The sequence below is a fragment of the Streptomyces fumanus genome (genome assembly GCF_014655295.1).
GTDB classification, from domain to species: domain Bacteria; phylum Actinomycetota; class Actinomycetes; order Streptomycetales; family Streptomycetaceae; genus Streptomyces; species Streptomyces fumanus.
Genome location: NZ_BNBI01000024.1, coordinates 1 through 83,946 on the forward strand (window position 1 = coordinate 1; position 83,946 = coordinate 83,946).

An 83,946-nucleotide genomic window follows, 5' to 3' on the forward strand; every position below is an offset into this window, starting at 1 on the left:
CACACCCTTGGGACGCCCCGTCGACCCCGACGTATAGATCACATACGCCGCATCAGCCGCCCGCAACGGCACCCTCCGCTCACCATCCACCGGAGCCACCACCGACCGCCCCGCCACCGACCCCACAACACCCGGATCGTCCACCACCAGCCGCCCGGCACGCTCCCCCACCACACCCGCCGTCGCCCGCGAACACACCACCACCGCCACACCGGCATCCGCCAGCACCAGCGCGACCCGCTCCGCCGGATACGCCGGATCGACCGGCACGAACGCCGCACCCGCCTTCACCACACCCAGCACCACCGCCACCCACTCAGCCGAACGCTCCAACACCACCCCCACCCGATCCCCCGGCCCCACACCCCGAGCCATCAACTCACGCGCGAACCGATTCGCCCGCTCCTCCAACTCCCCATACGTCCACCCCACACCCCCGAACTCCACCGCCACCACACCCGGCGTCCGCACCACCTGCGCCTCGAACAACTCAGGCAACGTCCCCCCGGACACCACCCGCCCCGAGTCGTTCCACTCCTCCACCACCAAACGCCGTTCCTCGGCCGAGAGGATGTCGAGCCGGGCGAGCGGGCGGGCCGGGTCGGTGGTGATGGCGTCCAGGATGCGCAGCAAGCGGCCGGTGATGGCCTCGGCCGTCGGTGCGTCGAGCACGTCGGGGCGGTACTCCACCCGCAGTTCCAGTCGGGCGCCGCCGGGGCGCACCGCCAGGCTGAGGGGGTAGTGCGCCACGCTGGTCTCGACCGGGTCCGCGGTGGCGGGCAGGCCGCCCGGTTCGAGCACGGCGGCGGGGTAGTCCTCCGACACCACGATGGTGTCGAAGGCGCCGCCCGGGCCTGCCGCCCGCTGAATCTCGGCGAGCCCCAGGTGCTGGTGGTCGATGAGCGCGGCGCGCTGCATGTGGATGTCGGCCAGCAGGCCGGCGACCGGGGGCCCGGGGTCGAGCCGGGCGCGTACCGGGACGGTGTTCATGAACAGGCCGACCATGTCCGCCACGGCAGGCAGTTCCGGCGGGCGGCCCGCGACGGCGGTGCCGAAGACGACGTCCGTACGTCCGGTCAGCGACCCGAGCAGCAGCGCCCAGGCCGCCAGGACGACGGAGTGGGGGGTGAGGCCCTGGCGTCGCGCCACCGCGCGCACCGCCGCCGTCAGCGCCTCGTCCGCCGTCACGGTCACGTGCCGGGGGCGGACCGGGGCCGCGTACCGGGCGGTGGGGGCGACCAGGGTGGGTTCCGTGGTGCCGGCCAGGGCACGCTGCCAGGCGTTGCGGGCGGCCTCGGGGTCCTGCCGGTCGAGCCAGCGGAGGTAGTCGCGGAACGGCCGGGCGGGGGGCAGGGCGGTGGCGTCGCCTCCGGCCGCGTAGATCTGGGACAGTTCGCGGAGCAGCACCGGTACGGACCAGCCGTCCACGAGGATGTGGTGGGCGGTGAGGACCATCCGGTAGCGGTCGTCGCCGAAGTCGATGAGCAGCAGCCGCGCCAGTGGGGGTGTCTGTGGGGAGAAGCGGTGGCCGAGGTCGTCGGCGGTGAGCCGGTCCGCGGCCGCGGCCGCGTCGAGGGGTGTGAGCCCGGCGAGGTTCTGTTCGCGGAACGGTGCCGTGACCTGGCCGACGATCGCCTGGACCGGGCGGTCCTCGCCGGGCAGGTGCCGGAACGCGGCGCGCAGACCGGGGTGCCGGTCGAGGAGTGCCTGCCATGACGCGCGCAGCAGTTTCCGGTCGAGGGGGCCCGCGAGGTCGAGGGTGGTCTGCACCAGGTAGACGTCGCGGGCCCGTTCGTCGTAGAGGGCGTGGAAGAGCAGCCCTTCCTGGAGCGGTGACAGCGGCCATGCCTCGACCACGTCGGGGCCCAGCTCGGCCAGGCGCTCCGCGGGGAGGGGTGACAGTGACCGGGCGGCGGTCTCCGCGGGGACGGAGGCGGCGGCGGTCTCGGCGAGTGCGGCGAGCAGCGCGGGGGTGCCGTGTTCGAGGACCTGGCCGATGGTGAGCCGCAGGCCCGCCTGCCGGGCGCGGGTCACCACCAGCATCGCCGTGATCGAGTCGCCGCCGAGCGCGGTCAGCGAGTCGTCGGCGCCGACCGCGTCGAGGCCGAGCACGTCGGCGAAGAGCCCGCAGAGCTGTTCCTCCGCCGCGGTCGTGGGGCGGCGGTGGGCCGCCGGGGCTGCGTGTCCGGGCGCGGGCAGCGCGGCGCGGTCGAGCTTGCCGTTGACCGTCACCGGCAGGGCGTCCAGCGGTACCACGGCCGGCACCATGTAGTCGGGGAGGCGGGCGGCGGCGTAGGCGCGCAGGGCCGCCTCGTCCACGCCGCCGTCGCCGGGCACCACGTAGGCGACGAGCCGTGGTCCTCCGGTCCGGTCGGTGCGGGTGACGACCGCGATGTCCCGTACCGCGGGGTGGAGCGCCAGGACGGCCTGGATCTCGCCGGGTTCGATGCGGAAGCCGCGGATCTTCACCTGGTCGTCGTTGCGGCCCTCGTGCAGGAGCAGGCCCTCGTGGGTCCAGCGGGCGCGGTCGCCCGTGCGGTACATCCGTTCGCCCGGCGCGCCGAACGGGCAGGCCACGAAGCGCTCGGCGGTCAGCTCGCCGCGTCCGGCGTAGCCGCGTGCGAGCTGTGCGCCGGCCAGGTACAGCTCTCCGGACACTCCCAGGGGGACGGGGCGCAGGAACTCGTCGAGTACGTGGCAGCGGGTGTTCCAGACCGGTCGGCCGATGGGCACCGTGTCGCAGGGCGCCTCGGGCAGGCAGGCCCAGTGGGTGACCTCGACGGCCGCCTCGGTGGGCCCGTACAGGTTGATCAGCGGCAGCGGCAGGCTCCGGTGGAAGTCGGCCACCAGGTCGGGGGGCAGCGCCTCGCCGCTGGCCAGCACCCGGCGCAGGCTGCCGCACCGGCCGCCGTCCCGTACCTCCAGTACGAAGGCCCGCAGCATCGACGGTACGAAGTGCGCCACCGTGACGCCTTCCCGTTCGATCAGGCCGGCGAGGTAGCCGGGGTCCCGGTGGCCGCCCGGACGTGCCACCACCAGGCAGGCTCCGGCGGTCAGAGTGCCGAAGAACTCCGGGACGGATACGTCGAAGCCCACGGAGGTCTTCTGCAGCACCCGGTCCGCGCCGGTCAGCGGGTAGGCGTCGTGCATCCACAGCAGCCGGTTGGCGATCGAGGCGTGCGCGACCGTCACGCCCTTGGGCCGTCCCGTCGATCCGGAGGTGTAGATCACGTAGGCGGGGTTGGCCGGGCGCAGCGGCGCGCGGCGGTCCGCGTCGGTCGGGGGCACCGGCGGGCGCGCGGCCAGCGAGGACCGGACGGCGGGGTCGTCCAGTACCAGGCGCTCCAGGCGCTCCGCGCCGGCGGTGACCGGTTCGGTGCCGGAGGTGCACACGACGAGTTCCGGGGCGGCGTCCGCGAGTATCAGGGCGACGCGTTCGGGGGGCGATCCGGGGTCGATCGGCACATAGGCGGCACCGGACTTGACGATGGCGAGCAGCGCGACGACCAGCTCCACCGACCGTTCCAGCACCACGCCGATCCGGCGCTCCGGGCCCGCCCCTCGCCTGATCAGCTCGTGCGCGAGCCGGTTGGCGCGGGCGTCCAGGTGGGCGTAGGTCAGGGTCTCGGCCTCGGACACCACCGCCCGGGCGTCCGGGGTGCGGGCGGCCTGCGCCTCGAACAGCTCCGGCAGGGTGCGGTGCCGCAGCGGTCGCGCGGTGTCGTTCCACTCGGCGAGGAGCAGCGCGGTCTCCCGGTCCGGCGGCAGGTCGACATCACCGGCCCGGGCGCCCGCGGCCAGGTCGGACAGGACGCGCAGGAACGCCGTCCGGTGCCCGGCGGTGCGCCCGTCGGCGTCGGTCGCGCACCACACGTCGAGGTGGGCGCCCGCCGCATTGCCGCGGACCAGGAAGGTCAGCCCGTCGGCGGGGCCGGCCGCCAGGTCGCGGGTGCGGGCGGGGATCCCCGCGAAGTCCAGTTCCCGGTCGGCGAGGACGATGTCCACGACGGGGCCGAAGTGCGGCCGGTCGCCCGCGGGCCAGCCCAGGTCGCGGTGGAGGTCCTCGCCGCGGTAGCGCTGATGGCCGGCGGCCTCCCGCAACTCCGCCGACAGCAGCGCCGTGAGGTCCGGGAGCGTCGCGCCGGGGTCGACGGAGACGCGGACCGGCAGGGTGTTGGCCGCGGTGCCCGGGGACCGTTCGGCCAGCGGCCCGGGGCGGCCGGGCAGCCGGACGCCGAACACCACGTCGCGGACCCCGGCCCCCCGGGCGAGATACGCCGCGGCGGCGGCCACGATCACGTGGTACGGGTCCGCCCCGACGCTCTCGGCCAGCTTCCGCAGCCGCCGCTCCACCGCCTCCCCCACGGGGGCCGGACCCGGATCGTCGTCCGGGTCCGCGGCATACGGGGCGAGCGACACGGGTTCGGGGTGGTCGGCGAAGCGGGCGGTCCAGTACTCCCGGTTCCGCACGAAGTCGGCCGACACCCGGTAGGTCTCCTCCTCGGCCAGCAGCTCCTCGGGGGAGGCGAAGGGCGACGGGCCGCAGGTCACTCCGGCGCAGAGGGCCGTGTAGTGCTCGGCGGCCCGTCGTTCGAGCAGCGGACGGGCCTGACGGTCCACCAGCAGACGGTGGTGGCGCAGGTACCACAGCCAGCGGTCGTCCGCCGTCCGGAGCACGGCCTGGGCGAGCAGCCCCGCGGGCCGGGCGCGTTCGGCGTCCATCCAGCGCCGGGCGGCCGCCTCCGGGTCCGGTGCGGCGCGCAGGTCGACGACGGGGATCTCCCGGTCGTACGGCAGGCCCACGAGGTACGGGCCGTCCGCGGTGTCCTCGACCTCCACGTCGAGCCCGGCGTCCGCGACCGCCGCGCGCACCGCCCGCACCAGACGCGGCGCGTCGACCGGCCCGGTCAGCTCGGCACAGCCCGCGAGGTGGTACGCGGTGTCCGGCGCACCGCCCCGCTGGGCCAGACGGATGTCGTACTGCGCTGCCGACAGCCGACGGCGGCTGCTGCCTTCACTCATGCGGGTGCCCTCATCTGGATCGACCGGGAACTGTCTCTACTGGACCGGCGGCGGGCCCAGCCGGTGCGGGGCTCCGCCGGCTCCGCGGGGCGGCAGGGGGCCGGGGGGCGGGCCCATTCCCGGGCCGGGCGGCGGACCCATGCCGGGGCCGGGGGGCGGGCCCATGCCGGGGCCGGGGGGCGGGCCGGGGTGCGGGCCCATGGGGAGCGCTCCGGCGGTGGCGGGCTCCGGTACCCGTTGCGGCTCCGGTGCCCGTTCCGGTTCCGGTGCCGGGCGGGCCGCCGCGAACTGGGTGCGGCACAGCTCGGCGTAGAGGCCGTCGGCGTCGAGCAGTTCCTCGTGGGTGCCCTGTTCGACGATCCGGCCGCCGTCCACCACCAGGATCTGGTCGGCCTCCCTGATCGTGGACAGCCGGTGCGCGATCACCAGCGAGGTGCGGCCCGCCAGCGCGGTGCGCAACGCCGCCTGCACCTGTGCTTCCGACTCGGAGTCCAGGTGCGCGGTGGCCTCGTCGAGGACCACGATCGGCGGGGCCTTGAGCAGCAGCCGGGCGATCGCCACCCGCTGCTTCTCGCCGCCCGACAGCCGGTAGCCCCGGTCGCCCACCACGGTGTCCAGGCCCTCCGGCAGCGAGGAGACCAGGTCCCAGATCCGGGCCGCCTCGCACGCCTTGCGCATCTCCTCCTCGGTCGCCTCCGGCCGTGCGTACAGCAGGTTGGCGCGCAGGGTGTCGTGGAACATGTGGGCGTCCTGGGTCACCATGCCGACCGTGTCGCGCAGCGAGTCCAGCGTCACGTCGCGCACATCGACACCGCCGATGCGCACCGCGCCGGAGTTCACGTCGTACAGCCGGGGCACCAGGTGGGTGAGGGTGGTCTTGCCCGCGCCCGACGGCCCGACCAGCGCGGTCAGCTTGCCCCCGGGGGCGGTGAAGGAGACCTCGCGCAGGACCGGCGGGTTCTCGGTGCGGCCCGGTGCGGGCAGCGCGATCGACTCCAGGGAGGCCAGCGACACATCGGCGGGGGTCGGGTAGCGGAACCCCACCTTGTCGAAGGTGATGTCCGGTGCCGTGTCACCGCTCGCGGGCAGCGGCCGGGCTCCCGGGCGCTGCGAGATCAGCGGCTTGAGGTCCAGTACCTCGAAGACGCGGTCGAAGCTCACCAGCGCGGTCATGGCTTCGGCCTGTACGCCGGAGAGCTGGTTGATGGGGGCGAACATCCGGCCCAGCAGGGCCGCCATCGCCACCAGGGTGCCGATCGGGAAGGACCCGTCGATGGTCAGCACACCGCCCAGCCCGTACACCACCGCGGTGGCGAGGGAGGCGATCAGCATCACCGTGATCAGCAGCATCTCGGCGTACACCGAGGTCACCACGCCGATGTCGCGCACCCGGGCCGCGCGCCGCGCGAACAGGCGGTTCTCCTGCTCGGGACGGCCGAAGAGCTTGGTCAGCAGCGCGCCGGCGACATTGAACCGCTCCATCATGAGCGAACTCATCTCGGCGTCCTGCTGCATCGATTCGCGGGTGAGCCGCTGCAGCCGCCGCCCGACCAGCCTGCCGGGCAGCATGAACAGCGGCAGCATCACCAGCGCCGCCAAGGTGAGCGCCCAGGACAGGTAGACCATGGTGCCCAGCACCAGCAGCAGGGTCAGGGTGCTGGAGACGGCGGTGGACAGCAGTGAGGTGACGGCCCGCTGCGCCTGGATGACGTCGGTGTTGAGCCGGCTCACCAGCGCCCCGGTCTGCGCCCGGGTGAAGAACGCCAGCGGCTGGCGCTGGACGTGCTCGAACACCTGGGTGCGCAGGTCGTAGATGAGGTGTTCGCCGATCCGCCCGGACAGCCAGGCCGCGACCAGTCGGCCCAACGCCTCGGCCAGTGCCAGCGCACCGGCCAGCACCGCCATGGTGACCACCACGTCGGTGTCCCGCGGGATCACACCGTCGTCGATGATGACCTTGAGCAGCAGGGGGACCGCCACGGTGATGCCCGAGCCCGCGACGGTCACCGTCAGCAGCAGGGCGGCCCGTACGCGGTACGGCCGGAGATAGGGCAGGATCCTGCGGACGGTGCCGGGCCGGACCCGCTGCTGGGTCACGTCCTCCCCGCCCATCCCGCGGATCATGATGGGCCCTGGGCCGCTCACGAGGTGGTCTTCTCGTACGTGGCCTGCTCCTCGGCGGCCTGCTCCTCGTACCGCCGCATCTCCTCGATGAGGCTCTTGGGCCGCATGTCGGTCCAGTTCTTCTCGATGTACTCCAGGATCGTCCGGCGGGTGTCCTCGGCGTGGGCGATCTCCCAGCCCGCCGGGACGTCGGCGAACGCCGGCCACAGCGAGTACTGCCCCTCGTCATTGATGAGCGCCAGGAATCGTCCGTTCTCATCGTCGAACGGGTTGGCCATGATCTCCCCCTGCGGATTATGAATAGCAGTCGTGGAAATGCGCGGTCACGGTAACAAGGCCGATATGGCACCGCAAGGAATGGGGTGATGGACATCGTCTAACCGATTGCCCTGACCGGTTGGACGCCCCGGACCTCCCGATTGAATACAGGAAGGAATTGCGGCTCGGCGACGGAGGGTTCACCGCGACCAGGCGATTGCTGCCGGCGAGTTCGGTGGCGGGCCGGCCGCGGCGGCGGACCGCCGACCCGCTGCCCCGCCCTGGATTCCCTGGTGAATCCGCCGGAAATCCCTGTTGCTTTCCGGCCTCAGCATCACACGCCCCCGGCGGTTCGACAACACCGTCCAATTGAGCGCGGTCAGCGCTTGGACGTGAATGAGGAGGTTGCGGTCCGGTTTCCCGCCGGTCACCTACGCCGTTCGGCCCGGGCCGTTTTCGGATGATCGGCGGGCGTGCGGGCCGATCGGTCGTCCTAGTCCTGCGGCACTTCGTGATGATCTATCCGCGCGGCGATGTCCCACCAGATTCCCGAGCATTCACGGGCGAGCCCGGCGACGATCTTCCTGGCGTGCGGCGGGACGTTGTCGATGATCTCCTGCCACTCCGCGCCGGTGAGGATGTGGATGTTGAGCATCCGCAGCAGGGTGCGGCCGGTCTCGCTGAACCGCATCGCGGGGTCCGCCTTGAGCCGGTTCACCTCCGAGACCCGCTCCGCGGCGGTGCGGGTCTCGGCGGCCGCCGCTGCGGGCGCCGCACCGCCGCCCAGCGGGAGGCCGGTGTCCTCGGGCTGCCGCGCGCGCCGCGGACGGGGCTTGGTACGCGGCTGCGGCAGCGGCTCCTCGCCTCGGCGGATCCGGTTCCGCACGTCCCTGGCGGTCTCGGGGGAGATCCCCGCGACACGGGCGATCTGCCGCAGCGACAGGCCCGGGTTCTCCCTGATGATCTTCCCGGCGCGTTCCCGTCCGATCGCGTTGTTGACGGGGCGCACTCGCCCGTCCTGACCGATCCGGCTGCCGTGCGCCACCGCGCCCCCGGCCGTCCGCCGGCGGATCTCGCCGACCGTGCCCGGTGAGAGGCCGGCGACCGAGGCGATCATCCGGTCCGACCACTGCGGGTGCGACACGATGATGCGCGCGGCCGCGCTCTTGCGGTCCGCCATCGTCAGCGGCAGGCCGTGGGTGATGTTCGACTCCACCGCCAGCACGAAGGCATCGGACTCGGAGCCGACGAAATAGGCGATGGCGATCTTTTTGTCGCCGCGGAGTTCAGCCGCGCGTAATCTGTGTACGCCGTCGATCACCCGCATCGTCGACCGGTGGACCACTATGGGAGGAAGTGGCGCTCTCACTTCCGCGAGGGCCCGAATGTGATCCATGTCCTCACCCGAGCTGCGCGGCGAAGCCGCCACGGACAGCGAACCGATCTCGACTTCGACGACCATCCCCTGATCGAATTGCGCCTGGCCAGGCTGCATTGCAAGCCCCTCCTTTGATGTACGCACAAGCACGTGACCCGCGATGAATGAACGATTCGCGGGCGCAGCCACAGAACAGAAAGGCTGGACACCGACAATCCGCGACGGCGGAGTCAGGCCACCCGGTAAGAGAAATCGACCACGCGCGACGTGAGGCGCGTACAGGCGCCGCGACCGCGGACATCATCCGATGAAGATCGCGGCTGGCACAGTTCGTTGTTCGTGTGGACCTTACGCACGGCTGAGTGCATCAAAATCCCCCGTAGTGCCACGCGCGGACTGCGATCCGAAAGGCAGTCCGTTCGCCGAAAAGGAACTGTAACACCGTCCATCCCGTCCGATACCTGGACAGCGGCCGCCGTACGCCCGGTTTCCGGGTTCGCCGCGGGGGCGGGGATTCCTTTCACTTGCCGTGCGCGGGATCCGCGTCGGCCCACGCCAGCGGCGTGCGGGGAGGCTGAGCGCGTCCTCCGGTTCATGCCGTCCCGGCAGCTTCGGCCGACAATCCGCCACGGTCTGTAAACCCGGCGTCACCCGCCCGCGTGGCAGCGAGGGTCAGCGTAGACGGAAGTGTCCCGCCGGCGGGACACCAGCGGGACACGCACGGGTCTTCCTACGGGAAAGTCTTGTCCATGGAAGCGGAAACTCACGCTCCGGGAGAGGGTGTCCGGGAAGCGGCCGGAACATCGGAGTCCGCCGGTTCGTCGGCGGCCTCGTCCAGTCTTCGCACCATCCAGTCCAGCAGGTCGAGACCGGCCGCTTCGGCCGCTCTCTGCCACCGGACGCCGCGGTCACGCGGGACGCTGATCCGGATGGCGGTGTCGAGCGCCGCGCGGTCGGAGTAGCGGTGGGCCCGTAATCGGCGCCGCAGCTCGTTCCGGGACCAACCGCCGCGCTCGGCACGGGAGAGCCATTCGTCCCGCTCCGCCACAGGCATACCGGCAACCTCGGCATGATGCTGGAAACTCAGCCGTGCGCGCCGCTCGGAAGGGGCGTACTTCCCGGCCACCCAGGCGTAGTTGCGCAGTGTCTGGTAGTCGAGGCCGGTCTCCGCCAGGGCACGGCGATAGCGGTCCGGGTACTCGCTCCGCCCGTAGATCAGCCAGTCGCCCATCCACCACGCCGACGAGTCCGCGACGACGAACATCTGCCGCCCCAGATGACGCCATTGCGCCAGCGGCAGGCCGGGCGGGAGCGACATCGCGGTGCGCCGCGTGACCAACTGCCCGTCCAGTGAGACCAGCCCGGTGTGCCGCACCGGCAGCTCCGCCGGCCCTCCGGTTCGACGGCCCTGTCCTCCTGACGTCCCGCCCATTGCCATCCCCCCTCGTCAGCGCCCTCATCCTCGACCGCAGCCGGTATCCGCGCGGTAACAAGATCACCAACGGCGGCGGGCCCGGAAGCGTGGGGGGTGTTACGGAGCGGTTACCCGCCTCCGGTTGTACTGGTCCGGTGGAGCGGTCGGCGCCGCCGAGCACACCGAGGAGGATGCATGGTCACCGCGATCCGACGCTGTGCCGAGTGCGGCGCGGAGTTCGTCTGGACGAGCCGGACCCCGAACCGCAGATTCTGCGACGCGGGCTGCCGCGCCCGGTGGTGGCGCACCCATCGCGCCCGCACCCGGGAGCCGGACGGCACCGCGGACGGCTCCACCTGCGCCGCCGCGTCCCGTCTGAGCGCCACCCACGAATGCCCCAACTGCGGCCAGCGCATCACCGTCATCAACCTGCTCGTCTCCGACGCCCCCTAGGGCCTGTCGTTTGGATCAGGCCCTAGCCCCCATGGGCGCCGCACGGCCCGAACCAGCCGGGCGTATTAAGGTGCGATCCGAAAGATGTACGTCTCTGTCCGGATGCCGGAGCAGCGGGCTCGGGACGCGTACAGCGCACTGGAAGGAAACGAAGCCGTGCATGGCGAGTACAAGGTGCCCGGCGGCAAGCTGGTCGTCGTGGATCTGGACGTCGAGGACGGCGTCCTGCGCAACGTGCGAGTCGCCGGGGACTTCTTCCTGGAGCCGGACGAGGCGCTCCTCTCGATCAACGCGGCCCTGGAGGGTTCCCCCGCGTCGACGGACGCCGCCGGGCTGGCCGCCCGGATCACGGCGGCGCTGCCCGAGTCGACCGTGATGCTCGGGCTGACGGCGGAGGGTGTCGGCACCGCCGTCCGGCGCGCCCTGGCCCACGCGACCGAGTGGAGCGACTACGACTGGCAACTGGTGCACCGGGAGCCGCAGGCACCGGCCCTGCACATGGCGCTGGACGAGGTGATCACCGCCGAGGTGGCCGCCGGGCGGCGCGCCCCGACCCTGCGGGTGTGGGAGTGGGCCTCGCCCGCCGTGGTGATCGGCAGCTTCCAGTCCCTGCGCAACGAGGTGGACCCCGAAGGGGCCGCCAAGCACGGCATCACCGTGGTGCGCCGCATCTCCGGTGGCGGGGCCATGTTCGTGGAGCCCATGAGCACGATCACGTACTCCCTGTCCGTGCCGGAGTCCCTGGTCTCCGGCCTCTCCTTCGCGGACAGCTACGCCTACCTCGACGACTGGGTGCTCGGCGCCCTCGGCGACATGGGCATCCGCGCCTGGTACCAGCCCCTGAACGACATCGCCACCGAGGCCGGCAAGATCGCCGGTGCGGCCCAGAAGCGCGTGGTCGGCCCGGACGGCGGCCCCGGAGCCGTCCTCCACCACGTGACGATGTCCTACGACATCGACGCCGACAAGATGCTGGAGGTGCTCCGCATCGGCAAGGAGAAGATGTCCGACAAGGGCACCAGGAGCGCCAAGAAGCGCGTCGACCCGCTCCGCCGGCAGACGGGCCTGGCCCGCGAGCAGGTCATCGAGAACATGGTCGCCTCCTTCCGCAGCCGCTACGGGCTGACCACCGGGGACATCACGGCGGAGGAGATGGCCCGCGCGGAGGAACTGGTACGGACGAAGTTCGCGACCGAGGAGTGGACCGCGCGCGTGCCGTGAGCACCGCCCCCGCCGGGCGCGGGCCCGAGCGCCGGTACGGGGCCGGTGCCCGGGTCGCGGCACCGGCCGCCGGTGCACGGCCCGGCACACCTGCGTCACCGCCCGCGTACGGAGCGAGTTCGGCCTTCCGCCGCACAGGGAGACGTGTGACACTGACGTCCCGTCCGCAGTGCGGACCCCCTCCGCACCGTCCCCCACGAGAAGTGCGCCGTGCGTTCACTGCCCCTGCCGCTCGCCCTGACCGCGCGCCTGGCCCCGGTCGCCGTGCTCGCCACCGCGGGCTGGGCGCTCTCGTCCGGCCCGGACACCACCTCGGCCGCCACGCCCGGGCCGTCGCCGGAGTCCGCCCGGCCGTCCGCCTCCGCCTCCGCGCCGGCGACCGAGACCGCGGCGAAGACGTACGCCGCGGCCCCCGACCCCTGCGCGAGCCTGGCGAAGAAGACGGTCACCGCGCTGGTGCCGGGGGCCAAGACGGCCGGCAAGGAGATCCCGTCGACCGACGCCGAGGTGCGCCGCACCTGCTCCTGGAACGCGCTCAAGGGCTACGACTACCGCTGGCTCGACGTCTCCTACGAGCTGTCGGAGACGGACGACGCCGCGCTGACGACGTACCGGGAGCGGATCGCCGACGACAGCGGCGGCGGCGAGGTGCCCGGGCTCGGGGACGCGGCGTACTCGGTGGTGAACCTGACCACCGAGGACAAGCAGCAGACCCGCGAGGGCACGGTGGTGGTCCGCGCCGCCAACGCGCTGGTGGTCATCACGTACAACGGCAGCGACTTCGAGTCCAAGAAGGCGCCGAGCACGGAGACGATCAACAAGGGCGCCATCAAGGCGGCGAAGGAGGCGGTGGCGGCACTGTCCGGGGCGGCCACCGCCGGCTGAGCGGCGCGGGGGTCGGGGTCAGTCCCGCAGGGCCGGGATGACGTGTCTGCCGTACTGCTCGATCACGCTCTCCCGGGCGTCGTGCATCGCGTACACCGCGAACTGGTCCACGCCCAACTCGCCCAGCGTGCGCAGCTTTTCGACGTGGGCGGCGGGCGGGCCGAGCAGGCAGAAGCGGTCCACGATGTCGTCGGGGACGAACGCGGTGTCCGGGTTGCCGGTGCGGCCGTGGTGGGCGTAGTCGTAGCCCTCGCGGGCCGCGATGTACGCCGTCAGCTCGTGCGGGACCAGCTCCGAGTCCGCGCCGTACCGGGCGACCAGGTCGGCGACGTGGTTGCCGACCATGCCGCCGAACCACCGGCACTGCTCGCGGGCGTGGGCGAGGGCCCCGGGTGAGTCGTCGGGGGTGACGTAGGCGGGGGCGGCGACGCAGATCGTCACCTCGGCCGGGTCGCGGCCGGCCGCCGCGGCGGCGTCCTTGACGGTCTTCACCATGGACGCGGTGAGGTAGGGGTCGGCGAGCTGGAGAATGAACCCGTCGGCCCGCTCCCCGGCCAGCTTCAGGGCCTTCGGCCCGTACGCGGCCATCCAGACGGGCAGTTCGGCGCCGGGCCGGACCCAGGGGAAGCGGACCACCGTGCCGCCGCCGAGGTCGGCCTCCTCGCCCCGGCCCAGCGCCCGGATGACCCGGATCGCCTCGCTCATCCGGGCCAGCGTGTCCGGTCGCCGCCCGGCCACCCGCATCGCGGAGTCGCCGCGGCCGATGCCGCAGACCGTGCGGTTGCCGAACATGTCGTTGAGGGTGGCGAAGGCGGAGGCGGTGACCTCCCAGGTGCGGGTGCCCGGGTTGGTGACCATCGGACCGACCGTGAGCCTGGTCGTATGGGCGAGGATCTGGCTGTAGATGACGAACGGCTCCTGCCAGAGCACGGCCGAATCGAAGGTCCAGCCGTAGCGGAAGCCGTTCCGCTCGGCCCGTTTCATCAGGCTGACCACCCGGGAGGCCGGCGGGTCGGTCTGCAGGACGAGTCCGAAGTCCATGGGCGCCGCTCCTGGTTCGGTGACTGCGGGCGGGTACGGGATCGGGGACTAGCTCAGATACTGGCAGGTGGAGCGCGGCAGGTAGACGCCGTGCCCCTTGCGCCCGGTGAACTCCCGCCGGTTGACGACGAGTTCGCCGCGCGACAGCACGGTCTCCACCCGGCCGGTGAGGCGCCGGCCCTCGTACGCCGAGTAGTCGACGTTCATGTGGTGGGTCTCGGCGGAGACGACCTGTTCGGCGGCCGGGTCGTAGATGACGAGGTCGGCGTCGGAGCCGGGCGCGAGGGTGCCCTTCTTCGGGTAGAGGCCGAACATCCGGGCCGGGGTGGCGCAGGCGATCTCCACCCAGCGGCGGCGGCCGATGTGCCCGTCGAGGACGGCCTGGTGGAGCAGGTCCATGCGGTTCTCGACGCCCGGCAGCCCGTTGGGGATCTTGGAGAAGTCACCCCGGCCCAGTTCCTTCTGCCCGGCGAAGCAGAAGGGGCAGTGGTCGGTGGAGACCACCTGGAGGTCGTTGCCGCGCAGGCCCCGCCAGAGCGCCGCCTGGTGCTCGCGCGGCCGCAGCGGCGTGCTGCACACGTACTTGGCGCCCTCGAAGTCCGGTTCGGCGAGGTTGTCGGTGGACAGGAACAGGTACTGCGGGCAGGTCTCGCCGAACACCGGCAGCCCCTCGTCCCGCGCCCGCGTCAGCTCCGCGACCGCCTCCGCCGCCGACACGTGCACCACGTACAGCGGCGCCCCGGCGACCTGCGCGAGCCGGATGGCGCGGTGCGTGGCCTCCGCCTCCAGCAGGGCCTTGCGGACCTCGCCGTGGTAGCGGGGGGCGGTCTCGCCGCGGGCCAGGGCCTGTTCGACCAGGACGTCGATGGCGATGCCGTTCTCCGCGTGCATCATGACCAGCGCGCCGTTGCCGGCGGCGCGCTGCATGGCGCGCAGGATCTGACCGTCGTCGCTGTAGAACACCCCGGGGTAGGCCATGAACTGCTTGAAGGAGGTGACCCCCTCCTCCACCAGCAGGTCCATCTCCTTCAGCGTCTCCTCGCGCACATCGGAGACGATCATGTGGAAGCCGTAGTCGATGGCGCAGTTGCCCTCGGCCTTGGCGTGCCAGGCGTCCAGGCCCTCGCGCAGCGATTGGCCCTTGGTCTGGACGGCGAAGTCCACGATGGTGGTGGTGCCGCCCCAGGCGGCGGCGCGGGTGCCGGTCTCGAAGGTGTCGGAGGCGGAGGTGCCGCCGAACGGCAGCTCCATGTGGGTGTGGACGTCGACGCCGCCCGGCAGGACGTACTTGCCGCGCGCGTCGAGGACCCGGTCGGCGGTGAACGCCTCGGCGGCCGGGGTGCCGGTGGCGGCCAGGGCGGCGATCCGGCCGTCCTCGATCAGGACATCGGCGTGGATCTCGTCCGAGGCGGTGACGACGAGGCCGCCCCGGACGACGGTACGGGTGCTCATGCTGCTCCCTTCGGTGGGGGCCCGGCGGTCACAGGCTCAGCAGGGCGCGTTCCAGGATCGCGGCGCCCTGCTCGGCCTCCGCGACGGTGAGGGTGAGTGGCGGGGCGATGCGCAGCGCGGTGGTGCCGTGGCCGCCGCCCTTGCCGATCAGCAGCCCGCCCGCGCGGGCCTCCTCCAGTACGGCGGAGGCGGCGGCGGGGTCGGGCTCGTCGGTGCCGGGCCGGGTCAGCTCGATGCCGACCATCAGGCCCCGGCCGCGGACCTCGCGGACGTGCGGCGCGTGGGCGGCGGCGGCCCGCAGCCGTTCGATGAGCAGTCCGCCGACCCGCCGGGCGTTGCCCTGGAGGTCGTGTTCCAGCAGGTAGGTGAGGTTGGCCAGGCCGGCGGCCATGGTGACCTGGGTGCCGCCGAAGGTGGAGATGCTCTGGGCGTCCAGGCAGTTCATGATCTCGGCGCGGGCGACGACCCCGCCGATGGACATGCCGTTGCCGATGCCCTTGGCGAAGGTGACGATGTCCGGCGGGCCGCTGCGGCCGTGCGCCTGCCAGCCCCAGAAGTGGTCGCCGGTGCGGCCCCAGCCGGTCTGCACCTCGTCGGCGATCCACAGCACGCCGCGCTCGTGCAGCACCTCGCGGAAGGCGGCGTACAGGCCGTCGGGCGGGGAGGTGAACCCGCCGACGCCCTGTACGGGTTCGGCGATCAGCGCGGCGGGCGGCCGGGTGTGGCCGAGCAGGTCGGTCAGGTCCTCGACGCAGGCGGCGATGAACTCCCGGTCGTCCAGGTGCGCGTACGGGCCGCGGGTGCGCACGCCGCCGTGCACGTACAGCGTCTGGAGCGGGGACAGGGAGGTCGGGGACCAGGCGCGGTTGCCGGTGAGGCCGACGGTGCCGAAGGAGCGGCCGTGGTAGCTGTTGCGCATCGCCAGCACCGTGTTGCTCCGCCGGTACGTGGTGGCCAGCAGCAGGGCGGTGTCGTTGGCCTCGGTGCCGGAGGTGGTGAAGAAGACCCGGGCGTCGGGGATGCCGCTCACCTGGGCGATGCGCTCGGCGAGGTCGACCATCGGCCGGTTCAGGTAGAGGGTCGAGGAGTGCAGCAGCCGTCCGGCCTGCTCGGCGACGGCCTTGGTGACCTCGGGCAGGGCGTGCGCGGTCATGGTGGTGAGGATGCCGCCGAAGAAGTCGAGGTACTTGTTGCCGGCCGCGTCCCAGACGTGCCGGCCCTCGCCGTGGGTGATCTCCAGCGGCTCCTCGTAGTAGAGGGTGAGCCAGTCGGGCAGCACGGCCCGGTGGCGGCCCAGCAGGTCGTGGGTCACGGCCGCACCAGCCCTTCGTAGGCGTCGGGGCGGCGGTCGCGGTAGAACGCCCACTGCCGCCGCACCTCCTCGATCAGCCCGAAGTCCAGGTCCCGGACGAGGAGTTCCTCCTTGCTGTCACCGGCCGGGTCGCCGACGAACTGCCCGCGCGGATCGACGAAGTACGAGGTGCCGTAGAAGTCGTTGTCGCCGTACTCCTCCTGGCCCACGCGGTTGATCGCGGCGACGAAGTACTCGTTGGCGACGGCCGCCGCGGGCTGCTCCAGCTTCCACAGGTGGGCCGAGAGGCCCCGGTGAGTGGCCGACGGGTTGTAGACCAACTGGGCACCGTTCAGGCCGAGTTGCCGCCAGCCCTCGGGGAAGTGCCGGTCGTAGCAGATGTAGACGCCGACCTTGCCGACGGCCGTGTCGAAGACCGGCCAGCCGAGGTTGCCGGGCCGGAAGTAGTACTTCTCCCAGAAGCCCTCGACCTGCGGGATGTGGTGCTTGCGGTAGGTGCCGAGGACGGTGCCGTCGGCGTCGATGACGGCGGCGGTGTTGTAGTAGAAGCCGGACCCCTCGACCTCGAAGACCGGGGCGACGATCACCATGCCGGTCTCACGGGCCAGCTCCCGCATCCGGCGGACGGTCGGCCCGTCCGGCACCGGCTCCGCCCAGCGGTAGTGCCCGGGGTCCTGGACCTGACAGAAGTAGGGGCTGTTGAAGACCTCTTGGAAGCCGATGATCTTCGCGCCCCGGCGGGCGGCCTCGCGCGCGTGTTCCTCGTGTTTCGCCACCATGGACTCGGTGTCGCCGGTCCAGGTCGCCTGTACCAGAGCGGCACGTACGACGTTCGCCATGAGCTGCTCCTTCGACGCGACGTCAGAGCCTCTACGCCCGTAGAGCAGGGCGTAGAGGGACGAACGTAAGCCTCCCGGGCGGGCTTGCCAAGACCATCGTCACCGCGCCGCGGTCTCGTCCGGGTTTCGCACTCCGCTGGAGGAGCGGCCGTCCGCCGAGGTCAGATGGCGAGTCCGGCCACCCGCAGGGCGTGCACCAGGTCCCAGTGGGTTTCCTCGGAGACGTCCCGGGCGGCGCGCAGCAACAGCGGTACCAGGCGCGGCGGGTCGGGTTCGGCGCTCAGCGCGGCCTCCCGCGGGGCGTGGCCCCGGACATAGGCGTCGAGCAGCACCCGGGCCTCGCGGTCGCGGCCCTCGGCGACCAGGGCGAGCACGCCGTGCCCGATCTCGGCGGCGGGGCGGGCGGTGCCGTGCCGCAGGATCTGCTCGCCGTCGGTGCGGTGGCCGGCCGCGGTGAGCGCGTCGGCGGCGGCGACCAGGCGCCCGGCGGGCAACGAGGCCGCCTCCCACAGCAGGGTCGCCCAGTCGGCGCCGAGCCCGGCCTCGCGCAGCGCGGCGGCGAGCAGCGGGAGACGGGCGGCGGGCCAGTGCGCGGCCTCCGCCAGCAGGGCGTGCGCCTCACCGGTCCGCCCGGCCCGGCGCAGCCCGGCCAGTCGCGCCACGGCCCCGGCGACCGCCGCCCGGCCGTCACCGGTCACCGGCTCCACCGGGGCGGGCCGCTCGGGCGGCTCGTCCGCCGCCCCGGCGAACCGCGCCCCGCGCGGGGCGCGCGCACCGGCGGACGGCACGGCGACGGGGGGTACGACGGCGGGCGGTACGCCGGCGGGCGCGTCCCACTCCCCCGCCGCAGCCCCGGCGAAGCGGGCGCCGCCCTGGGTGCGCCTGCGGGGTTTGCGGTGCGTGTCGGGGCGCGGGGCGGGGTCGGACGGTGTGCGCGGACGGGGGTCGGGGCGGGCGTGGGCCGGTGTGCCGCCCTCGTCGTCCCCCTCCGGCCGGGCCGGCCGGTCCAGCCGGTCCAGCCGGTCCAGCCGTGCCCGCAGTTCCGCGCAGCGGGCCGTCGCGCGGGTGTGGTCGTCGCGGGCCCAGGAGAGGTCGAGGCGGAGGGCGTCGGCCTCCGCACGGCTGGTCGCGGCGGCGAGGCGGCGGCTGAGCGCGGCCTGCCGGTCGGCGGCGTACCGCTGCTCGCGGAGCATCACGTCGAGCCGGTCCGCGAGGGCGTCCCGGGCGCCGGGCAGGGCGTCCCGGGCGGCGAGCGCGGCGTCGTGCAGGGCGCGGGCCCGGCCCGTCTCCGCGGCGGCCGTCGCGGGCGCGTACCGGGCGGCGAGGTCCCGCAGCAGCGCCTCCACCACGTCCCAGGGCGGCACCTCGCGCCCGTCGAGACAGGCCCGCATACCGTCGGGGTCGCGCTGCCAGAACACCCCGCACCAGCCGTCGCCCTGGTCCAGGCGGTCCAGCAGATCCGTCAGGTAGTGCGCGAACTCCCGTACCCGGCCCGGCAGTTGTTCCACGGCCATCGATCGACTCCCACCCCACTGGAGCATCCGGTCCGGTCGGTAGGGAACACCAGCCGTGTTACGGCGCGGCTACGGGGAGTTTTCGGCGGGCGACCTCGGGGCGCCCGCCGGCCTCCACCGATCCGGCCGCCGCCGGCCCGCCGCCGTGCTCGGCGCGCCCGCCGACGTCCTCCGATCCGCCCGCCGCCCGCGCCCGTACTCCTCGGCGGGCGCTGCGGATGCCCGGGTGCGGCGATCGTGCCAAGGTGGTCAGGAGCGCGCCCCGGCGGTGTGTAACCGGCTCCGCCCCGGGTTACCCGGCCCCGGCACGTCGACCAGCGAGGGCGTCCCGGACCGGCGCGGGACGCCGGATGGGAAGGCCATGACCAGCGGCTTCACCGGACCGGGGGACTACGACCCCTTCGCAGAGTTCTTCGCCCGCTTCTTCGGCGGACCGCGCCAGGGTCCCCGCCGGATCGACATCGGCCGGCTGCTCAGCCAGCCGGCCCGGGAGCTGGTGCGGGGCGCCGCCCAGTACGCCGCCGAGCACGGCAGCCGGGACCTGGACACCGAGCACCTGCTGCGGGCGGCGCTGTCCAAGGAACCGACCCGGAGCCTGCTCAGCCGGGCCGGCGCCGACCCCGACTCGCTCGCGTCGCAGATCGACGAGCGGACCGGCCCGGCGCAGCACAGCCCCGCCGACGCCCCGCCGCCGACCTCGCTCTCCCTGACCCCCGCGGTCAAGCGCGCCCTGCTGGACGCGCACGAGCTGGCCCGCGCCTCCGGCACCGGGTACATCGGCCCGGAGCACGTGCTCAGCGCGCTGGCCGCCAATCCGGACTCGGCCGCCGGGCACATCCTGAACGCCGCCCGGTTCGCGCCCTCGGGCCTGCCGCCGGAGGCCCCGGAGGCCGGGCCGGCCCGCCCGGAGGCCCAGCGGACCTCGAACACCCCGACCCTGGACAAGTACGGCCGGGACCTCACCGACCTCGCCCACCAGGGCCGGATCGACCCGGTGATCGGCCGGGACGACGAGATCGAGCAGACCGTCGAGGTCCTCTCCCGCCGGGGCAAGAACAACCCGGTGCTCATCGGTGACGCCGGGGTCGGCAAGACCGCCATCGTGGAGGGGCTGGCCCAGCGGATCACCGACGGGGACGTGCCGGACATACTGATCGGGCGGCGCGTGGTCGCCCTCGACCTGACCGGTGTGGTGGCGGGCACCCGCTACCGGGGGGACTTCGAGGAGCGGCTGAACAGCATCGTCGGGGAGATCCGCGCCAACTCCGACCACCTGATCATCTTCATCGACGAGTTGCACACGGTGGTCGGCGCGGGCGGCGGCGGGGAGTCCGGTTCGATGGACGCGGGCAACATCCTCAAGCCCGCCCTGGCCCGCGGCGAGCTGCACATCGTCGGCGCCACCACCCTGGAGGAGTACCGCCGGATCGAGAAGGACGCGGCGCTGGCCCGCCGCTTCCAGCCGATCCTGGTGCCCGAGCCGACCACCGTCGACGCCATCGAGATCCTGCGCGGCCTGCGCGACCGGTACGAGGCCCACCACCAGGTCCGCTACACCGACGAGGCGCTGGTGGCGGCGGTGGAGCTGTCCGACCGCTATCTCACCGACCGGCGGCTGCCGGACAAGGCGATCGACCTGATCGACCAGGCCGGTGCCCGGGTGCGGCTGCGGGCCCGGACCAAGGGCACGGACGTACGGGCCATGGAGCGCGAGGTCGAGCAGTTGGTCCGGGACAAGGACCAGGCCGTCGCGGACGAGCAGTACGAGCAGGCCATGCAGTTGCGGGACCGGATCACCGAGCTGAAGCAGCGGATCTCCGAGCAGGGCGGCGACGGCCTGGCCGACGAGGGCCAGAACCTGGTCGTCGGCCAGGAGGCCATCGCGGAGGTGGTGTCCCGGCAGACCGGCATCCCGGTGGCCAGCCTCACCCAGGAGGAGAAGGACCGCCTGCTCGGCCTGGCGGAGCACCTGCACGAACGGGTGGTCGGGCAGGACGAGGCGGTCCGGGTGGTGTCGGACGCCGTACTGCGCTCCCGGGCCGGGCTGTCCAGCGCCGACCGGCCGATCGGCAGCTTCCTGTTCCTCGGCCCGACCGGTGTCGGCAAGACCGAGCTGGCCCGCGCGCTGGCCGAGGCCCTGTTCGGCAGCGAGGACCGCATGGTCCGCCTCGACATGAGCGAGTACCAGGAACGGCACACCGTCTCCCGGCTGGTCGGCGCCCCGCCCGGGTACGTCGGCCACGAGGAGGCCGGGCAGCTCACCGAGGTGGTCCGCCGCCACCCGTACTCGCTGCTCCTGCTGGACGAGGTGGAGAAGGCGCACCCGGACGTCTTCAACATCCTGCTCCAGGTCCTGGACGACGGGCGGCTCACCGACGCACAGGGCCGCACGGTCGACTTCACCAACACGGTGGTGGTGATGACCAGCAACCTGGGCTCGGACGTGATCACCCGCCGGGGCGCCACCCTGGGCTTCGGGCCGGGCGGCGCCGAGGCGGACGAGGAGGCCCGGCGCGAGCAGGTGCTGCGTCCGCTGCGCGAGCACTTCCGGCCGGAGTTCCTCAACCGCATCGACGAGATCGTGGTCTTCCGCCAGCTCAGCGGCGAGCAGTTGCGGCAGATCACCAGCCTGCTGCTGGAGCAGACCCGGCGGATGGTCGCCGCCCAGGGCATCACCGTGGACTTCACCGACGCGGCCGTGGACTGGCTCGCCGAACGCGGCTACCAGCCCGAGTACGGCGCCCGCCCGCTGCGCCGCACCATCCAGCGCGAGGTGGACAACGAGCTGTCCCGCCTCCTCCTGGACGGCCGGGTCGCCCAGGGCGGCCGGGTGACGGTGGACGTGGAGGACGGACGCCTCGTCTTCACCACGCCGGGCGCGACAGCTCCCTAGGGGCGCGGGGAACCGCGCGCCAAGCCACCACGTCACCGCACGGCACGACTCACCGAGCGGGCCGCACCACCATCGCCGACCCGCCCCCACGCCGCACCGTCTCCGCCGCGGCCAGCCACCGCCCGTCCGGCAGACGCTGCACCCCGGTCGCCGCGCCGATCTCGGGATTCACCTTGAACGCGTGCCCGAGCGCCGCCAACCGCGCCCGCAGCGGACTGTCGTACAGCCCGGGCTCCAGCTCCGTCTGCGCCGCGTTGCGCTGGCTGGCGCGGGGCGCGGCGATCGCGTCGACCAGCGGCAGCCCCCGGTCGAGGAAACCGGTGAGGGTCTGCAGCACGGTGGTGATGATGGTCGCGCCGCCGGGCGAGCCGACCGCGACGACCGGCTTGGCGTGCCGGTCGAGCACGATGGTGGGCGCGATGGAGGAGCGCGGCCGCTTCCCGGGGCCGGGCAGGTTCGGGTCGTGGACCGCGGGATTGGCGGGGGCGAAGGAGAAGTCGGTCAGCTCGTTGTTGAGCAGGAAGCCCCGGCCGGGGACGGTGATGCCGCTGCCGCCGGTCTGCTCGATGGTGAGCGTGTAGGCGACGACGTTGCCCCACTTGTCGGCCACCGTCAGGTGCGTGGTGTTCTCCCCCTCGTACGTCGTCGGCGCCGCGGTGCCGCCGGGCGCGCAGGACGCCGGGTGCCGCGGGTCGCCGGGCGCGAGGGGGCTGGTGAGCACCGCGTCGTCCCGGATCAGGCAGGCGCGTGAGTCGGCGTACCGCTGGGAGAGCAGTTCCTCCGTCGGTACGTCCTCGAAGGCGGGGTCGCCGACCCAGCGCCCCCGGTCGGCGAAGGCGATACGGCTGGCCTCGATGTAGCGGTGCAGGTACTGGGCCTCGCTCGCCCTGGAGAGGTCGGTGCGCTCCAGGATGTTGAGGGCCTCGCCGACGGTGGTGCCGCCGGAGGAGGACGGGGCGATGGAGTACACGCCCAGGCCCCGGTACGAGGTCCTGGTCGGCGCCTGGAGCTTGGCGCGGTAGGCCGCGAGGTCCTTGGCGGACAGGTCGCCGGGGCGGGCGTTCCAGTTGGAGCCGGGGTCCACGGGCGGCTTGTTGACGGTGTCGACGATGTCCTGGCCGAGGTCGCCCCGGTAGAGCGCGTCGACGCCCTCCCGGCCGAGTTCACGGTAGGTGCGGGCCAGGTCGGGGTTCTTGAACGTGGAGCCGACGGCCGGGAGTTCGCCGCCCGGCAGGAACAGCTCGGCGGTGTCGGGGAAGTAGCGGAACCGGGTCTCGTTGGCGGCGGTCTGCGACCGGAAGGTCTCGTCGACGGTGAAGCCGTCGCGGGCCAGCTTCTCGGCCGGTTTCAGCACCGTGCCCAGTGACCGGCTGCCCCACAGGTCGAGGGCCTTCTCCCAGGTGGCGGGCGTGCCGGGGGTACCGACGGCGAGGCCGCTGCTGACGGCGTCGGCGAACGGGATCGGCTTGCCGTCCTCCAGGAACAGCCCGGCGTCGGCGGTGCGCGGCGCGGTCTCCCGGCCGTCGATGGTGCGCACGGTACGGGACTTGGCGTCGTAGTACACGAAGTAGCCGCCCCCGCCGACGCCGGCGGAGTAGGGCTCGGTGACGCCGAGCGCGGCGGCGGTGGCGACGGCGGCGTCCACGGCGTTGCCGCCCTTGCGCAGGACCTCGATGCCGGCGGCGGAGGCGTCCGCGTCGACGCTGGCGACCGCGCCGCCGTACCCGGTGGCGACCGGGACCTTCGCGGCCGGCCCGGGACGCGCCGCGGCGACGGGTGGCGCGGTCGCGCCCACCGACACGACGGCGGCCGAGACCGCCAGAACCGTCAGCTTCCGTGTGACAGGACGACGCATCCGCACCTCCAGGGAAACAGCCCGTCCGGGCAGCTTAGTTCATCGCCATGACCTCGTCAGGAACCCGCCGGACACGGTCGCGCCCCCCGGGCGTCGACGGACGGGCGGTCCGCCGCCCGGATGGCGGCGGAGCCCGGCCGGCCGCCGGCCGGCCGGGCTCCTCGGGGTCACGCCGCGGTGGCCGGGAACCTCAGAAGGACAGGCTCCAGCCGTCTAGGTATCCGGGGTCGACGGTGAAGATGCCGGGAGTGTTGTCGGTGACGCGCAGCTTCCACGTGCCGTTGGCGGGCAGGGCCGACGCGTCCACGGTGAACGTCTGGTGGAGTTCCGTGCCGTAGTCCCAGACGAAGTCCTTCACCAGGATCACCGTGCCGTCCTCGGCGACGAGGTCGATCACCTGTCCGCCGATGAAGTCGTGGACGAGGTCGACGGTCACCTTGAGGTCGGCGGGCGCCTTGCCGGTCCGCCCCGTGACGGTGATGGGTGACTCGACGGTGACCCAGTTGGGGATGTCGACCCGGGCCGGATTGATGAAGAAGTCCCCTCCGGAGGCCAGCACGGACCAGGTGAAGGCCAGGGCGCGGGTCTCCGCGGCGGAGTTCGTGACGGTGACGACCGTGGAGAAGTCGCCCGCCGTCGTCGGGGTTCCGCTGATGACCCCGGTGGCGGTGTCGATGCTCAGTCCGGCGGGCAGGCCGGTCGCGGCGTAGGTGAGAGCGCCCGGACGGGTCGAGACCGCGTCGATCCGCAGTCCGGTGGGCTGGCCGACCGCGGACTTCTGGGTGGACGGGACGACGGCCGCGATGTTGTTGACGTACGAGGGGCCGACGTTGACGGCGGCCCAGGCATTGCCGACCGCCGTGTACGCACCGTCGTCCACGCCGAAGAGGTCCGCCGCGGCCCGGAGGGTGGCGGCGCGGGCGCCCGCGTAGTCGGTGCGGCTGGTCATGTAGACCGTCAGGGCCCGGTACCAGATGGCGGCGGCGTTCTCGATGCCGATGCCGGCGACCGGGTTGCCGTCGTAGGTGGGGCTGTCGTAGGCGACGCCGTTGATGGTCTTCCGGCCGCTGCCTTCGGCGAGCAGGTAGAAGAAATGGGTGCCCACCCCGGAACTGAAGTGCGGGTCGAGCTTCTTGGTCTCGGAGCTCCAGTAGTCCTGGGACGTCCCCTTGGAGGAGGCGTCCTTGGAGGGCTGGTCCATGTACCGGATCGGCCGGCCGGTGCCGCGCAGGTCGATCAGCTCGGCCATGGTGTAGTCCGGCGTGTCCAGCGGGTTGTCCGCGGCGAACTCCACGGCTGCGGCCATGATGTCGCTGGTCGCCTCGTTGAGGCCGCCCGACTCACCCGAGTAGTACAGGTTCGCGGTGGTGTAGGTGACGCCGTGGGTCATCTCGTGGGCCGCGATGTCCAGGGACGTCACGGGCCGGGCGTCGCCGATGCCGTCACCGTAGGTCATGCAGAAGCAGAGGTCGTCCCAGAAGGCGTTGGCGAATCCGCTGCCGTAGTGGACCCGGGAGCGGGCTCCCACCCCGTCGCCGGCTATGCCGTTGCGGCCGAACCGGTCCCGGTAGAAGTCCCACGTCTTCTGTGCGCCGTACGCGGCGTCCACGGCAGCCGTCTGCTCGTGGGCGGCGGTGCCGTCGCCCCAGCGGTCGTCGTCGTCGGTGAGCAGGCTCAGTGTGTTGTCCGGGGCGTACGAGTAGGTCCGGTGGTTACCGCGCGCCGGGTCGGTCAACTCGTACGCGGTGCCGTTGTGGACCGAGCCGATCCGCACCGGGCCGCTGTACTGGCTCCGGCCCTCACCGGCGTGGATCTGCTCCGCGCTGTGCAGTCGCTCGCCGGTGGTGGCGTCGGTCACCACCTGGAGGCGGCTCGGGGTGCCGTCCTGCTGGACGCCGGTGACGAACGTCTCCCAGGCGAGGACGGGTTCGCCGGAGCCCGCCCAGACGACCTGACGGGGGGCCTGCGCGGCGGTGGCCCCGGCGGTTCCCTGCTCCTTGCCCGCTGCCAGCGCCTCCTTCTTGGCGGTGCCGACGGTGACGGTGGGCTTGACCGTGTCGACGGCGATCCGCGCCGAGGTGGCTCTGGTGACGGTCTGGGAGTCGCCGTGCTGGTGGACGACCAGGTCGCCGCCGAGCACCGGGAGCCCGGCGTAGGTGCGCTCGTAGCGGGTGTGGACGGTGCCGTCCGCGTCCTTGACGACGTCTCTCGGCAGGAGCTTCTCACGGTCGCCGAGCTTGAGCCGGCGGGCGGTGGCGGCACCGTCATCGGCGGCCGACTTGAGCAGCTTCTTCCGTTCTTTCGCGGAGAGTTCGACGCTTCCGGACCCGGGCTCGGGCCGGACCTCGATCCGCCGGGGTGCCCGGTCGTCGTCCGCGGCGAAGGCGGCCGGGCCCGCAGCCGTGGTGACGGGGAGCAGGAGCGCTCCCACGGCGAGCGCCGCGGTCAGGGCCGCGCGCCTGCGCGGAGCGGCAGCGCTCCGGACACGGCGGGACCTGGATATCGGGAAGGGTCTTAACGATGGCTGTCTGTCAGTCATTTCGGCAGCTCTCCCTGTGTCCGGCCGTACGGGTGACGGCCGGTGGCAACGCTTTCAAACAATGAAGCGAACAGGGAGAGCGCAAAGGCCAGTTGTCCTGAACTCATCGACTGACCGATCGAGCGGTCAACACACCAGAACAGGAACCCACCTCAGGCGACAATTTCCCACATGGGGCCTTTGACCAGTGCTTTCGACGACGCAACCGCGCCACACGGATCTCTTCGCACCGCCGGCGGGCGCCCCCGCAGCCCACCGTGAGCCGGGATCTCCTTTGCGCCACCCTCGAATCCCCATGTCACCTGACGGTCATTCAATTGTCACAGGACGAAGGACGAGCGGACTTTTTCCTTCTTCATCCTCAACTACTTGAAGGGGGGGGCGCCGCGAGCCGCCGTGCCCGGCAAGGGCGCCGCGGGGTCCGTACCCCACCCGCCGGCGCAAGCTGACCTTCTCCCCGGCAGGAGGAGTGATCTGCGGCTCGGCGCCGGGCGGGTCCGGGTCCGTGGGGCGCCCCGCGGCTGCCCAGCCGCGTCCTGGCTGCCGCAACGTACCGAGCGCGGGCGGCGCCTCGCACCCGACACGCACCTTCCGGGCATAAGCCGTATTTACGGCCGGTGGGGTCGGACCGTCGTACCACGGCCGCGCCGCACGCCGGTGCCCCGCGCGTCAGTTCTCCGCGACCTCCGCGTACACCTGGGACAGCTCGGGCGCGCCGCTGGCCGCCCACTCGTGTCCGGCGGCGACGACGTCGAACTCCCGGCCGGAGGCGAGCCGGACGACCGGGTGGCCGTCCGCCCACAGGTGCCAGGCGGCCCCGGGCACGGTCCGGACGATGACGGTGCCCAGGTAGAGACCGGCGTCGTTGCCGAGCCGGTGCAGGTCCTCCTCGTCGTCCCGCCAGCGCGGCACCACCTGGTCGAGCTCCTCCAGCGACGCCGGGGAGTCGTCCAGCCGGACGCCGTCCCGGGCGGCCTGGGAGCGGAGCAGTTCGCACTCGGCGAGCAGATCGGCGATGCCCTCCGGGTCCAGTGCCCCGGGGTCCTCGCGCCGCCTGCCCAGAAAGGGGATGTTCATGTTCTCAGCCTGTCATTCGTACGGCCGTACGCACCACAGGCGCGCGGGTCTTCGCTTCCGGTGGAGTTCATCGCCCGTTACGGCATGGCGTGTTGACCCGTTCCGGGACGCTTCCTAGCTTCTCGGTGCGGCTGTCCGTCGAACGGGAGGAGCCGGGGGTGGTCCGGTGGGTTCGTGGTGGGGCGCTCACGCTCGCGCTGCTGGTGCTGCTGGGCCCCGCCGCCCCCGCACCGGCCGCGGAGGGGCGGGGCGCGGGGGGCCGGGGTGCCGAGCGGCCGGCCGCCGAGGGGCGGGGCGCGGCGGGGCGCCCGCTGGAGCGGTACTTCGACAACCGGGCCGTCAGCGACGACGCCCGGCCCGGCCTGGCCGACTTCGACGGCGCGGGCGCCTCCCTGCCGGCCCGGGACCTGGCCGCCGCGGGCTGGACGCCGGGCCGCGTGCTCACCGTGCAGGGGGCCCGGCTGACCTGGCCGGCCCGGCGCCCGGGCGAGCCGGACAACGTACGCGCCGCCGGGCAGCGGGTCCGGCTGGCCGGGCGCGGTGACGCCCTGGCGTTCCTGGTCGCGGGCACCTCGGGCACCGAGGTGGGCGGCCGCGGCGAGGTGGAGTACGCGGACGGCGGCCGCTCGGCGTACACGCTGACCGCCCCGGACTGGCGCACCGGCCCGCTCGCCACCAAGGCCGTCGCCCTGCCGCACATCAACACCCCGTCCGGCCGGCTCGCCGAACGGGCCCGGCTGTACGTGGTGACGGTGCCGGTCGCGCCCGGCCGCGCGGTGGCCTCGGTGCGCCTGCCGCACGCGCCCGGCCTGCACGTGTTCGCGCTGTCGGTACGGGATTCCTCGCGGGGCTGGACGGGGAGCTGGGCGGCGTCGGCGTCCGGGTATCCGGCGGTGGGTCCGTGGGCGGACCGGACACTGCGGCTGGTGGTGCGCGCCTCGGCCGGCGGGTCCCGGGTGCGGGTGCGGTTCGACAACACCTTCGCGGCGGCGCCGGTACGGATCGGCGCCGCGACCGTGGCGGTGCGGGCGTCCGGCGCGGCGGCGCGGGGCAGACCGGCGGCGCTGTCGTTCGGCGGCGCGGACGGGGTGGTGATCCCGGCCGGGGCGCAGGCATACAGCGACCCGCTGCGCTTCACGGTCCCGGCCGGTGCGGACCTGCTGGTCAGCTTCCATCTGCCCCGGCGGGTGGCGGCGCTGCCGGTGCACCGGCTGGCGGTGCAGCGGTCGTACCTGAGCGGGGCGGGCGACCACACGGCGGACGCCTCGGGGAACGCGTACACCCCGGCCCTGCGCAACTGGCCGCTGCTGGCCGGGGTGGACGTCGGGGGCGGGCCCGGGTCGGTGGTGCTGCTCGGGGACTCGATCACCGACGGCGACCGGTCGACCGTGGGCGCGAACCGGCGCTGGCCCGACGTACTGGCCCGGCGGCTGCGGGCGCAGCGCGCGGTGCCGCGCTACGGGGTGCTCAACCAGGGCGTCTCCGGCAACCGCGTGGTCACCGACCGCTACCCCGGCGACGGGGTCTCGGCCGACCAGTCCGGGGTGAGCGCCGTGCACCGCTTCGACCGCGATGTCCTCGCCCAGACCTCGGCGCGGACGGCGGTCGTCTTCGAGGGCGTCAACGACCTGCTGTCGGGCACCGACGCGCGGAGCGTGATCGCGGGCCTGCGCGACCTCGCCGAGCGGGGGCGGGCCAGGGGGCTGCGGATGCTCGGGGCGACGGTCCTGCCCTGCGGGGGCCGGTCGGGGTGCACGGCCGCCGTGGACGCCGAGCGGGCCGAGGTCAACGCCTGGATCCGCGGCTCCGGGGCCTTCGACGCGGTGCTGGACTTCGACGCCGTGCTGCGCGACCCGGCCGACCCGGACCGGATGCGGGCCGGCTACGACAGCGGCGACCACCTGCACCCCGGCGACCCGGGCCTCGCGGCCCTCGCCCGGTCGGTGGACCTGCGGCTGCTGTCCCCGTGACCCCGGCCGGCCGGGAATCCGGTGACGTGAACCGGTGCCGCGCGGCGGTCGGGCGGCGCGGCTCCGGCCCGGGCCGCTACACGTCGAGGTCCACCACGACGGGGGCGTGGTCGGAGGCGCCCTTGCCCTTGCGCTCCTCGCGGTCCACGTAGGCGTCGGTGACGGCCTTGGCGAACGGCTCGTTGCCGTAGACCAGGTCGATGCGCATGCCGCGGTTCTTGGGGAAGCAGAGCTGGCGGTAGTCCCAGTACGTGTACGGGTGGTCGTACTTCAGGGGGCGCGGGACCACGTCGGTGAGGCCGGCCTCGCGCAGGCCGGCCAGGGCGGCGCGCTCGGCCGGGGTGACGTGGGTGGAGCCCTCGAAGGCGGCGCGGTCGTAGACGTCGTCGTCCGTCGGCGCGACGTTGTAATCGCCCAGCACCGCGAACGGGCGGCTGCCCGCGGCGTCGCCGGCGACGGCGGCGCGCAGGGCCTCGAACCACTGGAGCTTGTACGCGTAGTGGGGGTGGTCCACCTCGCGGCCGTTGGGCACGTACACCGACCAGACGCGGACCGGCCCGCAGGTGGCGGAGACCGCGCGGGGCTCCTGGACGCCGTCGTAGCCGGGGTCGCCGGGCAGGCCCTTGACCACGTCGTCGAGGCCGACGCGGCTGAGCACCGCCACCCCGTTCCACCGGCCGGTGGCGTGCACGGCCGCCTCGTAGCCCTGGTCGCGCAGCGCGTCGAACGGGAACTGCTCCTCGGCGACCTTGGCCTCCTGGAGGCAGAGCACATCGGTGCCGCTGCTCTCCAGCCAGGCCAGCAGCCTCGGCAGACGGGCGGTGATCGAGTTCACGTTCCAGGTCGCGATACGCATGTCCCACAACCTACCCGCCGCCACCGACAACACCGTCTCAGACCTGTGCGGTCTCCCCCGGCGCCAGCCGCAGGTGCTCCGCGCCGCCGCCGAGCGCGCCGATCTGCCGGTCGTAGATGGGCCGGGCGAGGTCGGTGAGCAGGGCGTCGTGGATGTCGTACGCCCGCCGCGGCCGGACCTCGCGGACGTACTCGATGACCTCGGAGATCTTGTTCCAGGGGGCCATCACGGGCAGCATCAGCGTCTCGACCGGGGTGCCGGGGACGGTGAGGGCGTCGCCGGGGTGGAAGACCTTGCCGCCGTCGATCAGATAGCCGACGTTGGTGATCCGCGGGATGTCCGGGTGGATCACGGCGTGCAGCTCACCGTGGACCTGGACGTCGAAGCCGGCGGCGGTGAAGGCGTCGCCGTGGCCGACGGTGTGCACCCGGCCCGGGAACGCGGCCGAGAGCTGCTCGGCGACCGCGCGCAGCGTCCAGATCTCGGTGGCCGGGTCGGCCTCCAGCGCGGCGCGCAGCCGGGACTCGTCGAAGTGGTCGGGGTGCTCGTGGGTGACGAGGATCGCGTCCGCGCCGAGCGCGGCGTCCGCCTCGCTGAAGCCCCCGGGGTCGAGGACGAGGGTCCGTCCGTCCTTCTCCAGGCGGACGCAGGCATGGGACATCTTCGTGAGCTTCATGCCTCCATCCTGACCCCGGGGCCCGCACGGGTCACTCGGAGGGGGTGGTCTCCTCCAGCACGACCTGCTGGGCGACGCGGAACGCACGGCTCGCGGCCGGTACCCCGCAGTAGACGGCGGCCTGGAGGAGCACCTCCTTGATCTCGTCCGGGGTGAGCCCGTTGCGCAGCGCCGCCCGCACGTGCGGGGCCAGTTCCTCCAGGTGACCGCCCGCGATCAGCGCGGTCAGGGTGACGCAGCTCCGGGTGCGGCGGTCCAGGCCGGGCCGGTCCCAGACCTCGCCCCAGGCGTACCGGGTGAGCAGTTCCTGGAAGTCGCCGGCGAAGTCGCCGGCCTCGGCCAGCACCCGGTCGACGTGCGCGTCGCCGAGCACCTCGCGGCGGACCCGCATGCCGGTCTCGTACCGGTCGGGCCGGCCCTGGGTGTGCGGCGGGGCCACGGGCGGGGCGATCTCGGCGACCGGCGCGGACTGCGGCGGTACGACGGCCGGGGCCGGCTTGGGCGGCACGGGCGGCATGACGGTCTGGCCGGTGGCGTCGGCGGCGGGCTGCCAGGCGGTGCCGAAGTGCCGGACCAGGAGGTCGGTGACGGCGGCGGGCTGCTCGACCGGCACCAGGTGGGAGGCGCCGGGGACGACGGCGAGCCGGGAGTCGGGGATGCCGGCCACCAGGGTACGGGCCTCGGCGGGGCCGGTGACCCGGTCCTCGGAGCCGACCAGAACGAGGGTGGGCACGCCGACCCGGCCCAGTTCGTGCCGTACGTCGAAGGAGGCGAGCGCCTCGCAGGCGGCGATGTAGCAGCCGGGGTCGGTGGTGCGGACCATCTGCACCGCCCACTCGGTGATCGCGGGCTGCGCGGCGGCGAACCCGCCGGTGAACCACCGATCGGGCGAGCTGCGCGCGATGGGGTCCAGCCCGTTGGTCCGCACGATCACTCCGCGCTGCCGGAACTCGTCGGCGGTCCCGAACCGCGGCGAGGCGGCGATCAGCGCGAGGGAGGCGAGCCGCTCGGGATGCCGCAGCGCCAGCTCCACTCCGACCGCGCCGCCGAGCGCGCAGCCCGCGTACCCGAAGCGGTGCACGCCGAGACCGTCCAGCGTGGCCAGCAGCCGCGTCGTGAGGTCGCCGACGGAACCGGCCGGGCGGGCGGGCGCGCCGCCGTGCCCCGGCAGATCGAACCGGAAGACCCGCCACTGCTGCGCCAGCTCGGGCACCTGGCGGTCCCACATGTGCCATGTGGTACCCAGTGAGGGACCGAGGATCAGGACCGGGGCGTCTTCTGGCCCGTCAAAGCGGTATTGCAGGGTGTTCGACGGTGTCTCACTCACGCCTGGCACCCTCTCACGTCTGACGGACGCCCCTGTAACGCGGGGTACGGGGAGCCTGTCCGACCAGGTTGAAGACCTCGCGGGCGGCATACCTCTCAGCCGGGTGAAGACGTCAGCACGCGCACCGGCACCTTCGCGATGGAGCTGACCTCGCTCTGGCGCGTTGACCGCCGAAGGTGGTCAATTGCGGCGGAGGATGGCTGCGTTGAGGGCGGTGGCGAAGGCGCACCACGCGGTGTACGGGAGGAGGGCTCGGGCCGCCGTGGGGTCGACGCGGGCGGTGCGGCGGAGGAGTGAGGCGTTGCTGAGGTCGAGCGCCAGCGTGCCCGCCAGTCCCGCGCGAGTGTTGTGGCAGCGGTAGAACAGCCAGGTCCAGCCCGCGTTCAAGGCGAGGTTCACCCCGAAGCCGGCGGCGACGCGAACGCGTTCGGGGCCGCGTGTCCGGCCGAGCGCGTGGCCGCCGGCGAAGGCGACGGTGGCGTACAACGGGGTCCACACCGCGCCGAAGGCCCACGGCGGCGGCTGCCAGGAGGGTTTGCGCAGGGACCGGTACCAGGCGCTGTCCGGGTCGACCGCCGCCGCACCGGCCGCCGCGGCGACGGTCACGGCGGCCGCGGCGGCGCCGTACCGCCGCCACCGTCCGCCGCGAGCCTCGTCCTCTTCGCTGAAGGTCATGTCCGTGTGCCTTCCCCGCCGCGGCCCGTCTACGGCCACCGGCCGCTCACCGCACCTCGCCCTTGACGTACTCGTTGAGTGCCTGGCCGGGACGCAGGCGGGGCTGGGCGCCCTCGACGTGGAAGTCACCGAAGCCGAGGACGGTGACGATCTCGCCGCGTCTGAGGCCGTCCGCGATGGCCCCGGGCACGGTGACCGTGCCGAACAGCGCGTCCACCACCCGTTCGACCTCCGCCGGGCTCAGCTCCTCCCCCGTCTCCGCGGTCTTGCGGACGGTCGCCTCGATCAGCGCGTTTTTGTCCATGACGCTCCTTTTGAATGCGGTACGGGTGTTGGTGAGGGACGTCAGTCCGTCAGGCGCCGGTCGGTGACGACCGGCAGCTCCGGCGTCATCGAGCGGGCCCGCTGCCACATGCCGGCCGCCTGCACGGCGGGGCGCTGCTGCTCGCCGTGCAGGGCGTTGAGGACGCCCGGGCAGCCGGTGAGGGCGGGCACCACCCACTGGGCGGCCAGCGAGGTGGCGCTGCGCCGTGCCGCTGTCGATGGGGTCCTCGGCCGCCTTCTCGGCGTCCCGGGGATCGGTGGAGGCGGTGAGCGTGATCTTCTTGCCGAGGGCCCCGGTGTAGGCGGTGGCGGCCAGGGCGGCGCCGGTGACGACGGTCTTGGCGACGGTGGCGGCGGCCACGCCCCGCTGGGCGGCGACGCGGGGCGCGTTCGCGGCGAGCAGCCCGCCGCTGCCGCACAGGTGCGCATCGATCGCGGCGCCGCTCACGGGCGTCCACGTCGCCCGGCCGGTACTGGCGACGCGGACGCCGGCGGCCCACATGCCGCCCTCGGCCCGCGCGGCGCCGTTGAGCCCGACGGCGCCCATGAGGGACCCGCCGAGCCAGGCGGCCAGCGCCCGTGGTCGTGCAGGCTGCGCATCAGGGTCGTACGTTGGGCCATAGGGGTTCCTCGGAAGGCGGCTCGGGAGCACGACGGACCGCCCGTCGCCTTGCCCACCGTCCCTCACCCACTTCGGGGCCGCCATTCCATCTGGTACGAACGGGCCCGGTCCGGGTCAGCCCCCGGAGCGCAGGCCGGGGACGATGGCGTCGACGATCAGTTGGACCGCCCCGCGGCGGAACGCGTCCCCGTTATGTCTCCCGCGGTCCTGCAAGAGGACCGCCGGCCTCCGGGCCCGGCGTTGTCCCCCGGTCGAACCGATGACCTGGGGGTGGTGTCACCGGGCCCGTGAGGCGCCGTTGGAGACGCTGATGAGAGGTCCGACTACCGTCTGGCCTGGCCCGTGTCTCCTCCCCCAACGCGTCACTGTGCTCCAACCTCCGCGCGGGAGGCCGGAAGGCCAGGGTCACCAGCGCCACGGCCGCCGTCACGAGGAACGCGGTCCGCACGCTGTAGTGGTCCGCCACCGCTCCAAGGGTGGCGGGCCCCGTCAAGGTCCCGATGCCGAGTGCCAGGACGGTCGCGCTGAAACCGGTCGACGGCTGTTCTGGGAAGACCCGGTAGCTCCACAGCGCGAGCAGCGAGGACGTGGCCATGAAGGTCGGCCCGTACAGGACGGCCGAAGCGAGGACCGCGGGGAGAGCGCCGGGAGCCAGCCCCAGCAGCGCGATCGCGGCCGCCAGCGCGATGAACAGCACCGCTTGGCCGAGTCGCAGCCCCAGCCGTACGAAGAAGGCGCCGGCGAAGACGCTGCTGATCCCGGCCAGCCCCATGATCGTCCAGAACAGCGGCGCCATCGGGGAGTCGTCTCCCGCCGCGTCCGATACGGCCTCCAGGGCGAAGGCCCAGTAGAAGGCCCCGATGAGACCGTAGACGAACGCGGTGAGATACAGCGTCGCGGACGCCGGGCGCAGGAACCAGCGCACGGTGACGGTCTTCCCGTCGCCGTTCCCCTTGCCTTCATGGCGTCCGGCGGGCAGGACCCGTGCCGCGTACCAGGCCATCGCCAGCGCGACGAGCGCGAACCCGAACCAGGCGTACCGCCAGTCGGCTCCCCGGGTGACCAGGGCGAGCGGCCCGGCCAGGGTGACACCGAAGGCGGTACCGCTGGGGATGAGAGCCATGACCCGTTCGCGGGTGCGGTCCGGCAGCAGGCGGTCGGCGGTGTCGGAGAACGGCGCCCAGGAGAAACCCGAGGCCATTCCCGCCACCACGAGCCCCACGACGAGGACCCACGTGGTCTGGGCCACCGCCACGGTCACCATGCCGACCCCCGCCGACACTCCTGCCGCGACCACCATCGGGCGGGGACCCAGACGCGAGACGAGTGCCCCGACCAGCAGCAGCGCCACCACGTACCCGACGTACGACACGCTGTTGATCAGACCGAGGACCGACGTCGAAAGTCCGAACCGGTCACGCAGGTCAGGGAGGAAAAGCCCGTAGCCGTACCGGGCGAAACCGTACGCCACGGCCTGGGCCGCCACACCCACCCCGCCGACCTGCCAGGCTAAACGCGATGCAGAGGGTTCACGCCCGCTCACGTGGTCACTCCTCGAGTTCGGGGCGATCCGGAACGCCCCGGTTATCCAGTTGCAGCCCTCATACACCGGGGAGAGGCCAGCCGTGTACCACGGTGCGGCGATGGCACATGGCCGCCTTGTCAGCGCGGCCGACGGAGGAAGTCCAAGAGTGTGGCGGTCAGTTCGGCCGGTGCGTCCTCCTGGACCAGGTGACCGGCACCGGCGATCAACTCCAGTCGCGCGCCGGGGATCCGGGTGGCCAGTTCCCGTCCCCGCGCCACGGGGATCCAGGTGTCCTCCTCGCCCCAGCAGACCAGCACGGGGATGTCGAGCTTGCCGTACTGGTACTGGACCTCGTCGGTGTGGCGCTGGTCGGCCTGGTCCATCTGACGGTAGAAGGCTGCCTGACCGGGCTCGTCCAGCCAGGGCTGGACGAGCCGTTCCAGGACGGCGGGACGAAGGCCGACGCTGCTGGCACAAGGTTTCCGCGTTCGGCCCAGCCAACGGACGGGCTGCGCGACGTTCTGGCGTCACCGGCGCCCCTCCACAAGCGGACCGGCTTCGAGGCGACTTATTGCAAGTAAGATGCAACAACGCTTGATGAGCAAGAGGAGGGTGAGGTCCGATGATGGCCCGACGGATACAGGTAGCCGCTGCCGCAGCGGCGCTGCTCACGGGGGTCACCGCCTGTTCGGCTCCCCACGGGGGCACGGACGATGCCGGGGCAGCCGATTCCCTTGTCATCGGGGTGGCCTCCGAGCCGGACACCCTCAGCCCCCTCCTCGGCTACGGCAAGGACGGCAACTCGAAGATCTTCGACGGCCTCCTCGCCCGCGACACCCACCTGAAGCTGAGACCGGCCCTGGCGAAGGCGCTGCCCAAGGTCACCGACAGCGGGCTCACGTACACCTACACCCTCCGCGACGGCGTGAAGTTCAGCGACGGCGAGCCGCTGACCTCCGCCGACGTGGTCTTCACGTACGACACGATCCTCGACGCCAAGACCAACAACGCCAGCCGCACCGAGCTGGACGCCGTCAAGGACGTGCGGGCGGACGGCGATGACAAGGTCGTCTTCACCCTCAAGTACCCGTATGCGCCCTTCGCCGGCCGTACGGTGCTGCCGATCGTGCCCGAGCACATAGCCAAGGGGCAGGATCCCAACACCGGCGCCTTCAACACCGAGCCGGTCGGCACCGGGCCGTACGTCCTGTCCGGCTGGAGCAAGGGCGAGAAGCTCACCCTCAAGGCCAACCCCCATTACTGGGGCGGCGCGCCCAAGGTGAAGAAGGTGACCATGGCGATCGTCAAGGACGACGACGTGCGCGCCACCCGGCTTCGCTCCGGCGACCTCGACGGCGCGGTGCTCCCGCCCAACCTCGCCGCGACCTTCAAGAACGACGGGGCCAGGAAGACCTACGAGGCGAAGACCTACGACTTCCGCGCCGTCGCCCTCCCCACCGCGAACAAGGTCACCGGGGATCGCGCCATCCGCCAGGCCCTGGACGCCGCCGTGGACCGCCGGACCATGGTCGACGAGATCCTGGACGGCGCCGGCCGTCCCGCGTACGGTCCTCTGCCCGTCGACGACCCCTGGTTCGCCCAGGGCATCGAACGCGAGCAGGACCTCGCCAAGGCCCGGCACATCCTCGACCGGGCGGGCTGGAAATCCGGCGAGGACGGCATCCGCGCCAAGGACGGGCAGCGGGCCTCCTTCACCCTCCTCTACCCCTCCGGCGACAAAGTCCGCCAGGACCACGCCCTCGCCTACGCCTCCGACGCGAAGAAGACCGGCATCGAGGTGAAGGCACAGAGCGCCACCTGGGAGGTCATCGAGCCGCGGATGAAGGACACCGCCGTGCTCGCGGGCTTCGGCAACAACGGCGACCCCGACTACGGCCTCTACACCCTGCTGCACTCCTCCCTCGCCGGTGACGGCTTCAACAACATGGCCCGCTACGACAGCCCGGTTGTGGACAAGGCACTCGACACCGGCCGCCGCAGCTCGGACGCGGCGATCCGGAAGGCCGCCTACGACAGCCTCCAGCGCGAACTGGTGAAGGACCCCGGCTACACCTTCCTCACCCACATCGACCACGTCTACGTCCTCGCCGACCACTGGGACGGACTGACCACGCAGGTCGAGCCGCACGAGCACGGCTTCGCCAGCGGCCCGTGGTGGAACCTCGCGGCCTGGGAGCCGAAGAAGTGACGTCCTCCCTGCCCTGGGGAGCGATGGCACGCCTGGTGGGGCGGCGACTGCTGTTCGCCGCACCCATCCTCCTCGTCGTGACCTTCGGCGTCTTCGCGATCGCCGCCGCCTCCCCCTTCGACCCCGTCAAGGCGTACGCGGGCACGGCCGCCCTGGGCGCGGACGCCGGGACCCTGGAGCGGCTGCGGGAGAACCTCGGTGTGGACGAGCCGTTCGCCTCCCGCTGGTGGAACTGGCTGACCTCCGCCCTCAGCGGCGACCTCGGCCAGTCCGCGGTCATGCGACAGCCGGTCGCCCAAGTCATCGCAGAACGCCTCGTGTGGTCCACGCTGTTGTGTGCCGTCGCCTTCGCGGTGGCCGTGCTGGCCGGCACCGCGCTCGGAGTGCTGGCGGCCCGACGTCCCGGATCCGCGCTCGACCGCGTCGTCACCTCGCTCGCCTACGCTCTTGAGGCGGCACCCGTCTTCTGGCTCGCCCTGCTGGCCATCTGGTTCTTCGCCCTCCAGTGGGGCGTGCTCCCGGCCGGCGGCCTCACCGACACCGCGAGCGAACAGGTCACGCCGGGGCAGGTCGCGACCCACCTCGTACTGCCCGCCGGCGTGCTCGCCGTCTCCCAACTGCCCTGGTTCACCTTGTACGTCCGCCAGGGCGTCGGGGACGCCCTGGCGGAGGACCCCGTACGCGGCGCCCGCGCCCGCGGGCTGAGCGAGCGCACCGTCCTGCTCGGCCACGCCCTGCGCTCCGGACTGCTGCCCGTCCTCACGCTGATCGGCTCCCGCGTTCCCGAACTCATCACCGGTGCCCTGCTGGTGGAGAGCGTCTTCGGCTGGCCGGGCATCGCGGCGGCCACCGTGGAAGCGGCCACGGCCGTCGACTTCCCGCTGCTCGCCGCGCTGACCACGCTCGCCACCGCCGCCGTACTCCTCGGCAACCTGCTCGCCGACCTGCTCTACGGCCTGTTCGACCCGAGGGTGAAGTTCAGTGACATGTGAATCGCCTTCCAGGCCCACGTGGCGGTCGTACGGCACCGACCGCCGCTCCACCCGCACGGTGCGGGTGCGTCTGTCTGCCGTGCTGGTGACCGCAGCCGTGCTCGCCGTGCTCCTCGTGCCGCCACTGGTGCGACTCGACCAGCAGGCCGTCGACCTCGGCGCGAGGCTGCTGCCGCCGAACTGGTCCCACCCCTTCGGCACCGACGACCTCGGCCGGGACCTGCTCCTGCGCTGCGTCTACGGTCTGCGCGTCTCCCTGCTGGTCGGAGTGGTTGCGGCTTTCACCGCGACCGTGATCGGCACGGTCGTCGGAGCCACCGCGGGAGCACTGGGCGGCTGGGTCGACCGAGGCGTGATGCGGGTGGTCGACACGTTCTCGTCCGTGCCCCATCTGCTGCTCGGGATCTTCATCGTCGCCCTGTTCCGGCCCGGCGTGTGGCCCGTGGTGGTCTCGGTGGCGCTCACCCACTGGCTGTCCACCGCCCGTATCGTACGCGCCGAAGTGCTCTCCCTGCGCTCGCGGCCGTACATCGACGCGGCCGTGTCCGGGGGCGCGTCCCGGTGGCGGGTGGCGGTACGGCATCTGCTGCCCGCCGTGCTGCCGCAGGCCGCGCTCGCCGCCGTCCTCATGGTGCCGCACGCCATGTGGCACGAGTCGGCCCTGTCCTTCCTCGGGCTCGGCCTGCCCACCCACACCGCCAGCCTCGGCACCCTCATCCAGGGTGCCCGGGGTTCACTGCTCGCCGGGCAGTGGTGGCCCACCCTCTTCCCCGGCCTGTTCGTCATCGTCCCGACCCTCGCCATCGCCGGTCTCGCCGGAGCCTGGCGGGAGCGGATCAACCCCCGCCGCCGATCGGAGCTGATGCTGTGACCAGCCGACCCCCTGTTCTGTCGGTCCGCGGGCTGTCGGTGCGCTTCCTCATGCCCGGCGGGCGGCGGATCGCCGCCGTCACCGACGCCCACTTCGACGTGGCGGCCGGCGAATGCCTCGCCCTCATCGGCGAGAGCGGCTGCGGCAAGTCCGTCCTCGCCTCCGCCCTCCTCGGCCTCCTCCCCGCCAACGCCCAGGCAGCGGGCGAGGCCCGCCTCGGCTGCCTGGATCTGCTCACCGCGGACGAGCGCACTCTCGCCCGCAGGGTGAGGGGGCGCCTGATCGGGCTCATCCCGCAGAGCCCGGCCGCGCACCTCACTCCCGTGCGTACGGTCCGCTCCCAACTGGAAGAGACCGTCGCGGCGTTGACCGGCACCCGAGGACGGGCGGCCGTACGTGTGGCGTCCGAGACGGCCGCCGAGCGCGCCGCCTTCCCCACCGGCCACCTCGACAGCCACCCGCACGAGCTCTCCGGCGGCCTCGCCCAGCGCGCCGCCACCGCCCTCGCCCTCGTCGGCGGCGCACCGCTGCTGCTCGCCGACGAACCGACCACCGGTCTCGACCGCGACCTGGTGGACCACACGGTGGACGAACTACGGCGCCACGTCGACTCCGACGACCACGAGGACGGCACCGGCCGGGCCCTGCTGATGATCACCCACGACCTCATGGCCGCCGAACGCATCGCCGACCGGGTGGCCGTGATGTACGCGGGCCGCATCGTCGAACTCACCGACGCCCGAACGTTCTTCGGCACGCCCGGCCCCCGGCACCCCTACAGCCGCGGCCTGCTCCAAGCACTCCCCCAGCGCGCCTTCACCCCGGTTCCCGGAATGCCACCCGAACTCGGCGACCTCCCCGACGGATGCGCCTTCGCCCCACGCTGCGAGCGCGCCTCCGAAGCCTGCACCGCCCTGCCATCGATGAGCGGCCAAGTCGCCTGTCACCATCCGCACGTACCGGAGGACCTCCGTGCTTGAACTCCGCGCCATCACCGCCGGATACCACACGAAGGCCCCGGTGGTGCGCGGCGCCTCGCTGACCGTCGCGCCAGGTGAGTCCGTCGGTCTGCTCGGCCCCAGCGGCTGCGGCAAGTCCACCCTCGCCCGGGTCGCGGCTCTGCTGCACCGCCCCGACTCCGGCACCCTCCTCCTCGACGGCGAACCCGTACGGAGCTGGCGCCACCGCGCCCCGCGCGCCCAGCGCACCGCCTTCGGCGTGGTCTTCCAGCAGCCGCGCCTCTCCGCCGATCCCCGGCTGCGGCTCACCGACCTGATCGCCGAACCGCTGCGGGCCACCGGCCGCCGCGGTGGTATCGAAGAGCGCGTCTGTGAACTGGCCGCATCCGTCGGCCTCACCCCCGACCTCCTGGACCGCCGTCCCCACGAGGTCAGCGACGGCCAGCTCCAGCGCGCCTGCCTCGCCCGCGCCCTCGCGCTACGCCCGCGCTGGCTGATCTGCGACGAGATGACCGCCATGCTGGACGCCTCCACCACCGCCGCGTTGGTGGCCGCCGTCGAGGACTACCGCGCCACGTCCGGTGCCGGCCTGCTCGCCGTCGGCCATGACCAGGTCCTGCTGGACCGCTGGTGTGACCGCACGATCCATTGGGAGGACGTCACCGGCCGCACCACGCCGACAACGGGACGGCTCCCGCAGGCATCGGGCCGGCGGCAACCGTCCGTTGTGCCGCCTGCCGGTGAACGGTGAGAAGACGATCACGAGCAGGCAGGACGCTCAGGATGTACTGCGGCGTCAGGAAGCGAGCAGAAGGCTGTCACCGCGCTCCTTGGCGGCGGCGTAACGTCTGGCCACGTCCTGCCAACTGACGACGACTCCTGTCCGGTCGTCCCGCCCGTCAGAGGGCGGGGCGGCGTCCCAACTGTCTCCACAGGGTCGGCCTCGCCGCCGAGTTCCTTGCCGTTCCGGCCGGGCGACGCTGCGGGGCTTCTCGCAGGTCTCCTCGATCTCGCGTTCGGGGCTGGACTGAGCGGTGACTCCCGCGCCCGCGCGCAGCCACGTCTCGTCGCCCTCACCGATGAGTGTGCGCAGGACCAGGGCGGCGTCGAAGGCGCCGCCGCTGCTTTCCCGGAAGACCGCGCCGCCGTACAGACCGCGGGGTCCCTCCTCGTGCATCAGTCGAAGCGCCAACCGTTCGTCAGACCCGGTGACGTCTGCGCGGTTCAGTCCGTCCCGAGGCACTCACCGGGTGAACCTCCCCGGCCGACCCGTCGTTGGAGGCGGATAAAGAACCCCGAGTCAGAGAGTTGGTTACCGTGCAGAAGAGGCTGAAATCCCTGATGGGAACCGCGCTGGCCGGCGTCGCCTGCTCCGCTGTGCTGGTGGCGACGCCCGCGCACGCGGAGCAGCAGTACACCGTGCAGAGCGTAGCCACCGGCCGATGTCTGTCCGGACAGGCCGACCGCACCGTCCGCCAGGGCCCGTGCGACGCCAACGCCAAGTGGATGGAGGTCTACCGCCGCAGCAGCACGACACCCGACATGGCGGGCCAGATGCTGGTGCACGTGGCCACGGGCATGTGCCTCGACCACAACTACGACAGGACGGGCATCGAGCCCTACCTGTCGCCATGCAGCGTCGACGACTACGGTCAGCTCATCGGCATGATCTCCAAGGGCGGCAACCGCATCAGGATCGGCGCCGCGGACGGGGAATGGAGGCTGACCGCCTGGAACACCGGGTCGGTCAGTTTCGAGCTGTACCAGGACTCCAACGACAAGCAGCTCTGGGCGACCATCTGACCACCCGCCACCCGTCCCACCGGGGGCTGTAAGGTCCCCGCCCGCGACGCCGGGTCCGACGAGCGGCTGCGGTGCCCCGTCCGCGACGCGGCCGCTCGTCGTCATGCCCTGGCACACCAGCCGGTCCTGGGGAAGCTCAGACAGCGTCCCACTTCTGCTTGTTGACGACGTCCACGTCTCCGGCCGGCCTCACGGACACCCCGCCGTCGTTCCACCCCGTCAGCCGTGTACCGAAGGCGACCGGCGACATCGCGCCGTCGCTGCCGAACGTCCAGACCTGGCCCAGGTCCTGGTCGGAGCAACCCGACAGATAGACGCTGCTTCCGTTGGTGTCCAAGCAGAGTCCTGTCGCCTCGTGCCTGATCATGGCGAAGCCGTACCTCGGGTCCACGACCGACGTGGTCCATCCGGTCCGAGGGCTCGACGTGCCGGCGAGTGAGCAGTCGTACTGGCTCACCGTGCGGTCCTTCCCGGCCAGACACAGACCTGTGTGGCGGTTCTTGTAGATGTGTGCGGTGTCGGCCTGACTGGGAGTGACGGACATGACGACGAGGGCGACAGCGCCGGTGGCCGCCGTAGTCAGTGTCTTCAGCTTGTGGTTCACGACATCCTCCTCGGGAAACAGCATCGCGTCGGCAGCAGTGACCGTTCGATCCCTGCTACGAGGGCTGTACCGACGTGGTTCACCGAGTGTTCGGTCCGGTGCTTCGTGTCCGGTTCCGGGCCGGCAGGGGGTGTTCAGAGGGCCTGGAGCTGGGTGAGGAGTTGCAGGGTGTCGGAGTTGAGCCAGTACTCGACGAACCTGCCGTTCTTCATGCGCAGGGTGTCGGTGCCGGTGAAGGTGACGGTGGTGCCGGGCTGGGCCTTGGCTCCGGGGAAGCCGCCGGCGTAGGTGCCGGTGGCGGTCCAGCGTACGGAGGCGCGGTCGCCGGCGGCCAGAGGGTCGATCTGCAGGGAGAAGCGCAGGTCGGGGAAGGCGGCGCGGGTCTGCGAGATCCAGGCCACCAGGCCGTCCGCGCCGCGGATGCCGCTGCCGTCGCCTCCGTCGAGGAGGGCGGCGTGGACCGTGAAGCGCGGCGAGATGATGCCCGGGGCCTGGGTGTAGTCGCCGTTCCACAGGCGCAGCCACGCATCGAGCATCGCCTCGGTCTGCTTCACGGTGCCCCGGTGGTGCTGCGCCGTGACCGAGTGGGCGGCGGGGGTGGCGGACGGGACGGACGCCGCGGCGGTCGTGCCGCCGACGGCCAGGGCTGCCAGCGCCGCGGGGACGAGCAGACGCATCCGGTTGCGTGCGGTGATGTTCATGATGGTTCCTCGCTGATCAGTGGGACGAAGGGCGGTGTGAGTCGGTGCGGGTCCGGCTGGGGTGTCAGTCGGTGCAGGTGGTGCCGGGGGCGGGCAGAGAACGGGTGGTCAGGTAGCGGTTGGTGGCGTCGCGCACGCACTGGGAGAGCAGGAACATGCTGTAGTCGTCGCCTTCGCGGCTGAGGACGACGCTGCCGGGCAGTTGGGCCGCCATGGCGGGGCCCGCGCTGTGTGGAGCGAGCGCCTGGTGGGTGGACTGCACGATCAGCGCGGGGGGCGCGCCGTGGACGGGGGCCCCGGCCGGAACGGGGTGCGCGGGGAGGGGCCAGCCGAGGCAGCCGGTGAGGGCGGTCCAGGAGCGTACGGCCCCGCCCAGGTGCGGGGAGATCCGTGCAAGGTCGGTGCGCAACCGGGTGAGCTGGTCGAACGTCGTCACCGGGCGTGCGGTGTCCAGGCAGGCGGGGACCTGGACCTGGACGGGGTCGAGGGTGTCGTCGGGTTCGTAGGTGAAGTCGGTCACGTCGCCCGCCTGTGCCTTGACGACGGCTCGCGCGAGGGCGGGCCAGGTGACGCCGGAGAGGGTCAGGTAGTCCTGGGTGGCGGTGCGGATGTCCTCGCCGGTCAGTGTCCGGCTGCCGTCGGCGGTGGGGATCGGGGTGTGGTCGGCGCGGGCGACGAGAGCGTCGTACTCGGCCGCGGCGTCCTTGCCGTGCAGGGCGCAGTCGGTGGCCGCCGCGCACCAGGCGGTGAAGCGGTCGAACGCCTTCTCGGCTGTGGCCGCTTCGCGGCGGATGCGTTCGGTGGGCGTGGTGGTGTCGTCCAGCGCCGTGTCGAGGACCATGGTGCGCAGCCGGCCGGGGTAGAGGTCGGCGTAGGTGCGTCCGAGCAAGGTGCTGTAGTGGATGCCGTACCAGTCGAGCTGCTTCTCGCCGAGGCCGGTGCGGACGGCTTCGAAGTCCCGTGCGGTGCTGGTGAGGTCGGTGTGGGCGACCAGCGGGCCGTTGCGTCGGAGGCAGTCGGCGGCGAAGGCACGGTTGTGGGCCACGAGTCTGTCGAACGCGGCCCGGTTGCGCGGGAAGTGGGTGACGCCGGCGGGCTTGAGGGGGGTGGCGCAGCGGATCGGCGTACTGTGCCCGACTCCGCGTGGGTCGACGGCGACCAGGTCGAAGTCGCGGCTCATGGCGCCGGCGAACGAGGGGAAGCCGATGCGCATGGCGAGGCGGAGTTGTTCGATCGACGATCCGCCGGCTCCGTCGTTGAGCAGGAGCGTGCCACGGCGGTGCGCCTGGTCGTCGGCCGGGCGGCGGACCATGGCGAGAGTGAGGGTTCCGGCGCGTGGGTGGGCGTGGTCGACGGGGACCCGCAGTGTGCCGCACTGCATTCCCTCGAACTCCGTGTCGGAGCAGGCGCTCCAGTCGATGCGGCTCGCGGGGGTGGCCGCCCGGCCCTGGGCCGGTGCGGCGGCCGCCGGCGTGGCGAGGGCGGCCGTGGCGAGGAGGGTGGCGGTGAGGATGCGCCGGATGTGGGCGCGCGGTCTGGGCATGGGGCTGTTCTCCTGGGGACGCGCCGGCGGCGCGGGTGACGGGGGGACCGTGCGGGGACGGGGGCACGTGGGTGTGCCGGTCTCCGCGTGGGGCGGTCAGGCGTGCAGGACGACCTTTCCGGCGACGGTGCCGGACTCGGCCAGGCGCATCGCCTCGGCGGCTCGGGTGAGGGGCAGTTCGGCGGCGATCCGGGCGGTGATCTGGCCTCGCCGGAGCGCCGTGAAGACCTCGGTGAGGTCGGCACGCAGCCGGGCCCGGAACCGGTTCTTGGACAGGGCGCGGCCGGCCCAGACGTTGAAGAAGTAGGCACGGCGGCCGTTGGGCAGAGTGTTCCAGAGCCACACCCGGCCGAGCAGCTTGAGCACGGGCCACTGCTTGGAGCCCTCGTCGTCGCGGGTGGAGGCGCTGCCGTAGGACACGAGGGTGCCGCCGGGCGCGAGCAGGTGCCAGGAGTCGACGACACTGCGGCCGCCGACGTGGTCGAAGACGGCGTCCACACCGCCCGGGGCCAGCTCACGGACCCTGGCAGGGAGGTTTTCGGTGCGGTAGTCGATCGGCGTCACGCCCTGTGCGCGCAGGGCGGCGTGGTGGCGCGCGGAAGCGGTGCCGATCACCCGCGCACCCGCTGCGTGGGCGAGCTGGACGAGGACCGAGCCGACTCCGCCGTTGGCTCCGTGCACCAGGACGGTCTGCCCGGCACGGACGCGGGCCTTGCGGTGCAGCATCTGCCAGGCCGTGATGCCGTTGATCACCACGGTCTCCGCCTCCACGGCGCCGATCCCGTCCGGCACGGGCACCACGTCGGCGGCGTCGACGACCACGTGGCTGGCCCAGCCGCCGACCTTCAGCAGGGCGGCCACCCGGGTGCCGGCCAGGCCCGCGGTGACTCCCTCGCCGGTTTCGACGACGGTGCCGACCAGGTCGTATCCGGGGACGAACGGAAAGGGCGGCTGGTCGTAGTAGCGGCCACGGCGCATCTGCTGCTCGGCGAAGGAGACACCGGTCGCCTCCATCCGCACGACGACCTGCCCCGGAGCGGGGGCCGGGACGGGCCGTCGCCGCACCTGGAGGCCCTCGGGCTCGACCTTGCCCGGCAGTACGACCTCGACCATCGCTCCAGCGTTCATGACGACCTCCATCGACTTCCACCTCGTTAGCGGGTGGCGCTTACGTTAGAAGTTATAACTGGCCGCTTGTGTGACAGTCAAGAGCGTTCGTAATAGGCTCTAACCAGGAGCCCGCACCGAGCGACTCGCCCGGCTTCCGACAGCCGGTCACCGATCCAGGGAAGAAAGGACACCCGCATGACCGTCGCGGGCACGCAGACACCACGCGAGCGTTACCGGGCCCAGCTCCGGGCCGAGATCAAGCAGCGCGCCTGGGAGCAGATCGCCACCGCCGGGGCGCCGGGACTGTCACTGAACGCCATCGCCAAGCAGATGGGCATGAGCGGCCCCGCGCTCTACCGGTACTTCGCCGGCCGGGACGAGCTGATCACCGAACTGATCCGCGACGCCTACCGCAGCCTCGCCGACGCCCTGCGCACCGCCGCCGCGTCGGGTGCGGACCTGGCCGGACTGGGACACACGCTGCGCGCCTGGGCCCTGGAGGACCCCCAGCGCTACTTCCTCGTCTACGGCACACCAGTGCCCGGCTACGAGGCGCCCGAGGACACCCTCGTGATCGCCTCAGAGATCATGAACGTTCTCCTGGACGCCGCCCAGCCGCCCGGCACCGCCGCGAGCACCCCTCCCGACGGCCACCCCGACACCCGCCTGGAGGCCCACCTCGCCCAGCACCGCCAGTGGGCGGCCGACCACCCGGCGGCGCCGGCCGCCCTCCGCCGCGCGCTGCGCTTCTGGACCCGCCTGCACGGCATCCTCTCCCTGGAACTGGCGGGCCACTTCACCGGCATGGGGCTCGACCCGGCCGAACTGTACGACAGTGAACTGCGCCATCTGAGCCAGTAGACGGCGGTCACGGCAGGAGGCGGGGCGACGGAGCCGCCCCGCCGAACCGCAGAAGCCGGCCGGCCGAGCGGGCGTGATCAGAGCGTTCCGGTGTTCGACCGGTGGCCCGCAGTGAGGGACCGGACCGGGGCGGCTCGCCTCACAGGGGTCCCCAGGTCTCGGCCTGCCGGCATAGCTGACGCTGCACCAGTGCGACGGACGGGTCCGCGGGTCCGCGGCGCGTGACGAGGTAGAGGGTGTTGAGCGGCTGGATCTGCGTATGGTGCAGCAGTTCGAGCGAGCCGGCGGCGAGTGCGGGGTCGGCCAGGTAGCGCGGCAGTACGGATATCCCGGCGCCGGCGATGACGGCGGTCAGCACGGCCCGCAGGTCGGGCACGATCATCGAGACCGGATTGGGTGGCCGGCGGCCGAACTCGCTTCGCCAGTACCGGCGGATGATCGGCAGTTCCCCGCTGTAGGCCACGATCGGCAGATGGGCGAGTGCCGCCAGCGGGTCTTCGGCCAGCCACTTCCGGTCGATCGAACGGGCCGTCGTGGGGGTCGCCACCAGGACGAACTCCTCATCCACGAACGGCATGGCGGTGAGAGCGCGCCGGCCGGCCGAGGGCCGGACGGAGGACACGACCAGGTCCAGTTCGCCGTCGGCGAGGCCGGTCAGCAGGTCCTCGGCCAGTCCGAGCGTGAAACGCAGGTGCAGGCCCCCACTGGCCAAGGGCGCCAGCGCCGGGATCAGCCGGGAGGCGGTCAGCTCCCCTGCCGCGCCGAGCCGGACCGTGCCGCCACGAGCCTGGCCGTCGGCGTCCTGCGCCAAGGCGCCCCGCAACTGGTCCAGCGGAGCGGCGACGCGCCGGGCGAGCTCGTGCGCGGACGGCGTCGGGACGGCCCCGCGCCGGGAGCGTTCGAAGAGCACCGTGTCCATCTGGTCCTCCAGACGCGCCAACTGACCACTGACGGCGGGCTGGGAGACACCCAGAGCCGCGGCGGCGGCGGTCAGTGAGCCGCGGCGGTAGATCTCCAGGAAGGTCGCCAGCAGATCGAGGTCGCTCATGCAAGGAGGCTACATAAGAATGCTTATGGAACGCGCCGACCGACTACGGGATTTTGATGGAAAGTAGAAGGCGTCCGACACACACCGACTCACCGGAGCAGCCCGCCATGGCGAAAATTCTCATGATCATCTCGGCCGCGGACACCCTGATCCTGGCCGACGGCAGCGCTCACCCCACCGGCTACTGGGCGGAGGAAGTGGCCGCGTCCCACAAGGTGCTCGTCGAAGCCGGCCACCAGGTGGACATCGCCACCCCCGCCGGAACCCGCCCCACCGTGGATCCCATCTCGCTGGACGAGCGGGGCGGTGTGGAGGCGGCCGACGGCGCCGAGTTCCGCACCTATCTGGACTCGATCGCCGCGAGCCTCGACACGCCGCTCAACCTCGCTTCGGTCAAGGCCACCGACTACGACGCGCTCTACCTGCCCGGCGGTCACGCGCCCATGGCCGACCTGGCGGACGACCCCGCACTGGGCACCCTGCTCACCGAGGCCGACCAGCGCGGTCGGACCATCGCCGCGCTGTGCCACGGCGTCGCCGCTCTGCTCAGCGCGACCGACGCCACCGGGACCTTCCTGTTCGCCGGCCGCAGCCTCACCGGCTTCACGAACGACGAAGAACGCCAGGGCGGCCTCGGCGACGCCACGCCGTGGCTCGTCGAGGACCGCCTCAGTGAGCGCGGTGCGCACTTCCGGGCTGGCGCCCCGTGGTCGGACACCGTCGTCGTCGACGGCAACCTGATCACCGGGCAGAACCCGCAGTCCAGCGTGACCACGGCGAAGGAAGTCCTCGCGGCCCTGCGGAGCGCCTGACCGGCAGCCGCCCGACCGCACGAGGAGGGCGGCGGAAGCGGGGCGGTACGGGGGCCCCGCGACCGGGCGGGTGCACCGGCGGCACGGGTACCTTCGCCGATGGACGGCCGACTGCCGGCGAAACGTCCCGCTGTCACTCACCGCTGTAATACGAGGGCGGCATCACTGGCATCGGTGGCAGGTCGCGGGCGAAGTCGTGCCAGTACTGGGCCGTTTCGCTCGTCCGCTTCACCTCCCGGGCCGGCCCGGGAGGAGCCGGCCAGAACTGGAGGAGGTAGTGGTCCACCGGGGACCCGCCGCCAGCTCCGGTGTCCGCCTCCCTTCCGTCGTCCATGCCCGTGGCGCAGTACCGGACCCGGTAGGCCGGCTCCGGGAGGGCGAAGTCCGAGCGTCGCCGGCCACCCCACTCGACCAGGCTCGCACTGGGCGAGATGGGGGTGAAGGACACCTCGACCACCTCCTCCCAGGTGTCGTCGACGGGCGGTGGGGTCTCGTGCAGTTCGAGCGAGAGACCTACCCGGCCCGTATGCAGACCGGTCGCCAGGAGAAGCGTCCCCTTTGCCGCCGCACCGCAGAGCCCGACGCCCTGTCCGGCGTACGCCGTCATCAAGTCGGGGCCGCGCCTGCTCTCCAGGCTGCTGACGTAGAAGTGGTTGTAGTGGACGTCCACCGCACCGCTGAACTGCTCTCGCACCACCGGCCTCCTTCGCGGGCGCAAGCTGCTGACATGCCGAGCCGTGTCTCGCCGTACTGCTTCCGGCTGGATCACCCCAGCGGAGATCACCCGGCCTCGGCGTTGCCGGTGTCGGTGTCGGTGCCGGTGTCGGGCGATGTGCGGAACCGGTGGTAGAGGGGAGCGCACAGGGTGGCCAGCAACATGCCACACGCGATCTGGAAGGCCCAGCGGAGCAAGCCGTCCGGAGCACCGGGGACACGGTCCAGCAAGGTGTGGGTGAACGGGTAGGCGACCATCGCGGCGGCCAGCACCCACCACCAGGGACCGGACCATCGACCTCTCGCGGTGGCGGTGGTGCCGAGGGCGATGACGATCACGAGGGCCATGAGAGCGGTGAGGAGGGTGTGCACGAGAACTGCCTTCCGCCGGAGACGGCTTGTAGCTGATGCGGGGGATGAGGGGATGGCCTGAGCGGCTCCTCCACTCCCTCTCTCGCTACGGCCGACTCCCCTGACCGGTTCGACGCGTCGTCGCACTTTCCTCCGACCTCGACAGGTCACCTCGGGAGGTCGCCGAGAGGGGTCGGCATGAAGGGGCGTGGCGACATCGATCTACATGACATTCATTTTCATGTATCGTCTGTCCCGCTTACCGATCACACCCGGAGGTCCTCATGGCCGTACCCAAACGCAAGATGTCGCGCAGCAACACCCGGCACCGTCGCGCCCAGTGGAAGGCCACGACACCGCAGTTGGTGACGGTCACGGTGGACGGTGTGCCGTACCTCGTTCCGCAGCGACTGGCCAAGGCGTACGAGCGCGGTCTCCTCCGCCCGGAGGGCTGAACCCGGCGTGACCCACGCCCCCTCGCCGCGCCTTCCCGTCACCGTCCGGCCCGGTACACATCTGTGCCGGAGAGGCCGCTCATGGACGACAGAAGAAGCCGCTACGGGTTCGGACGCTTCGACGATCTCCTGAGCCTCACCGGCGCGTTGCCGCGCACCCGTCTCGTCGATCGATGTACGACTCCGGCACCGTCACCATCGGCCGCCCGAGGGACAGATCGTGTGCGCGCCGGACCTCCGGCGAGCGGCCCGGCCGAGGAGGCAGCCGCCGACGATGAGCGCCGTGGCGAGGGCCCATGCCATGACGCCCGGCGCGGGCCGGCGCCTGCCGTACACCGTGGGCACCGGCTCGGGGGCCGGGACGGTGGACAGCAGCGACATCACCCACGCGTCGCTCTCCTGTTCCGCCCGGCAGGAGCGGCAGCCCCGCAGGTGCAGGCCCACCAAGAAGTCGTCCTCGGCGGCCAGGCCGCTGAGTGCCCGGACGGCAAGGCTGTGCCTCACGTGCTCGCAGTCCACGGTTGCCTCCCGGCTCCTCGGTTTCCGTGTTCATCACCGCCACGGCCACGCCGGACCGCCGGTTCGCCCGGCCCCGTCCCAACTGCGGCCGGTGCTTCGCGCAGGGCGCCGCCCGCCAGGGGAGTACAGGCGGCGTCCTCTTCGGGAGAACGGGTGCGTCGGCGATCCGGTTCACCGCCGGTACGGACGTACGTTCCGCGCCGGGTCCCGTATGTCACGTCGCCGTGACGGTGGTGTCCGGATCGGGTGACCCCATCGAACCCGTTCGTGGACCGGCCCGTCATGCAGGTCGAGAACGCAAGCCCACGGCACCCGCCGCGGGCCGCTCACCGACCGAGAGGTACCACCCGTCATGAACCGCCGCCTGCGCGCCGCCCTCACCGTCTGCGCCGCCCTGACCGCCGGAGTGCTCGTGACCGCCTGCGAGAACGGCGGCACCGACGCGTCCGACGCGCCGGCCACGACCGCCACCGCCACCGCCACCGGGGCCACCGGCTCGGGCGCGTCGAGCCCCGCCGCCGGCACATCGGGCGATACCGCCGGCAAGTCCGGCAGCGGCACCGGGACGGACAGCGGGTCCGACTCGTCCGCCGGTGACACCGCCACCGCCGAGGCCGCCGCCGGGTCCGGGTCCGGGTCCGGTGTCGGCCAGAGCTGCGGCACCAATGACCTGTCCTGGTCCGCCAAGCCCATGACCCAGGCCGGTGGTTACTACCAGATCAGCGTCAAGGCCAAGTCCGGCATCACCTGCGTCCTGCCCGGCGGCCTGCCCGTCATCGCCTTCGGCTCCGGCGGCACCGAGGCCGGCCCCGCCGAGCAGGTCGCGGGCGAGGAGATGACCCTCAGCGGTGCCAAGACGGCGTACGCCGGCGTCAATCCGAACAGCACCAACAGCGACACCGGCGTGGAGTACACCACGGTCATCGTCTCCGTCAGCCAGGACGACCCCAACCCCATCTCCCTGAAGGTGCCGAACGTCGTCGTCGACAAGCCGATCGTCACCAACTGGCACACCGACCCGGCCGACGCCGTCCCGTTCACCTCCTGAACCGTGCCGCGAGCTGAACCGACCGTCATGTCATGGTCGTCCGGCTCCCAGGCGCTGAGCCGGTCGAGGACACGCCGGTCTCCGTCGACACGCGGGGAAGCCGCCTCCCCAGCTCCTGGGCCTGCCGCCGGGGACCGCGAAGTCCCGTGGGTACTACGCGATGCGGTCCCGCGAGCGGGCGCTGAGCGCCCGCGGGGTCCCCCGGAGGATCTGCCACCGCGGGTCCCGCGACCGGTGAACCGCACCCGCGACCGGCCCGTTGAAGGGGATGCTCGGGTCGTGGGGGCCCGTGCACGGATTCCCGGTCTCTCCCCGGGGCCGGGAATCCGGCTTTACGGTGTGCGGCGAGCGGACGTTCCGGGTGCGAGGCCGCGGCATACGGTCCTCAGGCCGGGACCGCCGGTCGGCACGGGGCGTGAACTGAGGCCCCGAAGTGCGCGTTGGTGGGTGTCTGAGGGGTCGTGACAGCGCCGGACGGCGCGTCCGCGGGCTCCTCACCCGACCATCACACACCAGGGACCTCATGACTCAGAGAACCAGACGGCTGCCGAACACCTACCGAGTGGCCACCGCGGCCGCCGTGGCCGGGACCGCGCTGCTGTCCCTCGCGGCGCCGACGCAGGCCGCCCCGGACGGACCGAACTACGTGGCCATGGGCGACTCCTACGCCTCGGGAGCAGGGCTCTCCAAGGTGAAGGACACGGCGTGCGACCGCACCACGGGCAGCTACCCCACCACCCTGTCCGGTACCCCCGCCGGCAAGAACCGCGCCTTCAAGGACGTCACCTGCAGCGGTGCCACCACCCGGAGCATCTGGAACCACCAGGGCTCCACGCCACCGCAGATCAACGCCCTGACGCCGAACACCAAGCTGGTCACGCTGACGATCGGCGGCAATGACATCGGGTTCACCGATGTGCTGGCCACCTGCGCGCTCGTGGCCTTCTCGGACCCCGACGGCAGCCCCTGCAAGAAGTACTTCACCAACGGCAAGGACGTGCTCGGAGAGCGCATCAACACCCTGGAAGGCCGGGTCGGTGGTGTGATCACCGACATCAGACGGCACAGCCCCGACGCCAAGATCGTCGTCGTCGGCTATCCGGCGCTCTTCCCCGACAACGGTGTGGGGTGCGCCGAAGTGCCGTTCGCCCGACAGGACTTCGCGTTCCTGCGGGACACCACCAAGAAGCTCAACCGTGCGCTGGCCCGCAGGGCGGCGGCAGGCGGCACCGGTGTCGTCTACGCGGACACCTACACGCCGACCATCGGCCACGACATGTGCCAGCCCCGTGATCGCCGGTTCATCGAGTCCCTGGCTCCGGCCAAGGGAACTATGGCGGCACACCCGAACTCGCTGGGTCAGTTCGTCATGGCAGCGGCGGCGTACGACCGCATCATCAACTCGTAAGCGGCATCGCGCCGAACCGACGGCCGTCCGCCACGCAGGCCATGCGTGGTGGGCGGCCTGGCCGTCGTCCCCTCCGAGACCGTGCCGGGCTCATGCCCGCTCCGTCCCCGGAAGGCCGTCGCGCCCGCAGTGAGCATCGTCGAGTAGCGGTGAGCACAGGGAAGGACTGGCCGGTCCGCGGTGCCGGGGGCGAGTGTGGTGGCACTACCGAACCACGCACGTACCGGGCGGTCCCGGAACCGCCCTCGTACGGACGCCCTCAAGGACGGGAACTCCCATGACCGTGCAGACGTTGCCGCACAAGAGCCGGAGTAGTGGAGCCGTGCTGGCCGTGTTGTCGGCCTCGCAGTTCCTGGTGACGCTCAACACCTCGATCGTGAATGTGGCACTCCCGGCGATCGGCGCGGACCTCCACCTGTCGTCGTCCGCGCTGACCTGGATCGTCAACGCCTACTTGATCGCCTTCGGGGCGCTGCTGCCGGCCGGGGGGCGGCTCGCGGACCTCTTCGGCAGGCGCCGGGTCTTCGCCGCGGGGCTCGTGCTCTTCACGGCCGGTTCGATCGCGGCGAGCATCCCCGCCGGGGGCGCGCTGCTCATCGCCGGCCGGGCGGTGCAGGGCGTCGGCGCGGCCGTGCTGTCCCCGGCGGCCCTGGCCATCCTGCTGTCGGTCTCGCCCGCGGGTCCGGCCCGTAACAAGGCACTGGGCGTGTGGGGCGCGGTCTCGGCGGCGGGCGGTGCTGCCGGGGTGCTGTTCAGCGGGGTGCTGACCAGCGGCCTCGGCTGGTGGGCCATCTTCGCCGTCAGCGCGGTGATCGGCCTGCCGCTCCTGCTGGCCGTGCCGGCGCTGGTCCCGGGCGACGTCCGGCGCGCGGACGGCAGGCTGGACGTGCTCGGGGCACTGATCATCACCGCGGGTCTGCTGCTGCTCGTGTACGGCCTGGGCAGGATCGACTGGTCGCGGCCGTCCACGACGCTGGTGGCGGCCTCGGGACTGGCTCTCCTGCTTCTGCTCGGACCCGTCGAACGGAGGGCGGCCGAGCCGCTGGTCCCCCCGGTGCTCCTGCACAGCCGGTCCGTGGTCGTGGGCAATGTCCTCATGTTGCTGCTCGGCATGGTGTGGGTCGCCACGTTCTTCTTCCTCCCCCTGTACCAGCAGCGGGTGCTGGGCTACTCGCCCTTGGTCGCCGGTGTCACGCAACTACCGCTCGCCGCCGCCCTGATGTCGGCGTCGACGCTGGCGGGCCGGGTGAAGGGCACGCTCGTGCCGGGGCTGCTGCTCCTGGCGGGCGGGCTCGTCTGGCTGGCCCGGGTGCCGGTGCGCGGTGGTTTCCTGGCCGACCTCCTCGGCCCGACGCTGCTCATCGGCGTGGGCCTGGGCCTGGCCTTCGTGCCGCTCACGGCACTGGGGGTGGCGGGTGTGAGCCCGGACCACGCCGGGGTGGCCGGTGGGCTGATCAACACCACCCGGCAGGTCGGCGGGGCACTGGGCCTGGCCGTCCTCACCAGCGTCGCCGCCGGTGCCACGGGCGGGGGTACCTCCCCGGCCCACCTGGCCGACGGGTACCGCTCCGCACTGCTCACGGCATCCGGGCTGGTGCTGTTCACCGCGCTGGTGGCGGGGGCGTACACCGCCTGGACGCGGCGGCACAGCGCCCGGCCGGCCGTCGCGAGCGGGTGAACCCGAGGTGCCACGAAGCCCTCGAGTCCCCCGTGAACCGAACCACCCAGTAGGCCGTTCGGGGGAAGAGCCAGGAGCAGACCGACTGGGAGAGGTCGTCATCCCCTCATGCGCCCGTACAGAACCGACCGGGTCATCCCCATGGGCCGAACCATCGCCGTGTGTCTCGCCGGACTCATCTGCGCGACGCCGATCCTGACGGCGCCGCCCGCCTCCGCCGGCACCGGCACGTCCGGCACCGGCACGTCCGGCACCGTCGCGGCACAGGCCGTCAGCGACCCCGGCGCCGACCTCACCGACAACGGCGGGGCGATCAGCGCTCAGTACGAAGGAGGAAGCAGCGCGGAAGCCCACACCGCGCTGATCGACAACGACACCGCCACCAAGTACCTCACCCACCACCCGACCGGTTGGGTCCAGTACCGCTCCCCCGCTCCGGCCGCTGTCGACCGGTACACCATCACCTCGGCAAATGACGCCCCCGACCGCGACCCGTCCGACTGGACACTGCAAGGGTCCATGAACGGCACCGACTGGTCGGTGCTCGACACCCGGGTGGGCCAGACCTTCGCGTCGCGGCACCAGACCCGCGGTTTCCCCGTCGCCAACAGCACCGCGTATCCGTACTACCGCCTGGTGGTGTCCCGGAACGGCGGATCCCCCGCTCTGCAGATGGCGGAGTGGCAACTGTGGAGCGGAGGCGACGGTGTCCCGAAGGCACCGACCGCTCTCACCGCCTCCGCCGTGGGGAACGAGGTGGACCTGGCCTGGACGGACAACGCGTCCGACGACACCGGCTACAGCGAGACCGGGTACCGGATCGAGCGCTCGACGGACGGAACGACGTTCACCCCCCTCGTCACCGTCGGCGCGAACATCTCCTCCTACACCGACAGCGGCCTGTCGACGGGCAGCACGTACCACTACCGGCTCCGGGCGGTGGGGACGGGCAACGTCCTGTCCGACTACTCCAACACCGCCCGCATCCTGATCGATCCGGCGAGCGAACCGATCGACATCACGGACCTGGCCGGTACGGTGAGCGACCAGTACGGCGTCACCGGGTCCGAGGGCCACGACATGGCCGTGGACAACAGCGTGTACAGCAAGTACCGCACCCGACACACCGCCACCTGGCTCCAGTACGCGTCGGCGGCTCGGTCCGTCGTGACGGGCTACGCCCTCGTCTCGGCGAACGACGCCCAGGACCGGGACCCCCGCAGTTGGACTCTCCGTGCCTCGACCGACGGTACGACCTGGGCCGTGCTCGACACCCGGGCGGACGAGTCGTTCACCGACCGCGGGCAGCGCAAGAGATACACGTTCGCCAACAAGGTGCCCTATCGGTACTTCCGGCTGGACGTCACCGCGAACAACGGTTCCTCCAGCACCCAGTTCGCGGAGTGGGAGATCCTCGGCACGGGCAGCACCACGAGTGACATCCCCCTGCCGGAAGCCCCGAGCGCGCTCACGGCGACGGTCCCCGCCGGTGACCAGATCGTGCTGTCCTGGACGGACAACTCCCGGTGGGAGAGCGCGTACCGCCTGGAACGGTCCACCGACGGGACCGACTGGAACTGGTCCAGGACCCTCCCGGTGGGAACGACCCGCTACACGGACCTGGGGCTGTCCGGCAACACCACGTATGTGTACCGACTGCGCGCGGAGAACACCGCGGGTGCGTCCGCCTACACGAAACCCCTGCCGGTGACCACACCGTCGGCGGAATTCCCCGCGACCTGGCAGGAGGACTGGCTCGACCACACCGAGCTGCTGACCCAGGTGCACACCGACGCGGACGTGTCGATCTACTTCGACAAGGACATGGACCGCTCACAGACCTGGATGAACTCCTACGTCACCAACCTGTGGAAGTACACGAAGCAGACCTACGGCGGCTTCGGCAATGCGCGACTGGCCGCCATCTTCCACCAGAACAAGTACCGGGGCGGGCACATGGCCACGGCCTTCGATCCGGCACACCACTACCGCAACGTGATCGATCTGGGGCTCTCCAACTGGGCCGAGAACGACCCGACCACGCGGGATGTGACCTCTCACGAGATGGCGCACATCGTCGAGTTCTCCGCCAACGGCATGTCGGGCTCGCCCGCCTTCGACCTCTGGGGGGACAGCAAGTGGGCGGAGATATTCCAGTACGACGCCTACCTCGGCACCGGGCGGACCGCTGACGCCGAGCGGTTCTACAACAACGCCATCAACAAGACGGACAGCTTCCCCCGGGCCGGTACGGCCTGGTTCAAGAACTGGTTCTTCCCCATCTGGCGCGACCACGGCAGGGGCAAGGTGTTGAACGCGTTCTTCACCCTGCAGTCGGCTCACTTCGCCCAGCACAACGGCGTGTACGTACGGGACATGAACATGGGCGAGTTCGTGCACTTCTGGAGCGGTGCGGCCGGCGTCGACCTCAAGGCACGGGCGACGACCGCCTTCGGCTGGCCGAGCGAATACGAGGCACAGCTCCGGCAGGCCCGGCTGGACTATCCCGACATCACCTACGCGTCGGCGGCGGCCTGACCCCGCGCCGCATCACCGGACCGGTGCGTCGAACCGGTATGCGTGCCGCCGCGTTGTCCAGGCTGAACGAGGAAAGGACCCAGCATGACTTCCGCCGCAGAGGCGACCACGTCCGTGGACCACGTGCCCGCAGGATCGGCCCACCAGGTCGAGGTCCACTTCGAGGATCTCGACGCCACGGGTGTGCTGCACAACTCGCGTTACCCCCTGTTGGCGGAGCACGCCTTCTCCGCCTTCTGGCGCAGCCACGGCTGGCATCCCGACCCGGCCCGCTCCGCCTTCTCCGACTCGGTGCAGGTCGTGCGCACACAGAGCATCACCTATCACTTCCCGATCACGGAGCCCGGCCCGGTCACGGTCCGGTTCTGGTTCGACCGGGCCGGACGCACCAGTTACACGTACGCGTACCGGATCGAGTCCACCGACGGCTCGACGCTGTACGCCGACGGGACCCGGGTGCAGATCAACCTCGATGCCAAGACGCTGGCGCCCAAGGAACTGAGCGACGGCATACGGGCGATCGCCGCCCCCTACCTGCGGGCGGCCTCGGATACGCCCGCCGACGGCCGGTGAGCACGGCCCGAAGCGGCGTCCACCGGTCGATGTGACCCCGACGGCCCGTCCTCCCTGCGGGGAGCGGGCCGTCCGCCCGCGCCCCGCGAGAGGACATGGCGTCACCGCGTGACGAGGCGTTCGAGTACGCGCCCCGTCTCCGCCACCGGCAGTCCCCGGGCGACACCGGTACATACGGTGCGAGGAGCAGTGTCCGGCTGGAAGCGGGCGAGGGCGTCCAGCAGGCCGTCCGCGGCCGCGTGGTCCGGTCGGCCGGCGTCCCCGGACAGCGGGAACGCGCGGGCGCAGTACAGGGCGTAGAGGGGCTGGTAGCGGGCGATCAACCGCTCGGTCAGCGCTACCGCTCGCAGTGTGGCCTCCGTCGCGGACCATCGTGCCGCGGCTCCCTGGTGGCCGGAGCCGGTACCGACCGCTTGTACGATCCCGGCCAAGCGGCCGGAGTACACGGCGAACCGGTCGGCCACGGCTCGGGGTTCGGTCCTGGCGAGGTCTGCCTCGACGAAGGTGACCCGGTCGCCGCGGTCGCGCAGCGCGGCGGGCAGGTGGAAACGTCGGGCGACGAGGACGATGTCACCGTCGGTGTGGTCCAGCAGCCAGGAGGATATGCCGCTGCCGAGGGCTCCGGTGTCCCCCATGACCAGATGGACCGGCCGGGCGGGCCACGGGGGCGACGGGTCGCCCGGGTGGGTGTGCGCGGGCAGGAGCGGGAGCGTGTGGTCGGGTGGTGCGGGGAGTCGCGGGGCCGGCTGCCACCAGTAGTCGCGGCGCAGCGCGAGCCGACGGGGTGGCGGACAGCCGGTGGCGGCCTCGGCCATGACCGTGGCCAGGGCCGGCGCCCAGTCCCGGGTGTCCGGGCCGGACAGATCGACCCAGTGACTGTCGCCCGGGAGAGCCGGGTGCTGCCCCTCCTTGTCGGCCCCCTGGGCCATGGCGCCGGCGAGCAGGGCGAGCCCCGGGTGGCGCACCGGACCCTCGACGGGCTGGGCGTTGTGCGACAGCCACCACACGCGCACCGGCGGAGTCCCGGACATACCGCGCAGTGCCGTCAGCAGGGCGGTCGGGGCGTCGAGACAGGCTCGTCGGGCCTCGTCGAGGGAGTGTCGCTCCAGCGTGCCGGGGACCGCGAGGGGCAACCCGTGCAGCCAGTCCAGGCCCGCGGGCTCCCGCGCGGCCAGCTCGGTGAGGAGCGCGCGCAGCGAGCCGGGATCGAAGGGGTCGACCTCGTAGAGACCGTCCGTCCGACGGGAGTAGGCGGAACCCGCGCAGACCCGGACGATACGCGCGTGGGTGGCCTCGAAGGGCTGCCACTGCGCGGCGGCGGTGGCCTCCCGTGTCAGTGCCACCAGGACACGTCCCGGGGCCGCTACCGTCGGCGGGGCGGCGACCGCGCGACGCAGACGGACCCACGCGGGCGGGTGCGGCCGGTGAGCCTCGGTCAGCCGCGCACCGGTGCGGTCGGCCGGGTCGGGCCGCCGAGCCGGCCGAGCGGGCGCGGACCGGTGGCCGGACGTATGCCGATGCCGCTCGGGCCGCGCCAGGATCAGGTGACCGCCCCCGCACAGAGTGACGGCCGCCCGGTGAATCATCGCGTCGACAGGTGGTCCCTGCCATATGAATTCTGCCGGGACCGGGTCGCACCGCTGTCGCAGCCCGGGCGGGACCTGGCGGGACGCCCGGGGGTCGGTGGCAGCAGCGGTGGGGAAGACGTACAGCGGGCGGGGTGCCGCGCCCGGCGGTGGTGCGACGGGGACCGCGACACCGGGCAGGCGGGGGTCCGTGACCGGCAAGGATCCGTCCAGGGGGTTCAGCAGGTGCCGGCGCGGTCCGGCGGGGGTCACGTCGTCCAGTTCGGCTGCCTGCTGCGGTGTCACCAGAACCCATGACGGGCCGGTCCTTGCCAGGGCCTGGCGCAGCAGCTCGGGTGGATCGGCAGGGTCGAGCGGCACGGTGGTGATGTTCAGTCCGGCCAGGGCCAGGAGCGCCACCACGTGTTCGAGCGTGGGCTGCATGTACAAGGCGACGCGGGCCAGGTGGTCCGCGTCCGCCGAGGGTGGCGGGCAGTGGTCCGCGAGGTCCGCCGCCAGGGCCATGACGTGGCTCCGCAGCTCGGTGTAGGTCAGAGTGCGGCCGCCGCCCGTCAGCGCCGGCGCGTCCGGGGAACGCCGGACCTGCCGTGCGAACTCCTCGGCGACCTCGGTCGTGGAGGGCGGGACATGGCCGTCCTCAGCACAGCCGGGAGCCCCCAGCGCCCGCCGTTGGTCCGCCACCGGCTCGGCCGGGGGCCCGGGCGAATCTGCTCCGAGCCTTTCCAGGGCCTCGACGAGCGACCCCGCTGCCCGGGGCTCGCGGGCGTCGTCCCGCGCGCTCTCGCCTTGGTCCGTGGCGGATGCCGGGCAGAAGGCACTGAGGAGAGACGGGGGCCGGTCGTCGGTCATCGTGTTCCTCCGGTAGCGGCGTGGCCGGACGGGCGGATCACCGAAGACGGCGGTCGAACGACGCGAGGCGATGATCGCCGGCAAGGCCGTTCTCCCCCTCGTGAGTCCGGTGCGCATCCGCCGCTGTGCCGGTCGAAAGCGCCGCCCGGTGAGGGGAGACGGGCCGGGGCGGCGCCTTCCTTGTGAAGCAACGTCCTGATGACCGATCGGGTTCGAATCCCGGTCCGCAGCTCCGGCAGGGCACGCCGGAACGAGGTCGCTCCCGTGGCAGCAAGGCGACGGCAAGTGCCGGTCAAGCCCCTCCTCCCACACTGGTGACGCCCTCGACGAGGGGCATCGGACCGAAGAAATCGGGGGCACCACCTCATGACGCAGACCGCCTTGGAAACACCGCCGGACACCTTCGTCACCGGAGCCCGTGACGTGCTCCGCGTCGAGGACCCGCTACGCACCGACGATGCCGGGGCGGACTGCGAACGCTTCGTACGCACGATCTACGAGCGGCACGGCCGCGCGCTGCTGCGCTTCGCGGCGCGTCTGCTCGGTGGTGACTGGGATCACGCCGAGGACATCCTCCAGGAGGCCACGCTCCGAGCCTGGCGTCACATCGGCCTGCTGGGCCGGCAGCAGGAGGAAGGCTTGCGCCCTTGGCTTTTCACCGTCGTGCGCAACCTGGTGATCGACGACCACCGGGCGCGTGCCATCCGGCCCGCCACCGCTTGCACCCTGGACCAGGTCGTCATCCCCATCGACGACGAGGTGGAACGCACCCTGACCCGCCACACGGTCACCGACGCCCTGCACGACCTGACCGTCCAGCAGCAGCAGATCATCCACCGTACGTACTTCCTGCGCCAGAGTGTCGCCGAGGTGTCGCAGGCGCTCGGCATCCCCCAGGGCACGGTCAAGTCCCGCACCTACTACGCCATACGGGCCCTGAGGACCGCGCTGCACGAGCGGGGTGTCAAGGCCCCGGGGGAAGTGAGCACCACTTGAGCAGCACTCGGCCTGTGAAGTGAGCAGTCCTTCCCGCGAGGGTGGCGGCGAAGTGAGAGAGGTGCCGCCATGGAGTTCCGTCTGCTGGGTCCGTTGGAAGTCCAACGAGACAACGAGGTGCTGGACCTGGGCCCGCCCAAGCGGCGTGCTCTGCTCCTGCGCCTGTTGCTGGCGAACGGCCAGACGGTCGGTGTGGACCGGCTCTGCGACGACTTGTGGGACGGGAGTCCCCCGCCCAGCGCCATGTCCTCGGTGCACGCGCACATCAGCCGGCTGCGCATGGTCCTGGAACCCGAACGGGCACGCAAGGAGCAGGCGAAGGTCCTGCGCAGCGTCCCTACCGGGTACGCCCTGCGCGTGCCGCCGGACATGCTGGACTCGGTGCGGTTCGAGCGGATGGTGCAGCAGGCACACGCGCTGTCCTCCCGGGGCCGCATCGGCGAGGCCCGCCAGGAGGCCGAGCGCTCACTCGGCGTGTGGCGCGGCGCCCCGCTCCTCGACGCGTACCAGCACCGGTTCGCCGAGGGAGAAGCGGCCCGGCTGGAGGCGCTCAAGCTGTCCGTCGAGGAACTGTGCACCACCCTGCTGCTGCAGGAGGGCCAGATAGCCCAGGCGATCATCGGCGCGGAGCGGCTCATCGAACGCGATCCCCTGCGCGAGGCGTCCTGGGCGATGCTGATGCGCGCCCTGTACTTCGCCGGGCGGCACGCCGAGGCACTCCAGCGCTACGAGACCGTCCGCGCCCTGCTCGCCCGCGACCTCGGCCTCGATCCGGGACCCGCCCTGCGCGAGACCCAGATGGCCATCCTCCGGCACGACACCACGACACTGCGACCGCCGCCGCAAAGGATCCTCCTGGCCGCGGCCCCCCCGGGCGAGACCGTGACCCCGCCGAACGCCGCTGGCCCGTCGCTGCCGGGCAGGGAGCGGGAACTGACGCGGTTGTCCGGGCTGCTGCGGGACGCCGCCACGGGACACACCCGCTGGGCGGTGGTGACGGGGGCGCCGGGGACCGGCAAGACGCGCATCGCCGACGAACTCGTCAAGTCGGCCGCCGCAGCCGGTTTCGACACCGCGTACGCGCGGTGCACGGGGAACACCGGTCCCCAGTCGGGCGTCCGTGACAGAACACTCGACCGGCTTGTGCGGACGATGGACACCCTGACCGACACCGCCGAGGCCAGACCCGCTTTCTGCGTGTTGGAGGACGTCCACCGAGCCTCCGCCGACGTGCGGGAGTTCCTGTCGTCCTACGCGAGATCGGTGCGTCATGCCTCCTTGTGCGTCCTGCTCACGGCGTCGGACGCACCGGGCCCCGATACGGAGCGGCTGCTGGCCGAGCTGGCGGTCTGTGATGCCGAGCAGATCGAACTCGCTCCGCTGACGGAGAGCGACGTACGCCAGATCGTCTCCACGGAAGCGGACGGGGCCGTACCGGCCGACATGGCACCCGAGATGTTCGCCTTGAGCGGTGGCAATCCCTTCCTGCTGACGCAACTGGTGAAGCAAGCGGCGAGCCGCCGGGACACACCGGACGAGCGCCTGCCCGTGCCTCCGGCGATCCAGAGCATCGTCCGCGCCCGGCTCGCCGGACTGTCCCCCGCGGCACGACAAGTCGTCGAGTGCGCGGCCGTGTCCGGAGACGAACCCGACATGGAACTCGTCTCCCAGCTCGCGGAGATGCGCATCGGCGTGGTCCTCGAACTGGCTGACCAAGCCGTGGCGGCTCGACTGCTGTCGTGGGACGAGAGCCGGCTGACACAGGCATCGGGCGGTTACCGCTTCACGGCGGGCGTGCTGTTGCGCGGCGTCCTGATGCAGCTCAGTCCGGCGCGGCGGCAGATCCTTCATGCCAGGGCCGCTCGCCTGCTGGCCGCGCGGACAGGCTGGGACGACCAGGACATCGCCACCCATGTGGTGATGGCGGGGCCGGCCCTGCCGGCGGAGGAGAGTGAGCGGGCCCTGCGGTTCGTGTCCGCGTCCGTCGGCCTTCCGCGCGCGGTCGCCGTGGGGAGCGACCGGAGGGCGTGAGTGCCGGCCCGGGCCGCCGGGACGGAGTGCTTCCGGGTCCGGTCGGCCGGTCACCGCCGTGAGCGAACCGAGATCACCACTCACTTCCGTACACCGGACCGGAACGCCTTTCCACCGTACACACCAGTGACCGGAACACGACAGAAGGAGCAGGAATGCATCTGACGCGACGAAAGATCCGGGCGTTCTCAGCCGTTGCCGCATTGGCGGGAGCGATCGGCCTGGGAACGGCCCATGCGCCCGGCGCCATGGCATCGGCCGCCGATTGCCCCGACAAGAAGTTCTGCCTGTGGGAGCACGCCGCCTATCAGGGTGCGATCGCCTACTCCAGCAATCCGCAACCGGACCTCCACGGCTTCAACGACAAGGCGACGTCGTTCTGGAACCGGACCGACGGATGGATCACCGTCTACGACGAGACGAACTACCGAAAGGTCTGCTGGGAGATCCCCCCGGGGGGTTACAGCGCGCAGGGCGGTCGAGACTACATCCCTGACGCGTGGGTGAATACCGCGTTCAACGATATGGCGTCGTCGTTCAAGCCCGGCCGCTGCGTGGAGGACGGGGTGATGCTGCGCTGGACCTTCGCCTGACCGGAGAGGGCCGCCGGCAGAGGGTGCCGGGACGGTGGCGTGCCGTGGGATGAACCCGTGCGACCGGGCGGTCGTTGAGCCAGGCGAAGCGCGGGGTTGTCGACGGCACGGGAAGTGACCATGAACTGTGAGCAGGTACGGATCGATGTGGCGACCGAAGCGGTGACCGGAGAAGCCCAGCCCGACAAGGACCTGCGCGACGCGCATCTCCTTCGGTGCCTGCCGTGCTGGCTGGAACGGGCGGAGCTGCGCGGAGTCGTGGCCGTCCTGTCCGTCATGGTGCCGGACCAGTCACCCGGCCCGCACCGGTTCTCTCACTGACCGCCGGGACGGTGGCCGGCTTGCTCACGGAAGACGCCGCCGGCGGTCTCGGGAACGAGACCGCCGGCGACGTTCTGCGGCAGGCTCAGCACCCCGAGGTCAGCGACGGGGAGACACGCCACTTCTGCTTGGCCGGGGTGTCGGCGTCGTTCTTGGCGCGCATCGACACCCCGTCGGTGTTCCAGCCGGTCGTGTACCGCCCGCCGATGCTCACCAGGTAGACCGTGCACCCGCCCGCCGAGGGCGTCCGCCAGCGCTGCCCGGGGTCCTTGTCCGTGCAGGGCGAGACGTACAGGGTGTCCTCGTTGGTGTCCAGGCACATGCCGGTCGAGGGGTTCTTGAAGAGCGAGTAACCGCCGCCGAGGACGAGCCGCTGCCACTTGCCGGGGCCGCAGGCCGCGTCGGCGATGAAGCGCTGAGACTGTTTCTGGCTCAAGCAGGCGCCGGTGTGGGAATTGGTGAACAGTCGCGTGGCCGTCTCCCACCGCGGGGCGGTGCTCTTCTGCGAGCTCGCGGACCTCGAGGAGTCGGCATCGGAGGCCGGTGCCTCGTGCGAGTCCGCCTTCTTCTCGTCGGTCGCCTCCTCCTCCTTCTTCTTGCCTCGCGGAAGGGAGGCTGCCGCCTCCTCCTTTCCCGTGCTCGGGGTGGGAGCCCCGCCGTCGGTGCGTACCCGCTCGGCGTCCTTGGGCGCGTCGTCCGCGGCCGCGGCCTTTTCCTCGCCTCGCTTCCGGGCGTGCGGAGAGGTCGTCTTCGGCGCGGGGGTGTCACGGGAGGAGTCCGGTGCGTACACGCCGGCGGTCGGGGAGTCGCCGCCGACGATCGCCTCGAAGTCGTGGACCGGCTTGTCCGGGGCGGAGGCGCGGTCCTCCCGCTCCCCCTGGGTGGCCAGGAGGAGCGGCACGGCCAGCAGGACCAGGCCCGTGAGCGCCGCGGCGGCCAGCATCGGCTTCTTCGGCCGGTACGGTGAACCGGAGTCGCCGTCCTCCTCGGCGGGCGGCCGGGACGAGTCGGAGGCCGCCGCTCGCAGTCCCTCCCGTTCGGTGTCGCCCTCGCCCCGGGCCTGGCTCTCGGGCTGCGCCGCCGCCGGTACGCCGGAGCGCGCCTCGGCCTCGTCCGCGGTCCCGGCCCCGGGTTCCGCTGCCGTCCGGGACCGCTGTGGTGTCTCCTCGGCGGCGGGGGAAGCCCCCGAGGTCGTCGCCCTTCTGCCGAGGGCCGCGGCGGCCGCGCCGCGCAGACCGGTGCGCGCGGTACGTCGTGGACCGGCGGGGGTCGGGTCCTCCGCCGGAGCGTCCGCCGGGTCGCCCGGCCGGGTGCGGTCGGCGCGGCTCCGCAGCCCGGACAGGTCCTGGTCCGGTCCGGCGGGCACGGCGGGCAGCGCGACGGCCCGGCGGATCGACGGCGCCGCCGCGGCCGCCGCCGCGGGTTCTCCTCGCGCGGCTCCCGACGAGCGGGGCTGTGCGGACATGTCTCCTCCTGAAGGGTAAGGACGGGTCGAGGGCGGCGGGTCCGGGCGCGCCGTCGTCACACGAGAGGCCCACGGGCCGCGCACCCGGCTCGCCTCACCGCGCCGGCCCGCTGAGCTCGGGCTGCTCCGGCAGGTCCTCGGGCAGCAGCATGCGCAGGTCGTCGATGCTGCGCGCGGCCGTGGTGCTCAGCCGTCTGGCCTGCCGGGTCATCATGGTCTCCAGCAGTTGCCGGGCGGTGCGGGCGTTGCCGAAGGCACGGTCGCGCGGCAGTGCGTCGATCACGGCCCGCAGCATCCGCCGGGTGGGCTCGGGGCACTCGTAGCCCAGGGCGGTGGCCATGTTCTCGGAGATGGTGAGCAGTTCGTCCGTGGTGTAGTCCTCGAACTCGACGAAGCGCGTGAACCGCGAGGAGAGTCCGGGGTTGGAGGCGAGGAACCGCTGCATCTCCCGGGTGTAGCCGGCCGCGATGACGACCACGTCCTTGCGGTGGTCCTCCATGAGCTTGAGCAGGGTGTCCACGGCTTCCTGGCCGAAGTCCGACGAGGCACCGGCGGGCGTGAGCGTGTACGCCTCGTCGATGAACAGCACGCCGCCCAGAGCGCGTTCGAAGACCTCGCGGGTCAGTTGCGCGGTGTGGCCCACGTAGCGGCCCACCAGGTCGGCCCGGGACACCTCGACCAACTGACCGCGCTCCAGGACACCGAGCGAGTGCAGCAGCTCCGCGTACAGCCGGGCCACCGTGGTCTTGCCCGTGCCGGGCGAACCGGAGAAGATCAGATGCTGGCCGATCTGCGGGACGGGCAGTCCGGCGGCCTCCCGCTCCCGGGCGGTGGCGAGCAGGCTGACCAGGTCGGTCACCTCCCGCTTGACGGCCGCCAGGCCCACCATGCCGTTCAGCCGGTCCAGGAGTTCCCGCCGGTCGCCCGGTGCCGGGCGGTCATCGGCGGCGGCCTCCGACACGTCCTCGGGGAGCAGCAGCCGCAGGTCCCGCTCGGTGGGGTCGGTCATGCCGGCCAGCCGGGTCGCCTGCCGGTCCAGCATGTCCTCGAACACCCCGCGTGCGGCGCGCGCGTTGCCGAACGCGGCGTCCTTCGGCATGCGTTCGTACAGCTCGGCGAGTGCCCGCGGGGTGTCCGGCGCCAGCTCGTACTGGAGCTTCTCGCACATGCTCTCGGTGATGGTCACCAGCTCGGGCACCGAGTAGTTGGCGAACTCGATGGTGCGGGTGAAGCGTGAGGCGAGGCCGGGGTTGGCGGCCAGGAAGTCCCGCATCTCGGCGGTGTAGCCCGCGGCCACCACCACGACTTCGTCGCGGTGGTCCTCCATGAGTTTCACCAGGGTGTCGATGGCCTCCTTGCCGAAGTCGGCGCCGGAGCCCTTGCTGTCGGAGAGCAGCGTGTACGCCTCGTCGACGAAGAGGACGCCGCCCAGGGCCTTGTTGAACGCCTCGGTGGTCTTGATCGCCGTACCGCCGATGACCTGGGCGACCAGATCGGCGCGGGAGACCTCGACGATGTGGCCCGAGGTGAGGAACCCGAGCTGGGCCAGGATCGCGCCGTAGAGCCGGGCCACCGTGGTCTTGCCGGTGCCCGGGGGGCCGGCGAAGATCAGGTGCCGGCTCGACGTGGGCACGGGCATCCCCAACTGGATGCGTCGCTGGGTGAGTTGATTGAGGTTGACCAGGGCGCGGACCTGTTGCTTGACCCCGTCGAGGCCGATCAGCCGTTCCAGTTCGGCCAGCGGGCCGTCGTCCTTCTTCTTGGCGGAGCGCGCACGCCCGGACGACTCCTCCTGGGGCTCCTCCGGCGGGCCCCACTGGTCGGGCTCGCCGTTGTCGGAGCTGGTGACGCCGTCGACCTGTACGCCGTCGCCGAGCGGGGACTGCCGCAGGCCGGCCCCCTTGTTGCCGGACGCGGACCCGCCCGTCACGGTGACCTGGGAGGTGCCGGCGGCCCGCAGGCCGTCTCCGGAGCAACCGGTGATGTCCGTCCGGTCGAGCTCCGCGCGGCCACCGTCGGCGACGCGGACGCCGTGGGCCCGCGCTCCGGTGATCCGGGTGCGCAGCATCTGGAGCCGGGCGTCCCGGTCGACCATGACACCGCAGCCGGCGCACTCCTCGATCACGCAGTCGCGGACGGTGGCGGTGGCGTCGGCGGCCAGGGCGATGCCGGCCTGGGCGCCCTGGAGCAGGGAGCTGTCACTGAGCGTGGGGCGGCCCCCGTCGGCGACGTACAGGGCGTGGCCGCCGGGTTCGAGGACCGTGCAGTGCTCGAAGCGTCCGCCGGCGTCCTCGGTGACCTCGATGCCGTGGGCGGCGGGCCGGGTGACGCGGGCGTGGCGTACGTAGGGCAGGGCGCCGGAGTCGACCAGGATGCCGGCACCCGCCGCGTCCAGCACGTCGAGCCGGTCGATCTCCGGTGCGCACTGGTCGGAGAGCTGCACGGCGGCCCGGGGGCCGTCGCTGCCCCGGACCACGATCCGGCTGAGCGTGGGTGTGCTGTGCTGGGTGACGCGCACGGCCGGGGCGGTGGAGGAGACGAACTCGCAGTCCTCGAACGTGCCGCGCGACCGGTCCGTGACCAGCAGGGCGCCGCCCTTCGTCCGCGCGGTACGGCAGTTGCGCACCAGCGGGTCACCGCCCTCGGCCAGCGCGATGGCCGGCCCGCTGCTGGTGGTGACGGTGACGTCGTCCAGGACCGGGCGGGCGTCACTGGTGACGTAGACGCCGACCTCCACGTCGTGCACGGTGATGTGCGCCAGGCTGGTGGCGCTGTTGCCCTCCAGGGCGATGGCCGGCTTCTCGGTGCCGGAGATGTCGCAGTTCTCGATCGTGCCGGCCGCGTCCCCGTTGGCGAGGACCCCGTTGCCGCGCGCGGCACGCAGCACGCAGTCGCGCACGGTGGTGCGGGCCTCCTCCGACAGCACCAGGGCGGAGGTGCCGAGGTTCTCGATGACGCAGTGCTCGATGACGCTCGCGGTCGGCGCGGTGTCGACGACGCCCGCCCCGTGCGTGTTGGTGACGCGGCAGTGGCGCATGGCCACCGAGCCGCTCTGCCGGGCCAGCACCGCCGTCCAACCGGAGCCGATGACCGTGCAGTTGTCCATGGCGACCTGGCCCCGGGGGGCGTCCACCACGGGTACCTCCTTGTCACCTCCGCGCAGGGTCAGGTCGGTCAGCATCACCGCGTCGGCGACCAGGGTGACGGCCGCGCCCCGGCGCGGACAGATCTCGACGCTGCCGGGTTCGCCCTCGGCGACGATGGTCACCCGCGTCCGGACGGTGAGGTTCTCCGGATAGCGGCCCGGACCGACGCGGATGAGCGCTCCGGTGCGCGCCTGCGCCAGAGCGTCAGCGATCGTCCGGAACCCTTCCGTCCTTTCCGGATTGACCGTGAGCAACTGGCGAGCCACGCGGGATCTCCTCGTTCGTCGTACGGACGGCCCCGCATACCGCGCGGCGGGCCGGGCACCTGTGCGCGCGTCCGCACCACCGATACGTACGGGGGTGACGCGCAGGTCCGATCAAACAGGGACCGGCCTTCCGGGGGCGTGCCGCCCGCTTGCCGAACGCTTGTCGTCCGCTTTTGCGCCGCCCGGCCCTCATTACGATGCACCCCATGCGACGTGCCACCTCCCGCCTCCTGCGGTCGTGCCTGAGCGCCACCGCGGTCGTGGCCCTGACGGCCGGTCCCCTCACCGCGGCGGTTCCCGCCGCCGCGGCCGGCAAGGCCGTTCACCTGCCGGTTCTGGGCGGGCCGCGCACCGGTGACGACGGGTGCGCCAAGGCATCCGGACGGCGCGTCGAAGACACTCCCTGGACCCTGAACAGCCTCGGACTGCCCCGCTCCTGGCGACTCACCGAGGGTGCGGGGGTGACGGTCGCCGTCGTGGACACCGGCGTCGGGCAGCGGGTGCCGGCCCTGCGCGGACGGGTCACCGCGCTCGGGGACGCGGGGCGGGACTGTGCCGGACACGGCAGCTTCGCGGCCGGTGTCATCGCCGCCGCCCCCGTCGAGGGCAGCGCCTTCGTGGGTGTCGCGCCCCGGGCCCGGATCCTCGCCGTCCGGGGAACCGACGAACGCGGGACGGCGACACCCGGCCGCGTCGCCTCCGGCATCCGGGCCGCCACCGACGAGGGATGCCAGGTCGTCTACGTGGCCAGCGCCTTGCCGACGGGACGCGCGGAACTCACCGCGGCGGTCGGGTACGCCGCCGCCCACGACGTGGTCGTGGTCGCGCCCGCGGCACCCGACACCGCGCCCGAGGACCCGGACACCGACCGGCCCGACACGACCGCCCGCCCGTACTTCCCGGCCTCCGTCGCCCAGGCGCTGTCCGTCAGCGACTACGGGCCCGGCGGTACGAGGCCCGAATCCGCCCCGGAGCCGTTCGCGGCGGACCTGGCCGCACCGGGGGACGATGTGGTCGGGCCCGGTCCGAGCGGCAGCGGGCACTACATCGGCTCCGGCTCCTCGCTGGCCGCCGCCCACGCGGCCGGGGCGGCGGCGCTGGTGCGGGCGCGGTACCCGGAGCTGGACGCCGCCGACGTGGTCGGCAGGCTCCAGTCGACGGCCTACCCGGCCGCGCCGCCCCGGCTGGACCCCTACGCGGCGGTCTCCCTGGTGCTGCCCGGACACCGGTTGAAGGCCGCCGCGCAGCCCGCCGTCCAGGTGGCACCGCCGCCCTCGGACGTACCGGGGCGGCGCGCGACGGTGATCGCCGTCGGCGGCGGGATGCTCGTGCTCGTGCTGGCCGCCGCGGCGGTGGTGGTACCGCGCGGCCGGGCGCGGCGGTGGCGTCCCGCGGGTACGTGACGGCCGGTGCCGCCGGGCCCGCCGGACGGCCGCGGGGAGCGCCCGGGACCGCTGAACCGACGCCGGCCGGTGGTCGTTGGCAACGATGAGCGTCCGTGGCCGACACGGACCGGCAACGTTCGAGGAGCCATGGCACAGGACGAGGACACCCGGCGCGAAGGAACACCGGGCGGGGACTCCCACGACGAGGACAGGAGCGGGGACGACGCGGGTCACCACGCCATGCCGTACCCGGACGCCGAACCCCCCGCCCGGACCTCCACCGTGAGCGATCCGGTCGTCACCGGGGCCGCGGTGCCCGCCGGCGGGAGCGCGGTGGATCCGGCACCGTCGCGGGGCCGGACGGCTCCGGCGCTGCCCGAACCGGCGAGCGGGACGTGACCTGGTCGATCGCGGCGGCGTCCAAGCTGGTCCGCGCTCCGAGGCGGCGTACGGACCGGCCGGGCGACGGGCCGAGCGGGCCACCGCCGGCGCCCCTGACCGTGCGGACGGACGGCAGCCTCATGGTCGTCCGCGAGGAGACCTCCGGCCCCGTCCGGGACGGCACCGCCGACCTGCACAGCGCGTTGCGCACCGACCCGGACGCCGTCACGCTGATGGTGACGGCGACCGGTCACCCGGACCTGTGGCCCACCCTCGCCGAAGCGCTGGACGCGGTCCGCGACCTGGGCCGTGACACCGTGCGGCTCGTCATGTCCGGGGCGGGAGCGGACAGCGACGGCCGCCCGGCACCGGCGCGGCACATCTCCCGCACCTGGGGGCTCGACGTGATCGCTCCCGCCGGCACCGTGCTCGTCAACCCCGACGGGTCGCTGTTCGTCCACGGGCGGCGGCATCCGCACGGAGGCTGGTGGCGGTTCGCTCCCGACGGCGAGCCGTGCCCGCAGGGCCGCCGCGCGCCCGCGCCCACCTGGGAGGACGAGGTGGCGGCGCTGCCGGCCATGACCGCTCGGGGATGCGTGGTCGAACAGGTCCCCGCGGGCGTCGTGATCGGTCCGGGCCGGGAACTCCCGCGGCACGCGGCCGACATCGGCCATGCCGTACCGATGGATCCGGACCGTCCGTCCCTGCTCATCGCCACCGGCCCCGCCGGGACGCATCCCCCCACCCAGGAGATCGCGAGCCTCCTGTCCGCCCTGCCGGCTCCGCTGCGCGCGGCGGCCCGGCTCGCGCCGGCGGGCCCCACCGACCTGCTGCCCGTCGCCCAGGACGTGGCCGATCTGACGGGCGCGGAGGTGGAGGTGCTGACGGCGGCACCGCTGTACACCCGCCACGACGGACGGGACGCGCCGCTCCGGCCCGTGCTCCTCGGCCCCGACCGCGCCCCGACCTGGCGGCCCTTCGTCGAGTCCCTGATCTGCACGCCCGCCGCCGACCCCGATGCGGACACCTCGCCCCCGCCGCGGCTCGGCACCTGGCAGTCACCCCTGCCGGAGCTGGAGACCACACCCTCGGGGGGTGCGATCCGGATCTCGGGCAACTGGCGGGCGAGGGTGACACGGACCGGCATGACGCTGACCACGCGGAGCACCGACGTGCCCCTCGGGACGGTACCGCCCGATCCCTCGCGCATGGTGATCGAGCTGGGTGAGCCGGACGAGGACCTCGACGACTCCGTACTGCCCGCGCTGTACCGCCTGTTGATGGAGCTGGAGGCCGACGTCCGCGCCCACACGGTGCTGCGGGTGCGCGGCCGCTGCGCCGACCTGGGCGCCCGGCTGCGTCGCTTCGCCGTCCGGCACGGGGTGGCCCTGCTGTCCGTCGGGGCAGGCGGCCGGCCCGGGGGACCGGGACACCGGCCGGCCGCGACACCGGGGGCGGGGGCCGGGGCGGGGGTGCCCGCCGTGGTTCCGGTGCGTGCACCGGTGCCCGCTCCGGCGCCGGCCTCCCAGGGCGGCTCGGCCGTCGCCCCGTCCGAGCCGGACCCGCCGTCCCCGATGCGCCCGGTGCCGACGGTGACGCGCGAGGACACCGTCCCCGCGCCCGGCCCGCCCGGGGCGTCGGCGAGGAACCGGCCGGCCACGGCACCGGCCGTACCGGCGCCGCCCGAGGGCCCGTCGACGCCCGCCGCCCGGGAGGAGACGTCCCCGCCCACCGCCCCGACGGCACCGGACCCGACGCGGAACGGTCCGGCACCCGAGCGGCCGGTGGATCGTCCGGAGCCGGAGCGGTCCGCGAGCCGCCCGCCCTCCGGTGGCGCGCCGCTGCCCTTCACGGCGGCGCACCGCAGCACCGACGCCGAGCGCCGGGCGTTGCGGGAACTCGCCGGCGAGCAGTGGCAGGCGCAGTACCGGGCGATCGTACGAGCCCTGTCCCGGCTCCCGGCGCTGCGGGACCTCGACCAGGAGGCCCTCCGTGCCGACCTGGTGGCCACCCGCCTCTATCTCACCGCCGAGGAGGGCGCCTTCCACTGGTCGGAGTTGGACAGCGCGCTGCGCCTGGGCGACGGGCGGCTCCTGCCGTACGCCGCCTGCCTGGCCTCGGGGCTGCGGCGGCTTCCCGCGTACCGGGGAGTGGTGGTGCGCGGCGGCCGGCCGGCCGCGCCCCTCCCGGAGCCCGGCCGGACCCTCCGCCTCGCGGGCCCGGTCAGTGCCCTGCCGCTGAGCGGCGGCGGTCCGGGAGCCCGGTACGCGATCTGGTCGGCGACCGCCCGACGGGTCCGCTCCCTCCTCGGCCCCGGTTCGGCCGGGAGCGACGAACTCGTCTTCGCCCCCGGCACCTGCTTCCGGGTGCTGGAAGTACGTGGCGGGGAACCAGGGCCCCTGGTCCTGCTGCGCGAACTCCCCTCCGGCGAGCGGGAGTCGCCCGAGCAGGACCGTGCCGTGCTCGACCGGCTGCGTGCGGCCCTCGATCAGGACACCCCCCGTGCGAACCGGCCGGAAACCTGGCCCGACCGCTGTGCGGGAGCGTTGGGGGAACACTGAGCCCTCCCGCCCCCGCGCACCGGCGGACGGTCCGCCGCCCGGCGGCCGTTCAGCAGCCGTCCAGCGGGGAGGGCGACACGCTCCACGTGTACTTGGCGGCCTTGTCGGCCTTCTCGGCGGGGACCAGGCTGACGGAACCGGTGTTCCACCCGGTGACGTACTCGCCGAACTCCTCGCTGGTGAGCGTGGCGGCGCACGCTCCGGCCTTCGGCATCCGCCAGAGCTGGCCCGGGTCCTCGGCGGTGCACGGCGAGACGTACAGGGACTCGCCGTTGCTGTCGAGGCACATGCCGGCCGAGGTGAACCGGAGGAGGAACACCCCGTCACCGGACGCCTGCCGCTGCCAGCCGTCCGCTCCGCACTCGCCCTGGACGACCGTCCGCTCGGCGCCCGCCACCAGGCACTTGTCCGACGCGGTGTTGAGCAGGCGACGCACGGTGCGCTCCCAGGAGGCGGTTCCGTCGCCGTCGGCTGCCGTCTCCTTGTCCGCCTCGCCGGCCCGCCCGGCTCGGTCGTCGCGGCCCTCGTCCTCGGTGGCCGGACCGGATCCGTCCGCGTCGGGTGTGGGGTCGGGGGCGGCCTTCTCCGTCTCCGGGTCCGGCTCCTCGGCGTCCGGTGAGCCGGTGGGCGAGCCGCTGGACGAGGGCTCCGGTGCGGTGCCGGTGGCCGGTCCGCCGGTGACGGGGGCGCCCTCGCGGTCCGCCGACAGCACATCGGACGCGGTCGAGCGGTCCTGTCCGTCACCGGTGTGCGTGAGCGCCAGGGGGACGCCCAGCGCGGTGGCACCGGCCAGGGCCACCCCGGCCAGCACCCACTTCTTCCGCCCGCGCCCGCTGCCGGGCCCGCCGGGAACGTCGTCGGCGCGCTCCGCTGTCGCGGGGCCGGCGAGCGGCGGCACGGAATCACGACCGCCGCCCGGGGCGATGGATCTCGCCGTACGGGCCGCCCGTGCCCGGCCGGGTGCCCGGCCGTCCTGGCCCACCGCCCAGGGCGCTCTGGTCCAGGGGATCTCCGCCGCCAGGGCGACGGCCGTCGGGTCCGGCCCGTCGGACCGGGCCGCCCCGGTGTCCGCGTTCCCGGACGCGTCGGACGTACGGGGTCCGGAGCCGTCGTCGGTCCGCTCGTTCCGCGACCGTCCCGATGCCCCGTTCAGGGCGGCCGCGGCGATCGAACTGTCCGGCGCGGCACCGCGGCGGGGAAGAGCCGGACGAGCGGCTCGCCCTTCTGTGCCGGACCGGTTGCGGCCGGGGGCGCCGGCCTCGGATTCGAAGGACATGGGGACTCCAGGTTCGGGGCTGCGGGGCAGGGCGGCGGGGTCGGGATGCCGCACGCCTCCTCTGGGGCAACGGCGAGGCCACCGGTTCGGTTCGACGGCCGGGACACGCCCGTAACCTGCGCGTTTTAGGATGCGATCGTGAACACGCGTACGAGGAGCCTGGCGAACCGTCTGCAGTCCGTTCGCCGGCAGACCTTCGTGGGACGGACCTCCGAACTGACGGTCTTCCGCCGTGCCCTCGACGGTGACCAGGGGGTCGGTCCCGTCCTGTTCGTGCACGGCCCCGGCGGCGTCGGCAAGTCGACGCTGCTGCGGCGGTTCGAGGACGAGGCACGGCAGGCCGGCCGGCACATCGTCTGGATCGACGGCCGCCGGGTGAACCCGTCCCCCGCCGGGTTCGAGGCCGAGGCGGGTGACGCGGTCACCGCGGCGGGCGTGGTCCTGTTCGTGGACGGCTTCGAGCACTGCGACGGACTGGAGGGCTGGCTGCGGGAGCGTTTCCTGCCCGGTATGCGTGACGACGCGCTCGTCGTCATCGCCGGACGCAAGCCGCCCAGCGCCGACTGGCTGTGCGACCTGTCCTGGAGCGGACTGCTGGAGGTGCTCCCGCTCGACGTGCTGGACCGGCGGACCGCCGCCGCGCTGCTCGAACGCCGCGGTGTGCCCCCGGAACGGCGCGAGGCCGTCCTGGCGTTCTCGGGCGGCCACCCACTGGCCCTGAGCCTGGCGGCGTCCGTGTCGCCCGAGGGGTGCGAGGACACCACGGGATGGACCCCTGGCCCCGACGTGATCGCCACGCTGCTGTCCACCCTCGTCGGTGAACTGCCGTCCCGGGGGCACCGGTTGGCCCTGGAGACCGCGGCCCATGTGCAGACGACCACCGAGCCGCTGCTGAGCGCAGTGGTCGGCGAGGACGAGGCCGCCGCGCTCTTCGCCTGGCTGCGCGAACTGCCCTTCAGCGAGTACGGGCGGCACGGCCTGTTCCTGCACGACCTGGTGGCCGACGTCCTCGACTACGACTTCCGCTGGCGTGATCCGGAGAACTACGAGCGGATGCACGTCGGCGCGGGCCACTACCTGCTCGACCGGGTCAGGACCGCCACGGAGGCCGAGGCGATGAACGCGGTCCGGGCCCTGACCTACCTCAAGCGGTACGGGCCCATGGAGCCGTACTTCAAGAAGATCGACCGCGAGGGAGACGCGTACGAGGACGTTCTGCGCCCGGACGACCACGAGCGGATCGTCCGGATGGCCCTGGAGACCGAGGGGCCCCGGTCGGCGGAGATCGTCCGCTTCTGGATCCAGGAGCAGCCCGGCGCGTTCCACGTGTACCGCAGTGCTCGCACCGGTGAGCTGGTCGCCTTCATGCTGTGGCTGCGGCTGACCGATCCCGAGGTGGGCGTCACCCTGGATCCGGTCGTCGCCGGTGCGTGGGACCGGGTGAGGGAGCTGAGCCCGTTGCTGCCCGGCCAGCACTTCCTGCTGTGCCGCTTCCTGATCTACCCGCAGGCGTACGGCACGGTGTCCAGCGTCGGGCACCTCATGCAGCTCCGCATCTGCTGCGACTGGATCCGCTCCCGGGGGCTGGCCTGGTCGTTCATCACCTCGCCGGACGCCGCGCTGTGGGGGCCGCTGATGGACCACCTCGGACACGAGGAGCTGTTCAGCACCCCCTGGGACAAGGGCCGCACCTTCACCACGTTCGGCTGCGACTGGCGCGTGACACCGCTGGAGATCTGGTTCGACCGGACCCAGCCGGGAGCGCTCGTCGACCCGCCGCCCGCGCGGACCGCGGACGACAGACTGCGCAAGGTGCTCACCCGCACGGAGTTCGAGGCGGCCGTGCGCCAGGCCCTGCGGGATCTGGACCGGCCCCAGGCTCTGCGTGACAGCGCCTTGTTCGCCAGCCGGCTGGCCGCCCGTTTCCGATGGGCGGACCAGGCCGATCCGGCGGAGGCGCTGCGGAACATCATCGTCGGCGCCGTGGACGAACTGCGGCACGACGCCAAGGCGGAAAGGCCCTGCCGCGCGCTCACCGTGACGTACCTGCAACGGGTCACCACCCAGGAGGCGGCGGCGGCGCGCCTGGGACTTCCCTACAGCACCTACCGCCGCCATCTCGCCGAGGGCCACAAGCGGCTGGTCGAGCATCTGTGGCACTGGGAGCTCGGGGGAACCCCCGCCGGGTGACGTGCCCAGGGCGCCGCGTGCCGCCACCTCGTGGACCCCGGTGTCTTCGGCGAGGGGCCGCGGATCGGTGCGGTGAACCGAAACCGCCAAGCGCTCGTAGAGATCAGTGTCCAGGTGCTCACGAGCGCCTCGGACCCCGGGCCCCGACGGTCGATCCCCCGTCGTCGGGGCCCGAGCCTTTTCCTGTGGGTCTCCCGCGTGCGGCGCCGCGCGCCGCAGCCGGGGCGGACGCCCGCGCGGGGCAGTGAGCACAGCCGGACATCGATGAGTACTGATCCGGGCTAGGCGCGGGCTTCCCGGGCGCCGACGATTGAGATGTGCCCGCGGCTCGACGGCGCACCGCCCGCTTCGACGGGCTTCCCGCCGCACCGCATCCGCGAGGGCCGTGCCACGCCACCGCCCAGCGGCCGCGCACCACGTCTGCCACGTCCCCGGAGGAAGAGAGTCATGAAGCCGTACCTGACGGGTCACTACACCCCGCACGTCGACGAGATCACCGCCCACGAGCTGACCGTGGAGGGCCTGCTTCCCCCCGAGCTGTCCGGCCGGCTCATCCGCAACGGTCACAACCCCAAGCCCGGTGTCACGCCCACCCACTGGTTCAAGGGCAGCGGCATGGTGCACGGCATCCGGCTGCGCGACGGGCGGGCCGAGTGGTACCGCAACCGCTGGGTGCGCACCCCCGCGCTCGACGGTGCGCCGTACATGACCGAGACCGGTCCCGACCTGACGGCCAGCACCGCGGGCACCCATGTCATCGAGCACGCCGGCCGGCTGCTGGCGCTGTGCGAGTCGAACCTGCCGTTCGAGCTGACGCCGGAGCTGGAGACGGTGGGGGCCTACGACTTCGACGGCAAGCTGACCAACGTCATGACCGCCCACCCCAAGCACGACCCGGTCACCGGCGAGCTGCACTTCTTCAGCTCCTCCCCCTTCCCCCCGTACCTCACCTACCACGTCTCCTCGGAGAAGGGGGACCTGATCCACAGTGCGGAGGTGCCGGGTGCCACCGCCTCGCTCAAGCACGACTTCGCCGTCACCGAGCGGTACGTCGTCTTCGTGGAGGGCACGGTGACGTTCGACCACACCGAGACCTCCGGTATCCCCTACGCGTGGAAGGACGAGCACCCGGCCCGGATCGGGGTGATGCCCCGCGGGCAGGGCGGCGCGGCGGCGATCCGCTGGTTCGACATCGAGCCCGGTTCGATGCTGCACGCGGCCAACGCCTACGAGGACGAGCTGGGCCGGATCGTGCTGGAAGGCCCCACCGTGGACCGGGAGGGCTTCCGGACGTCCTGGAACTGGTGGGTGGGCGCTCCCGAACGGGGAGCCGTGCCCAACTCCCGTTCCTTCAACCGGCAGTGGATCGTCGACCTCGGGTCGGGAACCGTGAGCGAGCGGGTCGTCGACGACCTGGTGGTGGAGTTCCCCACCATCAACGAGGACCGCGCCGGCCGCTCGCACCGCTACCAGTACGCGATCTCGTTCCCCGACGACCGGGGCATCGGCAACTTCGGCATCGTCAAGTACGACCGCACCACCGGCGAGCGGCAGGTCCGGCACGTCGGTGACGGGCAGCTTCCCAGCGAGGCGGTCTTCGTGCCCGCCGAGGGCGGCACCGGGGAGGACGACGGTTACCTGCTCACCGTGGTGAGCGATCTGCACGCCGACGCCTCCAGCCTCCTCGTCCTCGACGCCACCGACGTCCTGGCCGGCCCGGTGGCCACCGTCCACCTGCCCCGCAGGGTGGTCGCCGGCATCCACGGCTCCTGGGTCCCCGACCACTCCTGATCCGCCTCCGCGGCCGCCGGACGACCGACGGCCGGAACACCCACCGACGGAAAGTGACACCGTGAAGGACATCGACCGCAGCGCCCCCGTCATCGTCGAGCACCGCGTCGTCATCGCCGCGACGCCCGAGACGCTCTGGGACCTGCACACCGGCATCAACAACTGGACCGACTGGAACCCCGGGATCGACAAGGCGCACCTGGAGGGTGACTTCGCCGAGGGCAACACCTTCCACTGGGAGACGGCGGGCCTGACCATCGCCTCCACCATCGCGGAGGTCCAGCCGCGGCGCCGTACGGTCTGGGGCGGCCCGGCGCACGGCATCGACGGCGTCCACATCTGGTCCTTCGAGCCGCACCCGGAGGGAACCCTCGTCACCACCACGGAGTCCTGGGCCGGCGCACCGGTCGAGGCCGACCCGGCGGGTATGCGGGCCGCGCTGGAGGGCTCGCTCCTGGCCTGGCTCGACGCCCTCAGGGAAGCGGCCGAAGGCAGCCGTGGCTGAGCCGCTGTTCCTCCTCGACATGGTGCTCGCGCTGATCCTGCCCCTGGCGGGCGTTCAGCTCGGGCGCCACGCCGGCCGCCTGCGAAGCGGCCGGCCGGTGCGGCGATGGCCGCTGTACGCGGTGCTGGCCATCGCCGTGGTCCGGGCCGCGGTGGCCGTACTGCTGCTGCTGACCTCGGGCTGGGCGGTGGCCGGCCAGCGTGTACTGCTCGGCCTGCCGGTTCTCGTGCTTCCGCTGGGCTGGGCGCTCGTCGCGGCACGGCGGGGCGGGCCGGCCGCCACCGCGTGGCACACCGCGGCCATGGGCGCGCTGGCCTCCTCCTTCCTCCTGTTCGTCCCCCCGGGCCCGCAGGACTTGACCGTCGCGGCCCTGGGGTGCCTGGCCGTCCTCGGCGGGGCGGCGGCGGTCTCCCGGTTCAGCGCGGCGCACCGCGGGCCGGCCGCCGGGCGCCTCGCGCGCCTGCCCTGGCAGGGCCTGATCGCCTCGGCGGGTGTGGCCGTCGTGCTGACGGGCCTCGCCACCACCGCCCCCTCGGACCACTCCGGCCCTCACGCGTCGAGCGCCGACTGGGGAGGCGGGTCGCAGGTGGCGCAGGCCGCCCCGCACCACGGCGGGCACCACTCGACGGCTCCCGCGTCGGCGGCCCGGTCCGTCAGCACCCTCACCGGACCCCGTGACACCACCCCCGATGTCCGTTTCCACCTCACCGCCGCCCGGGGGAAGGTACGCCTCTCCAGTGGCAGGACGGTCGACGCGCTCCTCTTCAACGGCCGCGCGCCGGGCCCCCGCCTCACCGTCCACCAAGGCGATCTGGTGGAGGTGACGCTCAGCAACAAGGACGTACGCGAAGGCGTCACCCTGCACTGGCACGGGGTGGACGTGCCCAACGCGGAGGACGGCGTGCCCGGGGTCACCCAGGACGCGGTGCCGCCCGGCGGCGAGCACGTCTACCGTTTCGTACCCGACCGGGCCGGCACCTTCTGGTACCACACCCACCGGGACGCCGACTCCACGGTCCGGCGCGGCCTGTTCGGCTCCCTCATCGTGGAGGAACCCCGGGGCGGGCAGCCGGCGGCGTCCGGGCACGTGCGGACGCTGTTCACGCACGTGTGGCCGGGCTCCGGGGTCAGCTTCGGTACCCATGACACGCCGATGCGCGAGGCCGTACGACCGGGCGACCCCGTCACCTTGAAGGTCGTCAACAGCTCGGAGGAACCCCAGAGGCTGCTCGTCGGCGGTGTGTCCTACCGGGTGACCGCCCTGGACGGCAACACCGTCGATCACCCCGGCCGGTTGCCCAGCGGCACCGACCTCCTCCTGCCCGCCGGCGGCCGCTACGACCTGGCCTTCACCATGCCCACGGGTACCGTGACCGTCCGCGCCGCGGAAGGGGAGGCGGCACTCGCGCTCAGCCCGGACGGACACGGCGCACCCGCCCGGCTGGGCGAGGGAACCCTGTTCGACCGGCTGACCTACGGCAGGCCCGCACCCGGCGCCACCACCGTCCCGGACCGCTACGACCGTGACTTCGACGTCGTCCTGGACAGCGGGTTCGGCTTCGCCGACGGACAGTTCACCTACGGCAACACCATGAACGGCCGGATGGCACCCGATGTGCCGACGCTCATGGTCACCGAGGGGGACCGGGTCCGCGTACGTATCACCAACCGCAGTGTCACCGATCATCCGATGCACCTGCACGGGCACCGCGTCCAGGTACTCTCCCGCAACGGCACACCGGCCACGGGCAGTCCCTGGTTCACCGACACCCTCAACGTGGCGCCCGGTGAGAGTTACGAGGTCTTCTTCACCGCCGACAACCCCGGCATCTGGATGGACCACTGCCACAACTTCAGCCACACCGCCCAGGGCATGATCATGCACCTCGCCTACAGCGGTGTCGTGTCCCCGTACCACGGGACGAGCCACTGATCGCCGGGCCGGCGGATCACTGCGGGGTGAGCCGCCGGCGCAGCCGTACGGTCGTCTCCGCCAGCCCGTTGTCCAGGTGCCGCCGGTACGTGCTGAACGGCGTTCCCAGCCGGGCCGCGGCCCCGCGCTGGGTGGTCGGCCGCCCGAGGTAGGTGGCCGTCAGCGCGTGGTGGTACTTGGCGGTGGTGAGGTCGGCGCGCAGCGACTCGACGGTTTCCAGGACGTGCCCCCGCAGCAGTTCCAGGCTCTCGCGCGGGGTGCCGGCGGGCAGCAGCCGCAGCAGGGGGCTGGCGGCCAGCACGTCCTCGTGGCGCCAGGCGCGGAAGACCTCGCGCACCGCCTCCTCCCACTGCTCGTCGCTCAGCTCGGGGCCGCCCGACGGCGAGGTGCCGGGGGCGGTCTCGGGGGCCGCGGGCGCGGTGACGGCTTCGGTGTCGGGGCCGAACAGCATGCGCCGGGACAGCGTCTCCAGCCACAGGTCGACCGGCAGGGTCTGCCAGTCCATGACGAACACGGTGTGCGGACGGCCGTCGGGGGTCCGGCCGGTGTCCACCGTCCGGTGGCCGAGGAAGGCCATCTCCTTCTCCCAGAACGCCCGGTCGGACAGGACGCGGCCCGACCAGGCGAGCCGGTCCGTGCGCAGCCAGTCGGCGAGGACGGTGAGCCGCATCAGGTCGAAGGCGGGGCTGGGCCGCTCCTTGCCGTCCCGCTGCACGAGGTACCGGGCCAGCCGCAGGACCCCGGAGCCCGGTGCCGGCAGCGCCTCGGAGTGGTCGCGCCGCAGCGCGGCGACCACGGGATCGGCGGCGGCGTCCTCGGCGGTGAACTCCTCGCAGGCGAGGTGGGCGAGGAAGCCGAGGGGCTCGCCGGTCGCGGAGTTCCAGTAGAGCCGGAACGCGTGCGGCTGGCGCTCCAGCCAGTACTCGACGTCGGTGACCGGAGCCCCGTCCCGGGCCGTGGCGGCCATGCTGAGCAGGGTCGGCCGGTCCTGCGGGCGGTAGGGCGTCTCGTACACCTCGCCGTTGCCGCGCCACGAGTGGTAGGCCATCTTGAACGGCCCGTGGTGCAGCAGGTAGTTCGCCGCGCGCGCGGCCATCAGCACGGCCGGACCGGAGGCGGAGCGGACCTGCCGGACGGCGTAGTCGCGTACGGCGTAGTGCATCTTCCGGTAGCCGGTGAAGTCCCGCCATCTCAGGTCAGAGTCGAGGGCCTCACGGACGACGTCGTGCGGGTACACCCCTTCCTGGCCCGACTCGACGAACGGCAGCCCGCGCAGCCACTCGAAGAGCACGACGGCGTCCTCCTCACCGAAGACGTCGCGCAGCAGTTCCTCCGAGGTGGTCATGGCATGGGCGCACACCTCCAGGGCGTGCCGGTGCATGGGGGACGGGGTGGTGCCCACCAGACGGCGCAGCAGCATCTCGACCACGTTCGGGGTGGGTTCCCAGTCCATGGACGAGGCCATACGCCGTGATACGACGGCCGCGGTGAGGCTCAGCGCCAGCGGATAGCGGCCGGCGAAGGAGATGACCGACTCGTGCAGGTGGGGCGGTACCCCGCGGGCCCGGATCAGGTGCAGCGCGTCCTCGTGCGTCAGGTCGCCCAGCGGGATGACGTGCAGGGTGTCGTCCCACGCGGAGTCCAGGTACCAGTCGCTGGACGGCGCCTCACGGCCGGCCACGACCACGGTGGTGTCGTGCGGCAGAGCGGGCAGGTAGCGTTCGCGCAGCCACTCCTCCAGTCCCTGGCACCGTTCGAAGGTGTCGATGACCAGGACCGACGCCTCCGGCACCGCCCCCACCGCCGCCTCGAACGCGGCCGGCGAGGGATCGAGCCATCTGCCGTCGACCTCGACGACGGTGCGTCCCCGGCCCCTGGCCTCCTCGACGAAGCGTCTGAGCAGGCTGCTCTTGCCGACACCGCCGGGACCGTGGACGTAGAACACCCCCAACTGGCTGGTGTCCCCCGCCACTTCGCGGAAGAGTTCCAGCTCCTCCTGGCGGCCGACGAACACCCGCTTGCGGTCGCCTGCGGCACGCGATGCGGTGGATATGACGTTTTCCATGGACGCTCTCCTGATACCGGCGGTCTGTCCCTTTCGCCTTCGAGTACGACGAGATCCACCGAACGGTTCGGGAGCCACGGCGCACCCGCGCCGTCCCCGTGGCCGTTGGTCCGCAGTCGTGAACCTGGTCGGCACAACCCCCGTTGAGACGGTGTCGGCACCGTTGTGGCGGCGCCGGCGGCCATCGCCGTGGACTTCCCTTCGGAGACCTTCGTAGTTTCTGATCACCATGTAGTGCCCCGGTTCATGGTCCGGGGCGGCGAACCGGAGAGCGCGAGCACCCGGTTCGCCGCGCCCTTCGACAAGCACACGGCAAGACTCCGTCAAGCCGGGCCACCTACCTTCGGCTTCTGCCACTTGGCCACTTCGACGCACGCTTGTCCCTTCCGCACGTTCTCGTGCGCGGGTCCGGGTGGCGATGCTCTGCTGGACGTGAGGGTTGTCGATGCTGCCTGATGACTACATCGAGTTCTCGGACGAAGCGCGGGTGCTGTGCTTCATCCTGATCGGTGAATCGCCCATCCAGGCCAACTCCCGCGCCGCGTTGGAGAGCTCGC

Annotated in this window: 62 protein-coding genes and 3 pseudogenes; 30 read left to right on the forward strand and 35 right to left on the reverse strand. The window is 72.6% G+C overall.

What is annotated here, in order from left to right:
• The 5 genes from IE316_RS34205 to IE316_RS34225 all read right to left on the reverse strand — a co-directional run.
• A partial coding sequence (locus tag IE316_RS34205) for a non-ribosomal peptide synthetase (RefSeq protein ID WP_190208459.1) occupies positions 1 to 5,022 on the reverse strand: 5,022 nt, incomplete at its 3' end.
• Between the two features lie 36 nt (positions 5,023 to 5,058).
• A complete protein-coding gene (locus IE316_RS34210; RefSeq protein WP_190208460.1) occupies positions 5,059 to 7,134 on the reverse strand; it encodes an ABC transporter ATP-binding protein in 2,076 nt (691 codons plus the stop codon).
• Between the two features lie 29 nt (positions 7,135 to 7,163).
• Entirely contained in the window at positions 7,164 to 7,424 is a 261-nt protein-coding gene (locus IE316_RS34215; RefSeq protein WP_308438958.1) for an MbtH family protein, read from the reverse strand.
• Positions 7,425 to 7,897: 473 nt separating this feature from the next.
• Entirely contained in the window at positions 7,898 to 8,899 is a 1,002-nt protein-coding gene (locus IE316_RS34220; RefSeq protein ID WP_190208461.1) for a ParB/RepB/Spo0J family partition protein, read from the reverse strand.
• A gap of 646 nt (positions 8,900 to 9,545) precedes the next feature.
• Complete coding sequence (locus tag IE316_RS34225) at positions 9,546 to 10,157, reverse strand: LmbU family transcriptional regulator (RefSeq protein ID WP_229910687.1); 612 nt, start codon at positions 10,155 to 10,157, stop codon at positions 9,546 to 9,548.
• A 234-nt stretch (positions 10,158 to 10,391) separates the two neighbouring features.
• Here IE316_RS34225 and IE316_RS34230 point away from each other — a divergent pair, with 234 nt between their 5' ends.
• From IE316_RS34230 to IE316_RS34240, 3 genes are all read left to right on the forward strand, one after another.
• Complete coding sequence (locus IE316_RS34230) at positions 10,392 to 10,649, forward strand: hypothetical protein (protein WP_190208463.1); 258 nt, start codon at positions 10,392 to 10,394, stop codon at positions 10,647 to 10,649.
• Positions 10,650 to 10,805: 156 nt separating this feature from the next.
• Positions 10,806 to 11,870: a lipoate-protein ligase LplAB gene (lplAB, locus tag IE316_RS34235; RefSeq protein WP_190208515.1), complete on the forward strand. Its 1,065-nt coding sequence runs from the start codon at positions 10,806 to 10,808 to the stop codon at positions 11,868 to 11,870.
• 210 nt (positions 11,871 to 12,080) lie between these two features.
• On the forward strand, positions 12,081 to 12,755 hold the full coding sequence (locus IE316_RS34240; RefSeq protein WP_190208464.1) for a hypothetical protein: 675 nt from the start codon (positions 12,081 to 12,083) through the stop codon (positions 12,753 to 12,755).
• A gap of 18 nt (positions 12,756 to 12,773) precedes the next feature.
• On the opposite strand, the gene IE316_RS34245 is transcribed toward IE316_RS34240, so the two are convergent.
• The 5 genes from IE316_RS34245 to IE316_RS34265 form a co-directional block, all read right to left on the reverse strand.
• The gene (locus IE316_RS34245) at positions 12,774 to 13,796 is read right to left on the reverse strand and encodes a TIGR03842 family LLM class F420-dependent oxidoreductase (protein WP_190208465.1); all 1,023 of its coding nucleotides are present in this window, start codon (positions 13,794 to 13,796) and stop codon (positions 12,774 to 12,776) included.
• A 48-nt stretch (positions 13,797 to 13,844) separates the two neighbouring features.
• Positions 13,845 to 15,248 (reverse strand): dihydropyrimidinase, encoded by a 1,404-nt coding sequence (gene hydA, locus IE316_RS34250; protein WP_190208466.1) that lies wholly within the window; start codon positions 15,246 to 15,248, stop codon positions 13,845 to 13,847.
• Positions 15,249 to 15,276: 28 nt separating this feature from the next.
• Entirely contained in the window at positions 15,277 to 16,560 is a 1,284-nt protein-coding gene (locus IE316_RS34255; protein WP_190208467.1) for an aspartate aminotransferase family protein, read from the reverse strand.
• A complete protein-coding gene (locus tag IE316_RS34260; protein ID WP_190208468.1) occupies positions 16,557 to 17,399 on the reverse strand; it encodes a nitrilase-related carbon-nitrogen hydrolase in 843 nt (280 codons plus the stop codon). The genes IE316_RS34255 and IE316_RS34260 overlap by 4 nt, the downstream gene beginning before the upstream one ends.
• Before the next feature lie 161 nt (positions 17,400 to 17,560).
• Positions 17,561 to 18,913: a hypothetical protein gene (locus IE316_RS34265; RefSeq protein ID WP_190208469.1), complete on the reverse strand. Its 1,353-nt coding sequence runs from the start codon at positions 18,911 to 18,913 to the stop codon at positions 17,561 to 17,563.
• A gap of 361 nt (positions 18,914 to 19,274) precedes the next feature.
• Here IE316_RS34265 and IE316_RS34270 point away from each other — a divergent pair, with 361 nt between their 5' ends.
• Positions 19,275 to 21,806 (forward strand): ATP-dependent Clp protease ATP-binding subunit, encoded by a 2,532-nt coding sequence (locus IE316_RS34270; protein ID WP_190208470.1) that lies wholly within the window; start codon positions 19,275 to 19,277, stop codon positions 21,804 to 21,806.
• Positions 21,807 to 21,855: 49 nt separating this feature from the next.
• Here IE316_RS34270 and ggt read toward each other — a convergent pair whose 3' ends face one another.
• From ggt to IE316_RS34285, 3 genes are all read right to left on the reverse strand, one after another.
• Entirely contained in the window at positions 21,856 to 23,661 is a 1,806-nt protein-coding gene (ggt, locus tag IE316_RS34275) for a gamma-glutamyltransferase (protein ID WP_190208471.1), read from the reverse strand.
• A 190-nt stretch (positions 23,662 to 23,851) separates the two neighbouring features.
• Positions 23,852 to 26,200, reverse strand: a complete 2,349-nt coding sequence (locus IE316_RS34280; protein ID WP_190208472.1) for a M4 family metallopeptidase — start codon at positions 26,198 to 26,200, stop codon at positions 23,852 to 23,854.
• A gap of 669 nt (positions 26,201 to 26,869) precedes the next feature.
• Positions 26,870 to 27,277: a DUF6278 family protein gene (locus tag IE316_RS34285; RefSeq protein ID WP_190208473.1), complete on the reverse strand. Its 408-nt coding sequence runs from the start codon at positions 27,275 to 27,277 to the stop codon at positions 26,870 to 26,872.
• A 158-nt stretch (positions 27,278 to 27,435) separates the two neighbouring features.
• Here IE316_RS34285 and IE316_RS34290 point away from each other — a divergent pair, with 158 nt between their 5' ends.
• Entirely contained in the window at positions 27,436 to 29,247 is a 1,812-nt protein-coding gene (locus IE316_RS34290) for an SGNH/GDSL hydrolase family protein (RefSeq protein ID WP_190208516.1), read from the forward strand.
• Positions 29,248 to 29,323: 76 nt separating this feature from the next.
• Here IE316_RS34290 and IE316_RS34295 read toward each other — a convergent pair whose 3' ends face one another.
• From IE316_RS34295 to IE316_RS34330, 8 genes and pseudogenes are all read right to left on the reverse strand, one after another.
• Positions 29,324 to 30,103, reverse strand: coding sequence for an exodeoxyribonuclease III (locus IE316_RS34295; RefSeq protein WP_190208474.1), 780 nt, complete (start codon positions 30,101 to 30,103; stop codon positions 29,324 to 29,326).
• A gap of 37 nt (positions 30,104 to 30,140) precedes the next feature.
• Entirely contained in the window at positions 30,141 to 30,779 is a 639-nt protein-coding gene (locus IE316_RS34300; RefSeq protein ID WP_190208475.1) for an MBL fold metallo-hydrolase, read from the reverse strand.
• 31 nt (positions 30,780 to 30,810) lie between these two features.
• Positions 30,811 to 32,106, reverse strand: a complete 1,296-nt coding sequence (gene pcaDC, locus IE316_RS34305) for a bifunctional 3-oxoadipate enol-lactonase/4-carboxymuconolactone decarboxylase PcaDC (RefSeq protein WP_190208476.1) — start codon at positions 32,104 to 32,106, stop codon at positions 30,811 to 30,813.
• 180 nt (positions 32,107 to 32,286) lie between these two features.
• Positions 32,287 to 32,781 carry a TspO/MBR family protein gene (locus tag IE316_RS34310; RefSeq protein WP_190208477.1) on the reverse strand — a complete coding sequence of 165 codons (495 nt, stop codon included), beginning with the start codon at positions 32,779 to 32,781 and terminating at the stop codon, positions 32,287 to 32,289.
• 46 nt (positions 32,782 to 32,827) lie between these two features.
• Positions 32,828 to 33,085, reverse strand: a complete 258-nt coding sequence (locus IE316_RS34315; RefSeq protein ID WP_190208478.1) for an HU family DNA-binding protein — start codon at positions 33,083 to 33,085, stop codon at positions 32,828 to 32,830.
• Between the two features lie 41 nt (positions 33,086 to 33,126).
• Positions 33,127 to 33,726: pseudogene (locus tag IE316_RS34320) on the reverse strand (hypothetical protein).
• Between the two features lie 191 nt (positions 33,727 to 33,917).
• Complete coding sequence (locus IE316_RS34325) at positions 33,918 to 35,270, reverse strand: MFS transporter (protein WP_308438959.1); 1,353 nt, start codon at positions 35,268 to 35,270, stop codon at positions 33,918 to 33,920.
• A gap of 119 nt (positions 35,271 to 35,389) precedes the next feature.
• Positions 35,390 to 35,725: pseudogene (locus IE316_RS34330) on the reverse strand (alpha/beta fold hydrolase); the annotation flags it as partial.
• Between the two features lie 149 nt (positions 35,726 to 35,874).
• On the opposite strand from IE316_RS34330, the gene IE316_RS34335 reads away from it, so the two are divergent.
• From IE316_RS34335 to IE316_RS34355, 5 genes are read left to right on the forward strand one after another with little or no spacing between them, the layout of a single operon-like run.
• Positions 35,875 to 37,461 carry an ABC transporter substrate-binding protein gene (locus IE316_RS34335; protein WP_190208479.1) on the forward strand — a complete coding sequence of 529 codons (1,587 nt, stop codon included), beginning with the start codon at positions 35,875 to 35,877 and terminating at the stop codon, positions 37,459 to 37,461.
• A 23-nt stretch (positions 37,462 to 37,484) separates the two neighbouring features.
• On the forward strand, positions 37,485 to 38,453 hold the full coding sequence (locus tag IE316_RS34340) for an ABC transporter permease (RefSeq protein ID WP_190208480.1): 969 nt from the start codon (positions 37,485 to 37,487) through the stop codon (positions 38,451 to 38,453).
• Positions 38,443 to 39,324: an ABC transporter permease gene (locus IE316_RS34345; protein ID WP_190208481.1), complete on the forward strand. Its 882-nt coding sequence runs from the start codon at positions 38,443 to 38,445 to the stop codon at positions 39,322 to 39,324. The genes IE316_RS34340 and IE316_RS34345 overlap by 11 nt, the downstream gene beginning before the upstream one ends.
• Positions 39,321 to 40,304 carry an ABC transporter ATP-binding protein gene (locus IE316_RS34350; RefSeq protein WP_373311398.1) on the forward strand — a complete coding sequence of 328 codons (984 nt, stop codon included), beginning with the start codon at positions 39,321 to 39,323 and terminating at the stop codon, positions 40,302 to 40,304. The genes IE316_RS34345 and IE316_RS34350 overlap by 4 nt, the downstream gene beginning before the upstream one ends.
• Positions 40,297 to 41,034: an ABC transporter ATP-binding protein gene (locus tag IE316_RS34355; RefSeq protein ID WP_190208482.1), complete on the forward strand. Its 738-nt coding sequence runs from the start codon at positions 40,297 to 40,299 to the stop codon at positions 41,032 to 41,034. Before IE316_RS34350 ends, IE316_RS34355 begins: the two co-directional genes overlap by 8 nt.
• 222 nt (positions 41,035 to 41,256) lie before the next feature.
• Here IE316_RS34355 and IE316_RS35820 read toward each other — a convergent pair.
• Positions 41,257 to 41,493 (reverse strand): annotated as a pseudogene (locus IE316_RS35820) (chorismate-binding protein); the annotation flags it as partial.
• Positions 41,494 to 41,600: 107 nt separating this feature from the next.
• Here IE316_RS35820 and IE316_RS34365 point away from each other — a divergent pair.
• Positions 41,601 to 42,086 (forward strand): ricin-type beta-trefoil lectin domain protein, encoded by a 486-nt coding sequence (locus IE316_RS34365; RefSeq protein ID WP_190208483.1) that lies wholly within the window; start codon positions 41,601 to 41,603, stop codon positions 42,084 to 42,086.
• Positions 42,087 to 42,222: 136 nt separating this feature from the next.
• Here IE316_RS34365 and IE316_RS34370 read toward each other — a convergent pair whose 3' ends face one another.
• From IE316_RS34370 to IE316_RS34385, 4 genes are all read right to left on the reverse strand, one after another.
• Positions 42,223 to 42,690 carry a ricin-type beta-trefoil lectin domain protein gene (locus tag IE316_RS34370; protein ID WP_190208484.1) on the reverse strand — a complete coding sequence of 156 codons (468 nt, stop codon included), beginning with the start codon at positions 42,688 to 42,690 and terminating at the stop codon, positions 42,223 to 42,225.
• A 134-nt stretch (positions 42,691 to 42,824) separates the two neighbouring features.
• Complete coding sequence (locus IE316_RS34375; RefSeq protein WP_229910689.1) at positions 42,825 to 43,391, reverse strand: ester cyclase; 567 nt, start codon at positions 43,389 to 43,391, stop codon at positions 42,825 to 42,827.
• Between the two features lie 64 nt (positions 43,392 to 43,455).
• Positions 43,456 to 44,934 (reverse strand): alpha/beta fold hydrolase, encoded by a 1,479-nt coding sequence (locus tag IE316_RS34380; RefSeq protein WP_190208485.1) that lies wholly within the window; start codon positions 44,932 to 44,934, stop codon positions 43,456 to 43,458.
• A gap of 96 nt (positions 44,935 to 45,030) precedes the next feature.
• Complete coding sequence (locus tag IE316_RS34385) at positions 45,031 to 46,062, reverse strand: medium chain dehydrogenase/reductase family protein (RefSeq protein ID WP_190208486.1); 1,032 nt, start codon at positions 46,060 to 46,062, stop codon at positions 45,031 to 45,033.
• A 177-nt stretch (positions 46,063 to 46,239) separates the two neighbouring features.
• On the opposite strand from IE316_RS34385, the gene IE316_RS34390 reads away from it, so the two are divergent.
• Positions 46,240 to 46,905 (forward strand): TetR/AcrR family transcriptional regulator, encoded by a 666-nt coding sequence (locus IE316_RS34390; protein WP_190208487.1) that lies wholly within the window; start codon positions 46,240 to 46,242, stop codon positions 46,903 to 46,905.
• Between the two features lie 139 nt (positions 46,906 to 47,044).
• Here the strand turns inward: IE316_RS34390 and IE316_RS34395 are convergent, their stop codons facing one another.
• Positions 47,045 to 47,953: a LysR family transcriptional regulator gene (locus IE316_RS34395; protein ID WP_190208488.1), complete on the reverse strand. Its 909-nt coding sequence runs from the start codon at positions 47,951 to 47,953 to the stop codon at positions 47,045 to 47,047.
• 107 nt (positions 47,954 to 48,060) lie between these two features.
• Here IE316_RS34395 and IE316_RS34400 point away from each other — a divergent pair, with 107 nt between their 5' ends.
• A complete protein-coding gene (locus IE316_RS34400) occupies positions 48,061 to 48,765 on the forward strand; it encodes a type 1 glutamine amidotransferase domain-containing protein (protein WP_190208489.1) in 705 nt (234 codons plus the stop codon).
• A 133-nt stretch (positions 48,766 to 48,898) separates the two neighbouring features.
• Here the strand turns inward: IE316_RS34400 and IE316_RS34405 are convergent, their stop codons facing one another.
• Together IE316_RS34405 and IE316_RS34410 are read right to left on the reverse strand one after the other, a co-directional pair.
• Positions 48,899 to 49,459: a hypothetical protein gene (locus IE316_RS34405; protein ID WP_190208490.1), complete on the reverse strand. Its 561-nt coding sequence runs from the start codon at positions 49,457 to 49,459 to the stop codon at positions 48,899 to 48,901.
• Between the two features lie 86 nt (positions 49,460 to 49,545).
• A complete protein-coding gene (locus IE316_RS34410; RefSeq protein ID WP_190208491.1) occupies positions 49,546 to 49,851 on the reverse strand; it encodes a hypothetical protein in 306 nt (101 codons plus the stop codon).
• Positions 49,852 to 50,114: 263 nt separating this feature from the next.
• Here IE316_RS34410 and rpmF point away from each other — a divergent pair, with 263 nt between their 5' ends.
• On the forward strand, positions 50,115 to 50,285 hold the full coding sequence (gene rpmF, locus IE316_RS34415) for a 50S ribosomal protein L32 (protein WP_007387878.1): 171 nt from the start codon (positions 50,115 to 50,117) through the stop codon (positions 50,283 to 50,285).
• 192 nt (positions 50,286 to 50,477) lie between these two features.
• Here rpmF and IE316_RS34420 read toward each other — a convergent pair whose 3' ends face one another.
• Positions 50,478 to 50,789 carry a hypothetical protein gene (locus IE316_RS34420; protein ID WP_190208492.1) on the reverse strand — a complete coding sequence of 104 codons (312 nt, stop codon included), beginning with the start codon at positions 50,787 to 50,789 and terminating at the stop codon, positions 50,478 to 50,480.
• 367 nt (positions 50,790 to 51,156) lie between these two features.
• On the opposite strand from IE316_RS34420, the gene IE316_RS34425 reads away from it, so the two are divergent.
• The 5 genes from IE316_RS34425 (at position 51,157) to IE316_RS34445 (ending at position 58,049) form a co-directional block, all read left to right on the forward strand.
• Complete coding sequence (locus IE316_RS34425; RefSeq protein WP_190208493.1) at positions 51,157 to 51,852, forward strand: DUF4232 domain-containing protein; 696 nt, start codon at positions 51,157 to 51,159, stop codon at positions 51,850 to 51,852.
• Between the two features lie 523 nt (positions 51,853 to 52,375).
• Positions 52,376 to 53,260 carry an SGNH/GDSL hydrolase family protein gene (locus IE316_RS34430; RefSeq protein WP_190208494.1) on the forward strand — a complete coding sequence of 295 codons (885 nt, stop codon included), beginning with the start codon at positions 52,376 to 52,378 and terminating at the stop codon, positions 53,258 to 53,260.
• 277 nt (positions 53,261 to 53,537) lie between these two features.
• Positions 53,538 to 54,938 (forward strand): MFS transporter, encoded by a 1,401-nt coding sequence (locus IE316_RS34435; RefSeq protein ID WP_190208495.1) that lies wholly within the window; start codon positions 53,538 to 53,540, stop codon positions 54,936 to 54,938.
• Positions 54,939 to 55,046: 108 nt separating this feature from the next.
• Positions 55,047 to 57,476, forward strand: coding sequence for a discoidin domain-containing protein (locus IE316_RS34440; RefSeq protein ID WP_190208496.1), 2,430 nt, complete (start codon positions 55,047 to 55,049; stop codon positions 57,474 to 57,476).
• 84 nt (positions 57,477 to 57,560) lie between these two features.
• Positions 57,561 to 58,049, forward strand: coding sequence for an acyl-CoA thioesterase (locus IE316_RS34445; RefSeq protein WP_190208497.1), 489 nt, complete (start codon positions 57,561 to 57,563; stop codon positions 58,047 to 58,049).
• A gap of 101 nt (positions 58,050 to 58,150) precedes the next feature.
• Here IE316_RS34445 and IE316_RS34450 read toward each other — a convergent pair whose 3' ends face one another.
• Positions 58,151 to 60,484, reverse strand: coding sequence for an AMP-binding protein (locus IE316_RS34450; RefSeq protein ID WP_190208498.1), 2,334 nt, complete (start codon positions 60,482 to 60,484; stop codon positions 58,151 to 58,153).
• A 366-nt stretch (positions 60,485 to 60,850) separates the two neighbouring features.
• On the opposite strand from IE316_RS34450, the gene IE316_RS34455 reads away from it, so the two are divergent.
• The 4 genes from IE316_RS34455 (at position 60,851) to IE316_RS34470 (ending at position 64,425) form a co-directional block, all read left to right on the forward strand.
• Positions 60,851 to 61,480, forward strand: coding sequence for a sigma-70 family RNA polymerase sigma factor (locus IE316_RS34455; protein ID WP_190208499.1), 630 nt, complete (start codon positions 60,851 to 60,853; stop codon positions 61,478 to 61,480).
• A 93-nt stretch (positions 61,481 to 61,573) separates the two neighbouring features.
• Positions 61,574 to 63,511, forward strand: a complete 1,938-nt coding sequence (locus IE316_RS34460; protein ID WP_190208500.1) for an ATP-binding protein — start codon at positions 61,574 to 61,576, stop codon at positions 63,509 to 63,511.
• Positions 63,512 to 63,666: 155 nt separating this feature from the next.
• Entirely contained in the window at positions 63,667 to 64,104 is a 438-nt protein-coding gene (locus tag IE316_RS34465; RefSeq protein WP_190208501.1) for a peptidase inhibitor family I36 protein, read from the forward strand.
• 120 nt (positions 64,105 to 64,224) lie between these two features.
• Positions 64,225 to 64,425, forward strand: a complete 201-nt coding sequence (locus IE316_RS34470; protein WP_190208502.1) for a hypothetical protein — start codon at positions 64,225 to 64,227, stop codon at positions 64,423 to 64,425.
• Positions 64,426 to 64,510: 85 nt separating this feature from the next.
• Here IE316_RS34470 and IE316_RS34475 read toward each other — a convergent pair whose 3' ends face one another.
• On the reverse strand, positions 64,511 to 65,890 hold the full coding sequence (locus IE316_RS34475) for a hypothetical protein (protein ID WP_190208503.1): 1,380 nt from the start codon (positions 65,888 to 65,890) through the stop codon (positions 64,511 to 64,513).
• Between the two features lie 94 nt (positions 65,891 to 65,984).
• The gene (locus IE316_RS34480) at positions 65,985 to 69,302 is read right to left on the reverse strand and encodes a right-handed parallel beta-helix repeat-containing protein (RefSeq protein ID WP_190208504.1); all 3,318 of its coding nucleotides are present in this window, start codon (positions 69,300 to 69,302) and stop codon (positions 65,985 to 65,987) included.
• A gap of 206 nt (positions 69,303 to 69,508) precedes the next feature.
• On the opposite strand from IE316_RS34480, the gene IE316_RS34485 reads away from it, so the two are divergent.
• The 3 genes from IE316_RS34485 to IE316_RS34495 all read left to right on the forward strand — a co-directional run bounded on the left by IE316_RS34485 (position 69,509) and on the right by IE316_RS34495 (position 73,629).
• Positions 69,509 to 70,705 (forward strand): S8 family serine peptidase, encoded by a 1,197-nt coding sequence (locus IE316_RS34485; RefSeq protein ID WP_190208505.1) that lies wholly within the window; start codon positions 69,509 to 69,511, stop codon positions 70,703 to 70,705.
• Positions 70,706 to 70,834: 129 nt separating this feature from the next.
• Entirely contained in the window at positions 70,835 to 71,086 is a 252-nt protein-coding gene (locus IE316_RS34490) for a hypothetical protein (RefSeq protein ID WP_190208506.1), read from the forward strand.
• Complete coding sequence (locus tag IE316_RS34495; protein ID WP_190208507.1) at positions 71,083 to 73,629, forward strand: hypothetical protein; 2,547 nt, start codon at positions 71,083 to 71,085, stop codon at positions 73,627 to 73,629. Before IE316_RS34490 ends, IE316_RS34495 begins: the two co-directional genes overlap by 4 nt.
• 49 nt (positions 73,630 to 73,678) lie before the next feature.
• Here IE316_RS34495 and IE316_RS34500 read toward each other — a convergent pair whose 3' ends face one another.
• Complete coding sequence (locus IE316_RS34500) at positions 73,679 to 74,905, reverse strand: hypothetical protein (RefSeq protein ID WP_190208508.1); 1,227 nt, start codon at positions 74,903 to 74,905, stop codon at positions 73,679 to 73,681.
• Positions 74,906 to 75,043: 138 nt separating this feature from the next.
• On the opposite strand from IE316_RS34500, the gene IE316_RS34505 reads away from it, so the two are divergent.
• From IE316_RS34505 to IE316_RS34520, 4 genes are all read left to right on the forward strand, one after another.
• Entirely contained in the window at positions 75,044 to 77,095 is a 2,052-nt protein-coding gene (locus tag IE316_RS34505) for an AAA family ATPase (protein WP_190208509.1), read from the forward strand.
• Between the two features lie 447 nt (positions 77,096 to 77,542).
• Positions 77,543 to 78,886 carry a carotenoid oxygenase family protein gene (locus IE316_RS34510; protein WP_190208510.1) on the forward strand — a complete coding sequence of 448 codons (1,344 nt, stop codon included), beginning with the start codon at positions 77,543 to 77,545 and terminating at the stop codon, positions 78,884 to 78,886.
• A 61-nt stretch (positions 78,887 to 78,947) separates the two neighbouring features.
• Complete coding sequence (locus tag IE316_RS34515; RefSeq protein ID WP_190208511.1) at positions 78,948 to 79,391, forward strand: SRPBCC family protein; 444 nt, start codon at positions 78,948 to 78,950, stop codon at positions 79,389 to 79,391.
• Positions 79,384 to 81,324 carry a multicopper oxidase family protein gene (locus IE316_RS34520; RefSeq protein WP_190208512.1) on the forward strand — a complete coding sequence of 647 codons (1,941 nt, stop codon included), beginning with the start codon at positions 79,384 to 79,386 and terminating at the stop codon, positions 81,322 to 81,324. The genes IE316_RS34515 and IE316_RS34520 overlap by 8 nt, the downstream gene beginning before the upstream one ends.
• A gap of 16 nt (positions 81,325 to 81,340) precedes the next feature.
• On the opposite strand, the gene IE316_RS34525 is transcribed toward IE316_RS34520, so the two are convergent.
• Complete coding sequence (locus IE316_RS34525) at positions 81,341 to 83,389, reverse strand: AAA family ATPase (RefSeq protein ID WP_190208513.1); 2,049 nt, start codon at positions 83,387 to 83,389, stop codon at positions 81,341 to 81,343.
• Positions 83,390 to 83,946: the final 557 nt, after the last annotated feature.

Coding starts and splice junctions, on each gene's coding strand:
- IE316_RS34260 (WP_190208468.1), bottom strand. CDS start 17,399: ATGGCGAACGTCGTACGTGCCGCTCTGGTACAGGCGACCTGGACCGGC.
- IE316_RS34375 (WP_229910689.1), bottom strand. CDS start 43,391: ATGAACATCACCGCACGCAACCGGATGCGTCTGCTCGTCCCCGCGGCG.
- IE316_RS34335 (WP_190208479.1), top strand. CDS start 35,875: ATGATGGCCCGACGGATACAGGTAGCCGCTGCCGCAGCGGCGCTGCTC.
- IE316_RS34245 (WP_190208465.1), bottom strand. CDS start 13,796: ATGGACTTCGGACTCGTCCTGCAGACCGACCCGCCGGCCTCCCGGGTG.
- IE316_RS34215 (WP_308438958.1), bottom strand. CDS start 7,424: ATGGCCAACCCGTTCGACGATGAGAACGGACGATTCCTGGCGCTCATC.
- IE316_RS34490 (WP_190208506.1), top strand. CDS start 70,835: ATGGCACAGGACGAGGACACCCGGCGCGAAGGAACACCGGGCGGGGAC.
- IE316_RS34475 (WP_190208503.1), bottom strand. CDS start 65,890: ATGTCCGCACAGCCCCGCTCGTCGGGAGCCGCGCGAGGAGAACCCGCG.
- IE316_RS34385 (WP_190208486.1), bottom strand. CDS start 46,062: ATGAACGCTGGAGCGATGGTCGAGGTCGTACTGCCGGGCAAGGTCGAG.
- IE316_RS34310 (WP_190208477.1), bottom strand. CDS start 32,781: ATGACCTTCAGCGAAGAGGACGAGGCTCGCGGCGGACGGTGGCGGCGG.
- IE316_RS34450 (WP_190208498.1), bottom strand. CDS start 60,484: ATGACCGACGACCGGCCCCCGTCTCTCCTCAGTGCCTTCTGCCCGGCA.
- IE316_RS34230 (WP_190208463.1), top strand. CDS start 10,392: ATGGTCACCGCGATCCGACGCTGTGCCGAGTGCGGCGCGGAGTTCGTC.
- IE316_RS34435 (WP_190208495.1), top strand. CDS start 53,538: ATGACCGTGCAGACGTTGCCGCACAAGAGCCGGAGTAGTGGAGCCGTG.
- IE316_RS34510 (WP_190208510.1), top strand. CDS start 77,543: ATGAAGCCGTACCTGACGGGTCACTACACCCCGCACGTCGACGAGATC.
- IE316_RS34380 (WP_190208485.1), bottom strand. CDS start 44,934: ATGCCCAGACCGCGCGCCCACATCCGGCGCATCCTCACCGCCACCCTC.
- IE316_RS34295 (WP_190208474.1), bottom strand. CDS start 30,103: ATGCGTATCGCGACCTGGAACGTGAACTCGATCACCGCCCGTCTGCCG.
- ggt (WP_190208471.1), bottom strand. CDS start 23,661: ATGCGTCGTCCTGTCACACGGAAGCTGACGGTTCTGGCGGTCTCGGCC.
- IE316_RS34430 (WP_190208494.1), top strand. CDS start 52,376: ATGACTCAGAGAACCAGACGGCTGCCGAACACCTACCGAGTGGCCACC.
- IE316_RS34315 (WP_190208478.1), bottom strand. CDS start 33,085: ATGGACAAAAACGCGCTGATCGAGGCGACCGTCCGCAAGACCGCGGAG.
- IE316_RS34525 (WP_190208513.1), bottom strand. CDS start 83,389: ATGGAAAACGTCATATCCACCGCATCGCGTGCCGCAGGCGACCGCAAG.
- IE316_RS34340 (WP_190208480.1), top strand. CDS start 37,485: ATGGCACGCCTGGTGGGGCGGCGACTGCTGTTCGCCGCACCCATCCTC.
- IE316_RS34470 (WP_190208502.1), top strand. CDS start 64,225: ATGAACTGTGAGCAGGTACGGATCGATGTGGCGACCGAAGCGGTGACC.
- IE316_RS34220 (WP_190208461.1), bottom strand. CDS start 8,899: ATGCAGCCTGGCCAGGCGCAATTCGATCAGGGGATGGTCGTCGAAGTC.
- IE316_RS34285 (WP_190208473.1), bottom strand. CDS start 27,277: ATGAACATCCCCTTTCTGGGCAGGCGGCGCGAGGACCCCGGGGCACTG.
- IE316_RS34395 (WP_190208488.1), bottom strand. CDS start 47,953: ATGAGCGACCTCGATCTGCTGGCGACCTTCCTGGAGATCTACCGCCGC.
- IE316_RS34270 (WP_190208470.1), top strand. CDS start 19,275: ATGACCAGCGGCTTCACCGGACCGGGGGACTACGACCCCTTCGCAGAG.
- IE316_RS34445 (WP_190208497.1), top strand. CDS start 57,561: ATGACTTCCGCCGCAGAGGCGACCACGTCCGTGGACCACGTGCCCGCA.
- IE316_RS34440 (WP_190208496.1), top strand. CDS start 55,047: ATGCGCCCGTACAGAACCGACCGGGTCATCCCCATGGGCCGAACCATC.
- hydA (WP_190208466.1), bottom strand. CDS start 15,248: ATGAGCACCCGTACCGTCGTCCGGGGCGGCCTCGTCGTCACCGCCTCG.
- IE316_RS34465 (WP_190208501.1), top strand. CDS start 63,667: ATGCATCTGACGCGACGAAAGATCCGGGCGTTCTCAGCCGTTGCCGCA.
- IE316_RS34265 (WP_190208469.1), bottom strand. CDS start 18,913: ATGGCCGTGGAACAACTGCCGGGCCGGGTACGGGAGTTCGCGCACTAC.
- IE316_RS34455 (WP_190208499.1), top strand. CDS start 60,851: ATGACGCAGACCGCCTTGGAAACACCGCCGGACACCTTCGTCACCGGA.
- IE316_RS34500 (WP_190208508.1), bottom strand. CDS start 74,905: ATGTCCTTCGAATCCGAGGCCGGCGCCCCCGGCCGCAACCGGTCCGGC.
- IE316_RS34210 (WP_190208460.1), bottom strand. CDS start 7,134: ATGGGCGGGGAGGACGTGACCCAGCAGCGGGTCCGGCCCGGCACCGTC.
- IE316_RS34390 (WP_190208487.1), top strand. CDS start 46,240: ATGACCGTCGCGGGCACGCAGACACCACGCGAGCGTTACCGGGCCCAG.
- IE316_RS34425 (WP_190208493.1), top strand. CDS start 51,157: ATGAACCGCCGCCTGCGCGCCGCCCTCACCGTCTGCGCCGCCCTGACC.
- rpmF (WP_007387878.1), top strand. CDS start 50,115: ATGGCCGTACCCAAACGCAAGATGTCGCGCAGCAACACCCGGCACCGT.
- IE316_RS34280 (WP_190208472.1), bottom strand. CDS start 26,200: ATGACTGACAGACAGCCATCGTTAAGACCCTTCCCGATATCCAGGTCC.
- IE316_RS34300 (WP_190208475.1), bottom strand. CDS start 30,779: ATGAAGCTCACGAAGATGTCCCATGCCTGCGTCCGCCTGGAGAAGGAC.
- IE316_RS34400 (WP_190208489.1), top strand. CDS start 48,061: ATGGCGAAAATTCTCATGATCATCTCGGCCGCGGACACCCTGATCCTG.
- IE316_RS34485 (WP_190208505.1), top strand. CDS start 69,509: ATGCGACGTGCCACCTCCCGCCTCCTGCGGTCGTGCCTGAGCGCCACC.